The sequence below is a fragment of the Asaia spathodeae NBRC 105894 genome (assembly GCF_025994195.1).
Classification (GTDB): domain Bacteria; phylum Pseudomonadota; class Alphaproteobacteria; order Acetobacterales; family Acetobacteraceae; genus Asaia; species Asaia siamensis.
On the sequence record NZ_BAPY01000001.1, the window covers coordinates 115,344 to 230,686 of the forward strand.

A 115,343-nucleotide genomic window follows, 5' to 3' on the forward strand; every position below is an offset into this window, starting at 1 on the left:
CTGGATTTCAGCAGCGATATCGATCAGCCCTTCGAGCGGCAGCACGAGTGTGGCTTCGTCAATCACGGTCAGGGCAGCCGTCTTTGGCGGCTCGCCCGACAAGGCCGAGACGGAGGCCACGCGCGCCATACGACCGATCACAGCAGACCAGCTTTCGGCGCGTGCCAATGTCGCGGGCGATGCATCGCGCAGAAGCACGGGCACCATCTGCGCAGGCGGGATATTCATTTCCGAGCGGATGGTACGGATTTCGCCGATCAGACGAATGACCCAGTCCATCTCGGCTGAAGCCTCAGCCGCGTCACGAGGCTGCGGCGCAACGGGCCAGGCCGATTGGGCCACGCTGCCGCCAAAGCCAAAGGATTGCCACAGCTCTTCAGTCACGAAAGGAATGACCGGATGCATGATCTGCAGGATCGTGCCCAGAACATGAGCCGCGACAGCGCGGATTTCATCCTGCTCAGGCGTGTTCTCTGCGGCAAAGGCGGGCTTTGCCAGTTCGAGGAACCAATCGCAGAATACATTCCAGACGAAGCGGTAGCAGGCACCGGCCAGCTCGTCGAAACGATAGGCATCGAGCGCCGCCTTTGCGGCCGTTACAGCTTTTGCGGTCTCGTCGAGAATCCACCGGCCCAGCACACTCCTGACCTGAGACGGGTCAAAGCCTGCAACAGGTTTGACACCATTCATCTCGCAGAAGCGCGCAGCGTTCCAGATCTTGGTGATGAAAGTGCGATAATCCTCGACGCGCTTGCGACCGAACTTGATATCGCGCCCCGGCCCGGTCAGGGCACAGATCGCCATACGGGTGGCATCCGCTCCGAATTCCGCAACCAGTTCAAGCGGATCGAGACCATTGCCCTTGCTCTTGGACATTTTCTGGCCGCGCTCGTCACGCACCAGACCATGGATCAGAACTGTGCGGAAAGGCACGTCATCCATGAAATGGAGGCCCATCATCATCATCCGGGCGACCCAGAAGAAGATGATGTCGAACCCGGTCACAAGGGTGCTGGTCGGATAGTAGCGTGCCAGTTCCGGCGTCTTGTCGGGCCAGCCAAGCGTCGTGAACGGCCAAAGCGCAGAGCTGAACCAGGTGTCCAGCACATCCTCATCACGCGTCAGGCTGACATCATCGCCATAATGGGCGCGTGCCTGCTCGAGGGCTTCTTCCTCGCTGCGGGCGACGAAGACGCTGCCCTCGGGGCCGTACCAGGCCGGAATCCGATGACCCCACCAGAGCTGACGGCTGATGCACCAGGGCTGGATGTCGCGCATCCAGGCGAAATAGGTATTTTCCCATTGCTGCGGCTCGAAACGGATACGGCCGTCTTCAACCGCCTTGATGGCAGGCTGGGCCAGCGTGGCGGCATCGCAATACCACTGCTCGGTCAGTCGCGGCTCGACAATGGCACCGCCGCGCTCGGCATAGGGAACCTGCAGGGTGTGAGGCTCGATCTTCTCGATATGCTCGAGGCGCTCGAGTTCCTCGACGATGCGCTTGCGGGCCTCCAGACGATCGATACCCTCGAGCGAACGCACGAAATCGATCGACGACAGTCCTTCGACCTCGCGCAGTTCATGGGCGATCTCATCCAGCCAGATCGCAGCTGCCTCATCGAGAATGCTCGGCATTGGCAGATCGTGCCGCTTGCCGACTTCAAAATCGTTGAAATCATGACCGGGGGTGATCTTGACGGCACCGCTGCCTTTTTCCGGGTCGGAATAGGTGTCGGCCACGATCGGGATGCGACGCCCGGTGAGCGGCAGGACGACAAACTTGCCGATCGAAGCCGTATAGCGCTCGTCTTCCGGGTGTACGGCCACAGCCGTGTCGCCCAGCATGGTTTCAGGGCGCGTCGTACCGACAACGATCGTGCCGCCGCCCTCGACCGGATAGCGCAGATACCACATGGACCCCTTGGTCTCGCGGTTTTCGACCTCGAGATCGGAGATGGCAGAGCGGAAAGCCGGGTCCCAGTTGACGAGACGCTTGGCACGATAAATCAGCCCCTGCTGATGCAGCGTGACGAACACGTCACGCACAGCGCGCGACAGCCCCTCATCCATCGTGAAGCGCTCGCGGTCCCAATCGGCCGAGGCCCCCAGCGTGCGCAGCTGCTGGATGATTTGACCGCCAGACTGTTCTTTCCAGGCCCAGACACGCTCGAGGAATTTCTCACGCCCCATTTCCTTGCGGCTGAGACCTTCCTTGTCGAGCACGCGCTCCACAACCATCTGGGTAGCGATACCGGCATGATCCGTGCCGGGCTGCCACAGCACATTCGCGCCTTCGAGGCGCTTCCAGCGGATCAGAATATCCTGCAGCACGAAATCGAGCGCATGACCGAAATGTAGCGTGCCTGTGACATTCGGCGGCGGAAACATGATCGAATAGGCGTCGCCAGGTGCCTCGGGATGCGCCGCGAAAAGACCCGACTTCTCCCATTGGGCGTAGAGGCGGGCTTCGCATGCCGCCGGGTCAAAGGTCTTTTCGAGCATTGTCTTCCTGTCACCTGTCTGGCCCTGCCCGGCTTGCAAGCCATGCAGGGATCACTTTGCGGGCGTTGCGCCCCGAACTCGCAATGACCATTCGACAAGCCAAACAGGCTCGTCAGACGTGGTCAATTGCAACAAGGGGCGCCCTGTTTCATGCACGAAGCGTATGACCAGATGAGCTGAAAGTTTCAAGCCAGAACGGCACCCGGCAAGTTAGCTAGAAATGTCCGCGATACACCAAGTCGAAACGGCCCCCATGGCGGCGCATGACCGAGCCCCGGATATGAGCCAAATGAACAGGCGAGCTGATCACCCGCCCAGCCCTATGATGATCAGCGACCGGGCTGACCGACCGCATAATCATTGATACCCCACAGCCGATCCTTGACTGCATTATAATAGGCCTTCTCGTCATAGATCGGCACGTTGAGCTTGAGGTCGGCCGCGGTCAGCCGCCCCATGGCAAAAGCGACTGCATAGGAAGACTGCACGAGCCCGCTCAGATTCTGCACGAGCGCCGTCTGAGCAGAGAGCAGCGTCTGCTGCTGCTGCAATACCTCGAGGGTCGAGCTTGTACCGACGATTGCCTGACGCTCGACGCCATCAAGCGCCACAACGTTGGCCGCGATAGCCGCACGGTTACTTGAAATCGAGTCTGTATAGGAGTGGAGCTGCTGCCAGTTGGCCGAAGCAGCCTGCGCCGCTTTGCGACGCGCAATATCCACCGCCCTACGAGCCGCGAGATATTGCTGGCGGGCCTCACGCACCGCCGCATATTCCGAGCCACCCTGATAGATCGGCACATCGAAATTGATGGTGCCGAACTTGTTGTCGGTCACCATGCGTCCGTACCCCTGGTTCTTGACGTAGGAGTAGCCAAGCTGCGCAGAAATCTTCGGCAGGATGGCCGCCATCTGAACCGAGAAATTATCCTTCTGGGCTGCCTCAGTGAACAGGGCATTGATGATCGTCGGATTATTCCGCGTTGCCTCTGCAACCGCGTCCCGCTCTGCCTTGACCGGAAGGGCTAGTGGCTGCGGCGCCACGAGATTGGGGGCTGGCGGCACGCCCACGACCTGCAAATAGGTTGCCTGCGCTGCGCGCAACGTGCCCTCAGCCTGCTGGCGCGTGGCCTTTGCGGTCGCAAGGGCAGCCTGCGCCTGTGCCACGTCGGTGCGGGTGATTTCGCCCTGCTGAAAACGATCCTGCGTTGCCTTGAGCTGCTCTTCAAGCACGTGCTCGTTGTTGATGTTGATCTGCAGAAGCTGCTCGCCGCGCACCACGCCCAGATAGGACGATACGACGTCAGTGAAGACCTCTTGCTCGGTTTCGATCAGTTGAGCGCGCTCAGCCATGACCGTGTTGACTGCCTGATGGGTCTGCGCGGTCGTCTTGCCACCCTGGTAGATATTCTCCGTAATGGAGACTCCACCCTGATAACCCGGCGTTTCGTAACTGCGATTATAGGCGGGAGTACCGAAACTCGACCCGGGTTGCGGCCCCTGCGCACCATAAGCGTTGAGGCCCTGATAGTAAGTCAGGGCTGCCTGACCGGAAATCTTCGGGCGCCATCCGGCCAGAGCCGTTGGAACGGACTCATCAGCCGCGCGCAGCTTGGCACGTTCCTGCTGAAGCGTCGGATTCGTGAGATAAGCTGTCGCCAGGGCTTCCTGCAATGTGTGCGGAACGAATTCGGGAGAGCCTTTACCATCATAGGTCTGGGCAAGCGCAGTCGTGCTCTTGAGAAGAACGACCAGACCTACGCTCAGAGAAGTATAGACCCTGGATTGATCCCGTTTCATGGATGCCCTTTCGAATGAGGACGGCGCCATAGTGACGCGATGACAGTCATCATCTCGTCGGTATCAGGCGTCCCGCCGCATTCCTATGCCATATTTAAGCGACCAGAGAAATTTCTTCTTATTTCTCATTCTTATCCAAGATACCCCCTTGACCCGAACGTCCGGTAAAGAGATATAGCTCTCACACCAGCCGGTCCGGTGGCAGAATGGTGATGTAGCGGACTGCAAATCCGCGTATGTGGGTTCGATTCCCGCCCGGACCTCCAATTTCCTGAAAATCTCAGAAAATCTTCACGCTTACCGAGTTATACAAAACTCGTGTGAGGCGTCTGACACTTGTTCTACACATCGCGGCGTTTGCTGCCAGTCGATCTGGCCCAGAACCTTTGGATGGATTACCAGCTTGGGCAGGTATTTTCTGATCCGATAATCACGACTATCTGGCTCAGCAGACAGCGCATTCCTTCTCGCCTTCAGAAGATTTTACCCGGGCTCCTGCCCCGGCGGGTCAGCAGATCCCGTGCCGGCATTCCGATAGCCCGTGCTGAGCAGTTCGCCTGAATGGATTCAGAACCATCAGTTCGGCGTGCAGCCCTTTGCGATCAAACCGTTAGTGCAGTATCGCGAAACGAGACCGCGATACTTCGCCATCTGGCTAAAACAAAGCCCAGCCAGAACCGAAGATTGGTAAGCGCTGAATACAGATTAAGTTCTGGAAGAAAAATGGCGGAGGGGATGGGATTCGAACCCACGGTACGACTTGACATCGTACAACGGTTTAGCAAACCGCCGCCTTCAGCCTCTCGGCCACCCCTCCGCCTAGAGGGACGCAGTTTTCACGGCGTTTGCAGAACTGCTTCTAGGGGGATTTGAACGTCGCGTCAAACCCCCCTTTTGCAGATTTTTTACTCGGCGAGGAGCTTGACCAGAAGCTCGTTCACCATGGCCGGATTGGCCTTGCCTTTCATGGCTTTCATGGTCTGACCAACGAAGAAACCAAACAGCTTGTCCTTGCCGCTCTTGTACTCCGCCAGCTTGTCGGCATGCGCCGAGAGAATGGTCCGGATTTCGGCTTCAATGGCGCCCGTATCCGTGACCTGACGCAGACCCTTGCGTTCGACGATCACCGAGGCCGAATCGCCCGTCTCGAACATATCCTCGAGCACTTCCTTCGCGATCTTGCCGTTGATCGTCGAATCCGTGATCAGCGCCAGAAGCTCCATGAGCCCCTCAGCCTTGACCGGGCTCGTCTCGATCGTCGCACCCGTTCTGTTCAGCGCTGCAAAGAAATCACCCAGCATCCAGGTGACCGCCAGACGCGGGTCACTGCCCTTGGCCACGGTCTCGTAGAAATCGGCGATCCCCTGCTCAACCGTCAGGACGCCCGATTCATAACGCGAAATGCCATAGGTCTTTTCCAGACGCTCGCGCTTGGCCTCCGGCAGCTCCGGGAGAGCAGCACGCAGGCCCTCCACCCAGTCGCGCTCGATAAGGAGCGGCAGAAGGTCCGGATCAGGGAAGTAGCGATAATCATGCGCGTCTTCCTTGGAACGAAGCGAGCGCGTTTCGCTGCGAACGTGATCGAACAGACGTGTTTCCTGATCGACGGTGCCGCCAGCTTCCCAGATCTCGACCTGACGCGCGGCTTCGACTTCGATAGCCTGCATGACATAGCGGATCGAATTGACGTTCTTGATTTCGCAGCGCGTGCGATATTCCTCGCCAGCCTTGCGCACCGAGACATTGACATCGGCACGCATCGAACCCTCTTCCATGTTCCCGTCGCAGGTGCCGAGATAACGCAGGATCTGGCGCAGCTTGCGCAGATAGGCCCCTGCTTCCTCCGGAGAGCGGATATCGGGCTCACTGACGATTTCCATCAGCGCCACACCCGCACGATTCAGATCGATAAAGGATCGCGTCGGATCCTGATCATGCATCGATTTGCCCGCATCCTGCTCAAGATGCAGGCGCGTCACGCCAATATGGCGCACCGAACCATCGGCAAGCTCGATCTCGACCTGCCCCTCACCTACAATCGGATGAGCGAACTGGCTGATCTGATAACCCTGCGGCAGATCCGCATAGAAATAGTTCTTGCGATCAAAACGGCTCATCAGATGAATCTGGGCGTTGAGGCCCAGCCCCGTGCGTACGGCCTGCGCCACGCACTCGGCATTGATCACGGGCAGCATGCCGGGAAAACCTGCATCGATCAGGCTGACATGCGTGTTGGGCTCGCCACCATATTCGGCAGAGGCACCCGAAAACAGCTTGGCGTGGCTGATGACCTGAGCGTGGACTTCAAGCCCGACGACGATTTCCCAGGGGCCTGTTGCGCCTTCGATGATATAGCCGCTCATGCGAATGCTCCCGCATGCAAAGCAGGCTTGTACGTAAAGCCTGCTGCCTTTTCCATGACACGCCCGGCGGCGAACAATGTCTCTTCCTCAAAGTAGCGCCCGATGAGCTGCAGCCCGAGCGGCAGACCATCGTGATCGAGACCAGCCGGTAGCGACAGCGCCGGAACACCGGCCATGCTCGCCGGGACGGTAAAGATATCGTTCAGATAGATCTGTACCGGATCGGTCGGCCGTTCCGAATGAGCGAAGGCTGCCGAAGGCGCGGTCGGCGTCAGCAGCACGTCCACCTTCTCGAACGCATTCAGGAAGTCGCGCTGGATCAGCGTACGAACCTTCTGCGCGCGGAGGTAATAGGCGTCGTAATAGCCCGACGACAGCACATAGGTGCCCATCAGTATACGGCGACGCACTTCCTCACCAAACCCGGCATGGCGCGTGGCTTCATACAGTTCGTCCAGCGTGCCCGCATCGACACGCTCGCCAAAACGGACGCCGTCATAACGGGCAAGGTTGGATGAGGCTTCAGCCAGAGCCACGATATAATAGGTGGGCAGACCGTATTTCGTGTGCGGCAGGGAGACGTCGACAATCTCTGCGCCAGCATCACGCAGCCAGGCGATGCCCTGATCCCAAAGCGCGGCAATATCGGCAGGCAGGGTATCGGGGCGGTATTCGCGAGGGATACCGACCTTCAATCCCTTCACGCCACGCTCGAGGGCGTCTTCGTAGCGCGGCACGGGACGATCGACCGATGTGCTGTCCTTGGGGTCGAAACCAGCCATGGATTCGAGCAGGATCGCGCAATCCTCCATTGTACGCGCCATCGGCCCGGCCTGATCGAGAGAGCTTGCGAAAGCAATCGTACCGAAACGCGAGCAGCGACCATAGGTCGGCTTGATGCCGGTAATGCCGCAGAATGCTGCAGGCTGACGGATGGAGCCGCCGGTGTCGGTGCCGGTTGTCCCCAGAGCCAGACCGGCAGCGACAGCAGCAGCCGAGCCGCCGGAAGACCCACCCGGAACGAGCTTCACATCCGAGTTCTTGCGGCGCCACGGATTGGTCACGGGACCAAAAGCCGACGTCATGTTGGTCGAGCCCATGGCGAATTCGTCAAGATTCATCTTGCCGAGAAAAATTGCGCCGTCAGCCAGCAGGTTCGACGTCACCGTGCTCTCATAAGGCGGCACGAAATTGCGCAGGATGTTGCTCGACGCCGTCGTGCGTACACCGTTGGTGCAGAACAGATCCTTGATGCCCAGCGGCAGGCCACAGAGCGACGGGGCGTTGTCGGTCGCAAGCAGCGCGTCGGCCGCACGGGCACCCGCGCGGGCCTGATCTTCCGTAACCGTCACGAAGCTGTTGATCTCGCCATCGAGCTTCCTGATCGAGGCCAGAAAATGATCGGTCAGTTCAACGGCTGAGAGACGACGCTCCCTGAGAGCCTTTCGCGCAGAGGCGAGGGTCAGATCATGCATCACTCAACAACCTTAGGAACGGTAAAATAGGGCCCGACACTGTCGGGAGCATTGGCCAGAACCGCGTCGCGCTTGTCGCCATCGGTCACGACGTCTTCACGCAGGCGGGGCACGGCAAGCCCGGTGCCGATCATGGGCGGCACGTCGGTGATATCGACCTCGTTCAGTTGCTCGACCCAGCCCAGGATGCCACTCAGCTCCTGGCGCATGGCTTCGCATTCCTGATCACTGAGGCCAATTCGGGCCAGTTTTGCTATGCGCCTGACTGTGCGCGTTTCCAACGACATAAAGGATCGACTTTCCTGAAAGTGAGCGGATAATCCCGACGGTCCAGAATTTAGCGAGATCATAACGCCTTCCCATGAGTCTGTTCAATCCATACGCCCTGCGTGAAGCCCTCCCCTCCGGTCTGCGTCTGCTCGGGCTCGACCCCGGACAAAAGACGATCGGCCTCGCCCTGAGCGATGTGACGCTCATGCTGGCCTCGCCCTATAAGAGCCTCAAGCGCGGCAAATTTGGCGAAACAGCGCAGGAAGTTGCAAAGATCGTGCAGCGCGAAGGGATTGGAGGCCTCATTTGCGGGCTGCCTCTCTCGCTCGACGGGTCTTTCGGGCCCGCTGCCCGTGCGGCACAGGACTGGATGACCGAGCTCTCCAATCGGCTCGATCTGCCTGCCTGCTGCTGGGACGAGCGTCTCTCTTCCAGCGCCGTCAACCGCTTTCTGATTCAGGAGGCCGACATGACCCGCAAACGACGCGCCGAAGTGGTCGATAAGATGGCTGCTGCCTACACGCTGCAATCCTGGCTGGATGCAACTGCGCCCGAACGGTCAGAACTGTTCTGACTGGGTTGGCGACAGACACAGAGGCACACGCGCCACACGAGATCAGGAACAGGGCCTCGCAACAAACTGTCTTATCAACGCACGATTCGTTGCGGTGCCCCTCACATCGGGCCTCCTCGCCGCGAAGCAGGCCCGGTGCTCAGGAAGGGAACGGCGAGACGATGGGTTGATAGTGCTAGTCCTACCCGCCCCTCTACTATGGACCCGATAGCGCTGGCTGGCCGGATAAGGCGATTATGGCTCTTCAGGACCGGTTGAACGGCCGCAAAATCAGACACCGAGAACCTTCCCCGTCTTTTCGCGGATGGCGCGGCAGGCTTCTGCGTCCTGACGCAGATCGAGGCCGTAGCTGGGGATGATCGTCTTCAGCTTCTCACGCCATTCAGGCAGACGATGGGCAAAGTTTTTCGTCACCACCTGCAACGCCACAGAAGCCGCAATCGACGCCCCAGGAGACGCACCGAGCACGGCAGCCAGGCTGTGATCCTGCGCGCAAAGAACCTCAGTGCCGAATTTCAGCGTGCCTCGACCCTTTTCGGTTTTGATGATCTGCACACGTTGCCCTGCCACCGCTACGTTCCAGTCATGCTCACGCGCTGCGGGGTAGAATTCCTGCAGGGCAGCGAAGCGCGCAGATTGTTTCTGCATGACCTGACCGACGAGATAGCGCACCAGATCACGGTTATCGACCATGACGTCGAACATTGCCTTGATGTTGTCGCGCGTGATGGAGCGCGGCAGATCCGTCCATTTACCGGATTTGAGGAATTTGGTCGTGAACCCCGCATAAGGACCGAAAAGCAGATAAGGCCTGCCCCTAATCACGCGGGTATCGAGATGCGGTACGGACATGGGCGGCGAGCCGACCGCCGCCTTGCCATAGACCTTGGCTGTATGACGCTGGCACAGATCGAGGTTGTCAGCATGCAGGAAAAGCCCGCTGACAGGAAAGCCGGCATAACCATGCGCTTCAGGCAGATCAGCGCGCTTGAGCAGATCGAGCGCAGCGCCACCTGCCCCAACGAAAACAAAACCGGCAGAAACACTTTTGGTTTCACCGGTCGACGTATTCACCGTGGTCACCCGCCAGCGTCCACCGGGTTCGCGTGAGAGAGCGGTCACCTTGTGACAATAGTGAAGAGCGACGCCCTGCTTCTGCTTGAGCTTTGAGAAAAGCAGCCGCGTCAATGTCCCGAAATCCACATCCGTGCCTTCGGTCACACGCGTTGCGGCGAGCTTCTCGCCAGATGCGCGTCGGCCCATCATGAGTGGTGCCCATTCCGCGATTTTGGCAGGATCTTCGGTATAGCTCATCGTATCGAAGCAATGATGCTTCACCATGGCTTCATAGCGGGCACGCAGAAACGCGACATTCTCCGCCCCCCGCACGAAGCTCATATGCGGGCAATTGCGGATGAAGGCAGAAGGATCTTCGATCCAGTTCTTTTCGACCAGATGGGCCCAGAGCTGACGCGACAGATCGAATTCCGTATTTACATCAAGCGCCTTGGCGATATCGATGCTGCCATCCTTGCGGCGCGTCGTATAGTTGAGTTCGCAATAGGCAGCATGACCGGTGCCAGCGTTGTTCCATGCCTCCGAACTCTCCCTCGCGCAGGAATCGAGCGTCTCGTACACGCTGAGCGTCAGAGACGGGTCGAGAGAACGGATCAGCGCGGCGAAACTCGCACTCATGACACCCGCACCGATCAGGACAATATCCGGGCGCTCTTCTGGGGAAAGGGTCATGGGGCAAGTCTTCCAGTCTTGTGAAATACCATATGCTTAACCGGCACAACGAAATGTCGTTCCGCCAGCAGGGCACTCTTTGAAACACAGCTTGGTAGCATCAATCGAGCCCCCTTGCTTCGTAATCAGCCGGAGTTGATCGTCAGGCCCACCTGTCAGGCGCAGGCGCGCCCGGTGCTCACTGGCTCTATCCCGCGCGCGAGCGCGATCATTTCCGGCAAAACTCCCTCGAATTGCCTACGCACGGTACTGAAAGCCGCTGAGGGCTGAACAATCGGCTCATCAAGATAGAGCCCGCGCCCTATCTCCATCTGAATGACATGCACACCGCCCGACGGGTTACCGTGACGCGCGGTTATGTAGCCGCCAGCATAAGGCCGGTTGCGCCCCGTTGAAAATCCGGCCCTCGCCATGCAGGCCGCCACGCCATCCACGATGGACCCGGCACAGCTTTTTCCATGGAGATCGCCCAGAACGATATCGGGCAGACGCAGATGAGGTAGGCTCGGCATGGAATGCAGGTCGATCAGCAGGCAAACGCCAAAACGCGTGAGACTGCGTTCAATCATTGCTTCGAGCGCCTCATGGTAAGGTAGCCAGCAGGAAGCGATGCGCTCATAGGCTTCAGAAACCGGGAGCTGATGACGGTAGATACCACGCCCTGCCCCGGCGATACGCGCCATCATCCCGAGCCCGTTTCGCACCTTGTCAGTATTGGTGAGGCTGCCTTCCGGGAGACGCTCACGAAACATCCCCTGATCCAGTTCCCAGGCGTAGCGGTTCACGTCGCAATAGGACCGCGGAAATGACGCACAGAGAAGTGGCACACCATATTGTGGTGCATAGTCGAACAGCACATCGACATAGGCATCTTCACTACGGCGAAGGGAGAGCAGATCGAGACGCGACTGCTTCAGGAAGGCCTCAGGATAGCAACGTCCGGAATGCGGCGATGCCATCACCAGTGGCGAGGCAGGATCGCCCACGTCATGCAGCACAAAATTCTTTGAAAGACAGAGATCTGGCTCCGCCGGAGCGCCATGAGTCATTTTTTTTCCGGTTTGGTGATTTTTTTAAAAAACCCATCTTGCCAGCCCCGTCAACGCCCGCTAAAACGCCGCTCACGGACCGGATGGGCGCATAGCTCAGCGGTAGAGCACTACCTTGACATGGTAGGGGTCACAGGTTCAATCCCTGTTGCGCCCACCATCCGGTCCGTCGAAACCTCCTAAAATATAGAATTAAAATGCAATGGCTCGATGTTATGCGATCGCGTTTCGTATTTTAAAAACGCCTGAACCGAGCGATTGTCATTCCCGGGTCAGAGTTGTGTGACCAGCCTGGCCATGGCCGGCTGACATTCCGCGCCACAGGCATCTCTTTCCCCCCGAGCCACCTTCTCGCGCCACGCGGCCTCCCTCCGGTGAACGGGAGCGTCTGAATAAGCTGCGCGGATGATGATCCGCCTTTATGACAGCCAGCTCTGTCAGCCGTCGCACCAGCAGCGACTATTCAAGCGCGTGCCCGGACAAAAAGCCAAGAGCCCATGGCATCACCCCCTCCCCCTTGAAGTGCGAACTTATCTATCAAGCCGAAAGCGCGGCCCCTGAGTCCCACACAACCCTGTCTGGTCAAATCGCTTTGAAGGTCTGGCGGATTAGTGCCAGCAACGACGCGCAGAAAAGCTGACACAAGCTCGCCGCACCCCCACGAATATATAGCGCATATCCGATACGCGGGATCGGCGCAGGAAGCCTCCAGCGACTCAACAGACGACCGAAAACACACAAAAGCTGGGTAATTGATTGTAAGGCCTCAGGCTGCGAGACCCGACCTTGGAACTGCAGAAGCAAACATGATTCATCACGACGAAAGCTGAGGCTGGTTTTCGTCGACCACCCACGCCCATTGCTCTGAGCGCACGCAACAGCACCGTTACCGCCGTTGCAAATTGCAACCCTGCCCGGATAGTCGCGTAATTACTGACGAATCACATAACCGTGATCGTGAAACGTGATTGGTCTCCTCCTCACCTTTGCCTCCGCAAAGGCGCCTAGGCCGAGTTCTGCGCCACAAAACTGCGGGACAACCGACGCGGGAGAATTGGACAATGTCGCAAACCAAGATCATGACGATATAGTCATTACGAAACGAGAAGAGATGACAAATAATCTATGACTCGTTAATAATGACGACAAATAAAGGTCAAAAACACATTATTCATCGGTAAAGATCCACCCTCCCCTGTAAAAGAATCGGCACCGCTTTGCGTGAACGGGGGACTGTTTTCGGTGAAGGATACGGGCCTCGACCAATGCAAATGCAAGAAAGTTACTATATTAAATTAAGCATTTTTCTGGCTGAATCGGATTTTCAGCAAAAAAACACTTGCAGTTTACTCGTTAATCTACGTTAACTCCCACCCCGCACCGCTTCGTGAATAATGTGAATTTTTTTGTAAGGAACCTGCATGCTGAAAAATTCAATCTTCATTCTCGCTGCGCTCTGTGTCTGGGCAATATCCTCTGCACTGGGAATCTTCTCGCCCTACGGGACAACGGTTCTGAGCGATCTCCTCGACATGCTCGGCGAAGGCCTCTTTATCGGAGGACTCCTTTTCATGTTCGCCCGCATGGCCATTGGCATGGTCAAGTCGCAGTCCAGCCGTCGGTCGTTGCACTGACCGCTCTAATGCATATATCCTCCGCGCACCGGAAAAAATCTGCTCTTCATGCTTAAAGGCATCGCCGAGGCCTGACACATAAACAAAACGGGCAAGACAGGGTATCCAGACGCCTATACCGTCTCGATCGCCCCTCACGCTCGCCTGCATGAGACGATTGAAAGCTTCCCGACAGATAACCTGGCTCCTGGGCATTTGCCGAAGGTGCAGGGCAAGCTCAATGCCGGTGTCATGAAACTCAGCACTTCGAGCCCGGCATAAGGTCGGTTGACCATAGCGGCATGATTTCCGGACCCGATTCACGGTTTGATCACAAGCTCAAGAAAAGCTGATCCGCCGCAATTGCAGTGTGTCTGATATGAAGAGCCTATGCAGAGTGCTGATCACGCCATAATCCTGCGCCAAACTCACCCCCTGTCGCAGGGCCTGTCGGCGGCGATGATGCGGTCTGCCGCTTCTCCCGATCCGCTCAGCTGTTTTTCCGCATCCAATTTCCGCTCGTCAGCAATGGGGAGCGTCTCGTGCTCCTGTGTCTGACGAATGATCCTGTATCAGGAGCACCAGCCTCATGCCCTCAAGCACAACCAGGTCGAAGCCAGCATCGTCTGACGACAGGCTCTCATCCATTTTCCCCGAACAGCATGCGCTGATGCGCGCCCTCGTTACCAAGGCATCCCAGCTTGGCCCGGTACCCTACGCCATTGTCTGGCCCTGCAGCAGCCATGCGCTTGGTGGCGCTGTCGAAGCGGCGCGTCATGGCATCATCGTGCCCATACTCGTCGGCGATCGCGAGAAGATCGAGAAAACAGCGGCGCGGTATGGCCTCGACATTGAGGGAATGCGCATCGAACAGGCTGCAACCCCTGAAGCTGCCGTAAAGCATGCCGTTGCGCTCGTGCATGAAGGCGTCGTGCGCGGTCTCACCAAAGGGAGCCTGCACACCGATACTTTCATGGCTGGCGTTATCAGGCAGGAGAGCGGACTGCGAACGAAGCGACGCATGAGCCATGTCTTCTGTATTGCCGTGCCAGATTATCCCGACCTGCTTCTGGTCTCGGACGCCGCCATCAACATTGCGCCTGATCTCACAACCAAGCGTGATATCATACAGAACGCCATCGATCTGCATCACGCGCTCGGACTGGGCACACCCCGTGTAGCCCTGCTTTCGGCAGTGGAGACGATCAACACCAAAATTCAGGGCACGCTCGATGCTGCGAGCCTGTGCAAGATGGCGGACCGCAAGGAAATTACCGGCGGCGTGCTGGATGGCCCCCTGGCCATGGACGTTGCCGTCAGCCTTGAATCGGCCGAGATCAAAGGGGTCGAGTCCCCTGTCGCGGGCCGCGCCCAGATCCTCATCGCTCCTGATCTCGAATCAGGCAATATTCTCGTCAAGACGCTCGCTTTTCTCGGCAAGGCCGCAACGTCGGGAATCGTGATGGGGGCGAAAGTACCCGTATTGCTGACCAGCCGCGCCGATGATGCCACGGCACGCCTCGCCTCGGCTGCAATCGGGGCACTCTATGCTCGTCATCTCGACGAGCATAAGGGCGACTGAAAACCGGGATCAGTAGGAAACCCTGACATACCTCCCGCACGGGGCGCTCATGAGCGCCCCCTTTTCAATTTTCACAGACGCCCTGCGAGCCAGCTCTCCTGAGGCAGGGTAAAACCGTGCCAGGCTGCCGCACCCATCTCCATGGCATTATGCGGTACATATTTCGTGACCATAAGCTTGGCGTCTGGCGGCAGAAGCTTCGCCAGGACATCGCGCAGATCTGAAATGATCAGATTGGACGCTATGATCCAGAAATTATCGATTTCATGAAAAACTTCACCAAAGCCAGACAGCTTCTGCTCGACGGCGTCGTAGGATTCGCCTTCTTTTTTTTCATAAACAACGAGATAGGTGGTCACGTATGGCACTCCCCTAAGTGTGATCCGGGCATATTATCGGTTTCGAACCCAATATTAACACCCGCAGACCGGCTCCATTCATTACAGCAAAAGAAGTAAGTCACTGATTTTGTGAGATAAATTATCAGAAAGGCCTGGTATCCGAACAGGAAACCCAAAACCGGATCGTCAAAGAATATGACACTCTCGTGAAATAATTGCCATACAGGCGCCCGGTTTCGCGTATGTCTGTTTCCTCAGGAGACAGGATAAATGACAATTTTCGAACTTCACTGGCACAGCGTCAAAACCTTCATGAGACGCTTTTTCCTCAGAGATCTGCGCCTCCCCGAGGCATGACCGTTCCTGGCCCCATATAAGAGCCGGGCGGTGGCCGATCGATTGGCGGTGAGATGGCATCGGCACTAGGCCAGGCCTCTTCACCTGGCCGCGGGGGCACTACAGCAAAACGCGATCTCGGCAGGGCCTCGGGGCACTCGGCGCGCATGCGCAGAATGATTTTTTCCCGGATATCGCAGCGCAGATCCCAGCTTTGCAGGGCGTTGCGGGCGCTGGCAATGATACGGATCTTCAATGTCTGCGCATCGCAATCAGCCACCTGACAATCGAATACCTTGCCGTCCCATAACGGGCAGGTCTTGATGATTTCGCCAAGGAAACCGCGGATCGTCTCGATTGGCGCCTCATAATCGACGTAGAGAAACACGACGCCAATGATGGCCGCCGAGTTATGCGTCCAGTTTTCGAAACGATTTTCCAGAAAATAGGAAATCGGCACGATATGGCGTCGCCAGTCCCAGACGCGCAGCACCACATAGGTGGAGGTAATTTCCTCAACCCATGCCCAGTCCCCATTGATGATAATCAGATCTTCCATGCGTATCGGCTGGGTAATGGCAATCTGTACCCCTGCGAGAAGGTTCGTCAGCAACCCGCGCGCAGAAAGACCGACCACCAGCGACGCGGCGCCTGCGGACGCAAAAAGCGAGACGCCATATTGCCGTACTGAATCGAACGTCATGAGTGCTGCTGCAACGGTCACGATTCCGACCAGTATTTCCGTCAGCCGCCTGAGCACCCTTATCTGTGTCTGATGGGTGCGAATCATGATGTCGTCGGAATGATCGCGCGACGTGATCCGCTGCAGATAGGCTTCTGTCATGATTCTGAAGGCAACAATGGCCGCATAGCCGACCATCAGAATGCCCATGAAGAGCAGAAGCTTCTGCAGGAGCTGCGTGGTTTCCCAAGTAAACCCTGACGCCGCGGGCAATGCCGAAAGAAGCACCGCGAGCACAACCATCACCCGTACCGGTCGTCTCATTGCCAGAATGATCTTGCGCAGCACGGCGTCTTCGCGATTGCCGAAGATGCGCAGAATGATCACTGAAACGAGCTTGCTGGCGTAGAAAGAGACCGTCGCCAGCACGATAAGCATGAGAATGGAGACAAGCTGCGCAGGCAGCCAGTCGAAATAGGAGCGCAAGGCGAAAAGGGAGCTGAGAAACTGCTGCTTCAAATCTGAGATCCAGATCCTTGAGAGGGATGAGGCCTGTCGGGCAGGTCATGCAACGCATCGTCTAACCCATTGGTGCACAATGCCACAGAGTGCCAAAGGCTCAAAAACACGATGCGCGCAAAAACCTTTCCTCAGAGTGTTGACACATCCGCCCAACCCTTTTAATTCCACGCCCACCGGTCGCGATGGCGGCGTAGCTCAGCGGTAGAGCAGGGGAATCATAATCCCTTGGTCGGCGGTTCAAATCCGTCCGCCGCTACCATCCGACCGGTTCTTTCCCCCTGATAGACAGATTTGCCGCGCACGAGCTAGAAATGCTCATGAGAGCGCCTATTGCTGCCGTTACCATGGTCTATAACGAACCGGTCTTCCTGCCGGTCTGGCTGCGCCACTATGCAGGTCATGTGGGCATGGAGCGGTGTTATGTCATAGACCATGGGTCCGATGACGGCTCGACTGACGCCCTGCCCTGCAACCGCCTGCGCATTCCTCGCTCGCCCCAGAACGACGCCAAGCGTACACGCGCCATCAGTGCGCTCTGCGCGGGACTTCTCGAATGGTATGAAACGGTTCTGTATTGCGATGTTGATGAGATTATCGTCGCAGATCCGGCCTGCTTTCCCTCGCTTGACGCACTGGCGGATTCCCGCGCCGCTTCATGCCTGACAGCAACAGGATTTGACCTCATTCATCATGCAGATCGGGAACCCGACCTCGATTTTGGCCAACCGCTCTCGCTGCAGCGCAGGTCACTGCGTTTTTCCGCTGCCATGTGCAAGCCATGCCTGATCAGGGCGCCCGTTACCTGGTCACCGGGTTTCCACAGCGTAAAGGAAACCCTGCCGAACCCCGATCCGGCGCTCATGCTTTTTCATCTACGCTATGGCGATCTCAGGGAGGGATTGAAGCGGCTTTCCCGCACACGCAGGCAGGCGTGGTGCAGCAGGCAGGCCGGCGCCCATCAACGCATGACCAACAAGGCATGGCGTGACATGCTGGCCGGTATGGGCGGTCTGCCAGTCGAAGAGGCAACGCTTCTTGAAGATGATCCTTCCCTGACGCCTTGGCGTGAGCGCCTTGTCAGGGAGGGTCTGGAGAGGGCTGGAGACCCCTATCCGATTAATCTGAGCCTGTCAGGCGACAGGCTCTGGCCCTTGCCTGAACGGTTCAAGGGCCTGTTCTGAAAACCTGGCAGACTTACTCAGCGGTCTCTTCGACCTGCTCTTCGCTGTCGTTTTCGGCACCCGACTCATCGCTCTGGCGACGGTCATCCTGCTCCTGCTGGCTGCGTGCACGCTGCTGATGACGCTCCTGGCGCTCCATCTGGCTTTGCTGGGCGGCCTGCGTCATGGCGTTCAGAATGCGGAAATAATGCTCGGCATGCTGGAAATAGGCTTCTGCCAGAATACGATCGCCAGTGCCCGTCGCATCGCGACCAAGCTGAAGATATTTCTCGAAAAGCTGTTGCGCGGTGCCGCGCACCCGCATGTCAGGGCCATTGCTATCGAAGACATGGTTGCGATTCAGAGGCGTCTGACCATTGGATTGACGCGATCCGCCACCGCTCGGGCGATGGTGACGGCTTCTCATACGTTTCATGTTCATGGATCCGCGTAGCACTTTCGTATTCGCAATCCCGATCCGTCGCCAGAAGGATCCAAGCGATTGCAGGGAATGAATGACCCTTGGTTTGTCTCATGACGGCCGGATTACGAGATCAGGCCAGTAATCCGCTCAGCTCAATCATCAAGATCATTGCGAGGGGCGGAAAACGCCTTGCCGTGTCGGTGAACGTCACCGCGACCCGAGCAAGCCGATCTTCGGAAACTAGCAAGCTTACGCCATTCTGCCAATGGTTTTCATGCGTCAGACTGCGACGGAACGAAAGAACGCTCAAAACATAACGCTCTGATGATCCCGCCAAGATCAGCCCTCGCCTCAACGAGCACGAAGCCTGCGCTTCCTGCCAGCGCGATGACATCCGTCTCCTGCCCCTGCCCTATCTCGAAAACCAGCACCCCCTTCGGAGCGAGATAGGCCATGGCCTGAGCGATGATCAGCCTATAGGCATCGAGCCCGTCTTCTCCGGCGATGAGTGCACGCGCTGGCTCATGGTCGCGTACCTCGGGCATCAGCCCTGCAAGATCGCCTGAGCGAATATAAGGCGGATTACTGATGATTACATCAAATTGCCCACTGATCGCTGAAAACCAGTTGCCTGCAAGAAAACCGGCGCGGCTGGCCAGCGCGTTACGCTGCGCATTGGCATGGGCAAGAGCCGCAGCATCAGGAGAAAGATCGACACCGACACCATAAGCCTGAGCGTACTCGCTCAGGACTGCCAAGAGCAGACAGCCTGTTCCGGTGCCAAGATCGAGAACAGAATGAATGCCCGTTTTGTCCGGTCGCAGGTTCAGCAAGGCCTCGATCAGGGCCTCACTATCACCGCGCGGAATGAGCGTGTCCGAAGAGACCGATAATGTCAGGGTCCAGAACCCGGTCTCGCCCTCAATCAGCGCGAGTGGTCGACGCGCGCAGCGTTGTGCAAGCCCCGCTTCGAGCCTTGGTGCTGCCTCTTCTGGCAGTGTGTCGAGCGACAGCAACCCTGACGCCTCGCAGCCGATCGCCCAGCAGACAAGTCGGCGCGCCTCCATGCGCGGTGCGTCTATGCCTGCCTTTTCCAGAGACGCTGCCGTCTCGATCAGCACATCCCTGAGGGCGCGTCGATTACCGCTCACTCTTTTCTCCTGAAACGTCTTATAAAACAGGAATGAGAAAGATTTTCTTCCTGCTTGCTGCCGTGAGCGGCATCAGCCCGGGTATCGCCCTTGCCGAGAGCTTCACTGTAACGGACGACCGCGCTCCCATCGAGGTGTCTGAAATATCGCGGCTCTACATTGATGGGACACTTGCCGCGACGTTTCGTCTTGATGACAAGACACCCAGCCTGACGAAAAAAATCGAGATCCCGCTTGGACGCGTCAACCACAGCTATGCGCTCTGCGGCCAGATTACGGTAATCAATGCCGAAGGGCGCTCCGAGACGCATCAGGTCAGCAGCGAGGGCACGCTGACCCATCCCGAAGGGCACCATCTGGTCGCGCTGGGCGATGAAGGCTTTACCGACTTCTTCCTGCGCGATCCGTCCGACCCTAATGTCGCCAGACATCATCCGGGCCACGCAGAAATCTGTGCCTCTCCGATAACCTGAGCCAGAGAGCGACCCGAGACCGGGGGAGGACTGGTTCAGCTCAGCCCCTCGGCTGCAAGCAGCGCTGTCTGCTCTTCCTGAGCCAGCGCATCGACAATCTCGTCGAATTCCCCAAGCATCACGCGATCAATCTTGTGCAGGGTCAGGTTGATTCGGTGATCCGTCACCCGCCCCTGTGGAAAATTATAGGTACGGATACGTTCAGAGCGATCGCCCGTGCCAACCTGTGATTTGCGATCCGCGGCGCGGCTGGCGTGAGCCTCTGCGCGCTGCCTCTCATAGAGACGCGCCCGCAGGATCTTCATCGCCTTGGCCTTGTTCTTGTGCTGGCTTTTCTCTTCCTGCATCGCCACCACAATGCCGCTCGGCATATGGGTGATACGCACAGCGCTTTCGGTCTTGTTCACATGCTGCCCACCCGCGCCCGAGGCGCGGTAAACGTCGATGCGCAGATCCCCCTCATCGATCGCCACATCCACTTCTTCCGCTTCGGGAAGAACGGCTACGGTAACAGTTGAGGTATGGATACGCCCCTGGCTTTCGGTAGCGGGAACACGCTGAACGCGATGGACACCCGATTCGTATTTCAGGCGGGCAAAGACCGACCGACCCGAAATCGTCGCGACACCCTCACGAAGCCCCGACAGATCGCTCTCGTCATACTCCATGATCTCGAAACGCCAGCCATGCAGATCAGAGAAGCGCTTATAGGCGCCGAACAGCTCTGCTGCAAAAAGCGCGGCCTCATCACCCCCCGCAGCGGGGCGGATTTCAAGAATGGCGCTGCGCTCATCAGCTTCATCACGCGGCAGAAGCGCCAGACGAACCTGCTGGTGCAATCCTTCGAGCTGCCCCTCGAGTGCATCGATCTCGCCCTGCGCCAGTTCGCGCATCTCGGGGTCATCGAGCAGAGCCAGAGCATCATTGCGTGCAGCGTCGGCGCGACGATAGGCCAGAATGGAAGAGACGACAGGCTCCAGCTCGGCAAACTCGCGCGACGCCCTGACAAAGTCGTCGCCCTGGATCTCGCCGCTGGACATCAGCGCCTGCAATTCATCCGACCGGGCGACAATACGCTCCAGCCTGTCGTCAAGAGCCACGATCAGACAGCTTTCAGGAAATGATCCGCCAGAGAATCGAGCGCGATTTCAACCTGCTCACGCCTGCCCAGATCGCGCACCGTCACGGCGCCTCGTGCCAGCTCGTCTTCGCCCACCAGAACCATATGGGCGGCGCCCGATTTGACCACGCGCTCCATACGCTTCTTGAGCGAAGAACGTGTTTCCAGCTCGGCGGCGAAACCGGCCTGACGCAGCGCCTGAACGGCGGTGATCGAAGCGGGCAAGGTGGAGTCACCCGTGGGCAGAACGGCAATGGCCCGTGCCTGCTCGGGAGCGCTGTCAATCAGCAGAGCCAGACGTTCGATGCCGCCAGCCCAGCCGATAGCAGGCGTTGCCGGGCCACCCATCTGGGCCACCAGCCCCTCATAGCGGCCACCAGCCAGAACCGTGCCCTGTGCGCCAAGGCGATCGGTCACGAACTCGAACGCGGTGTGACTGTAATAGTCGAGACCGCGCACGATATGCGGGTTTTCAACAAAGCTCACTCCGAACAGATCAAGCTTGCGGCGCAGATCATCCCAGAAATTGCGGGAGAACTCGTTCAGATAAGCACCAAATTTCGGCGCCTCTTTGAGCAATGCCCGGTCCTGCGGCGATTTGCTGTCGAGGATACGCAGGGGGTTGGCTTCAAGTCGGGCACGGCTTTCATCAGAAAGCGCGTCTTCATGCGCCTTGAAATAGGCGACGAGCGCCTCGCGCCAGGCCTGACGGCTCTCAAGATCGCCCAGCGTGTTGATTTCCAGCGTTACCGCATCACCCAGACCCAGCGCCTTGAGAATGGCATGAGCCATGGCGATGGTTTCGGCATCCATCAGGGCATCAGTCGCCCCAAGCAGCTCAGCGCCGATCTGATGGAACTGGCGGAAGCGCCCTTTCTGCGGGCGCTCATAGCGGAACATCGGTCCCTGATAGAAAACGCGCTGAGGCAGGGCCTGGGTCAGACCGTTTGTCACAAAAGCACGGCAGATCGCCGCGGTACCCTCGGGGCGCAGGGTCAGGCTGTCGCCGCCACGATCCTCGAAAGTGTACATCTCCTTCGTCACGACATCGGAAGTATCGCCGAGCGTGCGCGAGAAGACGCGGGTATCCTCGAAAATCGGAGTCGACCATTCCTCGTAGCCGTAGCGGCGCGTGATCTCACGCGCCGTTTCGACAACATGAGCATGGCGACGGGCCGTGTCGCCAATCAGGTCATGCGTACCACGAACCGGTTGAAGCTGGCTCATCTACTCAGACACCTGCCGATGCGAGAGCGGCCTCAGCCTGCTGGGCGGCTTCCTGCTCGGCCAGTTCGGCCTTCTCGGCTTCGATCTTCGCGACGCGCTCTTCGACGAGATCGACGATGTGTTCGATCATGTCCTGGCCCTCGTTCAGGCGATGGTCCTGCTTGCCTGCCGAATAGACCATGTGACGACCGGCGCCACCGCCCGTGACACCAAGATCGGTCATCAATGCCTCACCGGGGCCGTTCACGACACAGCCGATGATCGATAGCGTAAGAGGTGTCTTGATGTGCTGCAGACGATCTTCGAGCGTCTGCACCGTCTCGACCACGTTGAAGCCTTGTCGCGCACAGGACGGGCACGAAATGATCTTCACACCACGATGACGCAGGCCGAGGGATTTGAGAATGTCCCAGCCGACAAGCACTTCCTCTTCAGGAGGTGCAGAGAGCGAGACACGCATGGTGTCACCCACACCGGCCCAGAGCAGATTGCCCAGACCGATCGACGACTTCACGGTACCGGCGCGCTTCGATCCGGCCTCGGTGATACCGATATGCAGCGGATGGTCGCACACTTCGGCAAGCTGCTGATAGGCCGCAACCGCCATAAACACATCAGACGCCTTAACGCTGATCTTGAATTCATGGAAATCGTGATCCTGCAGAATCTTGGCGTGTTCGAGCGCGCTTTCTACCAGCGCATCGGGGTTGGGCTCACCGTATTTTTCGAGAAGATGCTTCTCAAGCGAGCCTGCATTCACACCAATACGGATCGAGCAACCATAGTCGCGCGCGGCGTTGACAACTTCACGCACACGCTCGGCGCTGCCGATATTGCCCGGATTGATACGCAGACAGGCTGCCCCGGCCTTCGCTGCCTCAATGGCGCGCTTGTAGTGGAAATGAATGTCAGCGACGATCGGCACGTTCACTTCGCGCACGATCTCTGCAAGAGCGGCGGTGCTTTCCTCATCGGGGCAGGAAACGCGCACGATATCCACACCGGCGATTTCCGACAGGCGGATCTGCTCGATCGTTGCCTTGGCATCTGACGTCAGGGTGTTGGTCATGGTCTGGACCGAGATCGGCGCATCCCCGCCGACTGCCACCTTGCCAACATGAATCTGACGGGACTTGCGACGTTCGATATACTGGTAAGGGCGATATCCGCTCATAATCTCGTCTCCGTAACGGAAAGACAGCGCGGGCCCCGCCCTGTTTTCCGGGGAAAGCACCGGAACCCCAGTCCCGTGTCACTCACCCATGTCTGTGTCATGCTGGCCAGTGCACCCCTTTGGGGAGCGCCCTGCCCGTCTCGTCTTGACCCTGTCACACCTGTCGAAGCCGGTGTTCAGCGGCCGTGGTTATTTCTCATGCCTGCATTACCTGTCGGAGGCAGGCTCCGATAGGGAAAAGGCTTTAGCGTGGCTGCGCTGTTTGTTCCAGTTGCCGCGCGTTCAGACGGTCGGTTTCCGACTCATGTGTCACTGCTGTAGTTCTTGGTGTCACCGGCGCCTTTTTCAAGACCGGCGTTACATTCTGACCCGACGGGGAATCACCGGTTTCAGACGCAGTATTGGGAGCAGCTGGCGCAACCGGCGTGCTCACCGCATTATCCTGACCGAGTTGTCCGTTGCGGATCGCCTCAGCCGTAACGACGAGCCCACGACGCACGGCGCCAACACGCCCAAGCGCCGATGTCGTCACATCACCTGCGCTCAGCGTCAGACCACCGGCATTGCCGAGTGTCATGCGATACGGTCCGGCATCTTCCGGCCCCTGCCAGGTTTCACCTGATTTCAGCACGCGGCTGAAGACGGTCGCCCCAGCCTTGTCCCTGATCGACACCCAGGCATCAGCTCCGGCATGCAGCACGATCATATTCGCAGGCGCTGCGGGAGCAGCCACGCTGGCTGGCGCCATCTCGGGACCAGGGGGCTGCGTTCCTGCAGGCTGGGCAGTTCCAGCCTGTGGTGGCTGTGTTGCCGCTGGCTGCGCTGTAAATGCGGAAGGCAAAGGAGGAGACTGCTCTGCCTGTCCTGTCTGCAGCGCAGGGGTGCTGGTTGCCGGATTATTATTACCCGGCGTCGGCGGTGTGTTCTGGCTTTGAACGGTGGGAGACTGAGCAGCGCCTGCCGCCTGGGATGTTGCACCTGCAGCAGGTATCTCAGCCGGTGTCGTCTGCGGTGATGGCGCCAGACCCCGATCAGGCATGACCGCGGCAATCTGCGGCGAAGGCGTGCCGTGCTGGGTGACGCCAGGCATGATTTCGGCGACAGGCGGCATCTGATGGGTCGGCGCCGGATCGGCGCCGAAGAAATGGTAATAGCCGATATAGGTACCAACCAGAACGGCGAGCCCCGCCCCGACCCAGAGCCCGACAGGAACACCACGCTCGGAAACAGGTTCCGGAAAGCTCAGATCGGGTTTGCGATCAAGGGCGCCGCGTGTGTCCTGCCTGAAGCGCGACACAGCCTGATCGGGGTCCATGCCAAGGGCCGAAGCATAGCTGCGCAGAAAGCCAAGCGCATAGGCACTGCCTGGAAAGACAGACGTATTCCCTTCTTCAAGGGCGATGAGGTAGCTCTCGCGAATACGCAGCCAGTTCGCCACATCGGGCAAGGTCCAGCCAAGCTCTTCGCGTCTGGCACGCAGATCGGCCCCAAGGCCGCGCGCGCCATCGGCGCTTCCACCCTGCCATCCCGGAATACGGTCTGTCGTCTTCTCTGGCATGATTACCCGATTGCGATCTCAGAAGTGTGAAGATGCCCGGTACGCGCCTCTCTTGCAACCAGTGCATCGACAGCCTGCTCGACCAGGTCATGCAGGATTTCCGCTACAGGGCGAACAGACTTCACCATGCCGACAGACTGGCCCGCCATCACCGAGCCTTCCTCGACATCGCCCTCGATCACGGCGCGGCGCAGCGCACCGGCCCAGAAATGCTCGATCTCGAGCTGGGCGTCTTCCTTGCTCAGTTCACCCGAGGTGAAGCGCGCAAGCGTTGCCGCCTGATGGGCCATGAAACGACGCGTTCCCGCATTGTTGAGGCCACGCACGGGGATGACCGGGAAACGCTCATCGATCTGGTTCGAGGTGACCGCATCACGCGCAGCAGCGCGTACAAAAGCCTTCTTGAAGGCTTCATGGGCGATGCTTTCCGTGCTGGCCGCAAAAACTGTGCCGAGCTGTGCGCCAGCAGCGCCCTGCTCCAGATACCCCAGAATCGCATCACCGCGCGCCAGACCACCGGCGACAAAAACCGGTACGTCGTGGATATGCGGCAGGATTTCCTGCGCCAGAACATTGAGCGAGACCGGGCCAACATGACCACCGGCTTCCGACCCTTCGATCACAAGGGCTTCGATACCCTGTTTGACCAGACGCTTGCCGAGGGCAAGAGCGGGGGCAAAACCGACGGCGCGGGCGCCACCGTCACGTACCTGCTTGATGGTCGCACCGCTCGGCACGCCGCCTGCCAGAACGATATGGCCGACCTTGTGCTCGAGGCAGACATCAACCAGACGGTCCAGTTCAGGATGCATGGTGATGAGGTTCACGCCAAACGGCTTATCCGTCAGCGCCTGTGTTGCCGCAATTTCCTCGGCAAGACGATCGGGCATCATCGCACCGCAGGCGATCACACCGAACCCGCCCGCATTGGAGATGGCCGATACGAGGTTGCGCTCACTCACCCAGGACATGGCGCCCCCCAGGATGGCTGTCGGCGTTCCAAGGAAGGCGCAACCAGGCGCCCAGAGACGATCAAGCGTCTCGCGGGCTTTCTGACGGGTCTGATCAGCGATTGTCATGGTCATTCACCATCCAGCCCATAGGCCGTGTGCAGGGCGCGCATGGCGAGTTCCATATATTCAGCATCGATCAGGACGGAGATCTTGATTTCGCTGGTCGAAATGACCTGAACATTGATGCCGCGCTCGGCGAGCGTCTGGAACATCGTGCTGGCCATGCCCGAATGCGAGCGCATGCCAATGCCCACAACGCTGATCTTCACAACATCATTGGCCGTATGGATTTCGCCATACTGGATATCACCACGTGCCGCTTCGAGCGCGGCGAGCGCGCGGGCCTGATCGCCCTTCGGCACGGTAAAGGTCATGTTGGTCGAACCGTCAGAGCCAACGCTCTGGACGATCATGTCCACATTGACGCGCGCTGCGGTGAGCGGGCTGAAAATGGCGGCAGCGATGCCCGGACGGTCCGGGATACGGCTCACCGAGATCTTTGCCTCGTCCAGGGAGTAGGCGATCCCCGTGACCAGTTCCTTTTCCATCATCTCGTCCTCATCCACCACCAGCGACCCGGAGAGTTCCGTCTCGGGCTCAAAACTCGACAACACGCGTACGCGCACTTTTTCTTTCATCGCCAGCCCGACCGAACGGGTCTGGAGTACCTTGGCCCCGACCGAAGCCAGCTCAAGCATCTCCTCAAAGGTGATGCGATCCAGCTTCTTTGCCTTTTTCACGATACGCGGGTCGGTCGTGTAGATGCCATCGACATCGGTATAAATGTCGCATCGATCCGCCTTGATGGCAGCCGCCACCGCTACAGCAGAGGTGTCAGAGCCGCCGCGACCGAGCGTGCTGATGCGCTCACCCGGCGCTACGCCCTGAAAACCTGCGATGACCGGCACCTCGCCACGCTCCATGCACGCAATCAGCGCCGCGCCCTCGACATCGCCGATGCGCGCCTTGCCATGGGCGTCATCCGTACGGAAAGGGATCTGCCAGCCCTGCCACGAGCGCGACGGCACACCAAGCGTCTGCAGTGCGATGGCCGTGAGACCACTTGTCACCTGCTCGCCACTTGCCACCACGGCATCATATTCGCACGCATCGGCCATGGGGTCGAGCGCCTGAACGTAGCCCACCATCTGATTGGTGACACCGGCCATGGCCGACACCACCACGGCAACCTGATGCCCCTTGTCGCGCTCAATACGCACGCGCTCGGCGACGGCGCGAATGCGGTCCAGATCGGCCACGGAGGTTCCACCGAACTTCATGACGATCCGGGTTGGGCGCTGGTCTGATGACGTCATAATGGTGCACCTGGCTCCGTACGTAGCAGAAAGCGGTCAATCACAGAGCGCCGGGATCGGATTTTCCAGCCTGCGATGTTGCGCAAGGAAAGGCCGGTCACATACTAAGTCCGGATCGCGCCGTCCAGATACTCTGGTAAAACGGACTCATTTCTGTCTTTTTGGAACCACAATGCCAGATCACGCCGCTTCTTCCGTCTCCGATCGCGAGATCGCCCATTTCGACCAGCTGGCCGCGACCTGGTGGGACCCCAAAGGGCCGATGAAGCCCCTGCATGACATGAACCCCATGCGCACCGAATGGGTGAATGCCCATCTCAGGCGTCTGGAGGGCCTACGTGGCGGCACACTGTCTCTGCTCGACATTGGCTGCGGCGCCGGTCTGGCCAGCGAGGCTTTTGCCCGTATGGGTCATGATGTTCTGGGGCTCGATGCATCACCAGAGGGAATCCGGGCTGCCGAGGCGCATCTCGCCGCGAACCCGCTGCCGGAAAACTCGGGCAGCCTCACCTACCGCAAGGGCAGTGCAGAAGAGCTGGTGCGCGAAGGACAGGGCTTTGACGTGATCTCGGCGCTCGAAGTGATCGAACACGTGAACGACCCCCAGGAGTTTCTGGCGCTACTGCGTTCGCTCACCCGACCCGGCGGACTGATTGCGGTTTCCACCCTCAATCGCACCCTGCGTTCCCTGGCCGTGGCCAAGATCGGGGCCGAATATATTGCGCGGCTTCTGCCGGTCGGCACGCATGACTGGAAGAAATTCATCAAGCCTGAAGAGCTGCACCGTATGGGGCGCGCTGTCGGGCTACGAATGATCGATGTCGCCGGAATGAGTTACCGCCCGATGCACTGGCGCATCACACGCGACACAAGCATCAATTACATCACGATGTTCGTGCGCGACTAGGAGCGTTACCGCTTAGAAAGGAGGCAAAAAAAACGCCTCCTGCGCGACCCTCAATTCGTGACGGTCGCGGCTGAGGAGGAACGGGTAAGCCCGCTCCTCCCCAACGTATTTCCTCAGACTTCCGTATCCATGAAGGCGAAAGTCGTCGGGCTGCCGACAGGGGTGAAGTTTTCGGTAAAGCCGAGCTGGCCGCTCGCCTTGTCGATGCGGAACGACGTCACGGCATCGCTGCGCTGATTGGCGCAGAACAGGAAATTCCCCGAGGGGTCGAACATCATGGCGCGGCCGTAATCGGCATGCATCCATGCTTCGTCCTGCAGGGTAAGGGTGCCATCTTCACCAACCTTGAACACAGCGAGCGAATCACCGAGGCGGTTGGAGGCATAGACAAAGCGGTCATCGGCAGAAATCAGGATTTCTGCTGCCAGAGTGCTGCCGCGGAAGTGCGAGGTAACCGTGCTGACCGATTGAAGATTATTGATGGCACCGGTCTGCGGATCAAAGGCGCTGACAACGATCTTCGAGTCCTGCTCGCAGAGGTTGTACATCAGCTTGCCCGAGCGATTGAACTGGAAGTGACGCGGCGCACTGCCAGGCGTCATATCGTAATAGGGCACCTTGGCTGGCACGAGCTTGCCCGTCTGCAGGTTCAGCGTCCAGACATAGACACGGTCGAGCCCGGCATCATCAGCGATGACAAACTTGCCGCTCGGGTCGCTCTGGATCATATGCGGGTGCGACCCGGAGTGATCGGAAACAGCGAAATTTCCCTGAGGGTTATCGGCGGCACGCTCAGGCTGACGCGGGCCAGTGTTATGCACCACATCCGTTGCCGGGCCGAGCGAGCCGTCAGGACGGATCGGCAGCACGCCGACAGAACCGCCCATGTAATTGGCGACCAGCACGTAACGACCCGAATGATGCACGCTCAAATGGGCTGGCACCGCACCGCCGGAGCTGACGGTGTTCAGCTTCTTGAGCGAACCTGTCTTGCGATCAACGGCGAAGGCCGTGACAGAGCCGTCACCATCCTTGTTGAAATCGTCAATCTCGCTAAGCGCGTAAAGAAAGCGCTTGTCATGCGAGAGCGTGATGAAGGATGGGCTGGCGATATCGGTAAAGGTCGTTACAGGCGTCAGAACGCCGGTTTCACGATCCATCTCGAACACGGCGATCCCTTCACCGTTACCGGCGCCACCCGGAGGGGCATGCTTGGTATAGCCCCCGACGAAACAGATCGTCTTGGATACCGGCTTGGGCGGCGGCGGCGGCACGGCCGGTGTCTTGTCGGTGGCATCCTGCGCGTGCGCCGTGGCGCATCCCAGCAGGCCAAGAGTACCCAACGCGAAGCTGCGGCGGGAAAGGATCGTCTTCATTGTCTAATCTCAAGCTCCTCGGGTGGCGTTCCGGTTCAGGGCAATTTGCACTCAGGCCCGATCGTGCCGTGATAACGGGTCCAGGTCTGCGTCTTGCCGAAAAGGGGAATTCCCAGAATGAAACCGCGCAGCTTCAGCACCTCGGCAGACTCGGCATGGATGCGGGCGTCATAGGTACGCCCTGTCTCCGGGTCGAGAATATGCCCCCGCCACACGTTTTCATCTTTGCTTAATCGGAAATCGGTCAGCATGACCAGCCCACATTGTGAACGCCCCCACACATCCTTGGGAACGGGACCGTCATAAAGCATACCGATCAGGCGCCCGCAGAGCGTATCGCCGCAATGACCGATCTGAAACACACCATCGTGATCCTGTGCGAGCCAGAGTCCCTCTTCGGGTGCGGGCGGATTACCTGCGGTCTGAGCCATGGCTTGCGACACCCCCAGAAGGGCAAGAAGCGGCACGAGCCGTATCAGATGGGCGGCACCTGCAAGCACGCCACGCCCCGTCATTTGCCCTTCACGACTCCGAGCGGTCGATCCAGGGAATCGGGGTAAAATCGACGCCTTCATCTTCGAGCCTTTCCCTTTCGGAGTCGCTCATCGTGCCATAGATGCCACGCTCGGACCGGCGCTCCCCGTCGTCGCGAGCATCATGACGCTTCAACGCTTCTTCGGCAAATCGGTCGCCCACATTGTCACAGTGCGATTCAACCTCTTTCCTGATCGCTCGCAGCGCCATCAGGACCTGATCAGCTGGCTCGATCGAGACGGCTTTGGCAGAGCGTGCCAGCGCTGGCGCCATAAGGCTTTTCTCGACAGCACTGACACCGCATTGCGGGCAAAGCACAAGACCGCGCGCTTTCTGCGTGTCAAAGGAATCCGCATCGGGAAACCAGCCCTCGAACTCATGCCCGACTGTGCAATGCAGTCTATAACAAATCATTTCTTGCCAAGAATCGTATCAAGCTGACCGCTGGCATCGAGCTGCATCAGGTCTGTGCAGCCGCCAAGCGCCTGCTCGCCGACAAAGATCTGCGGGACGGTACGCCCGCCCCCCGAGCGACGGATCGCGTCCTGACGTTCGGGAGTGCCATGCGGCGCGTTGATCTCTTCAAAAGCAACGTTTTTGGAGGCCAGAATCTGCACGGCGCGTACGCAATAGGGGCAACCCGGCTGGGTGTAGATCTCGATTTTCTGCACGGTGAACTCAATCCTCACTGCCATTAAGCGTGAAGCCTGTCGGAATCATCTGCCAGCTTGACAGTACGCGCTGCCACCAGAAGATCCACACGCTTCGCCCCCGCCTGTCGGAGATGCCTAGCGCAAATGGAGGCGGTCGCCCCCGTGGTCAAGATATCGTCGATCAGAACGATATGTCGGCCGACAAGAAGATCACGCTTTGAGGCCGCAACGCTGAAGGCGTTTTCCAGCACCTGCGCGCGCTGATCGTGAAACAGGCTGGCAAGATTCTGCGTCGCGCGATGGCGGATCAGGGCGTCGGGCAGAACACGCAGGCCAGGCTGCAAGCGCGCAATATGTCGCGCCAGAAGCACAGCCTGATTATAGCGACGATGCCAGAAACGATGCCGGTGCAGCGGTACAGGAACGAGATAATCCGCATGTGCCAGCATCCGACCGGCCGAAGCCATCATGCCTTGCGCGAGGAATGCGGCACTTTCCAACCGATCGCCGTATTTGAAGTGCAAGATCAGGCGACGCGCCGTATCCTCATACAACCACGCCGCCTGCGCCTCGTTCCAGTAGCCGGAGGGAGGGGCACATTTTGCACAATGGCCGCTTGTGTTGAGGTAAGCCTCCGACGCCACCGGCAGAGCGCAATGACGACATGAGAGAACCACCGGATGCAGATGCTGGAAGCAGTCGAGACAGACCAGTCCTGATTGAGTGGTTTCGCCACCGCAGGAAAGGCAAATGGGGGGCAAAAACAGATCGAGCCCTACCCTGCCGAGAGCACGCAGCACCCTCACCTCTCCTGCCCTCGTCTCACTCAATGACAATCAGGTCGATCAGCTGGGCATTGATAAGAACCTTGCCCCTGTTCTCGAAATTGATCGTCACACGATGGCCTGTCACACTCTGGATCTGCCCTACACCCCAATCAGGGCAATCGGGATGCGTCACAAACTGGCCTGGTTCATAGAAAGCGATTTCCGATCTCATGAACGGGCCTCATCACGACCAGAGCTGAAACCTTCAATTGGCGGCAGGGCGACATTCTCGGCTCGCAGCAGAGCCGCGATACGGGTGATCATGTCATGGCAGGCATCATGATCGACACCTTCGATACGAGCGACGAGCGCAGGCTGGGTGTTGGAGGCCCTTAACAGCCACCATCCGCCAGCCGCCTTCACACGCATGCCATCTGTCAGCACGATATCATCGCCTTCCGCGCGACACCGGGCGATGATCCTGTCGACTATCCCGAATTTGAGATCATCCTCACAATCGAAACGAATTTCCGGGGTCGCCACAAGACGGGGCAGAGCTCCGCAGAGTGCCGAGAGAGATTTTTCCTGCCCGGCCAGAAAATCGATCAACCGCACAGCGGCATAAAGCCCATCATCGAAGCCCGGCCAGCGATCGGCAAAAAAGAAATGTCCCGACATCTCCCCGGCAAAAGCCGCACCTGTTTCGTGCATGGCTGCCTTGACCTCGGAATGACCGCTCGGACACATCGCAACACGCGCGCCAGCAGATTCGACGCCATCGAAAAACACCTGCGACATTTTCACGTCGCCCAGAATCATCGCACCGGGCCGTTCCTTGAGGATGGCTTGAGCAAAAAGCAGGCTCAACCGGTCTGCCGGAATGAGGGCGCCCTTTTCGTCAACGGCACCTACTCGATCCGCATCACCATCAAAGGCGACGCCAAGATCGGCGGAGTTTTCCCGCACAGCGCGCTGCAGCTGCACCATGTTCTCGGGCAATGTCGGGTCAGGATGATGCGCAGGAAACAGCCCATCCACGGTCCCGTTCAGCACGATATGCTCGCCAGGGAGCTGTTTCAGAAGCCGCCCCAGCGCATGAGCCGCCGAGGAATGGCTGTTATCCCAGACGACACGCAATTGACGCCCATGCTGACGCAGACCCTCCGCCAAGGCTGCCTCATAGCGCCCATCGGCAGAATAATCGCTCGCCTGACCGATCTGACGGCCAGCCAGCACACCCTCGCGCAGGCTCTGCGCAATTTCCTGAAGGGAGGCGCCGAAGAAAGGCTGATTATCGAGCAGGATCTTGAAGCCATTATACCCTATCGGGTTATGGCTTCCCGTCACCATGATCGCGCCTGACGCCTGCTCGCTAAAGGACGCGTAATAAAGCTCTGGTGTGGCGCAGCATCCGAGACGCCTTACATTCATTCCACCTGTTACGAGCCCGGCAACTAGGGCCTGCTCCAGACGAGGCGAGCTGTCACGACCGTCATGCCCGACGAGGACATCATCAAGACCCCGCTTGCGCAGCACTGACGCAAAAACGACGCCCAGAGCCTGAGCGTCGTTCTCGAAAAGCGTCTTATCGACCATCCCGCGGATATCATATTCCCGCAGGATGGAAGGATGGAACTCATGACGAAGCAGAGTGTCCATCAGGCATCGGCGTATTTCTTGATGAAGCCACGCATGGCATCGCGCAGGTCCGGGCGCTCGAGTGCAAAGGCGATCTGCGCCTCCAGATAACCGGCCTTGTCACCGCAATCATAACGGATGCCGTCATAACGCAGACCATGGAACGGCGCATGGCCGATCATCTTGGCCATCGCATCTGTCAGCTGCACTTCACCGCCTGCGCCACGCTCCAGCTTTGACAGATGGGTCATGATCTCGGGCAGCAGCACATAACGACCGATAATGGACAGATTGGAAGGGGCGTCTTCAGGGTTCGGCTTTTCGACCAGCCCCTTGACCTCAACCAGCTTGCCGTCATCCTTGCCTACATCAAGAATGCCGTAGCGATTGGTATGCTCCTTCGGCACTTCGGAGACAGCAACGACGTTACCGCCGGTCTGGTTATACACTTCGACCAGCTGTGCGACGCAGCCCTTCTCGCCCTGCACGATGTCGTCCGGCAATAGAATGGCAAACGGATCGTCACCGATAAACGAACGGGCGCACCAGATAGCATGACCGAGACCGAGCGGCTCCTGCTGACGGACGGCCGCGAGCGAGCCTGCTTCGATGGAGCTGGGCTGCAGCGTTTCAAGCAGGGAATTCTTGCCGCGCTCCTTGAGAGTCGTTTCGAGCTCGAATGCGACGTCGAAATAATCGATCAGGCTGTCCTTGCCGCGACCGGTAATCAGGCAGAACTGATCGATACCAGCCTTGCGTGCTTCATCAACAGCATACTGGATCAGAGGGCGGTCAACGACCGGCAGCATCTCTTTCGGCATGGCCTTTGTAGCAGGGAGAAAGCGCGTCCCCATGCCAGCGACGGGGAGTACAGCTTTTCTGAGCGGCTTGATCACGTTTTCCGACCTTTGGATCTCTGTAGAGTATGCAGCGCAATCTTGGGCATCTTAACCAGAACTATACCCGAAGATCGCGCCCCAGATTACACGATGATTGTCTCACATCCAGTATCTGAGGCCAGAACTTCGGCAAAGTGATGGCAGGAACACAAAATTTCACAAACACCATGGCGATAGAAAGCCAATAGGTTAATGAAAGTTCATTCCGCTTGCATTAGATTTTTTTGGGAGATTTTCTGGTGGACTGGCACCCCCCGTAGGGGGTGCTTCCAGTTCATGGTGCGGTCGAGAAGACTCGAACTTCCACGGGGTTGCCCCCACAAGCACCTCAAGCTTGCGCGTCTACCATTCCGCCACGACCGCATCGTGACAAGCGGCCCGCTCTGGGCGATACCGCTCGTGTGAAGGGGGCTATAGCCGATGACTGATGAGCAGGCAATCGCCGAAAAGGCGATTTTCGACAAAATATCCTGGAAAAGGGAAAAAGAGCTGATTCCCTATGAACTTGCGTTCGAGGCGATGCAGCAACGTGCCGCAGCCATAAGAGCTGGCGAGGCCGGGGAAATCCTGTGGTTTCTGGAGCACCCGCGTCTCTACACGGCAGGCACCTCGGCGAAACCGGCCGATCTGATCAACCCGGAAGGGCTACCCACCTATGATGCCGGGCGCGGCGGGCAATGGACCTATCATGGGCCCGGTCAGCGAATCGTTTACGTTATGCTTGATCTGCAGCGTGACCACGGCCCGACACCGGCGCGCGATCTGCGTGCCTTTGTGCAGAGCCTGGAGAGATGGGTGATTACGAGCCTTGCCCGGCTTGGAATCAAGGGGCGCACCGAATGCGGACGAATCGGCGTATGGGTCGATGACCCCCTCTCAGGGCTGGAAACAAAGATCGCCGCTATCGGTATAAGAGTAAGCCGTTGGGTGTCCTGGCACGGAATTTCGATCAATTTCGATCCGCTTCTGAGTGATTTCGATGGAATCATCCCCTGCGGCATCAGGGAATATGGTGTCACAAGTGTGAAGCGCTTCAATCCGGGCCTCACGTTGGAAGATCTGGATGAAGCGCTCCTAGCCACCTGGCCTCAGTTCTTCGGTGCCACGCCCGTTTCCGTCACATCAGAGAGCGACAATACGATTCTGTTGCCACGCGCATCGACGCCATCGAGCGTGGAAAGCTGAAGCCTTCCCTCTTTCTCGATCAGTTGCAGGGTCAGCAGACCCTGTGACGGGTTATTCGCCTCCGCGAGCGAAATCTGCGCTGCACCCGCCGTAGTCCGGATATCCGTCACACGGATCGCACCGGCAAAACGCACTGGCACATGCAGAAGCAGGCCAAGCGGGTTGCGCGCCAGACTGATCTTGGTCACAGACCCTGTCTGTGAGTCGTCGATCACGAGATGTGCACCCGAAGCGCGGAGCGTCATGGCGTGTGGCGATACATAATCCAGAGCGAGCGCGCCTGGGCGATAGGAGAAATGCCCGGCCCCGTCATTCCGCCCGGGACCGACCTGAACGAAATGCCCTTCAAGCGTTGCAGGACGATTGAGTGCCGCCTCGACGCGATGCGCCTCACGCTGCTGCGTGGCCGACAGCCCTTCCATGCCGTTCACGGCGCAACCCGCCAACGCCCCTGAGAGCGCCAGAGCCGAGAGAAGACGCGTTGCGGCTTTCATAGCTCAGCCGGTGTGAAAAGCTTGAGCGAGAGCGCGTGAAGCCCGGTTTCAAATTCCGGCTTGAGCAACTCATTGACCAGCCTGTGCCGCGCCACCCGGTTCATGCCTCCGAAGCGCTCACTGACAATGGTCATGGTGAAATGGGTCTCGTCACCCTCGATCCCGTTGCGCCCCGCATGATGCGCATGACGCTTGCTGTCGTCTCGTATTGTCATCTTTACAGGCTGCAACGCGACATCGAGCGCAGCCTTCATGCGCGCTGCGCGTTCCTTGAGGTCACTCATGAGCACTCCCTTCTTGCATCGGCGTCTCTTACAACGCACATAAACCCGATCATGCAGCGCAAATCTACCAAACACAGGGCCTTCGACCCTGATCCCGATGCACCGGAGCGCTATTGCGACATGCCCGGCTGCACGGAGCATGCGGGATATCGTGCGCCTAAGGACCGCACGCAATTACGGCAGTATTTCTGGTTCTGCCTGGAGCATGTCCGTCAATACAATGCGCGCTGGGATTTCTATAAAGGCATGACGCCCGGCCAGATTGAATCCCAGCTCCGGGCCGATATCTCCTGGCAGCGCCCTTCCTGGAAACTCGGCACACGCGGCGGGCAGCATTTCGACGAGGAAGAGGTTCTCGACCCGCTCGACATTCTCTCTTCGACACGAGCCAAACGGGCACAGGCAGCAAAACAGCGCCACCAGCAGGCCCGCGACGTGGCCCCGCCCGCCCTGCGTGACCACCTGCGCGCACTCGCCCTCGACTGGCCGGTAACGGTCGACGCGCTCAAGCTGCGCTACAAGGAACTGGCCCGCAAGCATCACCCCGATGCCAATGCGGGAGACCCTGCTGCTGAAGACCGTTTCAAGGTCGTCAGTGTCGCCTATAGTGCGATTCGCGCGCATCTGGTCAGTCTTTGACCCGGTTTATTGCGCGTTTCCCTCTGGCCATCGGGGGAAACATGACCATATCCTTGCCGAGAACCTGACAAGACAGACTGTCGCCAGACAGAGAGAAAGACGGATTGAACCCATGAGCGATCTCGCCTCCATCGACGCACCAGAAACGGTTGTCACCGCAGAACAGAACGCGGTCCCGACCCATGTCCTTGGCGCGCCCGATCGGATCGTCAGCGCCCGTGACGTCTTTGGCATCGATTGCGATATGGAGGTGCCGGCCTTCTCGATCCGCACCGAGCATGTGCCCGATATCGACCCGAGCTATCAGTTCGACTGCGATACCACCCGCGCCATTCTGGCTGGCTTTGCCAATAATCGTCGCGTCATGGTGCAGGGCTTTCACGGCACCGGCAAATCGTCGCATATCGAGCAGATCGCTGCGCGCCTCAACTGGCCGACCGTGCGGATCAACCTCGACAGCCATATCTCGCGCATCGATCTGATCGGCAAGGATGCCATTGTCCTGCGTGACGGCAAGCAGATCACTGAATTCCGTGAAGGCCTGCTGCCCTGGTGTCTGCAGCACCCCGTTGCGCTGATTTTCGACGAATACGATGCCGGTCGCCCCGACGTCATGTTCGTGATTCAGCGTGTGCTCGAGGCAGAAGGCCATCTGACGCTTCTCGACCAGAATCGCGTGATCCGTCCTCATTCCGGCTTCCGCCTTTTCGCCACGGCCAACACGGTCGGCCTTGGCGATACGACCGGGCTCTATCACGGCACGCAGCAGATCAATCAGGGCCAGATGGACCGCTGGAACATCGTAGCCTCGCTCAATTATCTGCCGCTGGATCAGGAAGTCGGTATTGTCCGCGCCAAGCTGGCTCTGGGCAACGAGCCTGCCATCACCAAACGTCTCGAAAGCATGGTCGCGCTGGCCAATCTGACTCGCGCAGGTTTCATGGCGGGAGACATCTCGACCGTCATGTCACCGCGCGCTGTCATCACCTGGGCAGAAAACGAGCGTATCTTCGGCGATCTGGCTTTTGCTTTTCGCCTCACCTTCCTCAATAAATGCGACGAAGCCGAACGTGGGATCGTGGCTGAATATTATCAGCGCTGTTTCAACCAGTCTCCGCTGAATGGCTGAAGGGGACCAACCCATGGCTTCCCCCAGGCCAAAGACGCCAGACCGTTCGGCAACCGATCTCGCCCTGCCCGGCAGTGAACGCACCGACGCGTTTCGCCGTGCGACGACAGCCGCCATGCGCGCCATTTCGGGCGAGGCCGAGACCGAGATCAGCTTTGCTGCTTCGGCCACAGCCAAGCAGGCCAAGGGTATTCAACTCCCTTATGTGTCACGTGCACTCACCCCGCAGGAAATCCAGCGCGTGCGCGGCGCGGCCGACGCCGCGGCCCTGCGGCTCAGGCATCATGACGATACCCTCGCGCCGCTGCTTCAGAACAGCGACACCCCAGAAACCCGACCGCTCTACGATACGCTGGAGCAGGTGCGTTGCGAGGTTTTCGGCGCGCGACACATGGCCGGTGTTCGGGCCAATCTGCGTGAAAAACTCGCGCTGGACTGCCATGACAGCGGCTATGGTCGCATGGCCACGCGCGATGACATGCCCGCCTCTGTGGCGCTGCCGCTTCTGGTGCGAGAGGCCCTGTCCGGCGAGACCTCGCCGTCGCAGGCTGGCCCTGCCCTGAAAGCCTGGCGTGAGACACTCTCACCTGACGCTGAACGCGCCCTGAAGAAGCTCGCGTCGTCACAGATGGATCAGCAACGCTTCGCAGAAGCGTGTTCGGGATTGTTCAAGGCTTTCGATCTGACCGAAGAGCCGGAGCCCAATGACGAGAGTCAGGCGGACGATCCGGATCAGGACGATGACAGCCAGACAGAATCTGATCAGCCTGATGACGAGCCTTCGCCGCAGGATCAGGACGACAGCGACACGCACGGCTTCCAGCCCGAGCCCACAGAGCAGCCCGACAGCCGCGAAGCGAGCGATTCAGACCTTCAGGATGAAGGCGCCGAGCAGCCAGCCGGCACGCTTGAAGATGATGAGGGCAAGGAAAGCGAAGCCAGCAGTGCCCCGCCAGCCTACAAGATCTTCACCACGGCTTTCGACGAGGAAGCCGATGCTGCCGAGCTCTGCGACCCGGACGAACTCGCCCGACTGCGCCAGCAGCTCGATCAGCAGCTGAGCAGTCTGCAAGGTGTGGTCTCGCGCCTCGCACACAGATTGCAGCGCAAGCTCATGGCGCAGCAGCAGCGCTCCTGGGCGTTCGATCAGGAAGAAGGCATTCTCGACGCCGCCCGTCTGGCCCGCGTCGTTGCCAACCCGACTCTCTCTCTTTCCTACAAGACCGAGCGTCAGGCAGAATTCCGCGACACGGTCGTGACCCTGCTGATCGACAATTCCGGCTCGATGCGCGGACGCCCCATTTCGGTGGCCGCAATGTGCGGCGATATTCTGGCCCGCACACTCGAACGCTGCGGCGTCAAGACCGAGGTGCTCGGCTTTACCACACGCGCCTGGAAAGGCGGTCAGAGCCGCGAACGCTGGGTAGCCGCCGGGCGCCCGCCGGATCCGGGCCGACTGAACGATCTGCGTCATATCATCTACAAGGATGCGGATACGCCCCTGCGTCGCGCCCGCAATAATCTCGGCCTCATGCTGCGCGAAGGGCTGCTCAAGGAAAACATCGACGGCGAAGCCCTGCTCTGGGCATGGAAGCGCCTGCGCCGCAGGCCGGAACATCGCCGCATCCTGATGGTCATTTCCGATGGGGCGCCGGTCGATGACAGCACGTTCTCGACCAATCCGAGTTCCTATCTCGAAGACCATCTGCGTTCGGTCATTGCCCGCATTGAATCGTCACCCGAGACCGAGCTTCTGGCCATCGGTATCGGCCATGACGTGACGCGCTATTATCGCAATTCGGTCACGCTCAGTAACGCCGAAGAACTTGGTGGTACGATGATCAAACAACTCTCGGACCTTTTCGTAGCCCGATAAAGACATCTGCTTTTCGGGCGCGTGTCTGAAGCTCGGCGGGTCGGATATCAGGCTCTGATGCTCGATGTTCACGCGCAGTAAGGGTCGTCCTGGCGGTCTACAGAGAAAGCTGAAATCAGGGCGCTTGCTTTCCTCTGAGGGCTTCCGGTTTGAAGCTTTCCCGTGAAGGCGGCCGCCCGCTCAGTCTCACCGCTGCCCTTTTTGGCAATCTGTCGAGGACGTATCACCACAAGGCGGTTAGGCCGTGAGATATAAACGCCCTCCCCCATAAGCCAAGACCAGCGTCAGACACCTCCGGCTTTCCTGTACGGGAATAAATCTTCACCTCTGCAGCGTCACATGCAGGGCAAAGGCCCCCTCAGTACGCCGGGGCTTTGTCGACAAGGGCGGAATGTGACCATTTAACCGCCCGTCACCTCATCTCCCCTACTGCGCATATTTTTCCGTGAGCAGGGCGATTTGTTCCAGCATGGCGTCGATCGTCGCGCGTGTCGTGCGATGGTTCACAATCGCTGCACGGATCACCAGCCGTCCTTCGATACGCGTTGTCGAAGGGGCCGCAACACCGCTCTCATGCAGATCTTTCACCAGTTCGTCGATGGCTTCGTCCTCAAAATCAACGAGGGTGAAACAGACGATATTGAGGGCAACAGGCGCCATGAGCAGATAGCGCTCGTCGCCTTCGACGCGCTCGGCCAGATAGCGGGCCACGTCGCAGCATTCTGCCACCATCTCACCCATGCGGGATGCCCCGTAATGGGCAAGCGTCATCCAGACCTTGAGCGCGCGGAACCCTCGTGAGAGATCGGGCCCGAAATCACAGGGCCAGGGCGCGTTACCCGCGAGTCCGCGATCTGCGCGCGTCAGATAGCTCAATGACTGGGCAAAAGCCTGCGCGTGGGCTGCCCGGTCGCGCACAAGCACACAACCGGCGTCGTAGGGCACCTGGCCCCATTTATGGAAATCGAGTGCCAGACTATCGGCTCTCTCGATGCCATCGAGCATGATCGCGTGCTCGGGCGATAGCCTGGCAAAAGCGCCAAACGCGCCGTCGACATGAAACCAGCATTTCTCTGCCTGGGCGATATCGGCCAGAGCCTCCAGCGGATCGACCGCACCGCAATCGACACTGCCCGCCGTACCGATGATGATAAACGGATGAAACCCGGCCGCTCGATCTTCGCGAATGCGCGCCGCAAGCGCCAGATCGTCCATGCGATAGAGCTCGTCCACCGGGATGAGACGCAACGCATCGCTGCCGAGCCCGGCCAGATCGAACGCACGGCTGACGCAGCCATGGGCCGTTTCAGCCGCATAGCCCACAAGCCTACGCCCTGACACGCCCTGATGGCGCATGGACGGATCGACCGCACGGCTCGCCGTGATAATGCCTATAAAATTGGCCAGGGAAGACCCGGTGACGAGACAGCCCGATGAGTCTGCGGGCATTCCGACCATCTCTGACGCCCAGCGAATCACCTGACGCTCGACCTCGATCGCCGCGTGGTCACGTCCGCCGCAATTATCGTTCAGGCTGGCAGCAAGCAGTTCAGCCAGAATGCCGACAGGGGTCCCGGCGCCCTGCACCCACCCCATGAATCCGGGATGTGGGTTACCATTGGAATAGGGGCGTATCTGCTCCAGAAACTGCCCGTAAAGCGCCTCTGCCGTCTGACCTTGCTGCGGCAGATCCTGCCTGAATGCCTGGCGCGCGTCTTCAGGCATGGGCTGCCAGACCGGCCCCTCGCCCATGCGCTCGGCACGATCAAAGACATCATCGAGCATGCGATGGGCAAGCGCCCTCAGCGGTGTGAAATCCTCGGGGTCCAGTCCACTCATTTCTTGCACTCCTCGCATCACACCGCATCCCGCCAGTCGGGCGGTGACCGTATTCTTCTTATCGAATTCTGACCTGGCCTCATCAAGGGGGCATGAGCGGGTAGGCTCCCCTCATGGGAGGTGCCTGGGTCATCAGGCGGCCATGATCCGCCTGTGATAGAGTGCCGCACTCCTGCCGCAAAATTCCGGTTGTCTGCTCTGATGAACAGCCCCATCGTGATGCCCATGAAATACGCAACCGCTTCCATCCTGACGCTACTCGCCCTGGGTGCCCTGCCCCATCCCGCCAGGGCAGATGCCGTTCCCGCCGCCTGTATGAGTGCCGATTCGGCCTCACGCACGATGGGCTCGGCCTCTCTCACCATGACGGGCTATGCCGCCCAGCTCACCGGGGCGGAAACGAAGGTTCATGTGCAGCAGGTTACGGTGAGAGACCGACAGGGGCATCTGACCCTTCCCAATCTGCGTGATGCCAACAGCCTCGTGTCCCTGGGGCTTCTGAAGCTTGTCCATAACGCCTCGCCCGCGAGCTGCCGTGGCGTCGACGAGCGTCCAGCTTTGCGCACTCTTCGTGAGTCCCTGCATCAGGGCGCAGTGGCGGAGATGATCTGGAACAAGGTCGCCCTGTCAGATGGCAGCACGCATTATTCGGCAGAACAGATTACCGTCACGATGCGCGCCAGCCAGACATCCGGCGGCATCGACATCGTTGTTTCTTCATCGGGACTTTCAGCGCCCGGCGGCTCAGCCCTGCCCGGCAGCGTCAACACCACACTGACGATACCGGAGCAGATGCTCGAGAACACGAGCACGCCTTCGGGCAGGATCACCATTTCATCGCTTCAGGCCCTTTGGGCGAAGGGGCGGCTGGATGGTTCAGGCTGGGTCACGCCGGGCCGCAATGCCGCCACCAGTACCGGCGCACTTCACATCGCCATCACGGACCTGAACGATCTGCTCGCTACCATCCGCCCTGTCGTGCCGACCGGGGTCACAACCGCGCTGTCGGTCGCGCAGTTCATGGGCCATCGCAACGGCAATCAGGTGCTTTGGGATCTGACTCTCGATGGAGGCATTCTCAAGGTCAATTCGATCCCCATTCCTGTCAACTAACCCGACCAGGCGGGGCGTCATGATACGCCCCGTCCCTGATCAACCGCGCCGCTCAGCCCGGATGACGAAGCAGGCCACCTTCGACGCGCAGCGCAGCGCCTGACGTGGCAGAGGCGAGCGGTGAACAGACATAGGCAACCATATTTGCCACCTCTTCCGGCTCTTCCAACCTTTGCAGCAACGACGTAGGACGATTGTCTTTCAGGAAACTTGCCTCGGTTTCCTCTGATGTGCGGCCTGTCTTTTCTGCCGCTTTCTGTATCATTGTCATCACGCCCTCGGTGCGGGTTGGCCCCGGGAGCACGCTGTTTACCGTCACGCCGCTACCGGCCACGCTCTCGGCAAGACCGCGCGCAATCGCGATCTGTGCGGCCTTGCTGAATCCGTAATGGATCATCTCGGCCGGAATATTCAGTCCTGACTCACTTGAAATAAAGACGATACGCCCACGCTTCCTTTCCACCATGCCCGGCAGATAGGCACGCGACAGACGAACACCGCTCATCACGTTGATGTCGAAAAAACGCTGCCAGTCCTCGTCGGAAATCTCGGCAAAGGGCGTTTCTTCAAAAATGCCGAGATTATTGACCAGGAGATCCAGTTTGGGATGGGTGTCCTGCAGCTTCGCGATGATCTCAGGCTGCGACACATCCCCAGCAAAGCCCGTCACCTGCGCCTCAGGCAGCTTCTTGCGAACAGCCTCGATTGCAGAGTGCGTCCGCTCTTCACCGCGCCCGTTGACGATTACATGGGCGCCCGCCTGAGCCAGACGTTCGGCAATCGCCAGACCAATCCCGCCGGTCGAGCCGGTGACAAGAGCCTTCTGGCCTGAAAGATCGAGTGTCAGCATAAATCTCTCCATTCATTCGATGTCAATCGAACAAACGGAGAGAGGATAAGTTGCGTCTATCGGTCCCTGCTCCGGCTTCCTCCAAGGGACTATTCAGCCTTGAGGCCCGACCTCCGGGAAAAGGGAGCAAAGACGCGGGGCTGCGCCCCGCATCCTTCACCGTTCAGCTATCCGCCTTCTCCGCCAGCTTCTTCAGGGCGCCCATGACCTTGCGCGCCATGGTAATGCGCTGGGCATTGGTCATTTCACGCACCACAGCGAGTTTCTGGTCAGGGCGCAGTTTAACCCCCTGATCCTTGTGGCGCTCGACCCATTTGAGAAGCCCCATAGGATTGCGGAACTTGCGGTTACGGAACTGGATGACCATTCCCTTCGGCCCAGCCTCCAGACGGTCGACCCCGGCCGCGCTGCAGAGCCGCTTGATGATCACGACATCAAGCAGGTTTTCGACTTCCTGCGGCAAGGAGCCGAAGCGATCGACCATCTCGGCGCGCATGGCATCGAGTTCCCCCTCCCCTTCGAGCCCTGCAATACGCCTGTAAAGGCCCAGACGCACCGGCAGATCGCGGACATAGGTCTCGGGAATCAGGACCGGCAGCCCGAGAATGATATTGGGTGTCCAGTCCTTGTCTTCCGCACGCTTCTGGTCGCGCTGCAGACGCATGGTGGTAACGGCATCCTCGAGCATCTGCTGATAGAGCTCGATACCGACCTCCTTGATGTGACCGGATTGCTCGTCACCAAGCAGGTTACCCGCACCACGCAGATCGAGATCGTGCGATGCAAGCGTAAAGCCGGCGCCCAGCGTATCGAGGGTCTGCATGATCTCGAGCCGCTTTTCGGAAGCGACCGACAGACGATGGCTCTGGGGCCAGGTCAGATAGGCATAGCCACGCTGCTTGCCTCGCCCGACACGGCCGCGAAGCTGATAGAGCTGGCCGAGACCGAACATATCGGCGCGATGGATGATGAGAGTATTCACCGCTGGCATGTCGAGCCCACTTTCGACGATATTGGTCGAGAGCAGAACATCGTAGCGCCCGTCAGAGAACTCGGTCATGACGCGTTCGAGTTCGGCAGGGGTGAGACGCCCATGGGCCTGAACGGTCTTGGCGTCAGGCACAATGTCACGCAGGCGCTCGGCCATACGATCCATGTCCTCGATACGAGGGACGACACAGAAGACCTGCCCGCCACGAAAACGCTCGCGCTGGATGGCCTCGCGTATCATCACGCTATCGAATGGCGTGATGAAGGTGCGCACCGCCAGCCTGTCGGTGGGCGGTGTCGCTATCAGACTCATCTCGCGCACCCCGCTCAGGGAGAGCTGAAGCGTGCGGGGAAGCGGTGTGGCTGACAGCGTCAGCACATGCACATCCTCACGCAGCGATTTGAGACGCTCTTTATGGGCAACACCGAAATGCTGCTCTTCGTCGATGATCAACAGGCCAAGATTGCCGAAGGCGACCGATTTGGCGATCAGCGCATGGGTGCCAACCACAATATCGACTTCGCCCGCCTCCAGGGCGCGACGGGTCTCAGCCGCTTCTTTAGCCGTTACCAGACGCGACAGCTGGGCAACACGAACAGGGAAGCCTTCGAACCGCGTCGAGAAGCTACGAAAATGCTGACGCGCCAGAAGAGTGGTCGGCACAACCACCGCCACCTGAACGCCTGAAAGCGCCGCGACAAAGGCGGCGCGAAGCGCCACTTCGGTCTTGCCGAAGCCGACATCACCGCAGACCAGACGATCCATCGGACGGCCAGAGGTGAGATCTTCAAGCACATCCGCAATGGCGCGCGATTGGTCCTCTGTTTCGACGAAAGGAAAGCGCGCGCAGAATTCGTCCCATAATCCCTCGGCCGGGATCAGCGATGGCGCCTCTTTCATGGCACGACCGGCGGCTGTGCGAATCAGCTCACCCGCCATGTCGCGGATGCGCTCCTTCATCTTGGCCTTGCGCGCCTGCCAGGCCTGACCACCCAGCTTGTCGAGCGCAACACCCCCCTGATCGGAGCCGAAGCGACTCAGCAACTCGATGTTTTCAACCGGCAGGAACAGCTTCTGCGCGCCGTCATAAAGCAGTCTCAGACAATCATGAGGCGCCACGCCATCGCTGACCGTCTCGAGCCCCTCGTAACGCCCGATGCCATAATCGGCGTGAACAACCAGATCACCCTCGGCAATTTCGGACGCTTCGGTGATGAACTGCTCGGCGCGGCGCTTGCGACGGGGCGGACGGGCGATGCGTTCGCCCAGCAGATCCTGCTCCGAGATAAACGCCATGCGGTCGCCCACAAAGCCTCGCTCGAGCCCGAGCACAACAAGCCCCACGATGCCGGGCGCGATGCCGGCAGCCGACGCCCAGCTGTCATGTAATTCGACGGTGAAGCGATGCTCCCTCAGCAGAGAGGCGATACGCTCGCGCGAACCTTTGGTCCAGGCCGTCACGTAGCATCGCCGCCCGGCCTTCTCCCATGCCTCGATCTGGGTGCGGAACGCCTCGAATGCCCCCTCACGCGTGCCATCCTTGCCACGCACGAAAATCGGGCCGGGACGCCCTCCGGCATCCAGCCCCTCGGTCGCGTCGGGTTTGGCGAAAGGATTGAGTGCAATGCAGGGCACACGGGCCAGCATGGCGTCCCAGCCCGTGCGGTTGAGATAGAGCAGATGAGACGGCAGGGCGCGATAAATGGCCTCGCCCTCGCGAGCCGGCGCTTTTCTGGCCTCGAAGTGATCAGCGATCATTTCGAGCCGCGCCTTCAAAATATCGGGCACCTGATGATCGATACTGACCGATGCCTCGGGCAGATAATCGATCAGCGTGTCCATATGCTCGTGAAAGAGCGGAATATAGTGCTCCAGTCCGGGGAAGCGACGCCCCTCGCTGACATGCTCGTAAACGACATCGGAAGCAGAGGACGGACCGAACAGATCGCGCCAAGACGAGCGAAAACGGCTGATAGCGTCAGGGCTTAGCGCATATTCCGACACGGGGCGCAGTTTGAACGCGTCGAGCATTTCTGTCGAACGCTGGCTGGCAACGTCGAAACGGCGGATATTATCCACCTCATCGCCGAACAGATCGAGACGGATCGGCTCGCTCTCCCCTGCCGGGAAAAGGTCGAAAATACCGCCTCGCGTGGCAAACTCGCCAGCCTCCATGACTGTATCGGTGCGCGTGTAGCCGCTTGCGATCAGCAATTCGATGAGCATCGCCTGATCGAGCGCTTCGCCCTTTTTCACCGCAATGGCCTGATTGCGGAACGCATCGCAGGGTGGCACGCGCTGTACCAGCGCGTGAACCGTCGTCAAGACGATACGACGTGTCTTTCCCGCCGGTTCGAGCAGGCGCGTCAATGTGGCGGCGCGCTCTGCCGTTATGGCCGGGTTGGGTGAGACGCGATCATAAGGCAGGCAATCCCAGGCAGGAAAGCGCAGCACGGTTACATCCGGCTCAACATAGGCCAGCATATCGGCAAGGGTCGCCACGGCGGCGTCATCACGAGCGACATGAACAAGCGGCCCGTCATGCTCGCCCAGGCGGCGACGCAGGAGGAACGCGGTATAGGCTTCCGGCACGCCCCAGAGGATCGGCCAGTTGGGGGTATCGGTCATTCAGAAATCCAAAGCACGCGCACCACGATGCAGGCAGACTGCCAGACGATGGTTTCGTTTTGTTCCATGACAGTTCTATCCTATAGCCTGTGCGTTTCCTGCTGTCAGCCCATGTTCCGCGAAGGCCATGCACCCAGAGTCGTCAAGCATTTCGCCCCTGCTCGCCCCGCTGGCCACATTGCCCGGCATCGGCCCTCGTTACGCCGATCTGCTACGCAAGGTTGCCTGCGGTCCGCGTATCATCGACCTCCTGTTCACCCTTCCGACAAGCTATACCGACCGAAGAACCCTACTGACCCTGCGCGAGGCCCGCGAGCAGCTGATGCCCGGCGCCACGCTTACCGCAAGGCTGCGCGTGCTCGATATCGCGACACCCTCGCGCCCGCGGCAGCCTTTTCGTATTCGCGCCTGTGATGACACGGATGAAATCGAGATCCTGTTCTTTCATCAGTCATTCGTCCGGTCCGTCGCGGTAGGCGACGAACTTGCCGTCTCCGGGCGGCTCGAACGCTATGGCCTCTCCCTCACCATGCCCCATCCCGACTACATGCTGGGCTGGGCACGCCGCGAGACGATCCCGCCCATCGACCCTGTCTGGCCGCTCACGGCGGGCCTGTTCCCCTCGGTCATGAGACGGGCGGTACACAAGGCGCTCGATCTGATGCCGCCTCTGCCCGAATGGATTACTACCGACCGCCTCGCCCGCCATGACTGGCCGGGCTTTACCCAGGCGCTGGAGACACTGCACCGGCCCACAACCGATAACGGACAGAACTGGTCAAGCCTTGCCCTGCCCGCACGCGAGCGGCTGGCCTATGATGAGTGCCTCGCCGATCAGCTCTCCATCGCCATGGCTCGGCGCGAAGCCCGCGCCCAGACCGGCCGCGTCATTCGTGGTGATGATAGCCTGCGCTCCGAAACCCTGTCCCGCTTCGGGCATCGACCGACGGGCGCCCAGATCAGGGCGCTGTCCGAAATCGACGCCGATCTTGCGGCCCCTGCGCCGATGATGCGTCTGCTTCAGGGCGATGTGGGTGCAGGCAAGACACTGGTTGCGCTTCTTGCCATGCTGCGCGCGGTAGAGTCAGGCGCTCAGGCGGCCCTCATGGCGCCAACCGAAATCCTTGCAAGCCAGCATTTTGAGACGCTCTCTCGCCTGACGAGTGTCGCTTGCGTCTATCTTTCCGGCAGCGTGAAAGGCAAGGCACGTCGATTGGCGCTTGCAGCCATAGCAGACGGGTCGGCGAGGATCGTGATCGGCACCCACGCCCTGTTTCAGGAAAAAGTGGTATTTCAGGATCTCGCTCTGGCCGTTATTGACGAACAGCATCGCTTCGGCGTGCAACAGAGATCAATGCTGGGTGCCAAGGGTGAGCAGACCGATATTCTGGTCATGACCGCGACCCCCATACCCCGAACGTTGCTCCTGACGCAGTGGGGCGACCTGAGCGTCAGCCGGCTCGACGAAAAACCGCCCGGTCGCAAGCCGATCCAGACCTCGCTGCACCCGCTTTCAACGCTCGATGAGGTGATCGGCGGCATCACGCGGATTCTGAATCGCGGTGCCCAGATCTTCTGGGTCTGCCCCCTTGTTGAGGAAAGCGAGGTCCTTGATGTGGCGGCGGCCGAAGCGCGCTGGGGCGATCTCTCGCTGCGCCTTTCCGTGCCCGTCGGCCTTGCCCATGGCAGGCAGGAAATTGCCCAGAGGCAGGCAGAGCTGGACCGGTTCCGGCAGGGCGAGACGCGGCTTCTGGTCGCCACCACGGTCATTGAGGTCGGGGTCGATATCCCCAACGCGTCTGTGATGGTCATCGAACATGCCGAGCGCTTCGGCCTCGCCCAGCTTCACCAGCTGCGTGGCCGCGTGGGTCGTGGGGCAGCGACATCGTACTGCCTGCTGATCTATGACGATGCGACCGGCGCAACGGGAAAGGAGCGTCTCGCCCTGCTACGCGAGACCGAAGACGGATTTGTGATTGCCGAAAGGGATTTCAGACTGCGCGGCGGCGGTGACATGGCCGGAAATCGTCAGTCCGGCCTGCCCTTTTTTCGTCTAACCGAAGGAGTAGATGCTGAGTCTCTACTGCATGAAGCGCATCGCGACGCAGTTATTATTTCAGAAAAAGCGATGAAAATTGATGGACTTGCGAAAGAATTGCAAATGCAACTCAGTCTATTTGATCGAGATGACATGAAACGTATCAATCGTTCGGGATAAGCCCATGAATACCAAAGAATTTTATACTTATTTAAATCTTTGAAATAATGTGCCATATGGCCTTTTGACTAAAGATTGTGCATACTTGCCCAAACCTGCGTTGTCTTACATAAGCGGGTTTCCCCGTGAGAGAGATGCGTTATGTCACTGAATAAACAGCTTTTGCCGCAAACAGCGATACTCGAAATCGCGCGCCGGCTGTTGAGTGCCTCGGCGATCTGCATCTGCGGCTATGACAGTGAGGACGATCTCATAGAGATCGCCAGTGACTGGGACCAGGAAAAAAAGATCACGCCGGCCTGCGTCAGAACCGTCTGCGCCAGCCCTGATCAGCTTTATCTGAACAAGACCGGAAGCGGTTACGAACTCGGCCTCGCACTCGACACAGACCTCACGCTCCTTGCTCACATCCCTCTCAGTGTCGAAGAATCCGAGTTGCGTGAACTCGCGCCCTATCTGGCGGTCTGTGCCCGGACGATCCTGCGCAATCAGACCCTGCAGACGCGGCGTCCCGATCTGCCCGACCGAAGCCTCTGCGCTGCGCATATCGAACAGCTGATCGCCACCACCACAAGCGAATCCCGCAAGACCAGTTTTGCGGTCATGGCGATCGACCTCGACCATCTGAACACGCTCAATCTGCGCTACGGATGGGAAACATCCAATCGCATCATTGATGAGGCAATCGGACGCGTTAAGGCCATCCTGCCCCAGCATGCTTTTCTGAGCTATGCTGGCGGCGGCAGTATTCTGGTCGTATCACCACCAGGGCTGTCTCTGGTGACGTCACGCACCCTCATCTCCTACATTCGACAGGCGCTCGCTCCTTCCATCCGCGTCGAAGACAGCGAAATCCAGGCCTCGTTCTCGATCGGCTGGGCGCTTTTCCCTGAAGACGGCGCCAATGCGGCCTCTCTTCTTCAGGCAGTCGACGCCGCAATGGGGGAAGTTCGCCTTCATGGCGGCGCTCATGAAAGACGCGCAAGCTCGACCAGCATCGCCGCATTGGTCGGCACATCCGGCCTCGAACGCGACCTGATCAATGCCAGCGAGCGCGGCGAATTTTCGCTCAACTGGATGCCTATCATCGCGTCAGGCTCCCAGACGGTCGTTGCGCTTGAGGCGCTCCTGCGCTGGGAGCGTCCCGGCATGGGTCAGGTACCCCCCGACGTCTTTATCCAATGCGCCGAAAACGGGGGATTGATCGAGAAGCTCGATCAATGGAGCCTCGAGACGGCCTGCAAGACCGCCGTGTCATGGAGCCATCCGCTCCGTGTTTGCGTCAATATCTCACCAACCTGGCTCGCAAAACGCCGCCTGTCGGCCATGGTCGAGACCGTTCTGCGTGAGACTGGCCTCGCCCCCGAACGGCTTCAGATCGAGCTTTCCGAAAAGCGCTCTTTCGGGCCTCGCGATATCGCCTATCAGGAACTCTCCCGCCTGCGTGCCTTGGGCGTGCATGTTGCGCTCGACGATTTTGGCGCTGGCTATTCCTCGCTCGAACGCCTGGCCAATTTTCCGGTTGACCAGATCAAGTTCGATCGTTCCTTCATGCAGCGCCTGAATGACGACCGCCGCGTGAATGAAGTGATGGGCCAGACCATCCAGATGGCCCGTCGCCTCGGAATTTCCTGCTGCGCTAAGGGCGTCGAAACCGAAAGGCAGATGGCCTTTCTCGACTCCTATGGTTGTGAAGAAGTCCAGGGTTATCTGCTTGGCATCCCCACCACTGATTATCTCTGAGCGTCACATCTGGCGCCCGCCAGGGCATAAAAAAGGCCATGACACCGCGAGGTGCCATGGCCTTTTTTATGGGCCGGGCTGACCCGGCCGCATTTACGCCCGGATCAGAACTTGACCGAGAGCTTGAGCGATCCATAATTGAACAGACCAGATTTGGCGGTCTTGAACTGGGCTGTCTGCCAGTTCTGGCTGTAGGACAGACGCACGCCGTGCCACATGACCGCGAGACCGGCATGGATCATGCCGACATCCCAGGTCTTGCTGACATACGGCGAATTATCACGAAGCGTGTTGCCCTGAAGGGTCGAATCATAGGCCACAGCCTGTCCCTCAACCCCGCCATAGAGATACCAGGCAACCGGACGGGTTGCGACGAAAGCATCTGTTCCATCGAGGCCCGGCCCGATCGTCGCATTGCCAAAATCGCTGTCCAGCCCCTGACCGATACGGAAGGTGCCAGCAGCGTCGGCATAGGTGCGATAATCGCCGGCAGCGCCAGAAATGGCGGGCAGCACATCGGCGCTGATACCGTACAGATTGACGACAGGCAGGCGCCAGATTCGTCCAGCCTGGATCTGGAAGATCGGCTGGTTCTGAAGCTGCGTGCGCCAGCCACGGTTTTTCGTGTCGCCAATTGCGCCATGAAAGCCGTTCTGAAGCTGACGGCCCAGACCCGCAGGCCCCATCACACCGAACTGGATGCCGGCGACGCTGCGCGAAAGATCGGTATCGTTGATGAAGTTGACCGTACCGAGCAGAAGGCTGGAGTAAGGCCGATCGCCGGAAGCAGGCTGCGCAGCCTGCGTGTCGCGCGGCGTGTAGATAAGCTGCTGCACGCCAAGGCTGACACGCTGCACGCCGTTGCCGAGCAGAAAGCGGTTCACATCAGCGAAAGGCTTGGGAAGGTTGTCGGTGCCCGACGTCCAGTTGAAGCGCAGACCAGAGGTGTAATACTGGTCTGACGTTCCCTTGAAGGTCGAGACGGCGTCATTTTCGCCCTGGAGAGTCCAGGTGCCGTAGGGGTCCTGCTTGGGTGTGGCATGGGCCGCGGAAGCACCGGCCAGCACGAGACCAAGAGCCGAGAGCGATCCTGTCGTGACCTGCCTGGCTTTCGGCCAGCGCGACTTTGAACAGCGCAAATCCATCCCTTTCTGAAATAGTAAGTTACTACCTTATCTCATTCTACGTATCAGGAAACAGTGGCAGACAGGAACGAAAAGACGATCTGCTCATAAAAACGCGATATAAAGAAAATCGTGGTAATCGAGCCACGTTTTCCAGTGGCATAGTTTGAAAAAACCGTGTTAGGGTTCCCCCGAAACCCCCTGTGGACATCGCCCGTTGCACTCACCTCGGCAGGCTCGTGCACAGCGTTTCGACTTACAACACTGGTGATTCTCACGACGATGGATCACCGCTCAGATCTCGGGATTAGACCGTTGAGAAGCAACCGTACCGACCGCAGCCCACGTTCCCCGCGCCGCGGCGGATTCGATGACGATTTTATGGCCCCCCCCTCCTTCGGCGGTGACCGTGGTGGGATGCAAAATCGTCGTCCCCCTTCGGGCGGCCCCCAGGTTCTGGCGTCAGGCCCGGAAGTAGGCGCCAGCGTCAAATGGTTCAACAGCGAAAAGGGTTTCGGCTTTGTCGAACTCGCTGATGGATCGGGCGACGTTTTCCTCCATGCAAACGCGCTGTCCAGCGCTGGTCATACCAGCGTCAATCCGGGCACCACGCTGAACGTCCGCATCGGCCAGGGCCCCAAGGGTCGCCAAGTTGCTGAAGTTCTTACGGTTGACACCAGCACCGAAGAAGCACCGCGTCCCCGCGCTGCCTTCAACCCGGCTGGTCCGCGCCCGTCCTTCGGCGGCGGTCGTCCGGCTCGCCCGGCACCTGACCTGTCGCAGGCTCAGGAGCTGCGCGGCATCGTCAAGTGGTACAACGCCACGAAGGGCTTCGGCTTCATCACGCCGGAAAACGGCGGCAAGGACATCTTCATCCACGCTTCCGCTCTGGAGCGTTCGGGCCTGTCGAGCCTGAATGAAGGCCAGGCTGTCGATGTTAAGGTCGTTCAGGGCCAGAAGGGCCCCGAAGCAGCTGACATCAACATCGCCTGATCGGCTTTGTCTTTCAGAGAAACCCGGCCTCAGTGCCGGGTTTTTTTGTGCCTGTAATCTGCAGATTGCAATTAACGAGCGACTGTTTCTTACTTCGGAACTATTGGGTTATCTCAACATGCAGGCAGTATAGAGGCACCATCAGCGTATAAAAAAACCACACCTTGATCTCGTGTGGCTTTTACGACGCCCTGTCCGCTCGTGACCCGCTCTTTGGCGGCCAACGACAACAGAAGCCTCTTCAGTAATCCTTGCCCTTGCTCCGCAGAAGGCGGGCCTTGTCACGCTGCCAATCGCGCTCGGCAATAGCGTGACGTTTGTCTTCCTTCTTTCGCCCCTGACCCAGCCCCAATGTCAGCTTGGCAACGCCACGCGCATTGAAGTGAATATCAAGCGGCACAAGCGAGGCCCCGGATCGTGAAACGGCACCGAGCAGATGATCGACCTGCTTCTTGTGCAACAGGAGCTTGCGCGGTGCACGCGTATCGAAGCGCGACAGCACGCCCCCCTGATACTCAGGGATATAGGAGTTCAGCAGCCAGATTTCGCCATTACGCTCACCGGCATAGGCCTCGTTGATCGTCGCCCGTCCCATACGCAGGCTCTTGACCTCCGGGCCCTTGAGGACGATCCCCGCTTCAAAGGTTTCGAGAATGGTATAATTGAACCGGCCCTTTCTGTTCTGCGAGGCGATGCCATGCGAGATCAGACCGGATTTCTTCTTTTCAGCCACAATTCATCCTGACAGGCCCGTCTTCTTGAGGGCCTCTTCGATGACAGCGCAAGATGCGGCGCTGGGTTCACAAAGAGGCAGGCGAACGGTCGGTGTGCACAGACCCAGTCTCGAGGCTGCATACTTCACCGGGCCAGGATTGCTCTCGCAGAACATGGCGTCATGAAGCGGCGTCAGACGCTGTTGGATTTCCATTGCCCGCGCCACATCGCCTGCCTGCCAGGCTTCATGCATATCTGCGCAAAGCCGGGGGGCGATATTGGCGGTTACACTGATACAGCCCGCGCCACCTGCAGCGAGGAACGATACCGCCGTCCCGTCATCGCCGGTCAACAGGGTGAAAGGCTTGTCACCCAGAAGGTGGCGAAGCTGCAGCGGCCTTGAGAGATTGGCCGTTGCGTCCTTCGTGCCGACGATGTTCGGATGCTCTGCCAGACGGGCCATCGTTTCAGGCAGAACTTCAACAACAGAACGGCCGGGCACGTTATAGACGTAAAGCGGCAGATCGGTTGCATCGGCCACCATCATGAAATGCTGATACAGCCCTTCCTGCGTCGGCTTGTTGTAATAGGGGGCGACAACCAACAGGGCGTCGGCGCCAACGGCTTTCGCATGGCGCGCCATACCGATCGCTTCGTGGGTGCTGTTCGAGCCTGCACCAGCCATCACCGGCACGCGACCGCCGGATATTTTGACCGTATGCGCCACAACCAGAGCGTGCTCGTCATGGGTGAGCGTCGGGCTTTCGCCTGTTGTACCGGCTGGAATAAGTCCAGACGTGCCCTGATCGATCTGCCAGTCGATGAAACGACCGAGTGCCGCGAGATCGACAGTGCCGTCATCGCGGAAAGGCGTCAGCAGCGCGGTCAGAGACCCCTTGAAATCCTTGTTCCGTGCCATGAGCCCTCACCTGCCGCGTTAAACAAACCTGCTGCTAAATAGAACTCTAAACGGCGCTGTCAAATGGATATCGCCCAGACAGGCCCTATTCAGGATAGCGTGATGGGCTTGCTGGATAGACGCCGAGTATCGCGATATTCTCGCTGCATTCACGCAGCACCGAGAGTGCCTGTTTCAACGAATCCTGTTCCGGATGCCCCTCAACATCCAGCAGGAAGCCTGTCGCCGTCAGGGTGCCAGGGCTCATATAGCTTTCAAGACGGGTCATGTTCACCCCATTCTCTGCAAAACCACCCAAGGCCTGATAAAGCGCGCCAGGACGATTGAGCACACGAAAAACCAGCGTCGTCATGACACGCTCTGCCTCGGCGGAAGGCCATACCGCCTCGCGCGCGACCAGATAGAAACGCGTGGTATTATGGGCCGCGTCCTCGACATTGGCGCGCAGAATCTCGAGGCCATTCAGTTCTGCTGCCAGTGAAGACGCAATCGCCCCGTCCTCGCGTGATTGCCACTGAACAACCATCTCTGCAGCGCCCGCCGTGTCGAAGGCCGAGCATGCCTCGACACCGAGCTCGCGAATCAGGTCGCGTATCTGCCCGAGAGCCACCGGATGGGTATGGATACGGCGCAGATCCTCGATACGCGTGCCCGGCAGACCGAGCAGGCAGTGCTCGACGCGCTGGAAATGCTCACCGATGATCGGTAGCCCGGCCTCCGGCAGGAGAGCATGAATCTCCGGCACCCGCCCGGCCAGGGAATTCTCGCAGGCCAGCATGCCCAGCGTCGCCCGTCCTTCGCGCACAGCATCGATCGCAGCCTGAAAGCTGGGGCAAGGCAGGGTTTCCCAGCCAGGCCGCGCGGTGCGACAGGCCAAGTCGGAATAGGCGCCGGGGCGCCCCTGAAAAGCAATGATCTGGGTCATGAGCGCAGCGCCTGACGAACACGAATAAGGTCTTCAGGCGTATCCACGCCAAGCGGCGCCTCGTCAATTGCCACGCAGCCAATGCTCATACCGGCTTCAAGCGCGCGGAGTTGCTCCAGCGATTCCCGCTTCTCGAGCCCCGATGGTGGCAGGGAAACGAAACGAGCCAGAGCGTCGCGGCGCCAGGCATAGACGCCTACATGATGCCAGAGAGGCCCCGCTCCCCACGGAATGGCGCGACGCGAGAAGTAGAGCGCCCTTGCGATTGCCTGCCCTTCCCCGAAAGCACAGGCGGCTTTGACCACTGAGTCGCGGGCCGCCTCTTCCTCGGTCTCGACGGCTGCCACAAGCGTACCGATGTCGAAACCGCCCTGAGCCACGGGAAGCAGAGCGGAGGCGAGGCAGGACGGATCGATCAGTGGGAGGTCGCCCTGCAGATTGATCACGACATCATGATGCCGCTCAGGATCATGGCTTTGCAGGGCCGCATGGACCCGGTCCGATCCGCTCGGCAGCGTCGGATCGGTCAACACGCCCTCAATGCCGTGACCGGCCAGAACATCGAGAATGGCCGCATCTCCGGAAGCCACGAGCACCGGGCCGATCCCGGCAGCCAGCGCACGAAGCGCCACCTGCAGGATCATGGGCTTGCCATCGATCTCGGCGAGAGGCTTGTTAGGCAGGCGCGTCGACGCCAGACGCGATGGGATGACGATGATCGGTTTCATGGGGTAGAAGCAGGCTTTCCGCTTGTCTTGTGAGGGCTGCAGCGCATGGCCAGACATGCCGCACCCCCCTTGATGCGTCAATCGTCCGCTCTGCACCCGCCCCTCCTTCCCCCGGATTGCCGCCATGCCTCTCGCCTCCGATCTCGCCGCCAGCCTCGATACCGCTCTTCTTTGCGCCGATCGCGCACGGGCGGCTGTCACGCCTTATTTCCGGGCCGGGCTCACCGTCGATGACAAGAGCGATGAGAGCCCGGTCACCCGTGCCGATCGCGAAGCAGAAACCACCATGCGGGGGCTGATTGCCGAGCGTCACCCCGACCATGCGATACTGGGCGAGGAATTCGGCTTTTCGGGCGTGACGGGTGACTGGGTCTGGGTGCTCGACCCGATCGACGGCACGAGGGCCTTCATCACCGGCCGCCCTAGCTTCGCAACGCTCATCGCGCTGTTTTACAAAGGGCGGCCGGTTCTCGGCATCATCGACCAGCCCTTCACACAGGAGCGCTGGATCGGCGTCGATGGGGCAGAGACCCGTTTCGACTCCGCTGCCATGCCGGGGCAGATCGGCGTACGGGCCTGCGCGGGTCTTGCCGAGGCCGAACTCTCCTGCACCTCGCCGGACATGCTCATCTCCCCGTATGACACCCGTTTTGCGGGGCTCAAGGCTGCCACAAGACGCACGAGCTGGGGCGGCGACGCCTATGGCTATGGCCTGCTTGCTCTTGGCCAGATCGATGTGATTGCCGAATGCACCATGAAGCCCTGGGACTGGGGGGCACTGGTGCCCGTGGTCACGGGTGCCGGTGGTGTCGTGACAGACTGGCAGGGCGCCCCGCTTACACTGGAAAGTGACGGCACAGTCTTGGCCTGTGGCGACAAGACCCTGCTGCAGGACGCGGTTGCGCGCCTTCGCCCTTCCCCCTGACAGCACTATAGGTTAGCACCGCTCTTCGGATTTGCGCCGCTGACAGGAGCCAGACATGGAAGCCTCGTTTTCTCTCCCCAAAGACCGCATTCGCATTCTTCTTCTTGAAGGGATTCACGAGAGCGCCGCGCAGCATCTTGCTGCACAGGGATACAGGCAGGTGACCTGCCTCAAGACCGCGCTTGAGGGAGAGGCCCTGACCGAGGCCCTCAAGGGTGTGCATATGGTGGGTATACGCTCACGCACCCAACTTACCGCGCCGGTGATCGAGGCCGCTGACCGTCTCATGGCCATCGGCTGCTTCTGCATCGGGACCAATCAGGTCGATCTCAACTCGGCACGCATGGCAGGCATTCCGGTTTTCAACGCTCCTTTCAGCAACACACGCTCGGTCGCCGAACTCGTCATGGGAGAGATCGTCATGCTGCTGCGCCGCATTCCGTCACGCTCGGAACAGTGCCATGCAGGCGGCTGGGACAAATCGGCCATCAACGCCTGGGAAGTGCGCGGCAAGACATTAGGCATTGTCGGCTATGGCTCGATCGGCTCGCAGCTTTCCGTTCTGGCCGAGGCTTTCGGTCTGCGCGTGATCTTCTACGATACGGTCGACAAACTGCCGCATGGCAATGCGACCCCGGTGGCGACCCTGCAGGAACTGCTCGCCCAGTCAGATATCGTGAGCCTGCACGTGCCGCAGACCGAACAGACCAAGGACATGATTGGCGAGGCCGAAATTCGCGCCATGAAGCCGAATTCGATCCTGTTGAACAATGCGCGTGGCACGGTTGTCGATATCGACGCCCTTGCCGCTGCCCTGCGCGACGGCCATCTGATGGGTGCGGGCGTTGATGTGTTCCCCAAGGAACCCAAAGGTGCTGGCGAGAGCTTCGTCTCTCCCCTCCAGGGTCTGCCCAATGTCATCCTGACGCCGCATATCGGCGGCTCGACCATGGAAGCTCAGGAACGCATCGGCGTTGAAGTTGCCAGGCGCTTTGTCGAATACTCGGATGTCGGCTCGACACTTGGTGCCGTCAACTTCCCGCCGGTGCAGCTGCCCGAACGCCCGCGCGGCACGCGCTTCATGCATGTACATGAGAACCGTCCCGGCATCCTGCGCCAGATCAACGAGATCTTCTCGAGTGAGGAATGCAATATTGTCGCGCAATATCTGCAGACCGACGGCGAGGTCGGATATGTGGTGGTCGAAATCGACGCCAGCCCTGACAGCGAACTCGACACGCGTCTCCTCGCCCGACTGCGCGATCTCAAGGGCACGATGCGCGCCCGACTGATCTACCAGCGCTGAATAATTATTAATGAATTATTGACGCGGCATGCGTAATCGTTAGGAACAGAGAGATCTGTTCCTGACAATAGTGGGTGCCGTGTCCTCTTCTTCATCGATTGCCCGCATCCAGAGCTTCGCTTTTGCGGGAATCGATGCGATACCGGTCACAGTCGAGATCCAGATCTCATCAGGGCTGCCCGCCTTCATTATCGTAGGCCTGCCTGACAAGACTGTCGGCGAAGCCCGCGAACGCGTTCGAGCTGCGCTGGCAGCCCTCGGTCTTGCGCTTCCGCCCAAACGCATCCTGATCAATCTCGTGCCTGCCGACCTGCCAAAGGAAGGCTCCCATTTCGACCTTCCCATTGCCCTCGCCATTATGACCGCCATGGGAATTCTGTCTCATGAGGCCGTAAGCGCCTATGCGGCCATCGGCGAACTTTCTCTCGATGGTCGTCTGCAAGCGACCGGCGGCGTGCTTTCGGCCGCACTAGAGGCGGTCAGAGCGCGCCATGGTCTGATCTGCCCCAAACCGCAGGCGCAGGAGGCCCGCTGGGCCAGCGATATGCTCGACATCCTCGCCCCGGAGACGCTGCGCGCCCTTCTTGCCCATTTCAACGGCGATCATATCCTTTCGCCACCCGAGCTCGAACGGGTCGAAATACCGCCCCCTCTGGCCGATCTCTCAGAAATCAGAGGCCTCGATCTTGGAAGGCGGGCACTCGAGATCGCTGCATGCGGCGGACACTCCCTGCTCATGACCGGGCCTCCGGGAGCGGGGAAATCCATGCTGGCCCAGTGCCTACCCTCCATCCTCCCGGATCTGACCCATGAGCAGATCCTCGAATGCAGTCGCATTCACAGTCTCGGCGGTCAGGCGAGCGGCAGCCTGCTGGTCACGCAGCCACCATTTCGCGCGCCCCATCATTCGACTACCCTGCCCGCCCTTGTCGGCGGCGGCGCGCGGTCGCGGCCGGGTGAAGTCAGCCTGGCCCATAACGGCGTGCTGTTTCTGGATGAACTGCCCGAGTTCTCGCGCGCCTGCCTCGAATCGCTGCGTCAGCCACTCGAGACCGGCACGATTACCGTGGCACGGGCCAAACAGACCGTGCTCTACCCGTCTCGCTTCCAGTTCATCGCAGCCATGAATCCCTGCCGCTGCGGCTATCTGGGCGATGCCAGCAGGGCTTGCAGAAAAGCGCCGCAATGCGGCGAGGATTATCTGTCGCGGCTATCGGGCCCGATGCTGGATCGTATGGATCTCTCGCTCTTCATCACCCCGGTATCGCCAATCGACATGATCACTGCGCCAGCGGGAGAATGCAGCGCCATTGTCCGTGCCCGTGTCTGCGCGGCGCGAGCCAGACAAATCTCACGTCAGGGCGTACCCAACGCGCAGGCGAGCGCAACGACGATTGCCCTGAGCGAGGAAGCACGCAGCCTTGTGACTGAGGCTGGCGAGAAACTGCGCCTGTCAGCCCGTGGTCTGACGCGGCTTCTTCGCGTCAGCCGCAGCATTGCCGATCTGGCTGCATCCGACGTCGTCGGCGCCCCGCATATCCGCGAGGCGCTCGGTTTCAGATTGCGATGAGCTCGACAATGACAACCTGCTCTATTGGTATCTCTCATGCCTTATCTGAGGGCAGCTCATGCATTCCAAGAAACCTATCATTCCACGAGCGCCTTCACTCACCCCTTAACAGATCGATCAATCTCCGAAATTCCCGGTCCACCATGTCACTCTTCCAAGCATTGATAAACTTTGCCACAATCTGAAGATTTCCATCCTCATAATGCCCATTGCTATCTATGCGGTCCAATGAAGGGCTGAGCTGATGATCCCGTCCATCGAAATCCAAGAGAAGCCCTGTAATCGCGCACCGATCACCCGTTTCGTCCAAAAGCGCCTCAATATGCCTCCTCAGACTTTCTTTATCCATTCGCAGATCTTTGTTTTTTTTCAATGTCTGCACTAATTGCCCGTTCGAATATTTGGCAGTCTCCTCAGCCCTATCTGCCATCAACCAAATAGCTCTTTCTTTAGAACCATAGACACGGCCATCGTCTTTTTTCTTTTCTAGATTGCTCTGCCACCATAATGCGTCGAGCGTCCACAAATCGGTACCCGCCTTACGGGCCAGATCGAGCAGAACCGCATTCAATATTTCATATTTTTTTCCGACAGATGCACCCCGGGGGAATTGCGGCCAGAGTCCTTGGCTGCGCATCTCTCCCTCACTGGTACTATTCCAGACACCATAACGATCAGGGAAAGCTAGCAGTAAAATCGGCGTGAGAGTTCCTATACCAACGCCGTGAAGCATGCCTAACGCTTTATCCACCCTCGCAGCAATCGAGCCCGTCTCATCGATAAGTAGTGACAGTGCGGCGCGCAGATTCGCCATATCATCAGCCGCAACGCGTCCCAAACGCTCCAGGCCCGTCCAGTGATGATTTTCGCGCAAGCTCAGAAAGCTGAGATAGTCATCTCGGCGTAGGAGTGCGGGTTCTCGGAAGACAGAACCGAACCTACCGATTACTTCGTCTTTCCTCCTCACCATATCGCGTATGGCAGGCAATGTAAGCGCCTTTTCTAAATTAAACGACAAGATCACCCCCTCCAGAAGATTTTACTTACACTTATATTTGTTAATATTGAATTTCTATTCACCAGCTATCAGGGCTTTTTATCTGTTTGGAAGGCCTAATTTGGGGGATTTTTTCTCACGGTTCACTGAGCCTCTCGACACGGAACGATGAGAAAACACCCGTATCTACATAATTATCCTGCCAAGGAAGCGCGCAGCACTTCCAGACCACCTTCGAGATCCGCGATGAGATCATTGGGATCTTCGAGCCCGATATGAAGTCTGAAACTCGGTCCTTCCGGCATCGCATCCGGCAGTGAACGCCTCACGCCGCCGGTTGTGGGCAGAACGAGACTTTCATACCCACCCCAAGAGGCACCAATGCCGAATAGCGCCAAGGCATCGATCATGTCGCGCATGGCGGCTACTGACAGGTCGGCGCGTAGTTCGACACCGAAGAGTGAACTCGCCCCTTCGAAATCACGCCGCCAGAACTCGTGGCCGGGGCATTCCTCGAATGCCGGATGCAGCACGCGCGCCACTTCCGGTCGGCCACGCAGCCACTGGGCCACGAGCAGAGCCGATTGGGCCTGACGCTCCAGACGCACTGCCATGGTGCGCAGACCGCGCAGGGTCAGCCAGCAGTCATCCGGCCCGGCAAGCTGGCCGATCTGGATGGCGGCATCACGCAGATCTTTCCAGAGCGCGCCATCGGCCACGGTAATTGCCCCTGCAATGACATCCGAGTGCCCGGCCGGATATTTGGTCAGCGCCTGGATAGAGACATCCACCCCGTGGCGGAAAGGCTGGAAAATGCCGATCCCCCAGGTGTTGTCGAGCATGAGCAGGGCGTTACGCTCATGCGCCACGCGCGCCAGCATCGGCACATCTTGCACCTCGAAAGTATGGCTGCCGGGGCTTTCAGCAAAAACCACGCGCGTATTGTCGCGCATCATCCCGGCAATCGTCGCTTCATTGGCGAGCGGCGCATAATAGCTGGTCTCGATGCCCAGGCGCGCAAGCATCGTACCCGCAAAACGCCGTGTCGGTCCGTAAACGGAATCCGGCAGAAGCAGATGATCACCAGCGTTGAGAAACGCCAGAAGGGGCAGAGTACAGGCTGCCAGCCCTGATGAGACCACCTGGCTATGAGTGCCCCCTTCGATCAGCGCGATCAGCTTTTCAAGCTCGTGCTGGATTGGCGACCCCATGGCACCGTAGATCAGCTCGTGCTCATGACTGCGCAGTCCCTGTTCCTTCATGGCGGCGAGGGATGGAAACAGGACGGTAGAACCGCGTGTCACAGGCGCGTTGACGAAGCTTCCTTCTTCAGGCGTCGGCTCGGGGCGACCACCCTGCACCAGAAGGGAGGACAGGCGCTTCCAGCCGGAAGTGACCTGCTTTGCGGTGTTTTCCACTCTCTCTTGTCTCCTAAGACGCTTCTATCGGGGTCGTGGGGTCGCTCCCCCACTCTGCCCATGACCCATCGTAAATCCGCCCCGGCGCAAGACCGGCTACGCGTAGCGCCATGGTCACTGTCGCCGCTGTCAGCCCCGAACCGCAGCTGGTGATGACGCGGCGTTGCCCGGCACCGAGGCTCTGCAAACGCGCCAGAAGTACCTCAGGCTGCACAAAGCAGCCCTGCGCGTCGATCAGATCGCTATAGGGCAGGCTGGACGCGCCCGGCATATGGCCACCACGGGTGTTCGGTCTTGGCTCCGGCACCTCCGCATGAAACCGCGCATGGCTACGCGCATCCAGAATTACCACATCCGGATCATTAAGCGCGTCAAGCACGTCACCCTTGCCTGCAAGCAGCGCATAGCGTGTGCGTGTCAGATAAGGGTCATGAGCTTTTGGAGCCGGCTCCGGAATCTCATGGGGATTCAGTCCGGCGCGGATGACGGCAGCCAATCCGCCATCGAGCACATGAACGGTATCATGTCCGAAAAGCGAGGCCATCCAATGGGCGCGACACGCGCCTATGCTGCCTTTCTGGTCGTAAAAAACGATGCCGGTCTCGCGGGTTATACCCAGCGCCGTCATGAACGACGCGAACACAGCCGCACCCGGCACCATATGCGGCAGACTGTCCGCCTTCTCGCATATCTCGTTGATGCGGAAACGATCGGCCTGCGGAAACGCTAGTTCATGAAACGCGGCCTCGAAATCCCCTTCCTGCCCGGGCAGAAGGATCGAGGCGTCAAGATAGCGGTAACGGCGCGCGGGAAGCGCCATCAGGGTTTGCACATCGATGAGGGGTGCCAGCGTCATGAACGGACCTTGCGAGAACCAGTTGAGGACCGCACGATAGCAGCCAGAAGCACGATCTGGTCAACTGGCGCGGCTGAGGGCCACGGGAGATTTTGTGACGACTGAACGCATCATGCTGGGATTGCTGCTTGTCGGTGTGGCCTATGGCTGCGGCGTCGTTCTGTGGCCCTTCCTTTCGGCCATTCTCTGGGGCGCCATTCTCACTTTCACGACATGGCCGCTCTTCAAGCGCCTGCGCCGCCACATGCGTCCCTCCCTTGCTGCCGTGACCATGATGGTCTGCAGCGCCATTGCCATCGTCATGCCACTGGCGCTTCTCACCTCCACCGGCATCGCTGACCTGCCCCTCATCATCGAAGGGATCAATTCAGAAATCGAGGCGCTGAGCCGTACCCACCCCGCACCGAACTGGCTGGCCTCCCTCCCCGCAATCGGCCCGCAATTATCGACCGCCTATCTGCACTGGAACCACGATGTCAGAGGCATCGGTGAAGCCCTGCATCCTTATGCCGGGCAGATAGCGCATTATGCCCTCAAGGCCCTGATGCAGATGGCAAGCGGTCTGGCCGAGCTGGTCATGGCGCTGTTCATCGCCCTGTTTTTCTGGATCAGCGGAGACTCGCTGGGGCGCGTCATTCATGCCGTCCTCACCCGCATCACGGGCAATTATGCCGACCGTCTCATCACCATCATTGGCGGGGTGATCCGTGGCACGGTTTACGGCATTCTCGGCACGGCCATCGTTCAGGGCGTGCTGACGGCCATCGGCCTGTTCATCTCCGGTGTGCCCGCCCCTGTGCTTCTGGGTGGCGTAGCCGCTTTTGTTGCCGTGTTCCCCGTGGGCGCCCCACTTGTCTGGGCGCCCGCCGCCATCTGGCTTGCCCTGCATCATCATCTCGGCTGGGGGCTGTTTCTGGCCGGTTACGGCATCATCTTCATTTCAGGCGCCGATCATATCATCCGTCCCGCGTTCATCGCGCGCGGTGCGCAGTTGCCCTATCTGCTGACCGTGCTCGGCGTTCTGGGTGGTGTGGTCACATTGGGTGGACTGGGCATTTTCCTTGGTCCAGTATTGCTCGGTGTCGGTTATACACTGACGACCGAATTCGCTCGTGGCGCCTATCAGACCGAAAAGAAAATGCTGCAATGAGCCAGTCTTTACTTCAGACAGAGCCAGACTCTTCCATCGCGGAGGCCGAAGCCCCGCGAATCGGTCAGAGTTTTACCATACTCAGCTGGAATCTTCTGCGCGCCGTCGGCGCCCCTCTTGACGAGGTCGTTGCCGTTGCGCGCAGCGTGAAGCCGGATATCTTTCTGATGCAGGAGGCTATCGGCACGTTTGACCGTCTTCCCCAGATACTGGGGGGGCATTATGCACGCATCCCCCTGCCCGACCGTATTCATGGTACGGCATGCTGGAGCCGCTTTCCTTTCGCCCGTCCCCCTGTCTCCTGTGCCCTGCCTTCAGGAGTGATGGTGAAGCGCACCGCGCAGCTGATCGATTTCGGCTCGTTTTCCATCGCCAATGTTCATTTGTCGCACGGGCAGATCCTCAACCGGCGCCAGCTTCGACGCATTGCCCCCATGCTGCGTCACAATGCGCTCGTCATGGGCGATTTCAATCTCATCGGCCCTACCCTGATGCCCGGCTTTCGGGATGTCGGCCCCAGAGAAGCGACGCATCGCATGGCGGATGTGCTGCCCATTCGCATTGATCGATGCATGGTGCGTGGCATGACGCCCCTTGAGACCGCGGTTCTGCCCAATCAGAGCTCCGACCATCATCCTATCCGCGTGACATTGCGCCTCGATGCGCCGGACAGGCATCGAGGCTTCTTTCAGCGGCTCAAGGACAGGCAGCAGCTCAAAGATAAGGGCTGAAAAGCCTGACCAAGGCGTTACGGACCTTGCGAACGATGCTCATGCTGTCGAGCGCATGATGGGTCAGGCGTCTCGTGCGATGGCGCTCCATGAACGCATTGAGTTCCTGCGCGACTGACTCGCTGTAGATTTCAAGGTTGATCTCGAAATTGAGCCTCAGGCTTCGGGCATCGATATTGCTGCTTCCCACAAACGACCAGGCCTCATCAACCACCATCAGCTTGGCGTGATTGAAGGGCGGGCGGCTCATCCAGACACGGCACCCTGCTGTCAGGAACGGGGCCAGACTGGCATCGCGGGCATAATCGATCAGCCGGTGATTGCTGCGCTTTGGCAGGATGATATCGATCTCGACCCCACGCAGGGCAGCCAGACAAAGCTCTGAAACCAGACGCTCATTGGGCAGAAAATAGGGCGTCATGAGGCGCACGGAGCGCCGTGAAAGCGCGATGGCCTGAAGCATCGAGAATTCGATCTTTTCCAGATCGTTATCCGGCCCCGACGTCACGACACGCATCGGTATGTCGCCCTGACGTTCCAGCTCGGGAAAATAGACCTCGCCATCGAGCTGCTCACCGCAGGTAAATGACCAGTCCCGCGCAAAAGCCTCTGACAGCTGATGCACTACCGGGCCCTCGAGACGAAAATGCGTATCGGCAACAGGATGCTTCGTTCGCAGACGACGCAGATTCTCCTCGCCAATATTGAGGCCACCCATGAAGCCGATCCGTCCATCGATGATCAGCATCTTGCGATGGTTGCGCAAATTGATGAACGGCATCTTCCAGGGCAGGAGCGAATGCATGAAGCGATGACAGGGAATGCCTCTGGCATGCAGCGCCCTGGCAATGCCTGAAAAGAAATACCCGCCCCCGATACCATCCACCAGAACATGCACCGCAACGCCCCGGGCATGGGCGAGCGCCAGCGCCTCGACAAACTGGTCGCCAATACGGTCGGCCCTGAAAATATAGGAGCAGAGGAGAATCGACACGCGGGCAGACGCGATATCCTCGAGCATGCGCGGATAGATATTGTCGCCGTCATGCAGGCAGGTAATGGCGTTACCGCCCAGAAGGGGGCGCTCGGTCAGTTTGCCCACCATGCGTGCCAGTGGCTCGAAATCACCCTTCAGACGATAACGGGCATGATAGGCCAGCCCCCGGTCGCGCCAGTGATGATCGCTTACCAGTCGCCGGGCGAGACGCCTGACGCGATTGATGCCGAACATGAGATAAAGCAGGGCCCCGCAGACCGGCATGAGCCAGCTGACGCCTATCCAGCCGGCACAGGCCGCCGTGTTCTGTTTCGTTCTCAGAACATGTAGCGTGACCGCCACGGCAAGACAGACCCGCAGGACGATCATGAAATAGTCAAAAAGCGTGATAGGCCAGCTCATCACTCATTACGTTAGCGTATTCGGCCGAAATTCAAAGGCCACCATCTTGCAACGATAAAATTCATCGTAAAATATGTAAGGATGGAGGAGCATCACTCAAAGACACCGGATAACGCAGGGGAGGAAGAAAGGGTGGTTATGTCGGCACATCGTCCACAGCTTTTCTACACGACCCAACCCTCCCCCTGCCCTTATCTGCCAGGGCGCATCGAGCGAAAGGTCATGACCGAGCTCACCGGGATCGATGCCGATCTGCTGCATGACCGGCTGTCGCGCGCAGGTTTCAGACGCAGCCATGGCATTGTCTACGCGCCGGTCTGCCATAACTGCCAGTCCTGCATCCCCATCCGGCTGCCCGTTTTCGAGTTCGAGCCTGACCGCACCATGCGGCGGATCAGACGGGGTCTCGCTGATCTGACAGTGGTGGAACGACCCATCGTCGCCACCATTGAGCAGTATGACCTGTTTCGCGCCTATCAGGAGCAGCGCCACATCGATGGTGACATGGCGCTCATGGGGCTCGACGATTATCAGGCCATGATCGAGACCAGCCCGATCGAGACAAGTATTTTCGAGTTCCGCGCGAGAGAAGGCAGACTTGTCTGCGTTTCTCTTGTCGACATGCTCTCCGACGGATTGTCGGCGGTCTATACCTTCTATTGCGTCGATGACCTTCAACGCTCGTATGGCACGGCCTCGATCCTCTGGCTGATCGAAGAAACCGCCCGACGCGGCAAGCCCTATCTCTATCTCGGCTACTGGGTGCCTGGCAGCGCCAAGATGGGGTATAAATCGCGCTTTCGCCCGGCAGAAATCCTCAAATCCGGGCAGTGGCAGCGTCTCGCCATTCAGGAAGACTGAACGGCAAGGCTCCTGTCAGCCACGCGATGCGGGTTTGCGCGTCATCCATTGAGGGGCAGCCTTGCCCTGATCGGCGCGCTTGCCTGTAATCGAGGCGAGATCTGCTTCACTGCGCGGCTTCTGCCCCTCATGCCAGACCAGCCCCTCGGTGCTCGAGAACACACGCAGGTCGACCAGACGCTGACCCGGCGGGAGTTTCTGAATGGTGACGCCCATGCCCTTGGTCATCTCCGGCAAGGCTGAGACCGCAAATGACAAGGCCTTGCGATTGCTGCCCATGGTCACGATCTGGTCGCCCGTCACAGCCACGCAGAACGACGCGCGGTCACCGTCACGCAGGGTGAGCACCTGCTTGCCCGTACGCTTTTCTGCCGCCATGTCGACATCGCGCACCACCATGCCTCGCCCGCTCTCGCTTGCCAGGATATGGCGGCCGTTCTCGTCGAGAACAAAGAAGGTGACGATCTCTTCTTCCTGCGGCAGATCGGCCAGAACCCGGATCGGCTGGCCAAAGCCACGTCCACGCGGCAGATCGGCTGCCTTGAGCGTGAAGACACGCCCCCCGCTCACCAGAAGACATAGTCGCTCGGTGCTCTGACATTCGAGCGAAAGGCCGAAAGCATCGCCTTCCTTGAATTTATGGCTCTCCGGGTCGATGCCATGCCCCTTGATCGCCCGCACCCAGCCTTCACGCGACAACAGAACGGTCAGCGGTTCGCGATCGACCTGGATGGCAGCACTCAGATCGATCGGCGCGGGGGGCGCGGCAATCTGCGTACGGCGGGCGCCAAGCGCGCCATCGCCAAAGCGCGCTGCGGTCGCTTCAAGCTCCTTGCCGATACGGTTCCAGCGCTTGCGCTCACTGCCCAGCAGCCCTTCAAGGCCTGCCTTCTCTTTGAGCAGCGCATCGCGCTCCTTGCGGATCTCGATTTCCTCGAGCCGGCGCAGCGAACGCAGACGCATGTTCAGCACATATTCGGCCTGCAGCTCTGTCAGGCTGAAGGCCAGCATCAGCTCGGGCTTGGGCTCATCGCCTTCGCGAATGATGCGGATGACCTCATCCAGATTGAGATAGACCGCCAGAAATCCTTCGAGAATTTCAAGGCGACGCTCTACCGCGCTGAGACGGTGATTCGAACGACGAACGAGCACGATTTCACGGTGATCGAGCCAAGACTGGATAACCTCCCGCAGCCCCATGACACGTGGCACACGATTGGCATCCAGCACGTTCATGTTCAGGCTGAAGCGGCTCTCAAGCGCTGTGACGCGAAAGAGCGTCTCCATCAGCACTTCAGGCTCGATACCCTTGGTCTTCGGCTCAAGAACAAGGCGGATATCGGTCGTGCTCTCATCCCGGATGTCGGCAAGCAGCGGCAGCTTCTTCTGCTCCATCAGCTCGGCGATCTGCTCGATCAGACGCGATTTCTGCACCTGATAGGGGATTTCGGTCACGATAACGGTCCAGGTACCGAAACGTCCCTGTTCGACGTCCCAACGCGCCCGCGTCCGGAAGCTGCCGCGCCCGGTCTCATAGGCTGCGCGCATGCTCTGCGCTTCCTCGATCAGCACGCCGCCTGTAGGGAAGTCCGGCCCGGGCATATACTGCATCAGCGTTTCGACGGGCGCCTGCGGGTCGTCAATCAGATGACGCGCGGCACGGCAGATTTCGGCAGCATTATGGGGCGGTATGCTGGTCGCCATGCCAACCGCAATACCGGCAGCCCCATTGGCCAGCAGATTGGGGAAAGCGCCCGGAAGCACAACGGGTTCGGCGTCTTCGTTATCATAGGTCGGGCGGAAATCGACGGCGTCGTCCTCAATACCCTCCAGCAGCGCCTTGGCGACTTCGGTCAGACGGGATTCGGTGTAACGCATGGCTGCCGCGTTATCGCCATCGATCGAGCCGAAATTGCCCTGCCCCTCGACAAGCGGGTAGCGCACGGCAAAATCCTGCGCCAGACGCACCAGCGCCTCATAAACGGCGGCATCGCCATGGGGATGGAACTTACCGATGACGTCACCCACCACGCGGGCGCATTTCTTGAAGCCGGAGCTCGGGTCCAGCTTCAGCTGCTGCATGGCGTAAAGGATGCGGCGATGGACCGGCTTCATCCCGTCACGCACATCCGGCAGGGAGCGTGCCATGATGGTCGACATCGCATAGGCGATATACCGCTCGCTCAGCGCGTCGGCGAGCTTCGTATCCTCGATATGTCCTGCCAGATCCTGACTCATGCCACGCCCTTTCGTTTCAAGGCAGATAAGGCGGCGCGAGGGGCGCTGTCCAGAGCAAATACCCCGTTTTTGTTCCCATCTTCATCGCACCGGGCCAGGGTCACGATTTGCCCGTCCTGCCCCGTGATCGCGCAGCTGTCAGAGAAAATAATCATGTCAAGTTAAGAGATTTACAACTTTATGTGTCAGGCGCCGTTCATCGCTCTCCTCTTCCTATGAAAGACAGCGATTATGACCCTGACGGTTCTCTGGCTGACTGCCCTGATCATGTTTGCCGGTGGGACGGCCCTGCTTGTGCTCGGCAAGCGCCGCACGGAAACCGAAGGGGTAATGAGCCTTGCCCATGGTATCGTGCCCATCATCGCTGGATGCCTCTACGTCGCCATGGCGACCGGACAGGGCGCCATGCTTCTCCCGACGGACGCCACTCTGGCAGGCGCCGCCAGCACGACCCGCATCTTCTGGTTTGGTCGCTATATCGACTGGGTCTTCACCACGCCGCTTCTTCTGGTTGGCCTCGGTTTTCTGGGCATGTTCCACGGCCGCAAGCGGGGCGATCTGCTGCTGGGTGCGGTCTCGGCAGATGTGATCATGGTGATCACGGCTTTCGCATTCAGCGCATCGGAAAACATCGTCAGTCGCTGGATCTGGTTCCTGCTGTCCTGCATCGCCTTCCTGGGCGTGTATTACGTCATCTGGGTCTCTCAGCTCGAGGCGAACCGTCTCGAACGCCCTGAAGTGCAGAGTGCCTATATCCGCAGCGCCACGATCCTGTCGGTACTGTGGATGGTCTACCCGATCATTCTGGCTCTCTCGCCCGACGGGCTGGGCATTGTCCCGGACTCCGCCAGCGTCCTGGTGATTGCGGTTACCGATGTTCTTGCAAAGGTCGGGTTCGGCTTCATCAGCCTGTCGGATGACCGGAAGCTTGCGAGCATCTGACCGTGTCTCGTCCGGCGCGCCCCTTGTGAGCATGACCGGACGCCACGACCCTTTTCTACGCCTCTACTGGGGCTGCGCCGTGATACTCGCCGCAGCCACGATCCTGACCAGCAGCACATTACTGGCCCTTGCGGCGATCATTCTTTTCGGGCTGCCCCATGGCGCCCTCGATGGTGAAATGGCGCGTCAGATCCTTCGCCCCCGTTACGGAGCGGCGTGGTTCATTCTCTTTGCGCTCCCTTATCTCGCCCTGCTTGCCCTCGTACTCGTTCTGTGGCGCCTCTATCCGCCTGCAACGCTGACTGGTTTTCTTGCCCTCTCCCTCTGGCATTTCGGAAGCGAGACAAGGGAGAACGGCACACCGATACTCAGCGCACTGGTTTGGGGTGGCGCATCACTCATCCTGCCAAGCGTTTTTCACCCGGCGGCAACAGCCTCCCTGCTGAGCGCGATGGCGCCACCAGTGCATCTCACCTCCCCGCCCTTCTGGTTGGTCTGGCTTTTCCCGTTCTGGGTCATGGCAGCAAGTGCCTGGCTTGGCGCAACCCCTTGCGAGAAACGTTTGGAGAAACTGGGATTGCTCTGCGGGCTGAATGCGGTGTTTGTCGTGTTGCCGCCTCTGCAGGCGTTCATGATCTATTTCATTTTCCAGCACGCGCCGGCTCATGTCGCGACGCTTGTGGAAGACAGGCGATGGGAACGCCTGGTCTCGGCGCGAGCAGCGTTACGCTACAGCCTGAGTCTGACGGTAGCGACGCTGATTATCGGCGCCTTGCTGATCCCGTTTTATACTGGCCCCATGGTAGAGCGGCTGCTGTCCCTCACCTTCCAACTTCTGGCGGCGTTGACGCTGCCCCATATGGTGTTCGACTTCCTGACAGGCCGAATAGAAGAAGAAGCGCAGCGCTGTTCAGCCATCCGCCCCGTCTGACGGCGATAGCGAAGCATCCTCCTGCTCGCCCTCTTCATCAGCTTTCGGCATAACCAGCGCTTTGACGCGCATTTCCAATCGCTCCCGCGCGCCAGGAACAGGCCGATGTCGTGCGCCAAACAAATGACGGGCGAGAAAATGCCCTGTCAGGGCAAGGCCCTGCGCCCAAAGTATCGGGTCATCAGCGCCCTCATCGCCACCATCCGGACGGAGATAGGCAGGAAGTGGCAGAAGGCGGTCGGTCCAGATTCCTGCCCCTTCCACACTCACGGCGCGGCCGGTTTTAGGGGAGACATAGCGCAGCCCATCCTGCACGCCAGTCACTGCGCAGAAATCGAGCGTCAGACCATAGCCGAGCGTGGCAAGAAGCGCCGTCTCCCAACGGACGTAATCGATTACCGGCGCCGGGTCGGCCAGCACGCAGAAGGCGGTCAGGTCGCGTATCGTCCGCAGAAAGAAATCAGGATGGGGTTCACGATCCGGCAAGGCGGAATCGGTCAGTTCGGCAGCGGCCTGAACGAGGGCAAGCTGCAAGGGGCGATCAAGAAGCCTGACGGCTGTTTCCTGCACCATTTCCCCAGTCAACTGACCAAGCTGGTCAGACAGGCGTGAGGCATAGCGGGCCAGAATGAGATTGCCCGGTTGCCAGAGCGCGGCCTGACGCCGTGACGAACCGCCACGCACCAGACCGGCAATGCGGCCATACTCTTCGGTGAAGAGATGGACCACCGCCCCGCCCTCGCCGTAGCGGCGGGCAGAGAGGACGATCGCGGCGCATTCAAAATTCATGCGCCGCGCCCGATTTGAGGCCTGATCAGACGATCAGACGCCAGCAGCAGCGGCCACTTCAGCGGCGAAGTCGCTGGTTTCCTTCTCGATGCCTTCACCGAGCTGGAAGCGCTCGAAAGCCACGAGCTTGGCACCGGCCTTCTCGACAACCTTGGCAACGCGCGTCTCGCCGTCATGCACCCAGACCTGCTCCAGAAGAACGACTTCCTCGTAGAACTTGCGGATACGGCCTTCGATCATCTTCTCGATGATGGCTTCCGGCTTGCCGGACTCACGAGCCTGCTCGATCAGAACCTGGCGCTCACGCTCCAGAGCTTCCGGATCGACGCTGGCCACTTCGAGAGCTGCCGGACGGGTTGCCGCGACATGCATGCCGATCTGACGGCCCAGCGTCAACAGGGCTTCGGATTCCGACGGTGCTTCGACAGCTGCCAGAACGCCGATCTTGCCAACGCCCGGACGCAAGGCGCTGTGGACGTAGGAAGCGACAATGCCCGAAGGAACGGTAAGCACCTTGGCGCGACGCAGCGACATGTTCTCACCGATCGTGGCGATCAGGTGGGTCAGCTCTTCTGCAACCGTGCGGCCAGAGGCCAGCTTTGCCTGCGACAGGGTGTCGAGATCGTCACCGGCTTCGAGTGCTGCATGAGCTACGGCCTCGACGAATGCCTGGAACGCTTCGTTGCGGCCCACGAAATCGGTCTCGGCATTGACTTCGACCATAGCGGCCTTGTTCTTGCCGGAAGCAACGGCCACGAGGCCTTCTGCCGTGGTGCGGCCAGACTTCTTTGCAGCCTGCGACAGTCCCTTGGCGCGCAGCCAGTCGATGGCGGCATCCATGTCGCCAGCAGCTTCGGTGAGGGCCTTCTTGCAGTCCATCATGCCGGCGCCGGTCTTTTCGCGCAGGTCACGAACGAGGGCAGCAGTGATTTCCGCCATGTTCCATACTCCTTCAGGAATGAAACGGCGCGCCGCAGCCTTTCAGCCGGGCACGCCCAAAATAGTCAGATGCCGGGAGAGCCCGAAAGCTCTCCACAGGCAGATCAGGCTTCAGCCGGAGCTTCTGCCGTCGTTTCCTCAACAACCGTCTCGACCGGCAGTTCTTCAGAAGCACCGAAATCAACGCCCGAAGCGGCCATTTCAGCCGAAATGCCGTCCAGAACCGACTGCGCCACGAGGTCGCAATAGGTGGTGATGGCGCGGATAGCGTCGTCATTGCCCGGGATCGGGTAGGTCACGCCAGCCGGGTTGGAGTTGCTGTCGAGAACAGCAATAACCGGAATGCCGAGCTTGTTGGCTTCTTCAACAGCCAGCTTTTCCTTGTTCGTGTCGATCACGAACAGGATGTCGGGCAAGCCGCCCATTTCCTTGATGCCGCCGAGCGAACGCTCGAGCTTCTCGCGGTCACGGGTGATGTCGAGAATTTCCTTCTTCGTCAGACCATGCGTGTCGCCGGAGAGCATCTCGTCGATCTGGCGCAGACGCTTGATCGAACCGGTGATGGTCTTCCAGTTGGTCAGCATGCCGCCGAGCCAGCGATGGTTGACGTAGTACTGGCCGCAACGGGTTGCTGCTTCAGCAACGTGCTCGGCTGCAGCGCGCTTCGTGCCGACGAACAGCACGCGACCACCACCGGCAACCGTGTTGCGAACGGCCTGAAGGGCGCGGTCGAGCAGGGGAACGGTCTGCTGCAGGTCGATGATGTGAACCTGGTTGCGGACACCGAAGAGATACGGTGCCATCGCCGGGTTCCAGCGACGCGTGTGGTGACCAAAGTGAACGCCGGCTTCGAGCAGCTGACGCATGGTGAATTCGGGCATCGCCATGATGCAAATTCCTGTTCTTCTGGTTGTGCCTCCGTATGACTTCGCCAGCCTTGCAGGCCGACACCAGATAGTCTGTCGTCATACGTGCGAATTGCCCTTCCCTCACCGCGACGACGCGGCAAAAGGGATCAGACGGGCGCGGTATGGCTTTTTCCGCGGCAAAAAGCAAGAAGGAAGCGACTTTGCGTTTGAAAACAGCAGTTGGAGCCCATACCCAGGTCGATCTGGGTCACGTAACATGACCCTTTCCCTGCCAAAGCCTCAGTGTTCGGCCAGGGACATCTTGAAAATCTCATCAGTCAGCAGGGTTTTCCCCGCCTGTTTCAAGGGTGGCACAGGAGGCATCATTGAGGGGTTGGTCGGATATTCATGCCCATCGAACCGAAGATAGGCGTCGTAACATCGGGTAATGCCGCCACCACACACCATGACACTCATATCGTGCCATCCATTTGTCCTGGCATCCAGAACCCTGACAGGTGGTTTGGCAACGGTTATCCTAGAGACCACCCGGTACCCATGGCCATGCAGCGACAATACAAAAAGGGTGCAACCGCCACTGCCACAGAAGTCAGCTGAATCGCCCCCCTCCTTTGAAGCAATGGCATATATCAGCGCCTCCTGTGTCCCATCGCTGTCGAGATCGGCCAGTGCCACGCCATATCGTGCAAGTCCCTTATCCGCGATAAATTTGGTTACTCCCTCGGGAAGGGGCTTGTCAGCAAGCGCCGCGCCCGTGGAAGAGAACAGGACCACGGCAAAAGCCGCCATTGCGCTTAAGCGACCCAATCTTCTTATTCCTTCACTTATATTTGCGCCACTCCCAAATATCACTGGGTATTTCATATATTTATAAGCAAATAAATCGATCTGAAGAGATAAATATCACGCAACATTATTTTATCACAGAAAATATTACAGCCTCCTCGCAAAAAAACGCTGTCTTTGCACAGCATATCTACGAGTTAGCAATAGTATTGCTATCCCGAGAGATGAATTTCGCCTACACGCCTCGGTTTATAAATGATCGATCCTTGACACCCCCTGAATCGTGCGCAGTTGCTCGCCCAGACGCGGCGTTACCGGGAAATGACCGCTGAGCGTCACTTCGACGGCCTTGGTGTCGTCGACGGCCGGTACCAGAATAATCTTGCCGCGTCCCCTGCCCTTGCTGCCCAGGAGATCGCGCACTTTCGTCACGGCTGAGGTCTCGCTTATCCAGACGCGCATTTCGGAGCTCTCCTGAGCCGCCGCCTTTTCCAGATCTGTCACGTCGGTCGCCGTGATGCGCAGCGCGTCACCTTCCAGTTTGAGATCAGCGGTCACCATCACGGCCTGACCCGCCACGAGCAGATCACGGCAGCGCGACAGCACTTCAGAAAAGAGCGTCACCTCGCAGCCGCCCGTCGCATCAGAAAGGCGCACCCAGGCCATCTTACTGCCGCTCTTGGTCGGACGTTCCTTCTTGTCGACCACGCATCCCGCGATACGCACGCGATAAGACCCGTTCTCGGCAGCCGTCGTAAGATTCTGCGACGTCAGCACATTGGCGCGCTTGAGAACCGAACGATAGGCGTCAAGCGGATGGGCCGACATGTGAAAGCCGATCGCTTCTGCCTCAGCCGCCAGACGCTCGAATTCGGGCCAGTAGGGCGCCTCGGCAAGGCGAAGCTCTTCCGGTTCGGCTGCCGCGCCAAACAGACCGATCTGGCCCGAGGCGGCCTCCTGCGCTTCGGATTGCGCGCGGCGCATGATGATTTCCGAGCTGGCAAAAACGATATGACGCGGCTTGTCGAGTGAGTCGAATGCCCCCGCCTTGGCCAGATTTTCGATCTGTATCTTGTTGAGCTGTTTTGCGTCACAACGCGAAGCCAGATCGGCAAGGCTGATGAACGGCTTGTCGCCGCGTGCCTCGACGATCGCCTGCATGGCCGAGAAGCCCACGCGCTTGACCGCGGCCAGCGCATAGCGGATGGCCCAGCTGCCATCCTCCTGCTTTTCGAGAGAGAAATCGGCTTTCGAGCGGTTGATATCGACAGGCAGCACCTTGATTTTCATCCGGCGCGCTTCCTGACAGAGCGAAGCCAACTTGTCGGTCTTTTCCCGCGCCAGCGACATACACCCGGCGAGGAAAGCCACCGGATGGTTCGCCTTCATCCAGGCCGTCTGATACGACACAAGGGCATAGGCAGCTGCGTGGGATTTGTTGAACCCGTAATCCGCGAAGCGGGCCATGAGGTCGAACACTTCAGCCGCTTTTTCCGGCGTGATCCCGCGTCCGGTCGCACCCTTGACGAAAATCTCGCGCTGCGTGTCCATCTCGGCGCGGATTTTCTTGCCCATGGCGCGGCGCAGCAGGTCGGCACCGCCAAGGCTGTACCCGGCCATCTTCTGCGCGATCTGCATGACCTGCTCCTGATAGACCATGATGCCGTAGGTCTCGGAGAGGATATCGCGGATCTCTTCGTGAGGCGGCTCCCACTCCGCGCCATGCTTGCGGGCGCAGTAATCGGGAATATTGGCCATCGGCCCCGGTCGGTACAGGGCCACTGCGGCAATCAGATCCTCAAGCCGCGTCGGGCGCATCTGCTTGAGCACGTCGCGCATGCCCGCGCCTTCGAACTGGAACACGCCGCCAGCATCGCCACGGGCCAGCATGTCATAGGTGGGTGCGTCGTCCAGAGGCAGGGTCGCCAGATCGACCTCGATGCCCTGCTGCGCGATGAAATTGATACCGCGCTTGAGAATGGTGAGCGTAGTGAGGCCAAGGAAGTCGAACTTTACCAGCCCGGCCTGCTCGACGAATTTCATGTTATACTGCGTGACCAGCATATCGCTCTTGGGGTCGCGATAGAGCGGCACAAGCTCGACCAGTTCGCGATCGCCGATCACCACACCTGCGGCATGGGTCGAGGCGTGGCGATAGAGCCCTTCAAGCTGCAAGGCGATTTCCATGAGCCGACGCAGGGCTTCGTCGTTATCGCGCATTTCCTGCAGGCGCGGCTCACCGTCAATTGCCTGTTTGAGCGTGACAGGCTTGGCCGGGTTATTCGGGATCAGTTCCGCCACGCGGTTGACCATGCCGAAAGGCAGGCCAAGCACACGCCCGACATCGCGCACCGCCGCACGCGCCTGAAGCTTACCGAAGGTGATAATCTGCGCCACGCGCTCGCCACCATATTCGGTGCGCACGTATCGGATCACCTCATCGCGCCGGTCCTGACAGAAATCGATATCGAAGTCAGGCATCGAGACGCGTTCCGGGTTCAGGAAGCGCTCGAACAGCAGATTGAAAGGCAGCGGGTCGATATCGGTAATGGTCAATGCCCAGGCCACAAGCGAGCCAGCACCCGATCCACGCCCCGGCCCTACCGGGATATCATGCTCCTTGGCCCACTGGATGAAATCCGCAACGATCAGGAAGTAACCCGGAAAGCCCATACGGGCGATGATGCCGAGCTCCATTTCGAGACGCGCCTCATAGCGCGCGCGTGTCGCCTCATCGGCGTCCATACGTTCGAGGCGCAGTCTCAACCCGTCCTGAGACATGGTCCGAAGCGTCTCTTCTTCCGTCGATCCCTCATTGACCTTGGGGCAGACAGGCAGAAGAGGCGGGCGTGTCGAGACCTTCACCGCGCATCGCTGTGCGATCATGAGCGTGTTGTCGCAGGCCTCTGGCAGATCGGCGAAAAGCGCCTGCATGGCATCAGGCGATTTGAACCAGTGCTCGGGCGTGACACGCCAGCGTTCCTGCTCGGCCATGGTGCGGCCTTGTGCAATACAGAGCAGGGCATCATGGGCTTCATGCATGGAAGGCTTGGCGAAAAAGCACTCATTGGTGGCAACAAGTGGCAGGCCTAGACGATCTGCGGCTGCAATCATCCCGGGCTCTACGGCTTTTTCTTCTGGCAGGCCATGCCGGTGCAGCTCGACGGCCATGTGCTCGCCAAAGCCTTCCTGCAAACGACGCAGCAGCGCCATTGCCTGATCTTCCTGCCCTTCGGCCAGCAGCCGGAAAAGCGGGCCGCGCGTGCCCCCTGTCAGAAGGAACAAGCCATCAGAATGGGCGCAAAGCGTCTCGAGCAGGATGGCCGGGTCCGAGGGATCGCCTTTGAGAAACCCTTCAGAGGACAGGAACTGCAGGTTCGCGAGCCCCACCTCGTTGCGCGCCAGCGCTACCATGGGTTCTGACGGCGCGCCTGGCTTGTCGCTACGTGACGGGAGGGCAAGCTGACAGCCGACAATTGGCTGCACCCCTTTGGCCGTGCAGTACTGGGAGAACTCCAGAGCGCCGAACAGATTGCCCGTATCGGTCAGTCCCACCGCAGGCATGGCCGATTCGGCTGCCAGCGCCACCAGATCGGGGATGCGTATCGCCCCCTGGCTCAGCGAATAGGCGGAGTGATTACGAAGATGAACGAAGCGGGCATGGGACATGAGGCAGGATGTATCAGACCCGCCTCATGGCTTCATCCCTTTCTTTATTTCGCGACGATCTGGCCGTCCCGCAGGGTGACGACACGGTCCATGCGCGAAGCGAGCTCCTCGTTATGGGTCGCGATCAGGGCGCCCACATTCTCGCTACGCACAGCATGAAGCAACTCGTCAAACACGGCGTCGGACGTATGCACGTCTAGATTGCCGGTCGGCTCATCTGCCAGAAGCAGCTTGGGGCGATTGGCCAGAGCGCGGGCGATCGCCACGCGCTGCTTTTCACCACCCGAGAGCTTGCCGGGCAGATTTTGCAGACGATGGGCCAGACCAAAACGGGTCAGCAGATCGGTCGCCCGCGCCTTTGCCTCACGAGGAGCCACACCTGCAACATGCTGGGGCAGCACCACATTTTCCAGCGCCGAAAACTCGGCCAGGAGATGATGGAACTGATAGACGAAGCCGATCTCGTCCCGGCGTATCTGCGTCCGCAGCGTATCGCTGAGCGTGCGTGTCTCACGCCCGGCGACACGGACTGCGCCCTCCTGAGGGGATTCGAGCAGGCCCGCAATGTGGAGAAGCGTCGATTTGCCTGTGCCACTCGGCGCGACCAGCGCCACGATCTCACCGGGATAGAGATCAAAGCTCGCTCCCTTGAGAATTTCGAGTGTCTCGTCGCCCGACCGAAAGCGCCTCGTAACGCCCTCAAGACTGAGGACCGGTGTTTCACTCATGACGCAGCGCCTCGATAGGGTCGGTTTTGGCCGCGCGCCATGACGGATACAGCGTGGCAAGGAAGGAAAGCGCCAGCGCCATGACCATCACCTCGATGACCTGAGACCAGATCAGCTTCGCGGGCAGATGCTCGAGATAGTAGAACTCGGGATTGAACAGGCTTGTATGGGTGAGATGCTCCACACCATGCTGGATACGCTCGATATTAAGGCAGAACACCACACCAATGCCAAAGCCGATCAGCGTGCCTGACACGCCCACGGAGGCACCGCACATCAAAAAGATGCGCATGATCGCCCCACGGCTCGCCCCCAGCGTTCGCAGCACGGCGATATCGCGTGTCTTGTCCTTGACCATCATGATCATGGACGAAATCACGTTGAACGCCGCCACAAGAATGATGAGTGTGAGAATGAGGAACATCACGTTCTGCTGCACGGTCAGAGCGCCCAGAAAGGCATTGTTGCTCTGTGTCCAGTCCATGACCCGCAATCTCGGGTCATCCAGTCGCTCGGCAATGGCACGCGTGACCGGCGTTACTTCCAACGCGTCTTTGGTCGCCACCTGAATGAGCGACACGGCACCGGGCATCATGAGAAAACGCTGCGCAGAATCGAGCGGCATGAGAATGACGCTCGTATCGTAATCATTGACGCCGGCATCGAATACCATTGCCACATGATAGGCGCGTATGCGCGGCATAGTGCCGAAAGGCGTCGCGCGCCCATTGGGCGAAAGCAGCGTGACCTTGCTACCGACGCTCAGCCCGGCCCGCGCTGCCAGTGTCGCGCCAACGGCAATGGCATCGTCCCCCTGAAAATCGGCCAGCTTGCCCTCGACCACGGTATCGCTCAGCGCATGAAGATCACGCAGATCATCCGGCGCAATGCCGCGCACGACGCCCCCTGTCGAGTAGTTGCCCGCATCGATCAGCACCGTGCCTTCCGCCATCGGGGTCACACGGGTGACGTTCTTCACGCCTTTGATGGCGACGACATCATCCTGATAATTGCTGATACTGTGACCGGCGCTGAAAATGTTCAGATCGCCATTGAGCCCGAGCACGCGCCCCATCAGATCGGCGCGGAAACCATTCATCACCGCCATGACGATAATCAGGGTTGCGACACCGAGCGCAATACCGATCAGCGAAAAAATGGCGATGATGGAAACGAAACGTTCCCCGCGACGGGCGCGCAGATAGCGCCCTGCCACCACGCGCTCGAAGCGATTGAACATGATCAGGCAGCGCCCTTGCCGGAAGCGTCAGTGCCCAGCACCTTGGCCAGTGCCTCGTCAACAGAAAGCTCGAAACGCTCGCCCGTGGCGCGGCGCTTGAGCTCGACCTTGCCTTCTTTCGCACCGCGCGGGCCAACGATCATCTGCCAAGGGTGGCCCATCAGATCGGCGTCGTTGAACTTAACACCGGCACGCTCGCCACGATCATCATAGAGGAACGCATCGGGAGCCGCCGCATAGAGCTTCTCGCACAGCGCATCCACCGCTTCGTCACCCGGCTTGAGGCTGAGAATGGCCGCACGGAAAGGCGCCACCGAGTCAGGCCAGATGATACCGGCCTCATCATGGCTGGCCTCAATAATCGCGCCAACGAGACGGGACACGCCAATGCCGTAAGAACCCATTTCCGGGAAGAACTGGTTGCCGTCGGCGCCGCTGACAGAAATCCCCATGGATTCCGTATATTTCGTGCCGAAATAGAAGATATGTCCGACCTCGATGCCACGCCCCTCGCGACGACGATCAGCCGGTACATCTTCCCAGGCCTTTTCGTCATGCATTTCGTCGGTTGCGGCATAGAATTTCGTCACGCCGCTGAAAAAGGCCTCGAGGCTCTTGTGATCGGCGATATCCACCGCCTCGTGCAGCCAGTCCTGCTCCTCGAGGGCTGCATCGAAGAACACGCCGCTCTCGCCCGTGGGGGCCAGCACCAGGAATTCATGGCTCAGATCACCACCGATCGGGCCTGTGTCAGCCTTCATCGGCACAGCGCGAACGCCGAGACGCTGGAAGGTGCGCAGATAGGCCAGCATCATGCGACGATAGGCTGCAACGGCATCGTCATAAGACGCATCGAAGGAATAGGCGTCCTTCATGAAGAATTCGCGACCACGCATCACGCCAAAGCGCGGGCGCAGTTCGTCACGGAATTTCCACTGCACATGGTAGAGCGCCTGGGGCAGCTCACGATAGGATTTGATCACCTGGCCGAAAAGATCGGTGATCATTTCCTCATTGGTCGGCCCATAGAGCAGTTCGCGGTCCTGACGATCGCGAATGCGCAGCATCTCCGGCCCATAGGCATCATAACGGCCTGACCGCTTCCACAACTCGGAAGACTGCACGGTCGGCATCAGCAGTTCCTGCGCACCGATCGCGTTCTGCTCTTCGCGCACGATCTGCTCGATATTACGCAGAACCCGCAGCCCGGCAGGCAGCCAGGCATAGATGCCGGCCGATGTCTGGCGCACAAGGCCAGCGCGCAGCATCAGGCGATGCGAGGCAATCTGGGCCTCGGAAGGCACTTCTTTGAGGGTAGGCAGAAAACCGCTGGAGAGACGCATCAGGCTAGACCATTCCGGAGAAAAACCGCGCGCCTTTCACGGCGCGTTCAGGAGTATTGGCTGCGGGATCAGACCCGCAGCAGATGAACATCGACCAGCGGCCGCTTCTGGAGCTTGCGTCCGAGCGCACGACGCAACGCCGTCTTGGCAGCATCACGGAAAGCGGCATCGTCACGACGCAGATCATCGGGAATCTCGTCGATTGCATCGGCGAATTCTTCCGAGATGCGCGTGCTCTCAGGGTCTTCCGCCTCGAGCAGGCCGGGAGCGCTGATCTTGGGCATGCCGATCACATAGCCTTCATCGTCCACCGCAAAACTGGCCAGTACCATACCGTTGAACAGCATCTTGCGACGCGCCGCGAGAACACCGCCCGTCATGGGCAGCAGACGCCCGCCATCAAGCGCGAGACGGCCTGTGGGAGCCGTATCAACCACTTCAGCGTGGTCGGGGCCAAGGCGCAGCAGATCGCCATCTTCAAGAAGGATCGCTTCCGCGCCTGTCTCGCGAGCCAGAGCGGCATGAGCGGTCAGATGACGCCATTCACCATGGGTCGGCACGCTCAGCTTCGGACGAACAAGGCTGTAGAGATGACGCAGATCGTCCGAAGTCGCATGACCCGACACATGCACCAGATGATCCTTGTCGGTCAGCACAGTCGCACCACGACGGGTCAGATTGTCCTGCACCGCCATGACAGCCTGCTCGTTGCCCGGGATCATGCGCGATGAATAGATTACCGTATCGCCCTCACCGAGGGAGATATTCGGATGAACGTCGGAGGCAATGCGCGAGAGCGCCGAACGCGGCTCGCCCTGGCTGCCGGTGATGATCATCAGCAGGCGGTTATCAGGAACCGAATTGGCTTCGCGCTCGTCAAGGAACGGCGGGATGTCCTGAAGATAGCCGCATTCACGCGCAGCCACTTCGAGGTTGCGCAGCGAGCGCCCGACAACCATCACCTGACGGCCTGCCGCCTTGGCCGCACGGGCAATGCTCTCGACACGCGCAACGTTGGAGGCAAAACAGGTGATCGCCACGCGACCATGAAGGGTCTTGATCAGACCCGCCATGGAATCGCGCACCTGACCTTCCGTTCCCGAAATACCCTCGCGGAACACATTGGTGCTGTCACACACCATGGCCAGAACGCCCTCGTCACCGACGGCCTTGAAGGCCTCGAGATCGGTCAGCGGGCCGACAACAGGCTCACGATCGAGCTTGAGGTCGCCTGTATGCACGATTGTGCCGTAAGGCGTGCGCAGCACCAGAGACTGCGCCTCGGGCACAGAGTGGGTCACGTTGATGAACTGCAGGTCGAACGGGCCGACCTCGAAGCGCGAGCCCATCGGTATGGTGTGGATGGTCACCTGCGGTAGAAGATGCGCCTCGCCCAGCTTGCGTCGCAACACGGCGGCGGCAAAAGGCGTCGCATAGATCGGGCAGCGCAGCTGGGGCCAGAGATGGGCAACAGCGCCCAGATGATCTTCATGCGCATGGGTGATCACAAGGCCGCACAGGCTCTTGTGGCGCTCTGCGATGAAGAGCGGATCAGGCATCAGGATTTCGGCTTCGGGGGTATCGTTGCCCGAAAAACCAATACCGCAATCAATGGCAAGCCACTTGCCGTCGAGGCAGTAGAGATTGAAATTCATGCCGATCTCGCCGGTCCCGCCCAATGGCAGGAATGCGAGACCCTTTTCAGTCACTGACATTCAAAATTCCTAGAAACAAATAAAAGAAACACACCTTCATCCTGGTGCCGGAATAAATTCACCCGTCGAGTTGCGCGCAGCCAGAAGGCGCAATCCGTCGAGTGTGAGTGTTGGAGCAACATGCTGGAACAGGTTCGTTCCCTCAGAAAAAAGCGGGGCCAGACCGCCCGTGGCGATCACCTTGATCGGGGTGGCCATCTCAAGCGCGATGCGCGAGACGATCCCCTCGACCAGACCGACATAACCCCAGAAAAGTCCGGACCTCATGGCCACACTCGTGCTGCGACCGATGGCAGATGATGGCCGACCGACACTGATGCGAGGCAGACGTGCCGCAGCCTGGTGCAGCGCCTCGAGCGACAGGTTGACACCCGGCGCGATCGCCCCACCACAGAATGCCCCTTCCTCATCCACAACGTCGAATGTCGTGGCCGTGCCAAAATCGACGACGACCAGCGGGCCACCATAGAAATGCTGCGCTGCAAGCCCGTTGAGGCGACGATCAACCCCGACCTCCGAGGGTGTATCGACCTTCAGCGGATAGCCCCAGTCGAGCGCTGTATTGGCAATAAGGGGTTCGAGATCCAGCCATTCGCGACACAGGCGGCGCAGATGATAGAGCGCGGCTGGCACAACCGTGCCGATGATGGCCCGTGAGATAGCCTGGGGATTCAGGCCGGAACGTTCGATCAGACTCAAAAGCCAGACGGCATATTCATCAGAAGTGCGCTGGTCATTGGTCGAGATGCGCCAGGTGCCGCGCCATTCCCTGCCATCATGCACGGCAAAAACGATATTGGTATTACCGGCGTCGACAACGAGGAGCACAGACCGTCCTTCACCCAAGCAGTAGAATATCCCCCGCCGCGAACGTCTGAATCTCGCCCTGAACGGTTTGAAGTAGCAGTCGACCGCCCGCGTCGAGACCTGCGAAGAAACCCTCTATATAATCAGGGCCCCTCTGAACCGCAAGCCGCGAGCCTGGCTCGTGTGCCCGATCGAGCCAGGCGATGCGGATCGGCTCGAAGCCCCCACGCTCCCAGCGGTCGAGCCAGAGGCCGAACTGCTCAAGGATACGCCTTGCAAGGTCCTCCGCCCCGATCTGCGCGCCCAGCGCCGCAGCCGAGACGGTCTTTCGTCCCTCGATCAGGGGGGCGGTGCGCAGGTTGACGCCTATGCCGGTGACGATCCAGGAATCTTGTGGCGTGCCGCCGCGCTCGATCAGTACGCCGCAGAGCTTGGCGCCCTCGCAAACGACGTCATTGGGCCATTTGAGCCGCAGCCCCGAATCAGGGAGCCAGAAGGAGAGCGCCTCATGCACCGCCACAGCCACAAGAAACGGCATGGCCAGAATCAGGGCCTCGATGCGCTCATGCCGTAGCAGAAAGGAGAAAGACAGATTGCCCTGGGGCGCCGTCCAGGCACGACCACGCGTACCCCGCCCGGCTGTCTGGAGATGCGCCAGAACGGCCATACCGTTCGGGGCGCCCTGATCGGCTTGCTGCTTGCAGAAATCGGAGGTCGACCCGAGCGTTTCGTAACACGTCAGGGACCAGGGGAAGCTCATGACTCTTCCAGATGCTGAGGAATGGTGGGCGATGACGGGATTGAACCGCCGACCCTCTCGGTGTAAACGAGACGCTCTACCGCTGAGCTAATCGCCCTCAGGACAGGAAGCGTCGAATCGCTGCCTGTCGTGAAACTGGGGATACGTTAACTTACGGCATCCTTCAAGCCCTTGCCGGGACGGAAACGGACAGAAACCGACGCCGGTATGTCGATTTCTTCTCCCGTGCGCGGATTGCGCCCCTTGGCGGCCTTGCGCGTGGCGGTAGCAAAAGAGCCGAACCCGACCAGACGCACTTCCTGCTTGCGCGCCAGAGCTTCTTCGATGCTTGCGAAAAGCGCCTCTACTACATCACCAGCCTTGGCTTTCGGCAGATCGGTCTTTTCGGCGACCGCTGCGATGAGCTCCTGTTTGTTCAGCGGCTTTTCCATCTCGTTCCCTTATAGAATTCCTGAAAATCCGACCCTTCATAGGTCGCTCGGCATGTCTTGCAGGGCACTATGAAGGCGTTTTCTGTTACGTCAACCGCACAGAGCGCCACGGGGCGACGCTGTTTAACGCTTTGGTCAAAGCTGCGTCTTTCCTGCCATGCAAAGCAAAATGGCCGCCCCTTTCGAGGCGACCATCATGCATTGCAGAAAACAGGTAGTCATATCTATCAGCGAGCAGAGCCCACACTCAGACTCTGAAGGCAGAGGGTAACAGGCTTGACCCGCCTGATGCCCCTCGCCTCCTCGCGGACCGCGCCCTGACAGCGTCAGTGCGGCAACTGGCTCGACAGCACCTCGGCAGCACGCCCTGCCGGTACGTCCTCTTCCTCATCCCATTCAATCGCCTCGAGCGGACGCACAAGCGCTGCCTCGAGAACCTGATCGACATGAGAAACGGGAATGATCGTCAGCGCCTCTTTGACGTTGTTCGGGATCTCGGCGAGATCCTTCTCATTGTCCTTCGGGATGAAGACCGTTGCGATACCGGCGCGGGTTGCCGCAAGCAGCTTTTCTTTAAGACCACCAATCTCGAGCACACGACCACGAAGCGTGATTTCACCCGTCATGGCCACATCGCGACGGATGGGAATACCGGTCATCACGCTGACGATCGAGGTCGCCATGGCAACACCGGCAGACGGGCCATCTTTCGGCGTTGCACCCTCGGGCACATGCACGTGGATGTCACGCTTTTCGAAAATCGACGGCTTGATGCCGAAAGACTGCGCGCGCGAACGAACATAGGAAACCGCAGCAGAGACGCTTTCCTGCATTACCTCGCCCAGCTTGCCGGTCGCCTTCACATGGCCCTTGCCTGGCAGCATCACGCTTTCGATGGTCAGAATCTCGCCACCGACTTCCGTCCATGCCAGACCGGAGACCATGCCAACGAGATCTTCGGTTTCCGTCTCGCCATGCTTGAAGCGACGCACACCCGAGAACTCATCGAGATTTTCCGGCGTGATGGCTATTGTCTCGACCGAAGAGGTCACGAGACGCTTGACGACACGACGGGCAATCTTGGCGATCTCTCGCTCGAGGCTACGTACACCGGCTTCACGCGTGTAATGCTGGATCAGGCTGCGCAGGGCTGCGTCGCTGATCGACCATTCATGCGGCTTGAGGTTATGTGCCTCGGCCTGCTTGCCCACCAGATGGCGACGCGCAATCTCAACCTTCTCATCCTCGGTGTAACCCGACAGACGGATGATCTCCATGCGGTCCAGCAAAGGCTGGGGCATGTTCAGGCTGTTCGCCGTGGTCACGAACATCACGTCCGAAAGATCATAATCGACTTCGAGATAATGATCGTTGAACGTGCTGTTCTGCTCCGGGTCCAGCACCTCAAGAAGCGCCGAAGACGGATCACCGCGCCAGTCAGAACCGAGCTTGTCGATCTCATCAAGCAGGAAGAGCGGGTTGGACGTCTTGGCCTTTTTCATGCCCTGAACGATCTTGCCCGGCATCGAGCCGATATAGGTGCGACGATGCCCACGAATTTCGGACTCGTCATGCACACCACCCAGCGACATGCGCACGTATTGGCGCCCTGTCGCCTTGGCGATCGAACGCGCCAGTGAGGTCTTGCCGACACCCGGCGGCCCGACAAGGCACAGGATCGGCCCCTTCAGCTTTTGGGAACGCGTCTGCACGGCCAGATACTCAAGGATGCGTTCCTTGACCTTCTCAAGACCGTAATGCTCGGATTCAAGCACTTCTTCCGCTGCCGTGAAATCGCGCGAGACCTTCGAGCGCTTCTTCCAGGGAATGCTCAGGATCCAGTCGAGATAATTTCGCACAACGGTGGATTCAGCCGACATCGGGCTCATGCCGCGCAGCTTGCGCAGCTCGCCCATGGCCTTCTCGCGCGCTTCCTTGCTCAGCTTGGTCTTGACGATGCGCTCTTCGATTTCAGCCGTCTCGTCACGGCCGTCCTCCCCTTCACCGAGCTCCTTCTGGATCGCCTTGAGCTGCTCGTTGAGGTAATATTCGCGCTGGGTCTTTTCCATCTGCCGCTTGACGCGGTTGCGGATCTTTTTCTCGACCTGAAGAACGCCGATCTCCTGCTCCATATGGGCAAAGACCTGCTCCAGACGATGGCTGACAGAGCCACCCTCAAGGATATCCTGCTTTTCAGCGATCTTGAGGTTCAGGTGGCTCGCAATGGTGTCTGCCAGTTTCGAGAGATCCTCGATCTGGTTGAGAGACACCATGACTTCCGGGGCGATCTTCTTGTTGAGCTTGATATACTGCTCGAACTGGGAGATCGCCGTGCGGCCAAGGGCCTCGACCTCGCTCCCGGTTTCCGGTGCGTCAGCCACCTCCTCGATCTCGGCCTCGAAATGGCCGTCGATATCGTGGAATTCCTTGATGCGCGCGCGACGAATGCCCTCGACCAGCACCTTGACGGTGCCATCAGGCAGCTTGAGCAGCTGCAGGATCGTGGAGATCGTGCCGAAACGATAGATATCCTCAGCCGGCGGATCATCCTGCGAGGCGTTCTTCTGGGCAACAAGCAGGATCTGCTTGTTGTCACGCGTAACAGCTTCCAGGGCACGAACGGATTTTTCGCGACCGACAAAAAGCGGCACGATCATATGCGGGAAGACAACGATATCGCGCAGCGGCAGGACAGCAATTGTCTCGACCGGCTTTGCCTTGGCTGCTTCTGCCTTGGCTGCGGTGTTGAGCTTGCTCGCCGCAGTCTTCCTCTTTTTTTCACTCATGAAACTCTGATCTCCTTGAGGACGATCTCGGCAATGTCACCCGAAATTTGGCGTGAACGACGCCGCGTCTTGACTGCCGAAAAGGCAAGTTCTTTTCATATGAGAACGAAGGACCGGGGCAGCAAGCCGGTCCTCCGAATTTAGGGTGTCCCTCAGGCAGATTGCTCGGCGGGTTCTTCGGCCTTGCCCTTGCCGTAGACATAGACAGGCGCCGCACGGTTTTCGGCGACATCCTTGTTGATCACGACCTCTTCGACCCCGTCGAGACCGGGCAGATCGAACATCGTGCCGAGCAGAATGGCCTCCATGATCGAGCGCAGGCCACGAGCGCCTGTCTTGCGCGCGATGGCACGCTGGGCGATCTGGGTGAGCGCGTCATCTGTAAACGTCAGTGCAACGCCTTCCATCTGGAACAGACGCTGATACTGCTTCACGAGGGCGTTCTTGGGCTTGGAGAGAATGGCGACCAGCGTCTCCTCATCCAGATCCTCAAGCGTGGCAACGACCGGCAGACGACCGATGAACTCGGGAATGAGCCCGAATTTCAGCAGATCTTCCGGCTCGACATCGTGCAGGACGGCGCCGAGACGACGGTCATCAGGGTTCTGCACATCGGCGCCAAAGCCAATGCCCGAGCCCTTGCCGCGTGCCGAGATGATCTTGTCGAGACCGGCAAAGGCGCCACCGCAGATGAACAGCATGTTCGTCGTGTCAACCTGCAGGAACTCCTGCTGCGGATGCTTGCGCCCGCCCTGGGGCGGAACGGATGCAACCGTGCCTTCCATCAGCTTCAGCAATGCCTGCTGCACGCCCTCACCGCTGACATCACGCGTGATCGACGGATTGTCGGATTTACGCGAAATCTTGTCGATCTCATCGATATAGACAATGCCGCGCTGGGCGCGCTCGACATTGTAATCAGCGGCCTGAAGCAGCTTGAGAATAATGTTCTCAACGTCTTCACCCACATAACCGGCTTCGGTCAGGGTTGTGGCATCAGCCATCGTGAAGGGCACATCGAGGATACGCGCCAGCGTCTGAGCAAGCAGCGTCTTGCCTGTACCCGTCGGCCCGATGAGCATGATATTGGACTTTGCAATCTCGATATCATTGCTCTTCTGGGAATGGGCCAGACGCTTGTAATGGTTGTGCACGGCCACCGAGAGGGCGCGCTTGGCAATGAACTGGCCAATCACGTAATCATCGAGAACCTTGCAGATTTCCTTGGGAGTCGGCACCCCGTCACGCGACTTCACAAGATGCGTCTTGTGCTCTTCGCGGATGATATCCATGCACAGCTCGACGCATTCATCGCAGATGAAGACGGTAGGACCGGCAATGAGCTTGCGCACCTCGTGCTGCGATTTGCCGCAGAACGAGCAATACAGGGTGTTTTTCGAATCGCCGGTCTTGTTATTCATCGCTGCTCCTCCTCCCCGATCGGCCCGGCCATGCGACCGGAACGCGACAGGGGGAACTCCAAACTTAGGCCAGGCGATGAGAGCCCGGCAAGCCCCTCCGGTCTGAGGCTGTAACGGGGCGACCAGGCCCCGGGCACGAGGCTGCCTGCCGCAGCCCCGCTGAAGGTCCGGCGAGAGGGCCGGACCTCACAACCGGGAGCAGGCTCAGCCCTGCTCGGAAATGCTCTTGGGACGTGCCTGGACGACTTCGTCGATCAGGCCGAACTCCTTGGCTTCGTCAGCCGAGAGATAGCTGTCGCGCTCGAGCTTCTGCTCGATTTCCTCAAGCGTACGCCCCGTGTGATTGCGGTAGATCTCGTTCAGGCGCTTGCGGATTTCGAGAATCTCGCGTGCCTGGATTTCGATATCCGAAGCCTGCCCCTGAGCACCGCCCGAGGGCTGATGCACCATTACGCGTGCATTCGGCAGACAGAAGCGACGCCCCTTTTCGCCAGCAGCGAGAAGCAGCGACCCCATGGAGGCTGCCTGACCGATGCAGACAGTGCTGACCGGGCAACGGATATACTGCATGGTATCGTACATCGCGAGACCAGCCGAAACGACGCCGCCGGGGCTGTTGATGTAGAAAGAGATTTCCTTGCTCGGGTTGACGCTCTCCAGATAGAGAAGCTGCGCCGAGATGACTGCGGCCACCTGGTCATAGACCGGGCCTGTCAGGAAAATGATCCGCTCCTGAAGGAGACGGGAATAGATATCGAAAGCGCGTTCACCGCGTGACGTCTGCTCGACGACCATCGGTACGAGCGCGTTGTTGAAGATCTCGACAGGATCGCGATCCCTCATGGCCATTTCCGTTCCTAACTGCCACCGGCCCTCAACGGGCCGGTGTGTGACTTCTTCCATCTTGGTATGGCCACCATGAACGCCTAGAGCCCGTCCGTCAAAAAACGAACGGACTCCATGAGTCGCGGTGCGAATCAGACGATCAGAGGTCGGCCGGCGGGATCTCTGCGAGCTCTTCCGGCGTCACTTCCTTGTCGGTGACCTTGGCCAGCTCGATCAGATAATCGACGACCTTGTTCTCCAGAATCGGGCCACGAAGACCATCGGCTGCCTGCGGGTTCTTGCTGAAGAACTCGAACACGGCCTGCTCCTGACCCGGATAGCGCATGGCTTCCTGACGGACGGCCTGCATCAGCTCCTCACGGGAAACCGTGATTTCCTTCGTGCGACCGATTTCAGCCAGCAGAAGGCCAAGCTTCACGCGGCGTTCGGCGATCTTGCGATAATCGGCGCGCAGGGTATCTTCGTCCTTGCCCGCGTCTTCCTCGTCCATCTCACCCGAAGCGCGGTCCTGTTCGACGCGCTGCCAGATCTGACCGAATTCGCTCTCGACCATGCTCTCGGGAGCTTCGAAATCCGTCTTGTCAGACAGGGCGTCGAGCAGCTCGCGCTTGATGCGCAGGCGTGACAGCTGGCTGTATTCGCCTTCTGCCTGCTTGACGATGATGTCACGAACCTGAGCGATGTTCTCGAAGCCGATCTTCTTGGCCAGCTCATCATCAAGCGACGGGTCGACCGGGGTCTTGAGCGCATTCGCCTTGATGTCGAACGTCGCTTCCTTGCCAGCCAGTTCCTTTGCCTGATACTCGGCGGGGAACGTGACGGTGATCACCTTCTCTTCGCCAGCCTTCATGCCTTCGAGCTGCTCTGCAAAACCGGGGATGAAACCGTCGCCACCGATCTCGACATTGACGTCCTGCGCCGTGCCACCATCGAAAGGCGTGCCATCAAGCTTGCCGACGAAATCGCAGTTGACGACGTCACCCGAACGGGCGGCGCGGTCTTCCTCGATCGTCTCGAAGCTGCGCTGACGCTTGGCCAGCTCGGCCAGAGCCTTGTCGATGGTCTCATCAGCGGGCTTTGCCGTCAGACGGGTCAGCTCAAGACCGGAAAGGTCAGGAACAGCGATCTCGGGAAGAACTTCGAGTTCGATCTTGAACTCGAGATCGCCTTCACCTTCACCGCCGGAAACCAGCTCGACCTTCGGCTGAACGGCCGGACGCAGCTTGTTGTCTTCCAGCACCTTGGTGGTGGTCTCGTTGACGACCTGCTCGAGGATCTCGCCATTCAGGGCGGCGCCATAGCGCTGCTTGACGAGCGATGCGGGCACCTTGCCGGGACGGAAGCCAGGCAGGTTGATCGTGCGGCCGAGCTCGGCGAGACGAGCGGCGCGTCGCGCCTCCAGATCGCCAGCCGGCACAGTGACGGTAAAGCCGCGCTTCAGACCTTCGGATTGCGTTTGGGTAACCTGCATCTGTCAGGCGATCCTCTATTGACCGGGTTGCCATCGGGGCCCTGCACCCAGCTTCATCGCAGCACAGGCAAGGCAGGAAGCCCCGACTAAGGAGAAAATATTTGGTACGGGCGGAGGGACTTGAACCCCCACGACTTGCGCCACCAGAACCTAAATCTGGCGTGTCTACCAATTCCACCACGCCCGCACACGCAGCCCAGTCCAAGACCGGGCCGTCAAGCGCGCCGCTTTACAGCACAATTTCAGATTTCACAAGCCAGTGCGATCGCCTTGGCGCGCGCATCGCCCAGATGGGCGTCGAGTGCCTCGACAATCGGCCAGTTTCCAGCGCGCATCCCTGCCTCACCATGCAGCCACACACCGGCGCAGGCGGCTTCCCAAGGGGCCATACCGGCAGCAAGCATCGTCGCAATCACGCCTGCCAGCGTATCGCCCGAACCGGCTGTCGCCAGTGCCGGGCTCGCGTGGTCATTGAGCGCAACCCGCCCGTCGGGTGATACAATCACGCTGACGGCACCCTTGAGCACGACTACCGCCCCAATACGCTGCGCCGCCTCTCGCGCCGCAGCAACGAGATCATCCCCCGGCGCACCAAAAAGTCTGGTAAATTCTCCGATATGGGGCGTGATGACAGAAACGCCACGGAGCTTTTCCGGCTCACTTCCTGCCCAGCCCAAAGCGCCAGCATCGGCCAGAACAATGCGTTCCGATGCAAGAAGAAGCGGCAGACTCGCAGCGACTTCTGGCTCGGTCAGGCCTGGCCCGCAGAGCCAGACCCTGCGACGCTCGTCTTCAAGCAGTGTTTTCAGCGGCCCGTCGTCAATCACCAGACCGGGCGCACCAAGGCAATAGGCCGCTGCACCCTCCCCGGCACTGATACGCACCAGTCCGGCTCCACTTGCCCGCGCACCGGCCGCGGCCAGCCTGGTCGCCCCTGGCATGACCTGGCCTGCACAGATACTGACGACACCCCGACGGTATTTGTGATCTTCCGGGCTCATCGCCGGCACGTGCCAGAGCCCCGGTCCATTGAGCCAGATCGTGGGCCCCGCGGCCTCAAGGCAGACCTCAGGCATGCCGATATCCGCGCAGATGAGCTCGCCACAGATTTCGCGCCCCGGGTACAGTATGTGCCCGGGCTTGGGACGGACGAATGTAACGCTCATGCGATAATCCGGCCCCTCAACCAGAGCGGCTCCGGTTGTGCCATTGACCGTGCTGGGCAGATCGATCGCCACAAGCGTTCTGGCTGCAGAAAGCACCGCCACCACCTCAGGCGCCGGGGGGCGGTCGAGGCCCGCACCGAAAACAGCATCGATCACCAGATCGGCGCGGCGGGCATTCTCTGGTGCAAAATCTGTTATTCGCCCGCGATACTGCGCCGCAGCCCCAAAGGCAGCACTTCCCTCACGGGGCGGTGCCAAAGGGGCGACCTGAACCGACCAGCCCGCACGCTCGAGATAGCGGGCCGCGACATAACCATCGCCACCATTATTGCCCGGCCCGCACAGCACCAGCACACGGCAGGGCGCAAAACGCGCCCTGATTGCCTGAGCCACAGCCCAGCCAGCCCGATCCATCAGCGCGCTGATCCCGATCGTTTCGCTCGCCTTTCGATCCATCTCGCCGCATTGCGCGGGCGTGGGCAGGGAAAAACGCAGGTCAGACTTCATGGGCATGTCACTCCGCAGTTGATGATTTCGCGCATACTGCTAGGGAACGTCGCATAACCTTCCGGTATTCCTGATCCCGCGCTTTTGAGGGCACGAAGTGTTCCGGACCTGATTTCTGGTGGAGAAGACATGTCGAACCCGTTTCTCTGGAGCGTCATCCTCGCGCTTCACCTGCTCTGCATGGCCTACTGGATTGGCGGCGGTCTCTATGCCGCCATCGTCAGCCGCAGCACTGTGGCCCTGCTTGAGCCGGCCCAGCGCCAGAATGTGCAGATCCAGCTGATCGCACGCTATTTCCGCGCCCTCCTGCATATCGTACCGACCGCTCTGGTAACGGGCTGGCTTCTTGTTCTGCATATGGGCGGATTCGGCGCGATGAGCCTGCCGATCAATATCATGCAGGGCCTTGCGCTGATCATGGCGCTGATTTTCCTGAGCGCCTATTTCGGCCCGTTCCAGAGCCTGCGCCGCGCCATCCGCCCCCAGCCCGCCCTTTTCGCCAAGGTGCGCCTGCGCGTCATTCTGATGGTCGCTGTGGGCGTGCTCACCGTTTTCTGCGCTGCCATGGGCGGCGATATCTGATCTTTTTTACCCCGATACTGGCTTGGGGTATGAAAAACGCGTCATTCATTGCGTTTTCGTGCCCAAGCAACGGAAAATCTTGCCTTTTGCAGGATTTCAAGATAACGCACGGGCGATTGGCTCAGGCTCTGCGCTTGCCCGGCTTCAGCGTGGCATTGCCCGAGCGCCAGATTATTTTTCTAGACCTCCATAGTTATCAGAGAGCAGTTTGACCGCAAAATCGACCGCAGGTTCGGCAAAAACCTCCCCCGCACGCAAGAAACGTTCCTCTTCCAAGACGGAGAATGGTGTGGTGGAATCCGTGGCAGAAGCCCTGCCACGCGACATTCCGTCCGAAGCCCCGGCGGCTGAACCCCCGGTCAAGGCGAAGCGTGGCCGCAAGCCTCAGGCACCTGAAGCTGTCGAGACACCTGTCGCTGCTGCAAAGCCTTCGCGCAAGAAATTGGTCAAGGCCGCACCGGTCGAAAAGAAAATGCAGGCTCCCGAGACTGTTGCGGCCGCAGAAGCAGCCGAGCCGGTCAAGCGCGGGCGCGGTCGCCCCCGCAAGACCCCTGTCGCAGCCTCTGTGAGCGAACCCGCTGCTGTTGCGGCCCCAGTTGAAGAGCCGAAGCCCAAACGCGGCAGAAAGCCCGCTGCCGCCAAGGAAGCGGTTTCTGCCAAATCCGCAGCGCCCAAGCCTCGCGCGAAGGCAGCAAAGACTGCTCCTGTCGTAGCTGCGGCAGAGGCACCTTCCATCGAAGTCGCCGCAGAGAACACCCCTGCCGCCCGCAAGCGCACACCACGCAGCACGACCAGGGCTGAAACCCGCAAGGCCGCTGTGAAGGACGCCGCAGAGAAAGTCGCCGCACAGGATAATGCTCCCGCGATCGAAGTCCCTGCGGCCGAATTAGTGGAGGCGACACCAGAAGCGGTCAGCGAGTCCTCTGCCAAGCGTGGCCGTCGCAGACGCGGCGCATCCGCGAAGGCAAATGCCGTCGTTCCTGCACCTGAAGCAGCGCCTGCAGCGACACCGGAACTCGACCCGGCCCTGAAGGCGATTGTCGAGGCTCCCAAGCCGCTCTTTTCAGAACTTGGCCTGTCCGCCCCGATCATGCGCGCCATTGAAGAGATGGGCTACGAGCATCCTACCCCAATCCAGGCGCGAGCCATCCCGGTGGTTCTCAGTGGTCAGGACGTGCTCGGCGTTGCCCAGACAGGTACGGGCAAAACGGCCTCGTTTACCCTGCCGATGCTTGAGCGTCTGGCCGGATCGCGTGCCCGCGCCCGTATGCCGCGCTCGCTGATTCTGGAACCCACACGCGAATTGGCGTTGCAGGTTGCTGAAAACCTGACCCTTTACGGCAAGCATCTCCGACTCAACCATGCCCTGCTCATCGGTGGCGAGAGTATGGCCGATCAGCGCGCTGTACTGAATCAGGGTGTCGATATCCTGATCGCGACGCCCGGTCGTCTGATGGATCTCTTTGATCGCGGCGGGCTGCTTCTGACCCAGACCGGCATCCTCGTGATCGATGAAGCCGACCGTATGCTGGATATGGGCTTCATTCCCGATATCACCCGTATCGTGTCGATGCTCCCCGCTCATCGCCAGACCCTGCTCTTCTCGGCAACAATGGCACCAGAAATTCGCACGCTTGCCGACCAGTTCCTGCACCTGCCGGAAGAAATCACGGTATCGCGCCCGTCATCTGTGGCAACGACCATCGAAGAAGCCCTTCTGGTTGTTGACGAGCATGAAAAGCGCCGGGTTCTGCGCAAGCTGCTGAAGCGTGAAAACGTCCAGAACGCCATCGTGTTCTGCAACCGCAAGCGCGATGTCGATGTGCTCTACAAATCCCTGCACAAGCACGGATTCTCCGTTGGGCATCTGCATGGTGATCTGGCGCAATCGCTGCGTTTCAAGACGCTCGAACGCTTCAAGAGCGGTGAGCTGCAGATTCTCGTCTGCTCTGACGTCGCTGCGCGTGGCATCGATATCGGCGGGCTCTCGCACGTCTTCAATTTCGATCTGCCTTTCAACGCGGAAGACTATATCCACCGCATCGGGCGCACGGGTCGTGCAGGCAAGACGGGTCATGCGTTCAGCCTGGCATCACCACGCCAGAAGCTGCTGGCCGAGGCAATTGAAAAGCTGAAACACGCACCGATTCCGCTGATCGAAATCGAGGGTGTGGAAAGCCTGCCCTGGGCCGACCCGGAGCAGGACGGCGCACAGCCTGAGCGTCGCGAACGCTCTGGCAAGGAACGTGGTGGACGCCATAACCGTCGCGGTGAGAACCGTGACCGTGGTGACCGCCCTGTGGCGAACGAAGCCCTGCGTCAACAGCCGCGTGACAGGGCTGAGTCAGCCAATGGTTCCATCGCGCCGACCACCCCCTTCGATCACGATGCCCCGCGCACGGGGTTCGGTCACGACACACCCGCCTTCATGCTGCTCCCCCGCCGCAATCGGAAAGCCGAAAATGACGACCAGATTGGGCCGATCCAGCATCGCGGCACTGTCTGAGTTCTGATGGCTTCCCTTATCGAAACGAAGGTTCTTTCTTTCGGCGCAAATGGTGACGGGCTTGTTCTCATTGAAGACAAGCCCGCCTATGTTCCGGAAACGGTGCCGGGTGATACGCTCAAGCTGCGTTATGACGGGTCACGTCATGTCGAGGTGATCGACCTGCTGTCTCCATCGCCCGACAGGGTCGCGCCTGTCTGCTCCCTGTTCGGAAGCTGCGGCGGCTGTGCCATGCAGACAACGGCTCGACCGGCGCTGCTGGACTGGAAGATCGGGCTTGTCCGTCATGCCCTGAATCGTGCGGGGTTCGAGACCCTCCCCCGATTCGAGTCGATGCAGGTTCCCGCAGAGAGCCGCCGTCGAATCGATCTCGCTTTCCAGCGCCAACCGGGAAAAATCATACTGGGGCTACACCGCCGCCACGGCGATGTGGTCGATATGACAGAATGCCATGTCATCGATCCGACCCTCCTGGCCCTGCTGGACCCGCTACGCGAGGTTCTGGGCGGGTTAGGTGCGGTGACCGGTGGCGGCGATCTCCAGATCAATCTCTACAGTTCGGGGCCGGATCTGCTGATCGCAACCGATTCCGCGCTTGTGCCGACGGATCGGGTCAAGCTCGCCGCCTTCGGTCGCGCGCACAAGATTCCCCGTATTTCCTGGCGGTCCAGACGTCGCCCCAATGAGGGTTATGAAATCGTGGCCCAACAGGGCCCGGTCTTTCATGCCTTTGGTGCGGTCAAGCTCACTCCGCCGCCCGGCGGCTTCCTGCAGGCGACCAACCAGAGCGAAACAGCCATTGCCGATGCTGTTCTTGCCGCACTGCCTGCACTCAATCGACGCGATCCGATCGTCGAGCTGTTTGCCGGTTTTGGCACACTGACCGTCCCGCTGGCACAGAAGGGCCGGGTTCTGGCTTATGAGGGTCATTTCGAGGCTATAGCGGCCCTGAAATCCGGCGCGATCGGCCAGCGTATCGAAACCACGCATCGTGATCTGACACGTCAGCCGCTCATCGCGAAGGAATTCGCCAAGGCACGCGTGATCGTTCTCGACCCGCCCCATGCAGGGGCCCTGTCACAGATGGACCATATCGCGCGTTCGGGTGTGGAAGACATCATCTATGTCAGCTGCAACCCACAGGCCCTGCAGAAAGACGCAGCCCTGTTGGCCAAGGCTGGCTATGAGGTTCTGTCGGTGTCGGTTATCGACCAGTTTCTCTGGTCTACCGAAGTCGAAGCCGTCATCAGCTTCACGACAAGCAAGAAGAGACTTTCACGTCGTCAGACGTGAAAGCTTTCTCCGCAGCCGCAACGGCCTTTTTCATTGGGATTGGTAAAGGTGAACCCTGATTCGAGGTCCTTGACCTCGTAATCCATCACCGTGCCGATCAGAAACAATGTGGCCTTGCGGTCAACAAGCAGCTTGAGCCCGTGATCGGTCACGGATTCATCGCCCGGTGAAGCGCTTTCCACAAAGCTCATGTCATAGGACATGCCCGAGCAGCCACGCGTATTGACGCCAATACGCAGGATCTGTCCCTTATTGGCCCCTTCATAGAGCTGTTTCAGGCGCTTTGCCGCACGCTCGGTCATCTGCATCAGAGGGGGCAGTTCCCGCTTGACGGGTGAAGGCACTGTCTGTGTGTCGCTCATGGCTTTTCTCCCCGTTCAGAACATGTTCAGCGCAAGACGCGCATCGTCGCTCATGCGGCTCATATCCCATGGTGGATCCCAGACGATCATCACACTCGCCTTGCTGACACCGGGCAGTGCAGCCACGGCCTCACGCACCTGCTCAGGCAATTCCTGCGCGCTTGGGCAATTGGGGGCGGTGAGCGTCATCTCGATATCCACTCGACCGTCATCATGCAGATCGATCGCGTAGATCAGACCGAGCTCGTAGATATTGACCGGAATTTCGGGGTCATAAACGGTCGCAATGGCCGAAATGACGCTGTCTTCGTCAGGCACACCCGTGGCTGCGCCTTCGACAGCGGCTTCTTCTGCCGGGGCACCGAGCGGTCTGGTCAGGATATGGTTTTCATCAGTCATGAGAGATCCTTCCTGTGTCAGACCAGCATCTGCCGGGCACGGGCTACGCCCTTGACCAGGACATCGATGTCATCGCGTGTCGTATAGACGCCAAAGCTGGCCCGGGCTGTCGCAGTAAGGCCGAGACGGCGGATTAGTGGCTCGGCACAATGCTGACCTGCGCGGATGGCGATACCCAGCCGGTCCAGCAGCACAGCCAGATCATGCGGGTGCGCCCCTTCAACGACGAAGGAAACCACACCACCCTGCTCCTTCGGAGCACCCACGAGACGCACACCCTCGCAGGCACCGAGTGTCTCGCGTGTATAGGCGACGAGCGCCTCTTCATGCGCGGTAATCGCCTCGGCGCCCAGCTCTTCCATGAAGGAGAGTGCGGCTCCCAGACCGATCACCTCAATGATCGGCGGTGTACCCGCCTCAAATTTATGCGGTATTCTGGCCCAGGTAGATTTCTCGAAGCTGACGCTCTCGATCATCTCGCCACCACCCAGAAAAGGTGGCATCGCCTCGAGCAATTCCGTCTTGCCCCAGAGCAGACCAATCCCTGTGGGACCGTAAAGCTTGTGCCCAGTGCAGACGAAGAAATCTGCGTCGAGATCCTGCACATCAATCGCGCGATGAACGGCCGATTGAGACCCGTCGAAAAGAATACGGGCGCCATACCGATGGGCAAGACGCGCCAGTTCCTTCGCAGGGGTCAGCGTGCCGAGCACGTTGGACATATGCGTAATGGCTACCAGACCGACACGACCATCCTCGAGCAGGGCCTCATAGGCCGCCAGATCGAGATCGCCCTGTTCGGTAATGGGCGCGACGCGCAATTCGATGCCCTGCCGGTCACGCAGCATCTGCCAGGGCACAAGGTTGGAGTGATGCTCCAGCTCGGAAATCAGGACAGCCTGACCTGGCTTGAGCAAGGCTCCGTAGGAATGCGCGGCGAGGTTGATCGCCTCGGTGCTGTTTCGTGTGAAAATGATCTCGTGACGGTCAGGCGCTTTTAGAAAGCGCGCCGCCTGTGTACGCACCGATTCATACGCTTCCGTCGTGCGCTCGCTCATCCAGTGCAGCCCGCGATGGATATTTGCATATTGGTGCTGCATGGCCTGCGCCATCGCATCGATCACGCAATCCGGTTTCTGCGCCGAAGCTGCGCTATCCAGAAAGACGAGCGGGCGCCCGTGGACGGTTTCCGAAAGGATCGGAAACCGGCTGCGCAGGGTCGCGAAACGATCGAGAACGTCGTTTGAGGTCATCATGCCTCTCTTTTCTGCCACCAGGCATCGACACGCCGGTCGAGCAACGCATAAGCGGCCTCATCCGTCACCAGCGCCAGAGCGTCGAGAAGGAAGGCGCGCACCAGAATGGCGCGGGCTTCGGCATGCGGAATGCCACGGGCACGAAGATAGAAAAGCTGCTCGTCATCAAGCGCGCCGACAGTGGCACCATGGCTGCATTTGACGTCGTCAGCGTAGATCTCAAGCTCTGGCTTGCTGTCGATCTGAGCTTTCTCAGAAAGGAGAAGCGCCTGATTCATCTGATAGCCATCGGTCTTCTGAGCGATGCGATCGACAAAGATCTTGCCCTGGAATACGCCATGACCCGCATCCATCAGCACATTCTTCACCGTCTGGCGGGAATTGCAGTCAGGGGCGGCGTGTGTAATCACCGAGGTCAGATCAGCATGCTGCGAACCAGCCAGAAGCTGGGCTGCGTTGACATGCACGATGGCATGCTTGCCACCCAGATGAGCCAGAACCTCGTGACGCGAGAGCTTTGCCCCCAGCGTGAGGGTGAAGCTGTCATAGGTGCCATGCTCGGCGATCCGGGCATTGACCAGAGCGAGATTGGTCGCTTCCAGACTGTCCTGCTGTATGCGCAGATGGGTCAGATGGGCCTTTTCCGCCACCGAAACCGTCAGGCTCGGATTGGCGAGATACGCACCCTCACCCGACTGGATATCGAGCAGTGTCAGTTTCGCGCCGGCATCCAGCGTGATCTGATGCGCAAGATGCGTGGACACCTGATCACCATTGGTGACGAGGGATACAAGCGCGATCTGGCCAGCATCGACATCGGCAGCCACTCGCAGGGCAATGCCAGGCTGCTGCATGGCATTATTGAGCACGCTGAGCGGACGATCAGCCAGAAGCGGAACGGACAGATCCGCAACCTCGACCGTATCCGGCAGGCTGGTCAGGGCAGCGACCGCAGCACCGTTGACGACGACAATGCGATGCCCCTCAAGCGCCTCGGGCGCGAGACGGGCAAGAAGCGCCCTAGCTTCGTCGACCGACACGGCATCCGGTGCAGCAAACCCGGTCTTGTCCAGATCGCGCAGCGGCGTGTAGCGCCAGGCTTCAAGGCGACGCTGCGGCAGCCCCTGACGCTCGAGGAGGCTGCGCGCTTCGCCCTGATGTGCCCGCGAAAGAAAGGACTCGATCGCGGGAGAAATGGCGGTTGCGCCGCTCATGCCACCGCCTCGAGATATTGCTGATAGCCCTGCGCCTCAAGCGCCAGCGCCACTTCGCCACCACCGCTATGGATGATCTTGCCCTTGGCCATGACATGCACGCGGTCAGGCTTGATGTAGTCGAGCAGACGCTGGTGATGGGTGATGATCAGCGCAGAGAAGTCGGGACCGCGCAGACTATTCACGCCTTCTGCGACGATACGCAGGGCATCGATATCGAGACCGCTATCCGTCTCGTCGAGAATAGCGAATTTCGGACGCAGCATGCGCATCTGTAGCACTTCATTGCGCTTCTTCTCACCGCCCGAGAAGCCGACATTGACGTTACGCTTGAGCATCTCGTCAGACATGTGCAGGTGCTTCGTCTCGGCACGTACGGCCTTGAGAAAGCCCACCGCATCGAGCTCGTCTTCCTTGCGGGCGCGACGCACCGCATTGACGGCTGTACGCAGGAAGTTGGCGTTATTCACCCCCGGTAGCTCGATCGGCGCCTGGAAAGCGAGAAACACGCCGAGAGCTGCGCGCTCTTCCGGCTCGAGCGCCAGAAGGTCTTCGCCAAGAAACTCGGCGCTGCCGCCTGTCACTTCATAGTCTTCACGACCGGCCAGCACATAGGAGAGCGTCGACTTGCCCGAACCGTTCGGACCCATGATGGCATGGATCTGGCCCTTGGGCACTTCGAGGTCGAGACCGCGCAGAATCTCCTTCGGGGTTCCGTTATCGTCAATCTGCGCACAGAGACCGGAAATTTTCAGAAAATCATTCATGATGCGGCTCTTTACCCGACGCTACCTTCAAGACTGAGTTGCAGGAGCTTCTGAGCTTCCACTGCAAACTCCATGGGGAGTTCCTTCAGGACATCCTTGCAGAACCCGTTGACGATGAGACCCACGGCATCTTCTTCCGACAGGCCACGTGACCGGCAGTAGAAAAGCTGGTCTTCAGAAATCTTCGAGGTGGTCGCCTCATGCTCGACACGTGCCGTCATGTTGCGGTTCTCGATATAGGGCACGGTGTGCGCACCGCACTGATCGCCGATCAGCAGGCTGTCGCATTGCGTGAAGTTACGCGCGCCACGGGCCTTTGGCATCATGCGCACCAGACCGCGATACGTGCTGTCTGAATGACCCGCCGAAATGGTCTTGGCGATGATGGTCGAGCGCGTGTTGGGCGCCAGATGGATCATCTTCGTACCCGTATCGGCCTGCTGACGGTTATTGGTCACGGCGACAGAATAGAATTCACCGACCGATCCCTCTCCTGCAAGAATGCAGGACGGATATTTCCATGTAATGGCAGACCCGGTCTCGACCTGGGTCCAGGAGATCTTGGCATTGCGACCACGGCAGGCGCCACGCTTGGTCACGAAATTATAGATGCCGCCCTTGCCATTCTCGTCACCCGGATACCAGTTCTGGACCGTGGAATACTTGATCTTGGCGTCGTTCATAGCCACCAGCTCGACGACCGCAGCATGAAGCTGGTTCTCGTCCCGCATCGGCGCAGTACAGCCTTCGAGATAGGATACCGTTGCGCGATCTTCGCAGATGATCAGCGTGCGCTCGAACTGCCCCGTATTACGGGCATTGATCCGGAAATAGGTCGACAGCTCCATCGGGCATTTCACACCTTCTGGCACATAGACGAACGAGCCATCGGTAAAGACTGCCGAATTGAGCGCTGCAAAGAAATTATCGCTTACCGGCACCACGGAGCCAAGATAGCGCTTCACCAGCTCGGGATGCTCGCGAATGGCGTCGGAGATCGGGCAGAAGATTACGCCCGCCTCTTCCAGCGTCTTGCGGAAGGTGGTCACAACCGACACGGAGTCAAACACGGCATCAACGGCTACCGGCAGACGCGCTTCCTGCTCGCCAGCACCTTCGACACCGGCCAGAATGGCCTGTTCATGCAGCGGAATGCCGAGCTTTTCGTAGGTGCGCAGCAGCTCCGGATCGACTTCTTCAAGCGATTTCGGGCCGGGCTTGCTTTTCGGCTCGGCGAAATAGAAGGCGTCCTGATAGTCGATGGCCGGATATTCGGGCTTCTGCCAGCTCGGCTCTTCCATCGACTGCCAGGCGCGGAAAGCCTGCAGACGCCAGTCGAGCATCCATTCGGGTTCCTGCTTGCGCGCGGAGATGAACCGGATGGTCTCTTCGCTCAACCCTTTCGGCGCGAACTCCATCTCGATATCGGTCTCGAAACCCCATTTATAGGTCGATTGACCGAGCGTTTCGACGGCTTCACGGGTTTCCGTTACGGCTGGCATCTCATCCCTCCCTGGCAGGATGGTGATCATGAGCAACGCAGCGCGACGCAGGCGCGAAACCGCCTGTCAGATGCGCACGGCTCATATCGTCAAGATTGATGGATTCGAGTGTCGAGCGAATGGCCTTGTTCACCATATCCCACTGACCCGATGACAGGGCGCAGAGCGATTTCGCTTCGCATACACGCCCCTCGACACAGGCAGTCAGCGCGATCGGTCCGTCGACCGAGGTAATGACAGCAGCAATCGAAATCTCGGAAAGGGCACGGGCGAGACGATAGCCGCCCCTCGCGCCACGATGCGAGGCCACGAGGCCATCGGCAGCCAGACCCTTGAGCAGTTTCGCAACGGTCGGCTCCGGCACGCCAGTCGCCCCCGCAAGCGCGGTGGCTGTCATGAGCGTGTCCTGTTGGCCAAGCTGCACGAGCAGAACCGTTGCGTAATCAGCGAGTTTCGATAACCTGAGCATTGTGCTCCCTCGATCAGTCCCGCATGGACAGAAATTAAAGACCTAAATGGTGCTATTTTTAGTAGCAGATGCGCGCTGAGGGTCTCTGCGTCAACCCTTTTCGGCCCTTGTTACAAAGAGAAAAACTTTGCCTAGCCGAGATGGCCGAAGCAGAGCCGCATCAGCATGTCGAGAACCGCGCCCACCACAAAACCGACCAGCGTGCCATTGATGCGAATGTATTGCAGATCGCGCCCGACGCGCTGCTCCAGCCTTGCCGAAAGCTCTGACGGATCCCACCGCTCCATCACCGAAGCAATATAACTGGCAAGCTTGTCACGCAGAGAAGGCAGGATGCGCAGAAGTGTCGTCTTGAGCGTCTGCTCCAGACGGGCGCGCATGGCGGGGTCGTGGTCGAGCTGATCGGCCAGACTGAGCAGGGCGGCCTCGATCACGCTGCGGCTCCAGCCATCATCACTGGCCAGATCGGCCTCTGCAAGCCCTCTGAAGCGCTGCCAGATTTCCGACCACCAGAGCTTGAGGCTGTCATGCCCGAGATAGCCCGACATCGCATCGCCAAAGCGCGCGCGGCGCTCCGGGTCCTGCTCGAGCCGGTCAATCTCCTGCCTGATCCAGCCGGTAAAGCCCTCACGCAGTTCCGAATCCTGCGGATCGACACGGTCCAGTTCGAGATAGAGCGCCGTGATCACGCGATTGGCCACTGACGGCCCTATGGCCCAGCCGATCATGCGCCCGCCCTGTTCGCGCACACGCTCTTCAATGAAGCTACGCAAGGTCGCTTCGCGCTTTTGCACGCCCCCCTTGAAGCGTTCGAGCAGGGCCGAGAGCACTTCCTGATGCAGCTCGTTATCAACCAATGCCCTGAGGGCGCGTGTCACGACCTTGATGGAGGCTTCGCCACGAGCCAGCACCGGCAGGGCCTTGCCTATGGCGGCCGAGGCGCGTCCGTCTTCCAGCCTGTCGAGCATATCCGGCACACTGCGTCGAAGGGCTGACGCCGTTGCATTGGCTGTGCGCGGCTGGCGCAGAAGATTGGCGAGAATGCGCGCCACATCCGCCGAAGCGAGGGCGCGGCTGGCGTCTTCCTCTGTAAAGAACTGGGTCGAAACGAAACGCCCCAGGGCTCGCGCCAGACGCGGCTGCTGACGGGGCAGAACGGCCGTGTGCGGAATCGGCAGACCGAGCGGATGCCGGAACAAAGCTGTCACGGCAAACCAGTCCGCAATGCCGCCAACAACCCCCGCCCGCGCGCCCGAGCGCAGCACTTCAAGCAGGAAATGATCCTTCACCAGCCCCATTGCAGGCAGGCCGGCAGAAAGCACCATGACCCCGCCCATCGAGACGAGCAGCCCACCAGCAAGACGGCGTGAGGCTTTGAGCCCGGCAAGCGCTTCCGCCTCCGTGGTGCCGCTCTCTGCCTGACGCTCAGTGCCGGGGGAATTATCGGAATTCGGATGCTGCATTTTCAACCGATTATCATCAGTCGGATAAAAAGTCCTGCACCTCCCGCGATCCTCCATTGCCATCATGTCTTTGGCATGGAAAACCAAACGCAGTCCGTGACCTGAATTCAAGCGAGAGTGCCTTGTCCAATACCGCGCCGCATCACGCCCCTGACGGAACGCCCGCCCAGAAGGCGGACCAGAAACCTGCCGCCATCGCCAGTGAGGGCGCCGTTTTTGCCGAACGTCTGACAGGCGAGATGCAGGCGCTTCAGGATCGCGCAGCGCATGAGCGCCACGCACCGGACCCGATCGAAACATTATCAAGCCAGATCGGTGACGAACTGATCGACGGCAATCTCTCGGTTGCGACCCTCGAGAACACTGTACGCGTGCTGCGCGACGGCAATCTCAAGCAACGCGCTGCGCGGCTGCGCAGCTATGTCGGCCTGAAAGGTGAGGCAACACCCGAGGAGCGCCTCGACGAGGCAGCACGCAAGACGGTCGAAAGCTGCGACACGGTCGAAGGGCTGATTGCCAAGCTTTCCCGCCCCGGCTTTGCAGCCGTCTTTACGGCGCACCCGACCTTCGCTCTGGCCGATAATGTCTATCGCCACATTGTCGAGATGGCGACCGACCCCAGCCACAAACTGCCCGAGCTGAAGTCGCATCGTCGCGAGGGCGCCCCTACCCTCGCCCATGAGCAGAATCTGGCGCTCACCGCCATTCTGCGCGGGCGCGATGCGCTCGATATCTTCAATGCGTCCATTCTGAAACACGCTGCCGCGCGCTGGCCCGAGCAGGAAGCCACGCTCGCTTCATTTGATATCAGAACGCTCATTCTGGCGACCTGGGTCGGGTTCGACACAGATGGCCGCAGCGATATCCACTGGTGGGACACGCTGCGCATTCGCCTTGCGCTCAAGCGCACGCAGCTCGAACGCCTGCGCACGCAGCTCGAATCCCTGCTGCCGCAATGCTCGCAACTCGTCGCCCGTATCGATGTCGCGCTGGGTGCGGTGAAGGAGCAGGAAGCCGCCTGCCCCGACCAGCAGCATCATGACGCCGTCGCTATCGCCGATTTTGCCCGCACGCTGGTCAGCCGACGCGAAGCCGCGCTCAGTTCAGCCGAGACGCTGGCACCGCTTTTCGAAGAGGCGCTCGCGCTGGTCGACGGCCCGAAGCGCGCAGCCCTGCTGACAGCCCGCTCGGGCTTCATGGCGCACGGTCTGGGCGCAGCCCATATCCATACCCGCCTGAACGCGACCCAGATTTACAATGTGGTGCGTCATCGTCTCGGGATTGAAGACGATCCCACCATTCCGTCGCGCCGCCGCCTTGTGCTGTCGCAGATCAACGAGGCCCTCGAATCGCTCAAGGCGCCCATCCCCGTCGATTTCGGCGCGCTGATGATTGAGCAGTCTTCGGCTGGTCGCCTGATGATGACCATGGCGCAGATCCTTAAGCATATCGATTGCGGCACACCGATCCGCTTCCTGATTGCCGAGACCGAAAGCGGCTATACGCTGCTCGCGACGCTCTGGCTGGCGCGTCTGCTGGGTATTCGTGACGACCAGATCCAGATTTCTCCGCTTTTCGAAACGCAGAGCGCTCTCGAACACGGCGAGATCATTCTCGAGGAAGCGTTCCGCTCGCCACACTGGCGCGACTACATCCGCAATAATGGCCGTCTCTGCCTGCAATTCGGCTATTCGGATTCGGGACGCTATATCGGCCAGCTTGCCGCGACCAATCTGGTCGAGCGCCTGCGCCTGCGTACGCTGTCTCTCATGCAGAAACACGGCATGAAAGATATCGAACTCGTTCTGTTCGACACCCATGGCGAGAGCATCGGCCGCGGCGCCCATCCCTTCAGCCTGTCGGATCGTCTCAGCTATTTCTCGCCGGACCATACCCGTGGTCTTTTCGCCAAGGCTGGCATCAGCCTGCGTGAGGAAGCGGCCTTTCAGGGTGGCGATGGCTACACGCTGTTCGGCACTGCACCGCTGGCCGCCTCGACCATTGCGACCCTCGCAGAGCATCTGACCCGCCCGCTTTCGACCGCGCGCGACCCGATCTATGACGAGCCGGATTTCTCATCCGATTTCTTCTCGACCATCGCACTCGACATGAGCAGCCTTGTTGAAGATCCCGGCTATGCAGGGCTGCTCGGGGCGTTCGGTCCGGCACTCATCGATAAATCAGGCTCACGCCCCTCTGCCCGTCAGGGCGATGGCATCAGCGTGACGCGGATCACCCATCCGAGCCAGCTGCGTGCCATCCCGAACAATGCCATTCTCGAGCAGCTCGGCTGGTGGACGAATGTGCTGCAGGGCTTCGGCACGGCAGCCTCGCGCCACCCCGAAACCTTCGAGAAACTGGCCCGCAGCAGCCGACGCTTCGGCCTTGCGCTGGATTTTGCCCGACAGGCAGCGGCGCATTCCGATATCGGTGCTTTGCGCGGTATCGTGCGTCTTCTCGACCCCGGCACCTGGCTCGACCGCGCAGCTTCTGCCCGCAACGAAGAGCAACGCAGCCAGCATCTCGTTCTGGCGAGCGGACTGGAAGAGCTGGAATTCTGGCGCAGCCTGCCTGCGATGTTTCGACGCATCCAGGCCGATCACATCGCGCTTGAATCAGTCTGGAGCCACACCCTCAAGATGAGTGCGCAGGAGCGCACGCTTCACGCGATCCGTCATGCCGTCATCGGCCAGATCTGGATTCTGGCCACGCGCATCCCCTATTTCAGCCCGCGCAATGACATCAATCGCGAGACGCTGCTCAAGCTCGTGCTGCAACTCGAGATTCCCGCCGTGCTCAAGCGTCTGTCGGAAATCTTCCCGCAATCGGCCGGGATGGTTACCGATCTCGACTTCCATGAGCCCAGCGGGCCGCGTGACGATCATGGCTTCACGCGCGAGCACGAGGAAATCTTCGCACCGATGGCGCGTCTTTTTGCCGTTCTGCGTGAAATCAGCGTAGCGGTCATGCATGCCAATGGCTCGTTCGGCTAAAACAGGGAGCACGGGACAAATGAAAAAAGTCAGAACGGGCTCTTCCCTGTTCCTGTGCGGTCTCCTTGCCATGATGGTGCAGCTCGCCCCTGCGCGGGCTACACCGATCCCTTCTCTACAACCCTTCTCTCTCGTCGATGGTGAGACACGCCTCGCCTTCACCGGCGGACTCGACCCGCAACGTCTATGGGCGCTGGCACCAGGCACGTCGTTTTCGGTAATCAAGACATGGCGCGAGAACAACAATGCCTGGAGCTACCACTTCGCCATCGCGCTCCTGCAAGCTCCGGACGGCAAAACGAGACTGATCGGTTTCGATCCGCTCCCCGTAGGCAAGGATAACGACAAGGCGCTGCGCGATCATCTCATCGATACGCCTCATACCGGCGAGGACGCGTTGCTCTCCTTTGCTTTCGCCCAGTCGACCGATCCTCATGATCCGGGGCTGTTTCTGGTCGAGGCTCTGAGACATCAGGACGGCCCTGTGCCCGACCCTGCCCCGGCAAGTCTCTATTATTTCCGGCTCGTGGCTTCTGATGGCGACCCTGGCTGGACACCGCTCTATTTTCGCTATGAAAAGACGGTCGATCTCCCCGGACAGTTTGTCTCTTCGGATGACGCGCTCGAAAAAGCGTTTCCCCACAAGCCGTAAGAGGCCCTCAAGGGGCGTTTCTCTCAGGAACTCTCGCAGACGTGGACCGGTCTTCCCCCTCATGCTAGTCACGGGAATGTGACTACCTGCCTTCAGGCATGAGGAGATGACATGCATCTGATCTGGACATTGATCGTCGGTTTTTTCGTTGGGTTGATCGCCAAGTTTCTGATGCCCGGGCGCGATCCGGGTGGCTTCATCATCACGATCTTTCTGGGCATTGCGGGCGCCCTGCTGGCGGGCTGGATCGGGCAGAAGCTTCATTTCTATCATGAAGGTCAGCCTGCCGGCTTCGTCGCCTCGGTTTTCGGCGCCATGATCCTGCTTCTGCTCTATCGGCTTTTCGCCAGCAACAATAACAGCCAGAGCTGAAAAACATCCCCGGCCCTGGGGCCGGGGAGGAAACTGGGCTTATTCGCCAGTCCAGCCCTTGTAGCTGCCGACATTGTCACGCGTGATGAGGGTCGGCGCCATCAGGCGTACCGTGCCCTTTGCCACTTTGCCGTCCTTGATGGCCTGACCCATCGCAATGCCATCCTTCCCCATCTGGTAAGGGTCCTGACTGGCAGAGGCGACGATTGACGATTTCGGGTCCTTGAGAGACGAAACGATATCGGGGGCACCGTCGACAGAGGTAACCGTAATGCCCTGTCGACGCGCCTGACGGATGGCCAGGTCGCCACCGATCGCCTCGGGGTCGTTGATCGCGAACACGCCTTTCAAATTCGGAAAGCGCACAAGGAAGCCCTGCATGACCTTGAAGCCAAGGTCACGCTCCGCGCCTCCGTTCTGATCGTCGCTGACGATCTTGATGCCGGGATAGCCAGACAGAACCTCCTTGCACCCCTTCACGCGGTCGATAATCGACGACACCTGCGGGCCGTTTTCAATAGCCACCTCACCCTTGCCGTCCAGCTTTTTGGCCAGATACTCGCAGGAGATGCGTCCTGCCGCCACGTTATCGGTCTGAACGGTTCCGTCCACTCCGGCTGACCCCACGTCAACGGCGATGACGGTCGCTCCGGATTTCTGCACACGCTTGATGGCCGGCATGACGGCCTGCGGGTCCACACCGTTGAGCAGGATCAGATTGACGCCTGACGCGACAAAACTGTCCATCTGGGAGAATTGCTTGTTGAGGTCATAATCGGCCGACAGGGCATTGATGCTTGCACTGGGCGCCGTCGTCTTGAGCTGCGTCGTCGCTCCTTTGACGAGTGCCACGAAATACGGGTTACCGAGCGAACCGACCGATACACCGACTGCACTGATCCCTTCGGCGCGCGCAGCAGGCGCAGCCAGAGTGGTCGAGAGAGCGAGCATACCGAGGAGGATTTTGGAACGAGTGATCATCTTGAAACATCCGGAACGGAAGGAAAACAAACTCGAAGGATAAAGGACTGCAACGCGAAATCAGGTGCGCGCCGCAGGAGCGCGGAACCGGTCGAGAGCGACCGCCACGATGATGACGAGTCCCTTGACGATGAACTGCCAGATATCGGACACGCCAATCAGGATGAGGCCATTCGTGAGAACAGCGATCAGAAGGGCACCGACCAGAGTCCCCCAGATCGTGCCGACACCACCGACGAAGGACGTTCCGCCGAGAATGACGGCAGCGATGGCATCCAGCTCGTATGACTGGCCAAGCTGCAGCCCGTTCGCTGCATAGAGCCGTGCCGATGACATGACGGCACCAAGACCCGCCAGCAGCCCCGCAGCGGCGTAGACGAACATCAGCACAAGACCGACGCGGATACCGGCCAGACGAGCAGCAGAGGGATTGCCGCCGATGGCGTAGATATGCACGCCCAGAACGGTGCGACGCAGAATGAACCAGCTCACCACCACGACAGCGAGGGCGATGACTGCCAGCCAAGGAATGGTGAAGCTCGACGTCACCGCAATGCCGTCATTGCCGATCCAGGCAAAGGACAGGTCAGGATTGAAGATGGTCCGGTCATTGCCCATCAGACGGGCCAGACCGCGCACAGCGGTGAGCGTTCCGAGCGTCACGATGAAGGGCGGAATTTTCACTCCGGCAATCAGGGCGCCGTTGAATGCGCCGATTAGCAATCCTGCGCCGAGGCAGGCCGGTACGGCAAGCCATGCCAGATGAGGAGAGAGCGATGTGATCAGCCCGCACATGGCAGCGAAAGCCAGGGTTGAGCCTACCGACAGATCGATACCGCCAGTGAGAATCACAAAGGTCATGCCGGAAGCAAGCACCGTATTGATCGATGCCTGCTGGGCGATGATCGAGAGATTTTGCCCCGAGAGAAAACGATGCCCGCCCAGAAAATGAAAGCCGAGGGCGAGCAGAATCAGAACAGGCAACATGCCAGCCGTCTGAAGAATGCTGCGGGTTGTTGCGCGCGCGTTGAGCTGGGCGGCGGGAGTAGCCGCAACCGCCGGGTTGAGAGTGGTGCTCATTGAGAGATTTCCTAGGCGGCGAGTGAGGAAACGGGGGCAAGACCAACAGCCAGAGACATGATGGCCTCCTGGGTGATGGCGTCGCCCGTGAGTTCGCCCGTGAGATGACCTTCGCGCATGACCAGCACGCGATCGCTCACGCCGATGATCTCGGCCATTTCGCTCGATATGACGATGATCCCCAGCCCCTGAGCTGCCAGATCGTTGATAATACGATAGATTTCTGTCTTTGCGCCGATATCGACACCGCGCGTCGGCTCATCGAGGATCAGCACCCTCGGCCCGGTTTCGAGCAGACGCCCCAGAAGGACCTTCTGCTGATTGCCACCAGAGAGGCCGCCGACATTGGTCAGCATGTTCTGCGCCTTGATGCGCAATGCGGCGAAGGAGCCGGTCGCACGCGTCCGGCCCTTACCCTGATCGAGCACGCCAAGCCGCGAATCACGCTCCACAACACCGAGATTGATGTTGCCGCTGCAGGACATGTCCAGGAACAGCCCGAGCGATTTGCGGTCTTCGGTCAGATAGGCAATGCCCGCAGCCAGCGCATCACGCGGCGAGCGGATGTCGATTTTGCGTGAGTCGAGCGTGATTGTTCCCGCAACCTTTGGATCGGCACCGAAGATCAACCGCGCCAGTTCGGTGCGGCCTGCGCCCACCAGTCCGGCTATACCCAGCACTTCGCCGGGACGCAGGTCGAAGCTGATGGGTTGCACGCGCCTGCCGTCACTCAGCCCCTCGACCTGCAGGATCGGCGCGGCGTCCTGACGGATGTGATTGCCATCCTTTTCGTAGAAGCTCGACAGGTCGCGACCAACCATCAGGCTGACGATCCGGCCGGAAGAAAGCTCATGCTTTTCCAGCGTGCCGACATGGGCTCCGTCGCGCAGCACGGAGACACGATCAGCGAGTTCGTCGATCTCGTCCATGCGGTGGCTGATATAGATCAGAGCGAGCCCTTTGGCGCGTAACTGCCTGATGAGCGCAAACAGACGGTCGGTTTCACGCGCGGACAGCGCGGTCGTCGGTTCGTCGAGCACCAGAATGCGCGCATCGCGATGCAGCGCACGGGCGATCTCGACCAGTTGCTGCTCGGCGACCGACATGGAAGAGAGCCTGTGCTCCGGGCCGAAAGGAGCCCCGAGCTCCTTGAGCAGCCCGCGACATGCCTCATTCATGGCGGCGCGATCGATCATGCCGCCTTTGCGAAGCTCCGAACCCAGATGAATATTCTCGGCGACGGTAAGATTGGGGGCGAGCGCCAGCTCCTGATAGATGATCCCGATGCCCAGAGCGCGCGCCGAAGCCGGGTTGGTGATCTTCGCGACCTCACCGGCAATACGGATCTCGCCGCCCGGATCGGCGCTGTAGGCACCTGACAGAATTTTCATGAGGGTGGACTTGCCAGCCCCGTTCTCTCCCATCAGGGCCAGAATCTCACCGCCATAGGCGTTGAGCGAGACATCCTTGAGAACCTTGATCCCGGAAAATGTCTTAGAAATACCCGCCACATGCAGGAGCGGAGCCCCGCTTTCCTGCGTTTCCAATGTGGTCTGTTGGGCGAATGCCATGGGACCAGCCTCCCGATTTGAGCCTGAAGCAGCGGGGGTTTTGCCCAGTGGGGTCCCTCTGCCGAAAAGGAGAGAAGCAGAGTTCTGGTTAATTTTATATAATGTTTTTGCAATATTTTGGTTAGTAACTGGAATGTGAACGTTAAACGTCGTTCATGTTCCTCTCGAAAACGTCACCCTGCTCTCAGTCACCCGGCTGCCTCGAGCGCGGCCTGCAGGAACCCCGTCAGGGACGCAGATTCCGCACCCTTCCGAAGCGGTCCAAGCATGCCATCAATCGCAAGAACGGCGAGTCCATGGACACGTCCCCAAAGCCCGGCCATGCGCGCTGCCTGGGCGGCTCCCGACACTTCATGGTCAGACAGGAGTCGCAAAGCCTCGAAAGCTCGTCCGGCAGCTGCCGCAAGGTCTGGTCGGTCATGATCGAGCAGGGCGTCGCGAAACATGAGTCGGAAAAGGTCAGGGTTCGCGTGCGCAAAGGCGATATAGGCATTTCCTACCGCGTGAGCCGCCGTAGGGTACTGCCCCCTCACCTGACGACCTGCTTGGAGCTGGTTTTGATGGGCTATGACGTCTGCGCGTTATCGCGGGAGAGCGAGGAAGGCTGTTCCTGCTCAGTTTCAGAGGCAAAACGCTTTACCGACGCTACGCGCCTTTCGGAGAGCGCGCACCGTCTGAATATGACGCCCGCTGAAACGAAAAAAGCCGCCCCGAAGGGCGGCTTTCTCGTAACCAGAGACTGAAATCCGAAGGATCAGGCGCTCTTTGCCATGATCTCGTCAGCCACGTTGCGCGGCACGGGATCATAGTGATGGAACTGCATCGTGAACGACGCACGGCCCTTGGTGGCCGAACGCAGATGCGAGATGTAGCCGAACATTTCCTTCAGCGGCACCTGAGCGCGGATCATGACGGTCGAACCGGCCGTCTCCTGGCTCTGGATGATGCCACGACGACGGTTAAGGTCGCCCACCACGTCGCCGACGTGATCGTTCGGGGTCGTGATTTCGACGTCCATGATCGGCTCAAGGATCACGGGGCCGGCATTCTTCATGCCTTCACGGAAGCAAGCCTTGGCAGCGATTTCGAAGGCGAGAGCCGACGAGTCGACGTCATGGTACTTGCCGTCGAGCAGCGTGAACTTGAAGTCCACCGTCGGGAAGCCAGCCAGCACGCCCGTCGAGGACTGCATGCGGATGCCCTTTTCGACAGCCGGGATGTATTCCTTCGGAACCGTACCGCCGACGACCTTGTTCTCGAAGCTGATGCCTTCGTTACGCTCGACCGGGGTGAACTCGATCTTGACTTCAGCGTACTGACCCGAACCACCAGACTGCTTCTTGTGGGTGTAGGTCTCGATATGCGGACGCGAGATCGTCTCACGATAAGCAACCTGAGGCGCACCGACATTGGCTTCCACGCCGTATTCACGACGCAGACGGTCCACGATGATGTCCAGATGCAGCTCGCCCATGCCGGACAGGATGGTCTGACCCGTTTCCTGGTCGGTCTTGAGCTGCAGCGAGGGATCTTCAGCGGCCAGCTTCTGCAGGGCCAGCGTCATCTTCTCGACGGCATCCTTGGTCTTCGGCTCGACCGAGATGTCGATCACCGGAACCGGGAACTGCATGCGCTCCAGAACCAC

Annotated in this window: 98 protein-coding genes and 7 tRNA genes (2 of these 105 cut by a window edge); 31 read left to right on the forward strand and 74 right to left on the reverse strand. The window is 59.7% G+C overall.

What is annotated here, in order from left to right; translation table 11 throughout:
• Nucleotides 1-2,502, reverse strand: the 5' portion of a protein-coding gene (locus AA105894_RS00500) for a valine--tRNA ligase (protein ID WP_267310038.1). Its footprint begins 186 nt before the window's first position; only the first 2,502 of its 2,688 coding nucleotides appear in the window; its start codon is at nucleotides 2,500-2,502; its stop codon lies beyond the left edge, outside the window.
• Between the two features lie 329 nt (nucleotides 2,503-2,831).
• Nucleotides 2,832-4,301 carry a TolC family outer membrane protein gene (locus AA105894_RS00505; RefSeq protein WP_188426316.1) on the reverse strand — a complete coding sequence of 490 codons (1,470 nt, stop codon included), beginning with the start codon at nucleotides 4,299-4,301 and terminating at the stop codon, nucleotides 2,832-2,834.
• A 192-nt stretch (nucleotides 4,302-4,493) separates the two neighbouring features.
• On the opposite strand from AA105894_RS00505, the gene AA105894_RS00510 reads away from it, so the two are divergent.
• A tRNA-Cys gene (locus tag AA105894_RS00510) sits at nucleotides 4,494-4,567 on the forward strand.
• A gap of 458 nt (nucleotides 4,568-5,025) precedes the next feature.
• On the opposite strand, the gene AA105894_RS00515 is transcribed toward AA105894_RS00510, so the two are convergent.
• The 4 genes from AA105894_RS00515 to gatC all read right to left on the reverse strand — a co-directional run bounded on the left by AA105894_RS00515 (nucleotide 5,026) and on the right by gatC (nucleotide 8,426).
• Nucleotides 5,026-5,118 (reverse strand) — tRNA-Ser (locus AA105894_RS00515).
• A gap of 88 nt (nucleotides 5,119-5,206) precedes the next feature.
• A complete protein-coding gene (gene gatB / locus AA105894_RS00520) occupies nucleotides 5,207-6,664 on the reverse strand; it encodes an Asp-tRNA(Asn)/Glu-tRNA(Gln) amidotransferase subunit GatB (protein ID WP_267310039.1) in 1,458 nt (485 codons plus the stop codon).
• A complete protein-coding gene (gene gatA, locus AA105894_RS00525; RefSeq protein WP_267310040.1) occupies nucleotides 6,661-8,139 on the reverse strand; it encodes an Asp-tRNA(Asn)/Glu-tRNA(Gln) amidotransferase subunit GatA in 1,479 nt (492 codons plus the stop codon). Before gatA ends, gatB begins: the two co-directional genes overlap by 4 nt.
• Nucleotides 8,139-8,426: an Asp-tRNA(Asn)/Glu-tRNA(Gln) amidotransferase subunit GatC gene (gatC, locus tag AA105894_RS00530; protein WP_188426851.1), complete on the reverse strand. Its 288-nt coding sequence runs from the start codon at nucleotides 8,424-8,426 to the stop codon at nucleotides 8,139-8,141. Before gatC ends, gatA begins: the two co-directional genes overlap by 1 nt.
• Before the next feature lie 74 nt (nucleotides 8,427-8,500).
• On the opposite strand from gatC, the gene ruvX reads away from it, so the two are divergent.
• Nucleotides 8,501-8,983, forward strand: coding sequence for a Holliday junction resolvase RuvX (gene ruvX / locus AA105894_RS00535; RefSeq protein ID WP_267310041.1), 483 nt, complete (start codon nucleotides 8,501-8,503; stop codon nucleotides 8,981-8,983).
• Nucleotides 8,984-9,253: 270 nt separating this feature from the next.
• On the opposite strand, the gene mqo is transcribed toward ruvX, so the two are convergent.
• Entirely contained in the window at nucleotides 9,254-10,732 is a 1,479-nt protein-coding gene (gene mqo, locus AA105894_RS00540) for a malate dehydrogenase (quinone) (RefSeq protein ID WP_267310042.1), read from the reverse strand.
• A gap of 155 nt (nucleotides 10,733-10,887) precedes the next feature.
• A complete protein-coding gene (locus tag AA105894_RS00545) occupies nucleotides 10,888-11,781 on the reverse strand; it encodes an N-formylglutamate amidohydrolase (RefSeq protein WP_267310043.1) in 894 nt (297 codons plus the stop codon).
• Nucleotides 11,782-11,866: 85 nt separating this feature from the next.
• On the opposite strand from AA105894_RS00545, the gene AA105894_RS00550 reads away from it, so the two are divergent.
• The 3 genes from AA105894_RS00550 (at nucleotide 11,867) to AA105894_RS00560 (ending at nucleotide 14,976) form a co-directional block, all read left to right on the forward strand.
• Nucleotides 11,867-11,941: transfer RNA gene (locus AA105894_RS00550), tRNA-Val, on the forward strand.
• A gap of 1,261 nt (nucleotides 11,942-13,202) precedes the next feature.
• Nucleotides 13,203-13,415 carry a hypothetical protein gene (locus AA105894_RS00555; protein WP_267310044.1) on the forward strand — a complete coding sequence of 71 codons (213 nt, stop codon included), beginning with the start codon at nucleotides 13,203-13,205 and terminating at the stop codon, nucleotides 13,413-13,415.
• Nucleotides 13,416-13,983: 568 nt separating this feature from the next.
• Nucleotides 13,984-14,976: a bifunctional enoyl-CoA hydratase/phosphate acetyltransferase gene (locus AA105894_RS00560; RefSeq protein ID WP_267310045.1), complete on the forward strand. Its 993-nt coding sequence runs from the start codon at nucleotides 13,984-13,986 to the stop codon at nucleotides 14,974-14,976.
• Between the two features lie 71 nt (nucleotides 14,977-15,047).
• On the opposite strand, the gene AA105894_RS00565 is transcribed toward AA105894_RS00560, so the two are convergent.
• Both AA105894_RS00565 and AA105894_RS00570 read right to left on the reverse strand, forming a co-directional pair.
• The gene (locus AA105894_RS00565; RefSeq protein ID WP_267310046.1) at nucleotides 15,048-15,335 is read right to left on the reverse strand and encodes a hypothetical protein; all 288 of its coding nucleotides are present in this window, start codon (nucleotides 15,333-15,335) and stop codon (nucleotides 15,048-15,050) included.
• A 310-nt stretch (nucleotides 15,336-15,645) separates the two neighbouring features.
• Nucleotides 15,646-16,854 carry a mechanosensitive ion channel family protein gene (locus tag AA105894_RS00570; protein WP_188426858.1) on the reverse strand — a complete coding sequence of 403 codons (1,209 nt, stop codon included), beginning with the start codon at nucleotides 16,852-16,854 and terminating at the stop codon, nucleotides 15,646-15,648.
• A gap of 187 nt (nucleotides 16,855-17,041) precedes the next feature.
• On the opposite strand from AA105894_RS00570, the gene AA105894_RS00575 reads away from it, so the two are divergent.
• Both AA105894_RS00575 and AA105894_RS00580 read left to right on the forward strand, forming a co-directional pair.
• A tRNA-Met gene (locus tag AA105894_RS00575) sits at nucleotides 17,042-17,116 on the forward strand.
• A 58-nt stretch (nucleotides 17,117-17,174) separates the two neighbouring features.
• Nucleotides 17,175-18,038, forward strand: coding sequence for a glycosyltransferase family 2 protein (locus AA105894_RS00580; RefSeq protein ID WP_267310047.1), 864 nt, complete (start codon nucleotides 17,175-17,177; stop codon nucleotides 18,036-18,038).
• A gap of 13 nt (nucleotides 18,039-18,051) precedes the next feature.
• On the opposite strand, the gene AA105894_RS00585 is transcribed toward AA105894_RS00580, so the two are convergent.
• Together AA105894_RS00585 and prmC are read right to left on the reverse strand one after the other, a co-directional pair.
• The gene (locus AA105894_RS00585) at nucleotides 18,052-18,453 is read right to left on the reverse strand and encodes a DUF4167 domain-containing protein (protein WP_267310048.1); all 402 of its coding nucleotides are present in this window, start codon (nucleotides 18,451-18,453) and stop codon (nucleotides 18,052-18,054) included.
• A 260-nt stretch (nucleotides 18,454-18,713) separates the two neighbouring features.
• Entirely contained in the window at nucleotides 18,714-19,592 is an 879-nt protein-coding gene (gene prmC / locus AA105894_RS00590; RefSeq protein WP_267310049.1) for a peptide chain release factor N(5)-glutamine methyltransferase, read from the reverse strand.
• 32 nt (nucleotides 19,593-19,624) lie between these two features.
• Here prmC and AA105894_RS00595 point away from each other — a divergent pair, with 32 nt between their 5' ends.
• Nucleotides 19,625-20,065: a hypothetical protein gene (locus tag AA105894_RS00595; protein WP_267310050.1), complete on the forward strand. Its 441-nt coding sequence runs from the start codon at nucleotides 19,625-19,627 to the stop codon at nucleotides 20,063-20,065.
• 35 nt (nucleotides 20,066-20,100) lie between these two features.
• Here the strand turns inward: AA105894_RS00595 and prfA are convergent, their stop codons facing one another.
• From prfA to AA105894_RS00625, 6 genes are all read right to left on the reverse strand, one after another.
• A complete protein-coding gene (prfA, locus tag AA105894_RS00600; protein WP_267310051.1) occupies nucleotides 20,101-21,165 on the reverse strand; it encodes a peptide chain release factor 1 in 1,065 nt (354 codons plus the stop codon).
• 2 nt (nucleotides 21,166-21,167) lie between these two features.
• Nucleotides 21,168-22,412 (reverse strand): histidine--tRNA ligase, encoded by a 1,245-nt coding sequence (hisS, locus tag AA105894_RS00605; protein WP_267310052.1) that lies wholly within the window; start codon nucleotides 22,410-22,412, stop codon nucleotides 21,168-21,170.
• A gap of 4 nt (nucleotides 22,413-22,416) precedes the next feature.
• The gene (gene ispG / locus AA105894_RS00610; RefSeq protein WP_188426865.1) at nucleotides 22,417-23,586 is read right to left on the reverse strand and encodes a flavodoxin-dependent (E)-4-hydroxy-3-methylbut-2-enyl-diphosphate synthase; all 1,170 of its coding nucleotides are present in this window, start codon (nucleotides 23,584-23,586) and stop codon (nucleotides 22,417-22,419) included.
• A gap of 244 nt (nucleotides 23,587-23,830) precedes the next feature.
• Nucleotides 23,831-25,144, reverse strand: a complete 1,314-nt coding sequence (locus AA105894_RS00615; protein ID WP_267310053.1) for a helix-turn-helix domain-containing protein — start codon at nucleotides 25,142-25,144, stop codon at nucleotides 23,831-23,833.
• Between the two features lie 2 nt (nucleotides 25,145-25,146).
• Nucleotides 25,147-26,223 carry an NAD(P)H-dependent flavin oxidoreductase gene (locus tag AA105894_RS00620; RefSeq protein ID WP_373316702.1) on the reverse strand — a complete coding sequence of 359 codons (1,077 nt, stop codon included), beginning with the start codon at nucleotides 26,221-26,223 and terminating at the stop codon, nucleotides 25,147-25,149.
• A gap of 2 nt (nucleotides 26,224-26,225) precedes the next feature.
• Complete coding sequence (locus AA105894_RS00625; protein ID WP_267310055.1) at nucleotides 26,226-27,473, reverse strand: aspartate kinase; 1,248 nt, start codon at nucleotides 27,471-27,473, stop codon at nucleotides 26,226-26,228.
• A gap of 172 nt (nucleotides 27,474-27,645) precedes the next feature.
• Between AA105894_RS00625 and ubiG the strand changes: the two genes are divergently transcribed.
• A complete protein-coding gene (gene ubiG, locus AA105894_RS00630) occupies nucleotides 27,646-28,380 on the forward strand; it encodes a bifunctional 2-polyprenyl-6-hydroxyphenol methylase/3-demethylubiquinol 3-O-methyltransferase UbiG (protein WP_267310056.1) in 735 nt (244 codons plus the stop codon).
• Between the two features lie 113 nt (nucleotides 28,381-28,493).
• Here the strand turns inward: ubiG and AA105894_RS00635 are convergent, their stop codons facing one another.
• The 9 genes from AA105894_RS00635 to AA105894_RS00675 form a co-directional block, all read right to left on the reverse strand.
• Nucleotides 28,494-29,756, reverse strand: coding sequence for a lactonase family protein (locus tag AA105894_RS00635; RefSeq protein WP_188426870.1), 1,263 nt, complete (start codon nucleotides 29,754-29,756; stop codon nucleotides 28,494-28,496).
• A 35-nt stretch (nucleotides 29,757-29,791) separates the two neighbouring features.
• Complete coding sequence (locus tag AA105894_RS00640; protein WP_267310057.1) at nucleotides 29,792-30,271, reverse strand: DUF2147 domain-containing protein; 480 nt, start codon at nucleotides 30,269-30,271, stop codon at nucleotides 29,792-29,794.
• A gap of 7 nt (nucleotides 30,272-30,278) precedes the next feature.
• Nucleotides 30,279-30,704 carry a DUF1178 family protein gene (locus AA105894_RS00645; RefSeq protein ID WP_267310058.1) on the reverse strand — a complete coding sequence of 142 codons (426 nt, stop codon included), beginning with the start codon at nucleotides 30,702-30,704 and terminating at the stop codon, nucleotides 30,279-30,281.
• Nucleotides 30,701-30,961 (reverse strand): glutaredoxin 3, encoded by a 261-nt coding sequence (gene grxC, locus AA105894_RS00650; RefSeq protein ID WP_267310195.1) that lies wholly within the window; start codon nucleotides 30,959-30,961, stop codon nucleotides 30,701-30,703. Before grxC ends, AA105894_RS00645 begins: the two co-directional genes overlap by 4 nt.
• A gap of 23 nt (nucleotides 30,962-30,984) precedes the next feature.
• Nucleotides 30,985-31,743 (reverse strand): ComF family protein, encoded by a 759-nt coding sequence (locus AA105894_RS00655; protein WP_267310059.1) that lies wholly within the window; start codon nucleotides 31,741-31,743, stop codon nucleotides 30,985-30,987.
• A gap of 22 nt (nucleotides 31,744-31,765) precedes the next feature.
• Nucleotides 31,766-31,942, reverse strand: a complete 177-nt coding sequence (locus tag AA105894_RS00660; protein ID WP_188426873.1) for a DUF3553 domain-containing protein — start codon at nucleotides 31,940-31,942, stop codon at nucleotides 31,766-31,768.
• Entirely contained in the window at nucleotides 31,939-33,369 is a 1,431-nt protein-coding gene (locus AA105894_RS00665) for a phosphomannomutase/phosphoglucomutase (RefSeq protein WP_267310060.1), read from the reverse strand. Before AA105894_RS00665 ends, AA105894_RS00660 begins: the two co-directional genes overlap by 4 nt.
• Entirely contained in the window at nucleotides 33,369-34,244 is an 876-nt protein-coding gene (gene galU / locus AA105894_RS00670; protein WP_188426875.1) for a UTP--glucose-1-phosphate uridylyltransferase GalU, read from the reverse strand. Before galU ends, AA105894_RS00665 begins: the two co-directional genes overlap by 1 nt.
• A gap of 280 nt (nucleotides 34,245-34,524) precedes the next feature.
• Nucleotides 34,525-34,610 (reverse strand) — tRNA-Leu (locus AA105894_RS00675).
• Between the two features lie 57 nt (nucleotides 34,611-34,667).
• Between AA105894_RS00675 and lipB the strand changes: the two genes are divergently transcribed.
• Nucleotides 34,668-35,432: a lipoyl(octanoyl) transferase LipB gene (lipB, locus tag AA105894_RS00680; RefSeq protein ID WP_267310061.1), complete on the forward strand. Its 765-nt coding sequence runs from the start codon at nucleotides 34,668-34,670 to the stop codon at nucleotides 35,430-35,432.
• Here the strand turns inward: lipB and AA105894_RS00685 are convergent.
• Nucleotides 35,336-35,926, reverse strand: coding sequence for a LolA family protein (locus AA105894_RS00685; protein WP_267310062.1), 591 nt, complete (start codon nucleotides 35,924-35,926; stop codon nucleotides 35,336-35,338). The two genes, lipB and AA105894_RS00685, sit on opposite strands and share 97 nt — an antisense overlap.
• Entirely contained in the window at nucleotides 35,923-36,210 is a 288-nt protein-coding gene (locus AA105894_RS00690) for a BolA family protein (protein WP_267310063.1), read from the reverse strand. The genes AA105894_RS00685 and AA105894_RS00690 overlap by 4 nt, the downstream gene beginning before the upstream one ends.
• 51 nt (nucleotides 36,211-36,261) lie before the next feature.
• Between AA105894_RS00690 and AA105894_RS00695 the strand changes: the two genes are divergently transcribed.
• The 3 genes from AA105894_RS00695 (at nucleotide 36,262) to AA105894_RS00705 (ending at nucleotide 39,854) form a co-directional block, all read left to right on the forward strand.
• Nucleotides 36,262-36,849 carry a DnaJ domain-containing protein gene (locus tag AA105894_RS00695; RefSeq protein WP_267310064.1) on the forward strand — a complete coding sequence of 196 codons (588 nt, stop codon included), beginning with the start codon at nucleotides 36,262-36,264 and terminating at the stop codon, nucleotides 36,847-36,849.
• A gap of 112 nt (nucleotides 36,850-36,961) precedes the next feature.
• Nucleotides 36,962-37,978, forward strand: a complete 1,017-nt coding sequence (locus AA105894_RS00700; protein ID WP_267310065.1) for an AAA family ATPase — start codon at nucleotides 36,962-36,964, stop codon at nucleotides 37,976-37,978.
• Between the two features lie 13 nt (nucleotides 37,979-37,991).
• The gene (locus AA105894_RS00705; protein ID WP_267310066.1) at nucleotides 37,992-39,854 is read left to right on the forward strand and encodes a cobaltochelatase CobT-related protein; all 1,863 of its coding nucleotides are present in this window, start codon (nucleotides 37,992-37,994) and stop codon (nucleotides 39,852-39,854) included.
• Nucleotides 39,855-40,280: 426 nt separating this feature from the next.
• On the opposite strand, the gene AA105894_RS00710 is transcribed toward AA105894_RS00705, so the two are convergent.
• Nucleotides 40,281-41,693 carry a pyridoxal phosphate-dependent decarboxylase family protein gene (locus tag AA105894_RS00710; RefSeq protein WP_267310067.1) on the reverse strand — a complete coding sequence of 471 codons (1,413 nt, stop codon included), beginning with the start codon at nucleotides 41,691-41,693 and terminating at the stop codon, nucleotides 40,281-40,283.
• Between the two features lie 201 nt (nucleotides 41,694-41,894).
• On the opposite strand from AA105894_RS00710, the gene AA105894_RS00715 reads away from it, so the two are divergent.
• Nucleotides 41,895-42,806, forward strand: coding sequence for a DUF2125 domain-containing protein (locus tag AA105894_RS00715; protein WP_267310068.1), 912 nt, complete (start codon nucleotides 41,895-41,897; stop codon nucleotides 42,804-42,806).
• A 52-nt stretch (nucleotides 42,807-42,858) separates the two neighbouring features.
• Here the strand turns inward: AA105894_RS00715 and AA105894_RS00720 are convergent, their stop codons facing one another.
• Both AA105894_RS00720 and mfd read right to left on the reverse strand, forming a co-directional pair.
• The gene (locus AA105894_RS00720) at nucleotides 42,859-43,653 is read right to left on the reverse strand and encodes an SDR family NAD(P)-dependent oxidoreductase (protein WP_267310196.1); all 795 of its coding nucleotides are present in this window, start codon (nucleotides 43,651-43,653) and stop codon (nucleotides 42,859-42,861) included.
• Nucleotides 43,654-43,819: 166 nt separating this feature from the next.
• Nucleotides 43,820-47,275, reverse strand: coding sequence for a transcription-repair coupling factor (gene mfd, locus AA105894_RS00725; RefSeq protein WP_267310069.1), 3,456 nt, complete (start codon nucleotides 47,273-47,275; stop codon nucleotides 43,820-43,822).
• 127 nt (nucleotides 47,276-47,402) lie between these two features.
• Between mfd and recG the strand changes: the two genes are divergently transcribed.
• Together recG and AA105894_RS00735 are read left to right on the forward strand one after the other, a co-directional pair.
• A complete protein-coding gene (gene recG / locus AA105894_RS00730; RefSeq protein ID WP_267310070.1) occupies nucleotides 47,403-49,493 on the forward strand; it encodes an ATP-dependent DNA helicase RecG in 2,091 nt (696 codons plus the stop codon).
• A 141-nt stretch (nucleotides 49,494-49,634) separates the two neighbouring features.
• Entirely contained in the window at nucleotides 49,635-51,236 is a 1,602-nt protein-coding gene (locus tag AA105894_RS00735) for a putative bifunctional diguanylate cyclase/phosphodiesterase (protein ID WP_267310071.1), read from the forward strand.
• A 104-nt stretch (nucleotides 51,237-51,340) separates the two neighbouring features.
• Here AA105894_RS00735 and AA105894_RS00740 read toward each other — a convergent pair whose 3' ends face one another.
• Nucleotides 51,341-52,375 carry a lipid A deacylase LpxR family protein gene (locus AA105894_RS00740; RefSeq protein ID WP_373316694.1) on the reverse strand — a complete coding sequence of 345 codons (1,035 nt, stop codon included), beginning with the start codon at nucleotides 52,373-52,375 and terminating at the stop codon, nucleotides 51,341-51,343.
• 300 nt (nucleotides 52,376-52,675) lie between these two features.
• Here AA105894_RS00740 and AA105894_RS15915 point away from each other — a divergent pair, with 300 nt between their 5' ends.
• Nucleotides 52,676-53,353, forward strand: coding sequence for a cold-shock protein (locus AA105894_RS15915; protein ID WP_304500115.1), 678 nt, complete (start codon nucleotides 52,676-52,678; stop codon nucleotides 53,351-53,353).
• A gap of 241 nt (nucleotides 53,354-53,594) precedes the next feature.
• On the opposite strand, the gene smpB is transcribed toward AA105894_RS15915, so the two are convergent.
• From smpB to AA105894_RS00770, 4 genes are all read right to left on the reverse strand, one after another.
• Entirely contained in the window at nucleotides 53,595-54,089 is a 495-nt protein-coding gene (gene smpB / locus AA105894_RS00755) for an SsrA-binding protein SmpB (RefSeq protein WP_267310198.1), read from the reverse strand.
• Nucleotides 54,090-54,986 carry a 4-hydroxy-tetrahydrodipicolinate synthase gene (gene dapA, locus AA105894_RS00760; RefSeq protein WP_267310072.1) on the reverse strand — a complete coding sequence of 299 codons (897 nt, stop codon included), beginning with the start codon at nucleotides 54,984-54,986 and terminating at the stop codon, nucleotides 54,090-54,092.
• Between the two features lie 85 nt (nucleotides 54,987-55,071).
• On the reverse strand, nucleotides 55,072-55,911 hold the full coding sequence (locus AA105894_RS00765) for a prephenate dehydratase (RefSeq protein ID WP_188426890.1): 840 nt from the start codon (nucleotides 55,909-55,911) through the stop codon (nucleotides 55,072-55,074).
• The gene (locus AA105894_RS00770; RefSeq protein WP_267310199.1) at nucleotides 55,908-56,639 is read right to left on the reverse strand and encodes a 3-deoxy-manno-octulosonate cytidylyltransferase; all 732 of its coding nucleotides are present in this window, start codon (nucleotides 56,637-56,639) and stop codon (nucleotides 55,908-55,910) included. The genes AA105894_RS00765 and AA105894_RS00770 overlap by 4 nt, the downstream gene beginning before the upstream one ends.
• 124 nt (nucleotides 56,640-56,763) lie before the next feature.
• Between AA105894_RS00770 and AA105894_RS00775 the strand changes: the two genes are divergently transcribed.
• The 3 genes from AA105894_RS00775 to AA105894_RS00785 all read left to right on the forward strand — a co-directional run bounded on the left by AA105894_RS00775 (nucleotide 56,764) and on the right by AA105894_RS00785 (nucleotide 60,440).
• Nucleotides 56,764-57,564 (forward strand): inositol monophosphatase family protein, encoded by an 801-nt coding sequence (locus tag AA105894_RS00775; RefSeq protein WP_267310073.1) that lies wholly within the window; start codon nucleotides 56,764-56,766, stop codon nucleotides 57,562-57,564.
• Nucleotides 57,565-57,619: 55 nt separating this feature from the next.
• Entirely contained in the window at nucleotides 57,620-58,870 is a 1,251-nt protein-coding gene (gene serA / locus AA105894_RS00780) for a phosphoglycerate dehydrogenase (RefSeq protein WP_267310074.1), read from the forward strand.
• Nucleotides 58,871-58,949: 79 nt separating this feature from the next.
• A complete protein-coding gene (locus AA105894_RS00785) occupies nucleotides 58,950-60,440 on the forward strand; it encodes a YifB family Mg chelatase-like AAA ATPase (RefSeq protein WP_267310075.1) in 1,491 nt (496 codons plus the stop codon).
• 94 nt (nucleotides 60,441-60,534) lie between these two features.
• Here the strand turns inward: AA105894_RS00785 and AA105894_RS00790 are convergent, their stop codons facing one another.
• The 3 genes from AA105894_RS00790 to AA105894_RS00800 all read right to left on the reverse strand — a co-directional run bounded on the left by AA105894_RS00790 (nucleotide 60,535) and on the right by AA105894_RS00800 (nucleotide 63,711).
• Entirely contained in the window at nucleotides 60,535-61,458 is a 924-nt protein-coding gene (locus AA105894_RS00790; RefSeq protein ID WP_267310076.1) for a hypothetical protein, read from the reverse strand.
• 173 nt (nucleotides 61,459-61,631) lie between these two features.
• Nucleotides 61,632-62,855, reverse strand: coding sequence for a cystathionine beta-lyase (gene metC / locus AA105894_RS00795; protein ID WP_267310077.1), 1,224 nt, complete (start codon nucleotides 62,853-62,855; stop codon nucleotides 61,632-61,634).
• 13 nt (nucleotides 62,856-62,868) lie between these two features.
• On the reverse strand, nucleotides 62,869-63,711 hold the full coding sequence (locus tag AA105894_RS00800; protein WP_267310078.1) for a sulfurtransferase: 843 nt from the start codon (nucleotides 63,709-63,711) through the stop codon (nucleotides 62,869-62,871).
• 94 nt (nucleotides 63,712-63,805) lie between these two features.
• On the opposite strand from AA105894_RS00800, the gene AA105894_RS00805 reads away from it, so the two are divergent.
• Together AA105894_RS00805 and AA105894_RS00810 are read left to right on the forward strand one after the other, a co-directional pair.
• The gene (locus AA105894_RS00805) at nucleotides 63,806-64,861 is read left to right on the forward strand and encodes an AI-2E family transporter (RefSeq protein WP_188426896.1); all 1,056 of its coding nucleotides are present in this window, start codon (nucleotides 63,806-63,808) and stop codon (nucleotides 64,859-64,861) included.
• Entirely contained in the window at nucleotides 64,858-65,592 is a 735-nt protein-coding gene (locus tag AA105894_RS00810) for an endonuclease/exonuclease/phosphatase family protein (protein ID WP_267310079.1), read from the forward strand. The genes AA105894_RS00805 and AA105894_RS00810 overlap by 4 nt, the downstream gene beginning before the upstream one ends.
• Here AA105894_RS00810 and cls read toward each other — a convergent pair.
• The gene (cls, locus tag AA105894_RS00815) at nucleotides 65,576-66,994 is read right to left on the reverse strand and encodes a cardiolipin synthase (protein ID WP_373316695.1); all 1,419 of its coding nucleotides are present in this window, start codon (nucleotides 66,992-66,994) and stop codon (nucleotides 65,576-65,578) included. The two genes, AA105894_RS00810 and cls, sit on opposite strands and share 17 nt — an antisense overlap.
• 78 nt (nucleotides 66,995-67,072) lie before the next feature.
• On the opposite strand from cls, the gene AA105894_RS00820 reads away from it, so the two are divergent.
• Nucleotides 67,073-67,852, forward strand: a complete 780-nt coding sequence (locus AA105894_RS00820) for an arginyltransferase (RefSeq protein ID WP_267310081.1) — start codon at nucleotides 67,073-67,075, stop codon at nucleotides 67,850-67,852.
• A gap of 15 nt (nucleotides 67,853-67,867) precedes the next feature.
• Here AA105894_RS00820 and parC read toward each other — a convergent pair whose 3' ends face one another.
• Nucleotides 67,868-70,090: a DNA topoisomerase IV subunit A gene (parC, locus tag AA105894_RS00825; RefSeq protein WP_267310082.1), complete on the reverse strand. Its 2,223-nt coding sequence runs from the start codon at nucleotides 70,088-70,090 to the stop codon at nucleotides 67,868-67,870.
• Nucleotides 70,091-70,321: 231 nt separating this feature from the next.
• On the opposite strand from parC, the gene AA105894_RS00830 reads away from it, so the two are divergent.
• Nucleotides 70,322-71,032, forward strand: a complete 711-nt coding sequence (locus tag AA105894_RS00830; RefSeq protein ID WP_267310083.1) for a bacteriorhodopsin — start codon at nucleotides 70,322-70,324, stop codon at nucleotides 71,030-71,032.
• Nucleotides 71,019-71,963: a Brp/Blh family beta-carotene 15,15'-dioxygenase gene (locus AA105894_RS00835; protein WP_267310084.1), complete on the forward strand. Its 945-nt coding sequence runs from the start codon at nucleotides 71,019-71,021 to the stop codon at nucleotides 71,961-71,963. The genes AA105894_RS00830 and AA105894_RS00835 overlap by 14 nt, the downstream gene beginning before the upstream one ends.
• Here the strand turns inward: AA105894_RS00835 and recO are convergent.
• From recO to AA105894_RS00930, 19 genes are all read right to left on the reverse strand, one after another.
• A complete protein-coding gene (recO, locus tag AA105894_RS00840; protein ID WP_267310085.1) occupies nucleotides 71,943-72,752 on the reverse strand; it encodes a DNA repair protein RecO in 810 nt (269 codons plus the stop codon). The genes AA105894_RS00835 and recO overlap by 21 nt on opposite strands.
• A 33-nt stretch (nucleotides 72,753-72,785) precedes the next feature.
• Complete coding sequence (tsf, locus tag AA105894_RS00845) at nucleotides 72,786-73,691, reverse strand: translation elongation factor Ts (protein ID WP_267310086.1); 906 nt, start codon at nucleotides 73,689-73,691, stop codon at nucleotides 72,786-72,788.
• Between the two features lie 104 nt (nucleotides 73,692-73,795).
• Complete coding sequence (gene rpsB / locus AA105894_RS00850; protein WP_188426904.1) at nucleotides 73,796-74,578, reverse strand: 30S ribosomal protein S2; 783 nt, start codon at nucleotides 74,576-74,578, stop codon at nucleotides 73,796-73,798.
• Nucleotides 74,579-74,839: 261 nt separating this feature from the next.
• A complete protein-coding gene (locus tag AA105894_RS00855) occupies nucleotides 74,840-75,349 on the reverse strand; it encodes a hypothetical protein (RefSeq protein WP_267310087.1) in 510 nt (169 codons plus the stop codon).
• A 246-nt stretch (nucleotides 75,350-75,595) separates the two neighbouring features.
• Nucleotides 75,596-79,015, reverse strand: coding sequence for a DNA polymerase III subunit alpha (dnaE, locus tag AA105894_RS00860; protein ID WP_267310088.1), 3,420 nt, complete (start codon nucleotides 79,013-79,015; stop codon nucleotides 75,596-75,598).
• Between the two features lie 44 nt (nucleotides 79,016-79,059).
• Nucleotides 79,060-79,743: an ABC transporter ATP-binding protein gene (locus tag AA105894_RS00865; protein ID WP_267310089.1), complete on the reverse strand. Its 684-nt coding sequence runs from the start codon at nucleotides 79,741-79,743 to the stop codon at nucleotides 79,060-79,062.
• Nucleotides 79,736-80,983 (reverse strand): lipoprotein-releasing ABC transporter permease subunit, encoded by a 1,248-nt coding sequence (locus AA105894_RS00870; protein WP_188426911.1) that lies wholly within the window; start codon nucleotides 80,981-80,983, stop codon nucleotides 79,736-79,738. The genes AA105894_RS00865 and AA105894_RS00870 overlap by 8 nt, the downstream gene beginning before the upstream one ends.
• A gap of 2 nt (nucleotides 80,984-80,985) precedes the next feature.
• Nucleotides 80,986-82,326 carry a proline--tRNA ligase gene (gene proS, locus AA105894_RS00875; protein ID WP_267310090.1) on the reverse strand — a complete coding sequence of 447 codons (1,341 nt, stop codon included), beginning with the start codon at nucleotides 82,324-82,326 and terminating at the stop codon, nucleotides 80,986-80,988.
• Between the two features lie 68 nt (nucleotides 82,327-82,394).
• Nucleotides 82,395-84,041 carry a ribonuclease J gene (locus tag AA105894_RS00880; protein ID WP_267310091.1) on the reverse strand — a complete coding sequence of 549 codons (1,647 nt, stop codon included), beginning with the start codon at nucleotides 84,039-84,041 and terminating at the stop codon, nucleotides 82,395-82,397.
• A 36-nt stretch (nucleotides 84,042-84,077) separates the two neighbouring features.
• The gene (locus AA105894_RS00885) at nucleotides 84,078-84,869 is read right to left on the reverse strand and encodes a type III pantothenate kinase (RefSeq protein ID WP_188426917.1); all 792 of its coding nucleotides are present in this window, start codon (nucleotides 84,867-84,869) and stop codon (nucleotides 84,078-84,080) included.
• A gap of 10 nt (nucleotides 84,870-84,879) precedes the next feature.
• The gene (locus AA105894_RS00890; RefSeq protein WP_267310092.1) at nucleotides 84,880-85,608 is read right to left on the reverse strand and encodes a biotin--[acetyl-CoA-carboxylase] ligase; all 729 of its coding nucleotides are present in this window, start codon (nucleotides 85,606-85,608) and stop codon (nucleotides 84,880-84,882) included.
• Between the two features lie 22 nt (nucleotides 85,609-85,630).
• Nucleotides 85,631-85,705: transfer RNA gene (locus AA105894_RS00895), tRNA-Val, on the reverse strand.
• Nucleotides 85,706-85,754: 49 nt separating this feature from the next.
• The gene (locus tag AA105894_RS00900) at nucleotides 85,755-86,039 is read right to left on the reverse strand and encodes an HU family DNA-binding protein (RefSeq protein ID WP_023977491.1); all 285 of its coding nucleotides are present in this window, start codon (nucleotides 86,037-86,039) and stop codon (nucleotides 85,755-85,757) included.
• A 326-nt stretch (nucleotides 86,040-86,365) separates the two neighbouring features.
• A complete protein-coding gene (gene lon / locus AA105894_RS00905; protein ID WP_373316696.1) occupies nucleotides 86,366-88,825 on the reverse strand; it encodes an endopeptidase La in 2,460 nt (819 codons plus the stop codon).
• 152 nt (nucleotides 88,826-88,977) lie between these two features.
• Nucleotides 88,978-90,246 (reverse strand): ATP-dependent Clp protease ATP-binding subunit ClpX, encoded by a 1,269-nt coding sequence (clpX, locus tag AA105894_RS00910; protein ID WP_188426923.1) that lies wholly within the window; start codon nucleotides 90,244-90,246, stop codon nucleotides 88,978-88,980.
• Between the two features lie 204 nt (nucleotides 90,247-90,450).
• The gene (locus AA105894_RS00915) at nucleotides 90,451-91,089 is read right to left on the reverse strand and encodes an ATP-dependent Clp protease proteolytic subunit (RefSeq protein WP_188426925.1); all 639 of its coding nucleotides are present in this window, start codon (nucleotides 91,087-91,089) and stop codon (nucleotides 90,451-90,453) included.
• 142 nt (nucleotides 91,090-91,231) lie between these two features.
• Entirely contained in the window at nucleotides 91,232-92,563 is a 1,332-nt protein-coding gene (gene tig / locus AA105894_RS00920; protein ID WP_267310093.1) for a trigger factor, read from the reverse strand.
• 102 nt (nucleotides 92,564-92,665) lie between these two features.
• Nucleotides 92,666-92,750, reverse strand: a tRNA-Leu gene (locus AA105894_RS00925).
• Between the two features lie 55 nt (nucleotides 92,751-92,805).
• Entirely contained in the window at nucleotides 92,806-94,242 is a 1,437-nt protein-coding gene (locus AA105894_RS00930) for an NAD(P)H-hydrate dehydratase (RefSeq protein WP_373316698.1), read from the reverse strand.
• A 123-nt stretch (nucleotides 94,243-94,365) separates the two neighbouring features.
• On the opposite strand from AA105894_RS00930, the gene AA105894_RS00935 reads away from it, so the two are divergent.
• From AA105894_RS00935 to AA105894_RS00945, 3 genes are all read left to right on the forward strand, one after another.
• Complete coding sequence (locus AA105894_RS00935; protein ID WP_267310095.1) at nucleotides 94,366-94,818, forward strand: hypothetical protein; 453 nt, start codon at nucleotides 94,366-94,368, stop codon at nucleotides 94,816-94,818.
• Nucleotides 94,819-95,290: 472 nt separating this feature from the next.
• On the forward strand, nucleotides 95,291-97,324 hold the full coding sequence (locus tag AA105894_RS00940; RefSeq protein ID WP_408860470.1) for a DEAD/DEAH box helicase: 2,034 nt from the start codon (nucleotides 95,291-95,293) through the stop codon (nucleotides 97,322-97,324).
• A gap of 6 nt (nucleotides 97,325-97,330) precedes the next feature.
• Nucleotides 97,331-98,617 carry a class I SAM-dependent RNA methyltransferase gene (locus AA105894_RS00945; RefSeq protein ID WP_267310096.1) on the forward strand — a complete coding sequence of 429 codons (1,287 nt, stop codon included), beginning with the start codon at nucleotides 97,331-97,333 and terminating at the stop codon, nucleotides 98,615-98,617.
• Here the strand turns inward: AA105894_RS00945 and AA105894_RS00950 are convergent.
• From AA105894_RS00950 to AA105894_RS00985, 8 genes are all read right to left on the reverse strand, one after another.
• Nucleotides 98,608-98,979 (reverse strand): HesB/IscA family protein, encoded by a 372-nt coding sequence (locus AA105894_RS00950; protein WP_267310097.1) that lies wholly within the window; start codon nucleotides 98,977-98,979, stop codon nucleotides 98,608-98,610. The two genes, AA105894_RS00945 and AA105894_RS00950, sit on opposite strands and share 10 nt — an antisense overlap.
• Before the next feature lie 15 nt (nucleotides 98,980-98,994).
• Nucleotides 98,995-99,378, reverse strand: a complete 384-nt coding sequence (locus AA105894_RS00955) for an SUF system Fe-S cluster assembly protein (protein WP_267310098.1) — start codon at nucleotides 99,376-99,378, stop codon at nucleotides 98,995-98,997.
• 17 nt (nucleotides 99,379-99,395) lie between these two features.
• The gene (locus AA105894_RS00960; RefSeq protein ID WP_267310099.1) at nucleotides 99,396-100,634 is read right to left on the reverse strand and encodes a cysteine desulfurase; all 1,239 of its coding nucleotides are present in this window, start codon (nucleotides 100,632-100,634) and stop codon (nucleotides 99,396-99,398) included.
• Nucleotides 100,631-101,848 carry a Fe-S cluster assembly protein SufD gene (sufD, locus tag AA105894_RS00965; RefSeq protein WP_267310100.1) on the reverse strand — a complete coding sequence of 406 codons (1,218 nt, stop codon included), beginning with the start codon at nucleotides 101,846-101,848 and terminating at the stop codon, nucleotides 100,631-100,633. Before sufD ends, AA105894_RS00960 begins: the two co-directional genes overlap by 4 nt.
• Nucleotides 101,845-102,615: a Fe-S cluster assembly ATPase SufC gene (gene sufC / locus AA105894_RS00970; protein WP_188426942.1), complete on the reverse strand. Its 771-nt coding sequence runs from the start codon at nucleotides 102,613-102,615 to the stop codon at nucleotides 101,845-101,847. Before sufC ends, sufD begins: the two co-directional genes overlap by 4 nt.
• 11 nt (nucleotides 102,616-102,626) lie before the next feature.
• The gene (gene sufB / locus AA105894_RS00975) at nucleotides 102,627-104,117 is read right to left on the reverse strand and encodes a Fe-S cluster assembly protein SufB (protein WP_188426944.1); all 1,491 of its coding nucleotides are present in this window, start codon (nucleotides 104,115-104,117) and stop codon (nucleotides 102,627-102,629) included.
• 1 nt (nucleotide 104,118) lies between these two features.
• Nucleotides 104,119-104,586, reverse strand: a complete 468-nt coding sequence (locus AA105894_RS00980; protein ID WP_188426946.1) for an SUF system Fe-S cluster assembly regulator — start codon at nucleotides 104,584-104,586, stop codon at nucleotides 104,119-104,121.
• A 131-nt stretch (nucleotides 104,587-104,717) separates the two neighbouring features.
• Complete coding sequence (locus AA105894_RS00985) at nucleotides 104,718-106,049, reverse strand: DUF445 domain-containing protein (protein ID WP_267310101.1); 1,332 nt, start codon at nucleotides 106,047-106,049, stop codon at nucleotides 104,718-104,720.
• 239 nt (nucleotides 106,050-106,288) lie between these two features.
• On the opposite strand from AA105894_RS00985, the gene AA105894_RS00990 reads away from it, so the two are divergent.
• The 3 genes from AA105894_RS00990 (at nucleotide 106,289) to AA105894_RS01000 (ending at nucleotide 110,066) form a co-directional block, all read left to right on the forward strand.
• The gene (locus AA105894_RS00990) at nucleotides 106,289-109,042 is read left to right on the forward strand and encodes a phosphoenolpyruvate carboxylase (protein ID WP_267310202.1); all 2,754 of its coding nucleotides are present in this window, start codon (nucleotides 106,289-106,291) and stop codon (nucleotides 109,040-109,042) included.
• 19 nt (nucleotides 109,043-109,061) lie between these two features.
• Nucleotides 109,062-109,694: a hypothetical protein gene (locus AA105894_RS00995; RefSeq protein ID WP_267310102.1), complete on the forward strand. Its 633-nt coding sequence runs from the start codon at nucleotides 109,062-109,064 to the stop codon at nucleotides 109,692-109,694.
• Nucleotides 109,695-109,805: 111 nt separating this feature from the next.
• Nucleotides 109,806-110,066 carry a GlsB/YeaQ/YmgE family stress response membrane protein gene (locus tag AA105894_RS01000; protein ID WP_267310103.1) on the forward strand — a complete coding sequence of 87 codons (261 nt, stop codon included), beginning with the start codon at nucleotides 109,806-109,808 and terminating at the stop codon, nucleotides 110,064-110,066.
• Between the two features lie 39 nt (nucleotides 110,067-110,105).
• Here AA105894_RS01000 and AA105894_RS01005 read toward each other — a convergent pair whose 3' ends face one another.
• The 5 genes from AA105894_RS01005 to fusA form a co-directional block, all read right to left on the reverse strand.
• Nucleotides 110,106-111,047, reverse strand: a complete 942-nt coding sequence (locus tag AA105894_RS01005) for an ABC transporter substrate-binding protein (protein ID WP_188426953.1) — start codon at nucleotides 111,045-111,047, stop codon at nucleotides 110,106-110,108.
• A gap of 60 nt (nucleotides 111,048-111,107) precedes the next feature.
• Nucleotides 111,108-112,127: an ABC transporter permease subunit gene (locus AA105894_RS01010; RefSeq protein WP_188426955.1), complete on the reverse strand. Its 1,020-nt coding sequence runs from the start codon at nucleotides 112,125-112,127 to the stop codon at nucleotides 111,108-111,110.
• An 11-nt stretch (nucleotides 112,128-112,138) separates the two neighbouring features.
• Complete coding sequence (locus AA105894_RS01015) at nucleotides 112,139-113,698, reverse strand: sugar ABC transporter ATP-binding protein (RefSeq protein ID WP_267310104.1); 1,560 nt, start codon at nucleotides 113,696-113,698, stop codon at nucleotides 112,139-112,141.
• A gap of 188 nt (nucleotides 113,699-113,886) precedes the next feature.
• Nucleotides 113,887-114,231, reverse strand: coding sequence for a TetR-like C-terminal domain-containing protein (locus AA105894_RS01020; protein ID WP_267310105.1), 345 nt, complete (start codon nucleotides 114,229-114,231; stop codon nucleotides 113,887-113,889).
• 221 nt (nucleotides 114,232-114,452) lie between these two features.
• Nucleotides 114,453-115,343 carry the end of an elongation factor G gene (fusA, locus tag AA105894_RS01025; RefSeq protein WP_188426960.1) on the reverse strand. It continues 1,215 nt past the right edge of the window, so the window shows 891 of its 2,106 coding nt (coding positions 1,216-2,106); its start codon lies beyond the right edge, outside the window — the gene reads right to left on this strand; the stop codon is at nucleotides 114,453-114,455.

Coding starts and splice junctions, on each gene's coding strand:
- dnaE (WP_267310088.1), bottom strand. CDS start 79,015: ATGTCCCATGCCCGCTTCGTTCATCTTCGTAATCACTCCGCCTATTCG.
- AA105894_RS00640 (WP_267310057.1), bottom strand. CDS start 30,271: ATGACGGGGCGTGGCGTGCTTGCAGGTGCCGCCCATCTGATACGGCTC.
- AA105894_RS00870 (WP_188426911.1), bottom strand. CDS start 80,983: ATGTTCAATCGCTTCGAGCGCGTGGTGGCAGGGCGCTATCTGCGCGCC.
- clpX (WP_188426923.1), bottom strand. CDS start 90,246: ATGAATAACAAGACCGGCGATTCGAAAAACACCCTGTATTGCTCGTTC.
- AA105894_RS00690 (WP_267310063.1), bottom strand. CDS start 36,210: ATGAGTGACCTCAAGGAACGCGCAGCGCGCATGAAGGCTGCGCTCGAT.
- AA105894_RS00770 (WP_267310199.1), bottom strand. CDS start 56,639: ATGAAACCGATCATCGTCATCCCATCGCGTCTGGCGTCGACGCGCCTG.
- AA105894_RS00980 (WP_188426946.1), bottom strand. CDS start 104,586: ATGCTCAGGTTATCGAAACTCGCTGATTACGCAACGGTTCTGCTCGTG.
- AA105894_RS00830 (WP_267310083.1), top strand. CDS start 70,322: ATGACCCTGACGGTTCTCTGGCTGACTGCCCTGATCATGTTTGCCGGT.
- AA105894_RS00585 (WP_267310048.1), bottom strand. CDS start 18,453: ATGAAACGTATGAGAAGCCGTCACCATCGCCCGAGCGGTGGCGGATCG.
- lon (WP_373316696.1), bottom strand. CDS start 88,825: ATGAGTGAAAAAAAGAGGAAGACTGCGGCGAGCAAGCTCAACACCGCA.
- AA105894_RS00595 (WP_267310050.1), top strand. CDS start 19,625: ATGAGAAAGATTTTCTTCCTGCTTGCTGCCGTGAGCGGCATCAGCCCG.
- AA105894_RS00665 (WP_267310060.1), bottom strand. CDS start 33,369: ATGGACACTCTGCTTCGTCATGAGTTCCATCCTTCCATCCTGCGGGAA.
- AA105894_RS00715 (WP_267310068.1), top strand. CDS start 41,895: ATGAACAGCCCCATCGTGATGCCCATGAAATACGCAACCGCTTCCATC.
- tig (WP_267310093.1), bottom strand. CDS start 92,563: ATGCAGGTTACCCAAACGCAATCCGAAGGTCTGAAGCGCGGCTTTACC.
- AA105894_RS00735 (WP_267310071.1), top strand. CDS start 49,635: ATGTCACTGAATAAACAGCTTTTGCCGCAAACAGCGATACTCGAAATC.
- AA105894_RS00505 (WP_188426316.1), bottom strand. CDS start 4,301: ATGAAACGGGATCAATCCAGGGTCTATACTTCTCTGAGCGTAGGTCTG.
- AA105894_RS00710 (WP_267310067.1), bottom strand. CDS start 41,693: ATGAGTGGACTGGACCCCGAGGATTTCACACCGCTGAGGGCGCTTGCC.
- AA105894_RS00695 (WP_267310064.1), top strand. CDS start 36,262: ATGCAGCGCAAATCTACCAAACACAGGGCCTTCGACCCTGATCCCGAT.
- AA105894_RS00995 (WP_267310102.1), top strand. CDS start 109,062: ATGAAAAAAGTCAGAACGGGCTCTTCCCTGTTCCTGTGCGGTCTCCTT.
- AA105894_RS00990 (WP_267310202.1), top strand. CDS start 106,289: ATGCAGGCGCTTCAGGATCGCGCAGCGCATGAGCGCCACGCACCGGAC.
- AA105894_RS00865 (WP_267310089.1), bottom strand. CDS start 79,743: ATGAGTGAAACACCGGTCCTCAGTCTTGAGGGCGTTACGAGGCGCTTT.
- mqo (WP_267310042.1), bottom strand. CDS start 10,732: ATGACCCTTTCCCCAGAAGAGCGCCCGGATATTGTCCTGATCGGTGCG.
- dapA (WP_267310072.1), bottom strand. CDS start 54,986: ATGGCACGGAACAAGGATTTCAAGGGGTCTCTGACCGCGCTGCTGACG.
- rpsB (WP_188426904.1), bottom strand. CDS start 74,578: ATGGCGATGCCCGAATTCACCATGCGTCAGCTGCTCGAAGCCGGCGTT.
- AA105894_RS00950 (WP_267310097.1), bottom strand. CDS start 98,979: ATGAGCGACACACAGACAGTGCCTTCACCCGTCAAGCGGGAACTGCCC.
- ruvX (WP_267310041.1), top strand. CDS start 8,501: ATGAGTCTGTTCAATCCATACGCCCTGCGTGAAGCCCTCCCCTCCGGT.
- AA105894_RS00560 (WP_267310045.1), top strand. CDS start 13,984: ATGCCCTCAAGCACAACCAGGTCGAAGCCAGCATCGTCTGACGACAGG.
- AA105894_RS00810 (WP_267310079.1), top strand. CDS start 64,858: ATGAGCCAGTCTTTACTTCAGACAGAGCCAGACTCTTCCATCGCGGAG.
- AA105894_RS00765 (WP_188426890.1), bottom strand. CDS start 55,911: ATGACCCAGATCATTGCTTTTCAGGGGCGCCCCGGCGCCTATTCCGAC.
- AA105894_RS01000 (WP_267310103.1), top strand. CDS start 109,806: ATGCATCTGATCTGGACATTGATCGTCGGTTTTTTCGTTGGGTTGATC.
- AA105894_RS00620 (WP_373316702.1), bottom strand. CDS start 26,223: ATGACAATCGCTGATCAGACCCGTCAGAAAGCCCGCGAGACGCTTGAT.
- AA105894_RS00945 (WP_267310096.1), top strand. CDS start 97,331: ATGGCTTCCCTTATCGAAACGAAGGTTCTTTCTTTCGGCGCAAATGGT.
- AA105894_RS00775 (WP_267310073.1), top strand. CDS start 56,764: ATGCCTCTCGCCTCCGATCTCGCCGCCAGCCTCGATACCGCTCTTCTT.
- AA105894_RS01005 (WP_188426953.1), bottom strand. CDS start 111,047: ATGATCACTCGTTCCAAAATCCTCCTCGGTATGCTCGCTCTCTCGACC.
- sufB (WP_188426944.1), bottom strand. CDS start 104,117: ATGCCAGCCGTAACGGAAACCCGTGAAGCCGTCGAAACGCTCGGTCAA.
- gatA (WP_267310040.1), bottom strand. CDS start 8,139: ATGCATGATCTGACCCTCGCCTCTGCGCGAAAGGCTCTCAGGGAGCGT.
- AA105894_RS00940 (WP_408860470.1), top strand. CDS start 95,291: ATGCAGGCTCCCGAGACTGTTGCGGCCGCAGAAGCAGCCGAGCCGGTC.
- recG (WP_267310070.1), top strand. CDS start 47,403: ATGCACCCAGAGTCGTCAAGCATTTCGCCCCTGCTCGCCCCGCTGGCC.
- AA105894_RS00615 (WP_267310053.1), bottom strand. CDS start 25,144: ATGCCAGAGAAGACGACAGACCGTATTCCGGGATGGCAGGGTGGAAGC.
- AA105894_RS00545 (WP_267310043.1), bottom strand. CDS start 11,781: ATGACTCATGGCGCTCCGGCGGAGCCAGATCTCTGTCTTTCAAAGAAT.
- lipB (WP_267310061.1), top strand. CDS start 34,668: ATGACTGATGAGCAGGCAATCGCCGAAAAGGCGATTTTCGACAAAATA.
- sufD (WP_267310100.1), bottom strand. CDS start 101,848: ATGAGCGGCGCAACCGCCATTTCTCCCGCGATCGAGTCCTTTCTTTCG.
- gatC (WP_188426851.1), bottom strand. CDS start 8,426: ATGTCGTTGGAAACGCGCACAGTCAGGCGCATAGCAAAACTGGCCCGA.
- parC (WP_267310082.1), bottom strand. CDS start 70,090: ATGAGTCAGGATCTGGCAGGACATATCGAGGATACGAAGCTCGCCGAC.
- AA105894_RS00645 (WP_267310058.1), bottom strand. CDS start 30,704: ATGATTTGTTATAGACTGCATTGCACAGTCGGGCATGAGTTCGAGGGC.
- AA105894_RS00580 (WP_267310047.1), top strand. CDS start 17,175: ATGAGAGCGCCTATTGCTGCCGTTACCATGGTCTATAACGAACCGGTC.
- AA105894_RS00820 (WP_267310081.1), top strand. CDS start 67,073: ATGGAGGAGCATCACTCAAAGACACCGGATAACGCAGGGGAGGAAGAA.
- AA105894_RS00880 (WP_267310091.1), bottom strand. CDS start 84,041: ATGTCAGTGACTGAAAAGGGTCTCGCATTCCTGCCATTGGGCGGGACC.
- proS (WP_267310090.1), bottom strand. CDS start 82,326: ATGCGTCTCTCCAGCGGTTTTCTGCCTACCCTCAAAGAAGTGCCTTCC.
- AA105894_RS00955 (WP_267310098.1), bottom strand. CDS start 99,378: ATGACTGATGAAAACCATATCCTGACCAGACCGCTCGGTGCCCCGGCA.
- AA105894_RS00915 (WP_188426925.1), bottom strand. CDS start 91,089: ATGAGGGATCGCGATCCTGTCGAGATCTTCAACAACGCGCTCGTACCG.
- AA105894_RS00555 (WP_267310044.1), top strand. CDS start 13,203: ATGCTGAAAAATTCAATCTTCATTCTCGCTGCGCTCTGTGTCTGGGCA.
- AA105894_RS00800 (WP_267310078.1), bottom strand. CDS start 63,711: ATGACGCTGGCACCCCTCATCGATGTGCAAACCCTGATGGCGCTTCCC.
- AA105894_RS01010 (WP_188426955.1), bottom strand. CDS start 112,127: ATGAGCACCACTCTCAACCCGGCGGTTGCGGCTACTCCCGCCGCCCAG.
- hisS (WP_267310052.1), bottom strand. CDS start 22,412: ATGAGCCAGCTTCAACCGGTTCGTGGTACGCATGACCTGATTGGCGAC.
- ubiG (WP_267310056.1), top strand. CDS start 27,646: ATGCCAGATCACGCCGCTTCTTCCGTCTCCGATCGCGAGATCGCCCAT.
- AA105894_RS00660 (WP_188426873.1), bottom strand. CDS start 31,942: ATGAGATCGGAAATCGCTTTCTATGAACCAGGCCAGTTTGTGACGCAT.
- gatB (WP_267310039.1), bottom strand. CDS start 6,664: ATGAGCGGCTATATCATCGAAGGCGCAACAGGCCCCTGGGAAATCGTC.
- recO (WP_267310085.1), bottom strand. CDS start 72,752: ATGAATTTTGAATGCGCCGCGATCGTCCTCTCTGCCCGCCGCTACGGC.
- tsf (WP_267310086.1), bottom strand. CDS start 73,691: ATGGCGGAAATCACTGCTGCCCTCGTTCGTGACCTGCGCGAAAAGACC.
- ispG (WP_188426865.1), bottom strand. CDS start 23,586: ATGAGCGGATATCGCCCTTACCAGTATATCGAACGTCGCAAGTCCCGT.
- AA105894_RS00935 (WP_267310095.1), top strand. CDS start 94,366: ATGTCGAACCCGTTTCTCTGGAGCGTCATCCTCGCGCTTCACCTGCTC.
- mfd (WP_267310069.1), bottom strand. CDS start 47,275: ATGACCGATACCCCCAACTGGCCGATCCTCTGGGGCGTGCCGGAAGCC.
- AA105894_RS00890 (WP_267310092.1), bottom strand. CDS start 85,608: ATGAGCTTCCCCTGGTCCCTGACGTGTTACGAAACGCTCGGGTCGACC.
- AA105894_RS00700 (WP_267310065.1), top strand. CDS start 36,962: ATGAGCGATCTCGCCTCCATCGACGCACCAGAAACGGTTGTCACCGCA.
- AA105894_RS00985 (WP_267310101.1), bottom strand. CDS start 106,049: ATGCAGCATCCGAATTCCGATAATTCCCCCGGCACTGAGCGTCAGGCA.
- sufC (WP_188426942.1), bottom strand. CDS start 102,615: ATGAATGATTTTCTGAAAATTTCCGGTCTCTGTGCGCAGATTGACGAT.
- AA105894_RS00625 (WP_267310055.1), bottom strand. CDS start 27,473: ATGACGTCATCAGACCAGCGCCCAACCCGGATCGTCATGAAGTTCGGT.
- AA105894_RS00635 (WP_188426870.1), bottom strand. CDS start 29,756: ATGAAGACGATCCTTTCCCGCCGCAGCTTCGCGTTGGGTACTCTTGGC.
- AA105894_RS00855 (WP_267310087.1), bottom strand. CDS start 75,349: ATGGCGGCTTTTGCCGTGGTCCTGTTCTCTTCCACGGGCGCGGCGCTT.
- serA (WP_267310074.1), top strand. CDS start 57,620: ATGGAAGCCTCGTTTTCTCTCCCCAAAGACCGCATTCGCATTCTTCTT.
- AA105894_RS00930 (WP_373316698.1), bottom strand. CDS start 94,242: ATGCCCATGAAGTCTGACCTGCGTTTTTCCCTGCCCACGCCCGCGCAA.
- AA105894_RS01015 (WP_267310104.1), bottom strand. CDS start 113,698: ATGGCATTCGCCCAACAGACCACATTGGAAACGCAGGAAAGCGGGGCT.
- AA105894_RS00685 (WP_267310062.1), bottom strand. CDS start 35,926: ATGAAAGCCGCAACGCGTCTTCTCTCGGCTCTGGCGCTCTCAGGGGCG.
- AA105894_RS00900 (WP_023977491.1), bottom strand. CDS start 86,039: ATGGAAAAGCCGCTGAACAAACAGGAGCTCATCGCAGCGGTCGCCGAA.
- AA105894_RS00705 (WP_267310066.1), top strand. CDS start 37,992: ATGGCTTCCCCCAGGCCAAAGACGCCAGACCGTTCGGCAACCGATCTC.
- AA105894_RS00960 (WP_267310099.1), bottom strand. CDS start 100,634: ATGATGACCTCAAACGACGTTCTCGATCGTTTCGCGACCCTGCGCAGC.